Annotated in this window: 99 protein-coding genes and 1 pseudogene (2 of these 100 only partly in view); 60 read left to right on the top strand and 40 right to left on the bottom strand. The window is 69.3% G+C overall.

What is annotated here, in order from left to right; genetic code table 11:
• The 5 genes from RBR11_RS14505 to RBR11_RS14485 form a co-directional block, all read left to right on the top strand.
• Positions 1–822: the 3' portion of a class I SAM-dependent methyltransferase gene (locus RBR11_RS14505; RefSeq protein ID WP_308490084.1), read on the top strand. 504 nt of this gene lie to the left of the window's left edge; 822 of the gene's 1,326 nt are visible here — the last part of the coding sequence; the start codon falls outside the window, past its left edge; it ends in the stop codon at positions 820–822.
• A gap of 295 nt (positions 823–1,117) precedes the next feature.
• Positions 1,118–2,440, top strand: coding sequence for a quaternary amine ABC transporter ATP-binding protein (locus RBR11_RS14500; protein WP_308490083.1), 1,323 nt, complete (start codon positions 1,118–1,120; stop codon positions 2,438–2,440).
• Entirely contained in the window at positions 2,437–3,384 is a 948-nt protein-coding gene (locus RBR11_RS14495) for an ABC transporter permease (protein ID WP_308490082.1), read from the top strand. The genes RBR11_RS14500 and RBR11_RS14495 overlap by 4 nt, the downstream gene beginning before the upstream one ends.
• Entirely contained in the window at positions 3,377–4,306 is a 930-nt protein-coding gene (locus tag RBR11_RS14490; RefSeq protein ID WP_308490081.1) for a glycine betaine ABC transporter substrate-binding protein, read from the top strand. Before RBR11_RS14495 ends, RBR11_RS14490 begins: the two co-directional genes overlap by 8 nt.
• Before the next feature lie 493 nt (positions 4,307–4,799).
• Positions 4,800–6,296, top strand: a complete 1,497-nt coding sequence (locus RBR11_RS14485) for a lipase maturation factor family protein (protein ID WP_308490080.1) — start codon at positions 4,800–4,802, stop codon at positions 6,294–6,296.
• Between the two features lie 12 nt (positions 6,297–6,308).
• Here RBR11_RS14485 and RBR11_RS14480 read toward each other — a convergent pair whose 3' ends face one another.
• From RBR11_RS14480 to RBR11_RS14470, 3 genes are read right to left on the bottom strand one after another with little or no spacing between them, the layout of a single operon-like run.
• The gene (locus tag RBR11_RS14480; protein ID WP_308490079.1) at positions 6,309–7,103 is read right to left on the bottom strand and encodes an SDR family NAD(P)-dependent oxidoreductase; all 795 of its coding nucleotides are present in this window, start codon (positions 7,101–7,103) and stop codon (positions 6,309–6,311) included.
• 29 nt (positions 7,104–7,132) lie between these two features.
• Complete coding sequence (locus RBR11_RS14475) at positions 7,133–8,938, bottom strand: glycoside hydrolase family 3 protein (RefSeq protein ID WP_308490078.1); 1,806 nt, start codon at positions 8,936–8,938, stop codon at positions 7,133–7,135.
• Entirely contained in the window at positions 8,935–11,211 is a 2,277-nt protein-coding gene (locus RBR11_RS14470; protein ID WP_308490077.1) for a glycoside hydrolase family 3 C-terminal domain-containing protein, read from the bottom strand. The genes RBR11_RS14475 and RBR11_RS14470 overlap by 4 nt, the downstream gene beginning before the upstream one ends.
• Positions 11,212–11,361: 150 nt before the next feature.
• On the opposite strand from RBR11_RS14470, the gene RBR11_RS14465 reads away from it, so the two are divergent.
• Together RBR11_RS14465 and RBR11_RS14460 are read left to right on the top strand one after the other, a co-directional pair.
• Complete coding sequence (locus tag RBR11_RS14465) at positions 11,362–12,696, top strand: MFS transporter (RefSeq protein ID WP_308490076.1); 1,335 nt, start codon at positions 11,362–11,364, stop codon at positions 12,694–12,696.
• A gap of 90 nt (positions 12,697–12,786) precedes the next feature.
• Entirely contained in the window at positions 12,787–13,416 is a 630-nt protein-coding gene (locus RBR11_RS14460) for a TetR/AcrR family transcriptional regulator (protein ID WP_308490075.1), read from the top strand.
• A 4-nt stretch (positions 13,417–13,420) separates the two neighbouring features.
• On the opposite strand, the gene RBR11_RS14455 is transcribed toward RBR11_RS14460, so the two are convergent.
• The gene (locus RBR11_RS14455; protein ID WP_308490074.1) at positions 13,421–15,706 is read right to left on the bottom strand and encodes an exo-beta-d-1,3/1,6-glucosidase; all 2,286 of its coding nucleotides are present in this window, start codon (positions 15,704–15,706) and stop codon (positions 13,421–13,423) included.
• Between the two features lie 168 nt (positions 15,707–15,874).
• Here RBR11_RS14455 and RBR11_RS14450 point away from each other — a divergent pair, with 168 nt between their 5' ends.
• Entirely contained in the window at positions 15,875–18,568 is a 2,694-nt protein-coding gene (locus RBR11_RS14450) for a beta-glucosidase (RefSeq protein WP_308490073.1), read from the top strand.
• A gap of 64 nt (positions 18,569–18,632) precedes the next feature.
• On the opposite strand, the gene RBR11_RS14445 is transcribed toward RBR11_RS14450, so the two are convergent.
• Genes RBR11_RS14445 through RBR11_RS14435 form a run of 3 tightly spaced genes read right to left on the bottom strand, consistent with a single transcriptional unit; the run spans position 18,633 to position 21,825 of the window.
• Positions 18,633–19,658 carry a Gfo/Idh/MocA family protein gene (locus RBR11_RS14445; RefSeq protein ID WP_308490072.1) on the bottom strand — a complete coding sequence of 342 codons (1,026 nt, stop codon included), beginning with the start codon at positions 19,656–19,658 and terminating at the stop codon, positions 18,633–18,635.
• Positions 19,655–20,650, bottom strand: a complete 996-nt coding sequence (locus RBR11_RS14440) for a Gfo/Idh/MocA family protein (protein WP_308490071.1) — start codon at positions 20,648–20,650, stop codon at positions 19,655–19,657. The genes RBR11_RS14445 and RBR11_RS14440 overlap by 4 nt, the downstream gene beginning before the upstream one ends.
• The gene (locus tag RBR11_RS14435; protein WP_308490070.1) at positions 20,647–21,825 is read right to left on the bottom strand and encodes an ROK family transcriptional regulator; all 1,179 of its coding nucleotides are present in this window, start codon (positions 21,823–21,825) and stop codon (positions 20,647–20,649) included. Before RBR11_RS14435 ends, RBR11_RS14440 begins: the two co-directional genes overlap by 4 nt.
• A 200-nt stretch (positions 21,826–22,025) precedes the next feature.
• Here RBR11_RS14435 and RBR11_RS14430 point away from each other — a divergent pair, with 200 nt between their 5' ends.
• The 10 genes and pseudogenes from RBR11_RS14430 to RBR11_RS14385 all read left to right on the top strand — a co-directional run bounded on the left by RBR11_RS14430 (position 22,026) and on the right by RBR11_RS14385 (position 32,336).
• Entirely contained in the window at positions 22,026–23,276 is a 1,251-nt protein-coding gene (locus RBR11_RS14430) for an ABC transporter substrate-binding protein (protein WP_308490069.1), read from the top strand.
• A gap of 134 nt (positions 23,277–23,410) precedes the next feature.
• Complete coding sequence (locus RBR11_RS14425; RefSeq protein ID WP_308490068.1) at positions 23,411–24,244, top strand: carbohydrate ABC transporter permease; 834 nt, start codon at positions 23,411–23,413, stop codon at positions 24,242–24,244.
• Positions 24,241–25,143, top strand: a complete 903-nt coding sequence (locus RBR11_RS14420) for a carbohydrate ABC transporter permease (RefSeq protein ID WP_308490067.1) — start codon at positions 24,241–24,243, stop codon at positions 25,141–25,143. The genes RBR11_RS14425 and RBR11_RS14420 overlap by 4 nt, the downstream gene beginning before the upstream one ends.
• Before the next feature lie 38 nt (positions 25,144–25,181).
• Entirely contained in the window at positions 25,182–26,216 is a 1,035-nt protein-coding gene (locus tag RBR11_RS14415; RefSeq protein WP_308490066.1) for an NAD-dependent epimerase/dehydratase family protein, read from the top strand.
• Entirely contained in the window at positions 26,216–27,280 is a 1,065-nt protein-coding gene (locus RBR11_RS14410) for a dihydrodipicolinate synthase family protein (RefSeq protein WP_308490065.1), read from the top strand. Before RBR11_RS14415 ends, RBR11_RS14410 begins: the two co-directional genes overlap by 1 nt.
• On the top strand, positions 27,277–28,278 hold the full coding sequence (locus RBR11_RS14405) for a hydroxyacid dehydrogenase (RefSeq protein ID WP_308490064.1): 1,002 nt from the start codon (positions 27,277–27,279) through the stop codon (positions 28,276–28,278). Before RBR11_RS14410 ends, RBR11_RS14405 begins: the two co-directional genes overlap by 4 nt.
• A 3-nt stretch (positions 28,279–28,281) precedes the next feature.
• A complete protein-coding gene (locus RBR11_RS14400; RefSeq protein WP_308490063.1) occupies positions 28,282–29,271 on the top strand; it encodes a Gfo/Idh/MocA family oxidoreductase in 990 nt (329 codons plus the stop codon).
• Position 29,272: 1 nt separating this feature from the next.
• Entirely contained in the window at positions 29,273–31,408 is a 2,136-nt protein-coding gene (locus tag RBR11_RS14395) for a peptidase C14 (RefSeq protein WP_308490062.1), read from the top strand.
• Positions 31,405–31,731: pseudogene (locus tag RBR11_RS14390) on the top strand (GNAT family N-acetyltransferase); the annotation flags it as partial. The gene RBR11_RS14395 and the pseudogene RBR11_RS14390, both read left to right, overlap by 4 nt.
• 251 nt (positions 31,732–31,982) lie before the next feature.
• On the top strand, positions 31,983–32,336 hold the full coding sequence (locus RBR11_RS14385; protein WP_308490102.1) for a hypothetical protein: 354 nt from the start codon (positions 31,983–31,985) through the stop codon (positions 32,334–32,336).
• Positions 32,337–32,358: 22 nt separating this feature from the next.
• Here the strand turns inward: RBR11_RS14385 and RBR11_RS14380 are convergent, their stop codons facing one another.
• Complete coding sequence (locus tag RBR11_RS14380) at positions 32,359–33,039, bottom strand: GntR family transcriptional regulator (RefSeq protein ID WP_308490061.1); 681 nt, start codon at positions 33,037–33,039, stop codon at positions 32,359–32,361.
• A 128-nt stretch (positions 33,040–33,167) separates the two neighbouring features.
• On the opposite strand from RBR11_RS14380, the gene RBR11_RS14375 reads away from it, so the two are divergent.
• From RBR11_RS14375 to RBR11_RS18405, 4 genes are read left to right on the top strand one after another with little or no spacing between them, the layout of a single operon-like run.
• Positions 33,168–34,565, top strand: coding sequence for a hypothetical protein (locus RBR11_RS14375; protein ID WP_308490060.1), 1,398 nt, complete (start codon positions 33,168–33,170; stop codon positions 34,563–34,565).
• A 46-nt stretch (positions 34,566–34,611) separates the two neighbouring features.
• Positions 34,612–35,373 (top strand): SDR family NAD(P)-dependent oxidoreductase, encoded by a 762-nt coding sequence (locus RBR11_RS14370; protein ID WP_308490059.1) that lies wholly within the window; start codon positions 34,612–34,614, stop codon positions 35,371–35,373.
• Positions 35,370–36,452: a mandelate racemase/muconate lactonizing enzyme family protein gene (locus RBR11_RS14365; protein WP_308490058.1), complete on the top strand. Its 1,083-nt coding sequence runs from the start codon at positions 35,370–35,372 to the stop codon at positions 36,450–36,452. The genes RBR11_RS14370 and RBR11_RS14365 overlap by 4 nt, the downstream gene beginning before the upstream one ends.
• A complete protein-coding gene (locus RBR11_RS18405; RefSeq protein ID WP_308490057.1) occupies positions 36,449–37,342 on the top strand; it encodes an SDR family NAD(P)-dependent oxidoreductase in 894 nt (297 codons plus the stop codon). The genes RBR11_RS14365 and RBR11_RS18405 overlap by 4 nt, the downstream gene beginning before the upstream one ends.
• Here the strand turns inward: RBR11_RS18405 and RBR11_RS14355 are convergent.
• A complete protein-coding gene (locus RBR11_RS14355) occupies positions 37,257–37,598 on the bottom strand; it encodes a nuclear transport factor 2 family protein (protein WP_308490056.1) in 342 nt (113 codons plus the stop codon). The two genes, RBR11_RS18405 and RBR11_RS14355, sit on opposite strands and share 86 nt — an antisense overlap.
• The gene (locus RBR11_RS14350; RefSeq protein WP_308490055.1) at positions 37,591–38,340 is read right to left on the bottom strand and encodes an SDR family NAD(P)-dependent oxidoreductase; all 750 of its coding nucleotides are present in this window, start codon (positions 38,338–38,340) and stop codon (positions 37,591–37,593) included. Before RBR11_RS14350 ends, RBR11_RS14355 begins: the two co-directional genes overlap by 8 nt.
• A gap of 76 nt (positions 38,341–38,416) precedes the next feature.
• Between RBR11_RS14350 and RBR11_RS14345 the strand changes: the two genes are divergently transcribed.
• Together RBR11_RS14345 and RBR11_RS14340 are read left to right on the top strand one after the other, a co-directional pair.
• The gene (locus RBR11_RS14345; RefSeq protein ID WP_308490054.1) at positions 38,417–39,391 is read left to right on the top strand and encodes a C-terminal binding protein; all 975 of its coding nucleotides are present in this window, start codon (positions 38,417–38,419) and stop codon (positions 39,389–39,391) included.
• A gap of 34 nt (positions 39,392–39,425) precedes the next feature.
• Entirely contained in the window at positions 39,426–40,283 is an 858-nt protein-coding gene (locus tag RBR11_RS14340; RefSeq protein ID WP_308490053.1) for a fumarylacetoacetate hydrolase family protein, read from the top strand.
• Positions 40,284–40,298: 15 nt separating this feature from the next.
• On the opposite strand, the gene RBR11_RS14335 is transcribed toward RBR11_RS14340, so the two are convergent.
• The 8 genes from RBR11_RS14335 to purL form a co-directional block, all read right to left on the bottom strand.
• A complete protein-coding gene (locus tag RBR11_RS14335; RefSeq protein ID WP_308490052.1) occupies positions 40,299–41,147 on the bottom strand; it encodes an SMP-30/gluconolactonase/LRE family protein in 849 nt (282 codons plus the stop codon).
• Positions 41,147–41,974 carry a hypothetical protein gene (locus RBR11_RS14330; protein WP_308490051.1) on the bottom strand — a complete coding sequence of 276 codons (828 nt, stop codon included), beginning with the start codon at positions 41,972–41,974 and terminating at the stop codon, positions 41,147–41,149. The genes RBR11_RS14335 and RBR11_RS14330 overlap by 1 nt, the downstream gene beginning before the upstream one ends.
• Positions 41,975–42,270: 296 nt before the next feature.
• The gene (locus tag RBR11_RS14325) at positions 42,271–42,972 is read right to left on the bottom strand and encodes an SGNH/GDSL hydrolase family protein (protein WP_308490050.1); all 702 of its coding nucleotides are present in this window, start codon (positions 42,970–42,972) and stop codon (positions 42,271–42,273) included.
• A 96-nt stretch (positions 42,973–43,068) separates the two neighbouring features.
• A complete protein-coding gene (locus RBR11_RS14320; protein WP_308490049.1) occupies positions 43,069–44,676 on the bottom strand; it encodes an amidohydrolase in 1,608 nt (535 codons plus the stop codon).
• Between the two features lie 8 nt (positions 44,677–44,684).
• Positions 44,685–46,064: an APC family permease gene (locus RBR11_RS14315; RefSeq protein WP_308490048.1), complete on the bottom strand. Its 1,380-nt coding sequence runs from the start codon at positions 46,062–46,064 to the stop codon at positions 44,685–44,687.
• Positions 46,065–46,247: 183 nt separating this feature from the next.
• Entirely contained in the window at positions 46,248–47,270 is a 1,023-nt protein-coding gene (locus RBR11_RS14310; RefSeq protein WP_308490046.1) for a LacI family DNA-binding transcriptional regulator, read from the bottom strand.
• 58 nt (positions 47,271–47,328) lie between these two features.
• Complete coding sequence (locus tag RBR11_RS14305) at positions 47,329–47,490, bottom strand: hypothetical protein (protein ID WP_308490045.1); 162 nt, start codon at positions 47,488–47,490, stop codon at positions 47,329–47,331.
• Between the two features lie 14 nt (positions 47,491–47,504).
• Positions 47,505–49,829 (bottom strand): phosphoribosylformylglycinamidine synthase subunit PurL, encoded by a 2,325-nt coding sequence (gene purL / locus RBR11_RS14300; protein WP_308490044.1) that lies wholly within the window; start codon positions 49,827–49,829, stop codon positions 47,505–47,507.
• 572 nt (positions 49,830–50,401) lie between these two features.
• On the opposite strand from purL, the gene RBR11_RS14295 reads away from it, so the two are divergent.
• The 7 genes from RBR11_RS14295 to panB all read left to right on the top strand — a co-directional run bounded on the left by RBR11_RS14295 (position 50,402) and on the right by panB (position 55,269).
• Positions 50,402–50,809: a hypothetical protein gene (locus RBR11_RS14295; protein WP_308490043.1), complete on the top strand. Its 408-nt coding sequence runs from the start codon at positions 50,402–50,404 to the stop codon at positions 50,807–50,809.
• Between the two features lie 63 nt (positions 50,810–50,872).
• Entirely contained in the window at positions 50,873–51,412 is a 540-nt protein-coding gene (locus tag RBR11_RS14290; RefSeq protein WP_308490042.1) for a hypothetical protein, read from the top strand.
• A gap of 17 nt (positions 51,413–51,429) precedes the next feature.
• Positions 51,430–52,251 (top strand): hypothetical protein, encoded by an 822-nt coding sequence (locus tag RBR11_RS14285; RefSeq protein WP_308490041.1) that lies wholly within the window; start codon positions 51,430–51,432, stop codon positions 52,249–52,251.
• Positions 52,252–52,413: 162 nt separating this feature from the next.
• Positions 52,414–53,166 (top strand): Rossmann-like and DUF2520 domain-containing protein, encoded by a 753-nt coding sequence (locus tag RBR11_RS14280; protein WP_308490040.1) that lies wholly within the window; start codon positions 52,414–52,416, stop codon positions 53,164–53,166.
• A complete protein-coding gene (gene panC / locus RBR11_RS14275; RefSeq protein ID WP_308490039.1) occupies positions 53,163–54,014 on the top strand; it encodes a pantoate--beta-alanine ligase in 852 nt (283 codons plus the stop codon). Before RBR11_RS14280 ends, panC begins: the two co-directional genes overlap by 4 nt.
• Positions 54,014–54,406, top strand: a complete 393-nt coding sequence (gene panD / locus RBR11_RS14270) for an aspartate 1-decarboxylase (RefSeq protein ID WP_308490038.1) — start codon at positions 54,014–54,016, stop codon at positions 54,404–54,406. The genes panC and panD overlap by 1 nt, the downstream gene beginning before the upstream one ends.
• Positions 54,403–55,269 (top strand): 3-methyl-2-oxobutanoate hydroxymethyltransferase, encoded by an 867-nt coding sequence (panB, locus tag RBR11_RS14265; protein ID WP_308490037.1) that lies wholly within the window; start codon positions 54,403–54,405, stop codon positions 55,267–55,269. Before panD ends, panB begins: the two co-directional genes overlap by 4 nt.
• A gap of 246 nt (positions 55,270–55,515) precedes the next feature.
• Here panB and RBR11_RS14260 read toward each other — a convergent pair whose 3' ends face one another.
• Positions 55,516–55,896: an allophanate hydrolase-related protein gene (locus RBR11_RS14260; RefSeq protein ID WP_308490036.1), complete on the bottom strand. Its 381-nt coding sequence runs from the start codon at positions 55,894–55,896 to the stop codon at positions 55,516–55,518.
• Positions 55,897–56,036: 140 nt separating this feature from the next.
• On the opposite strand from RBR11_RS14260, the gene RBR11_RS14255 reads away from it, so the two are divergent.
• Positions 56,037–56,759 (top strand): GntR family transcriptional regulator, encoded by a 723-nt coding sequence (locus tag RBR11_RS14255; protein ID WP_308490035.1) that lies wholly within the window; start codon positions 56,037–56,039, stop codon positions 56,757–56,759.
• 73 nt (positions 56,760–56,832) lie between these two features.
• Positions 56,833–58,260, top strand: coding sequence for an amidohydrolase family protein (locus RBR11_RS14250; RefSeq protein ID WP_308490034.1), 1,428 nt, complete (start codon positions 56,833–56,835; stop codon positions 58,258–58,260).
• A 141-nt stretch (positions 58,261–58,401) separates the two neighbouring features.
• Here RBR11_RS14250 and RBR11_RS14245 read toward each other — a convergent pair whose 3' ends face one another.
• From RBR11_RS14245 to RBR11_RS14230, 4 genes are all read right to left on the bottom strand, one after another.
• On the bottom strand, positions 58,402–59,913 hold the full coding sequence (locus tag RBR11_RS14245) for an NCS1 family nucleobase:cation symporter-1 (RefSeq protein ID WP_308490033.1): 1,512 nt from the start codon (positions 59,911–59,913) through the stop codon (positions 58,402–58,404).
• 281 nt (positions 59,914–60,194) lie between these two features.
• Complete coding sequence (locus RBR11_RS14240) at positions 60,195–60,920, bottom strand: ribonuclease H family protein (RefSeq protein WP_308490032.1); 726 nt, start codon at positions 60,918–60,920, stop codon at positions 60,195–60,197.
• Positions 60,921–60,973: 53 nt separating this feature from the next.
• Positions 60,974–62,029 carry an amidohydrolase family protein gene (locus RBR11_RS14235; protein ID WP_308490031.1) on the bottom strand — a complete coding sequence of 352 codons (1,056 nt, stop codon included), beginning with the start codon at positions 62,027–62,029 and terminating at the stop codon, positions 60,974–60,976.
• 20 nt (positions 62,030–62,049) lie between these two features.
• Positions 62,050–63,438: an APC family permease gene (locus RBR11_RS14230; protein WP_308490030.1), complete on the bottom strand. Its 1,389-nt coding sequence runs from the start codon at positions 63,436–63,438 to the stop codon at positions 62,050–62,052.
• A gap of 277 nt (positions 63,439–63,715) precedes the next feature.
• Between RBR11_RS14230 and RBR11_RS14225 the strand changes: the two genes are divergently transcribed.
• The 3 genes from RBR11_RS14225 to RBR11_RS14215 all read left to right on the top strand — a co-directional run bounded on the left by RBR11_RS14225 (position 63,716) and on the right by RBR11_RS14215 (position 67,060).
• Positions 63,716–64,312 carry a PadR family transcriptional regulator gene (locus RBR11_RS14225; RefSeq protein ID WP_308490029.1) on the top strand — a complete coding sequence of 199 codons (597 nt, stop codon included), beginning with the start codon at positions 63,716–63,718 and terminating at the stop codon, positions 64,310–64,312.
• Positions 64,312–66,153, top strand: a complete 1,842-nt coding sequence (locus RBR11_RS14220; protein ID WP_308490028.1) for an ABC1 kinase family protein — start codon at positions 64,312–64,314, stop codon at positions 66,151–66,153. Before RBR11_RS14225 ends, RBR11_RS14220 begins: the two co-directional genes overlap by 1 nt.
• Positions 66,154–66,289: 136 nt before the next feature.
• The gene (locus RBR11_RS14215) at positions 66,290–67,060 is read left to right on the top strand and encodes a Fic family protein (RefSeq protein WP_308490027.1); all 771 of its coding nucleotides are present in this window, start codon (positions 66,290–66,292) and stop codon (positions 67,058–67,060) included.
• A gap of 77 nt (positions 67,061–67,137) precedes the next feature.
• Here the strand turns inward: RBR11_RS14215 and RBR11_RS14210 are convergent, their stop codons facing one another.
• Together RBR11_RS14210 and RBR11_RS14205 are read right to left on the bottom strand one after the other, a co-directional pair.
• On the bottom strand, positions 67,138–67,614 hold the full coding sequence (locus RBR11_RS14210) for a hypothetical protein (RefSeq protein ID WP_308490025.1): 477 nt from the start codon (positions 67,612–67,614) through the stop codon (positions 67,138–67,140).
• A gap of 107 nt (positions 67,615–67,721) precedes the next feature.
• Positions 67,722–68,432 (bottom strand): hypothetical protein, encoded by a 711-nt coding sequence (locus RBR11_RS14205; protein ID WP_308490024.1) that lies wholly within the window; start codon positions 68,430–68,432, stop codon positions 67,722–67,724.
• Positions 68,433–68,607: 175 nt separating this feature from the next.
• Between RBR11_RS14205 and RBR11_RS14200 the strand changes: the two genes are divergently transcribed.
• The 4 genes from RBR11_RS14200 to RBR11_RS14185 all read left to right on the top strand — a co-directional run bounded on the left by RBR11_RS14200 (position 68,608) and on the right by RBR11_RS14185 (position 71,702).
• Positions 68,608–69,024: a hypothetical protein gene (locus tag RBR11_RS14200; protein WP_308490023.1), complete on the top strand. Its 417-nt coding sequence runs from the start codon at positions 68,608–68,610 to the stop codon at positions 69,022–69,024.
• The gene (locus RBR11_RS14195; protein ID WP_308490022.1) at positions 69,021–69,251 is read left to right on the top strand and encodes an RNA polymerase sigma factor; all 231 of its coding nucleotides are present in this window, start codon (positions 69,021–69,023) and stop codon (positions 69,249–69,251) included. The genes RBR11_RS14200 and RBR11_RS14195 overlap by 4 nt, the downstream gene beginning before the upstream one ends.
• The gene (locus RBR11_RS14190) at positions 69,248–69,523 is read left to right on the top strand and encodes a hypothetical protein (RefSeq protein WP_308490021.1); all 276 of its coding nucleotides are present in this window, start codon (positions 69,248–69,250) and stop codon (positions 69,521–69,523) included. The genes RBR11_RS14195 and RBR11_RS14190 overlap by 4 nt, the downstream gene beginning before the upstream one ends.
• Positions 69,524–69,923: 400 nt before the next feature.
• The gene (locus RBR11_RS14185) at positions 69,924–71,702 is read left to right on the top strand and encodes an SIR2 family protein (RefSeq protein WP_308490020.1); all 1,779 of its coding nucleotides are present in this window, start codon (positions 69,924–69,926) and stop codon (positions 71,700–71,702) included.
• A gap of 24 nt (positions 71,703–71,726) precedes the next feature.
• Here RBR11_RS14185 and RBR11_RS14180 read toward each other — a convergent pair whose 3' ends face one another.
• The 3 genes from RBR11_RS14180 to RBR11_RS14170 all read right to left on the bottom strand — a co-directional run bounded on the left by RBR11_RS14180 (position 71,727) and on the right by RBR11_RS14170 (position 73,946).
• Positions 71,727–72,467 (bottom strand): hypothetical protein, encoded by a 741-nt coding sequence (locus tag RBR11_RS14180; RefSeq protein WP_308490019.1) that lies wholly within the window; start codon positions 72,465–72,467, stop codon positions 71,727–71,729.
• 80 nt (positions 72,468–72,547) lie between these two features.
• Positions 72,548–73,423 (bottom strand): nucleotidyltransferase, encoded by an 876-nt coding sequence (locus RBR11_RS14175; protein WP_308490018.1) that lies wholly within the window; start codon positions 73,421–73,423, stop codon positions 72,548–72,550.
• Positions 73,416–73,946 carry an SLATT domain-containing protein gene (locus RBR11_RS14170; protein WP_308490017.1) on the bottom strand — a complete coding sequence of 177 codons (531 nt, stop codon included), beginning with the start codon at positions 73,944–73,946 and terminating at the stop codon, positions 73,416–73,418. The genes RBR11_RS14175 and RBR11_RS14170 overlap by 8 nt, the downstream gene beginning before the upstream one ends.
• Before the next feature lie 22 nt (positions 73,947–73,968).
• Here RBR11_RS14170 and RBR11_RS14165 point away from each other — a divergent pair, with 22 nt between their 5' ends.
• Genes RBR11_RS14165 through RBR11_RS14150 form a run of 4 tightly spaced genes read left to right on the top strand, consistent with a single transcriptional unit; the run spans position 73,969 to position 84,933 of the window.
• Entirely contained in the window at positions 73,969–77,049 is a 3,081-nt protein-coding gene (locus RBR11_RS14165) for a hypothetical protein (RefSeq protein WP_308490016.1), read from the top strand.
• Entirely contained in the window at positions 77,049–78,134 is a 1,086-nt protein-coding gene (locus tag RBR11_RS14160) for a hypothetical protein (protein ID WP_308490015.1), read from the top strand. Before RBR11_RS14165 ends, RBR11_RS14160 begins: the two co-directional genes overlap by 1 nt.
• Positions 78,134–83,707 carry a DEAD/DEAH box helicase gene (locus RBR11_RS14155; protein ID WP_308490014.1) on the top strand — a complete coding sequence of 1,858 codons (5,574 nt, stop codon included), beginning with the start codon at positions 78,134–78,136 and terminating at the stop codon, positions 83,705–83,707. The genes RBR11_RS14160 and RBR11_RS14155 overlap by 1 nt, the downstream gene beginning before the upstream one ends.
• Positions 83,704–84,933, top strand: a complete 1,230-nt coding sequence (locus RBR11_RS14150; RefSeq protein WP_308490013.1) for a RecB family exonuclease — start codon at positions 83,704–83,706, stop codon at positions 84,931–84,933. Before RBR11_RS14155 ends, RBR11_RS14150 begins: the two co-directional genes overlap by 4 nt.
• Here RBR11_RS14150 and RBR11_RS14145 read toward each other — a convergent pair.
• From RBR11_RS14145 to RBR11_RS14135, 3 genes are all read right to left on the bottom strand, one after another.
• Complete coding sequence (locus RBR11_RS14145; protein ID WP_308490012.1) at positions 84,930–86,918, bottom strand: Druantia anti-phage system protein DruA; 1,989 nt, start codon at positions 86,916–86,918, stop codon at positions 84,930–84,932. The genes RBR11_RS14150 and RBR11_RS14145 overlap by 4 nt on opposite strands.
• The gene (locus tag RBR11_RS14140) at positions 86,915–88,366 is read right to left on the bottom strand and encodes an ATP-binding protein (protein WP_308490011.1); all 1,452 of its coding nucleotides are present in this window, start codon (positions 88,364–88,366) and stop codon (positions 86,915–86,917) included. The genes RBR11_RS14145 and RBR11_RS14140 overlap by 4 nt, the downstream gene beginning before the upstream one ends.
• 281 nt (positions 88,367–88,647) lie before the next feature.
• Entirely contained in the window at positions 88,648–88,932 is a 285-nt protein-coding gene (locus tag RBR11_RS14135; protein ID WP_308490010.1) for a helix-turn-helix transcriptional regulator, read from the bottom strand.
• A gap of 187 nt (positions 88,933–89,119) precedes the next feature.
• On the opposite strand from RBR11_RS14135, the gene RBR11_RS14130 reads away from it, so the two are divergent.
• Together RBR11_RS14130 and RBR11_RS14125 are read left to right on the top strand one after the other, a co-directional pair.
• The gene (locus tag RBR11_RS14130; RefSeq protein WP_308490009.1) at positions 89,120–89,704 is read left to right on the top strand and encodes a hypothetical protein; all 585 of its coding nucleotides are present in this window, start codon (positions 89,120–89,122) and stop codon (positions 89,702–89,704) included.
• A 36-nt stretch (positions 89,705–89,740) separates the two neighbouring features.
• Positions 89,741–90,328: a type IV toxin-antitoxin system AbiEi family antitoxin domain-containing protein gene (locus RBR11_RS14125; protein WP_308490008.1), complete on the top strand. Its 588-nt coding sequence runs from the start codon at positions 89,741–89,743 to the stop codon at positions 90,326–90,328.
• A 34-nt stretch (positions 90,329–90,362) separates the two neighbouring features.
• On the opposite strand, the gene RBR11_RS14120 is transcribed toward RBR11_RS14125, so the two are convergent.
• The 5 genes from RBR11_RS14120 to RBR11_RS14100 form a co-directional block, all read right to left on the bottom strand.
• Positions 90,363–90,707, bottom strand: coding sequence for a hypothetical protein (locus tag RBR11_RS14120; protein ID WP_308490007.1), 345 nt, complete (start codon positions 90,705–90,707; stop codon positions 90,363–90,365).
• A 135-nt stretch (positions 90,708–90,842) separates the two neighbouring features.
• Positions 90,843–92,972, bottom strand: a complete 2,130-nt coding sequence (locus RBR11_RS14115) for a zinc-ribbon domain-containing protein (protein WP_308490006.1) — start codon at positions 92,970–92,972, stop codon at positions 90,843–90,845.
• A complete protein-coding gene (locus RBR11_RS14110) occupies positions 92,969–94,015 on the bottom strand; it encodes a TniB family NTP-binding protein (protein ID WP_308490005.1) in 1,047 nt (348 codons plus the stop codon). Before RBR11_RS14110 ends, RBR11_RS14115 begins: the two co-directional genes overlap by 4 nt.
• A complete protein-coding gene (locus RBR11_RS14105; protein ID WP_308490004.1) occupies positions 94,015–96,057 on the bottom strand; it encodes a Mu transposase C-terminal domain-containing protein in 2,043 nt (680 codons plus the stop codon). Before RBR11_RS14105 ends, RBR11_RS14110 begins: the two co-directional genes overlap by 1 nt.
• Positions 96,057–96,872: a TnsA-like heteromeric transposase endonuclease subunit gene (locus RBR11_RS14100; protein WP_308490003.1), complete on the bottom strand. Its 816-nt coding sequence runs from the start codon at positions 96,870–96,872 to the stop codon at positions 96,057–96,059. The genes RBR11_RS14105 and RBR11_RS14100 overlap by 1 nt, the downstream gene beginning before the upstream one ends.
• Positions 96,873–97,117: 245 nt before the next feature.
• On the opposite strand from RBR11_RS14100, the gene RBR11_RS14095 reads away from it, so the two are divergent.
• The 5 genes from RBR11_RS14095 (at position 97,118) to RBR11_RS14075 (ending at position 100,586) form a co-directional block, all read left to right on the top strand.
• On the top strand, positions 97,118–97,495 hold the full coding sequence (locus tag RBR11_RS14095; protein WP_308490002.1) for an ArsR/SmtB family transcription factor: 378 nt from the start codon (positions 97,118–97,120) through the stop codon (positions 97,493–97,495).
• A 22-nt stretch (positions 97,496–97,517) separates the two neighbouring features.
• On the top strand, positions 97,518–98,504 hold the full coding sequence (locus RBR11_RS14090; RefSeq protein WP_308490001.1) for an SRPBCC family protein: 987 nt from the start codon (positions 97,518–97,520) through the stop codon (positions 98,502–98,504).
• Between the two features lie 100 nt (positions 98,505–98,604).
• Positions 98,605–99,165, top strand: coding sequence for a hypothetical protein (locus tag RBR11_RS14085; RefSeq protein WP_308490000.1), 561 nt, complete (start codon positions 98,605–98,607; stop codon positions 99,163–99,165).
• A 73-nt stretch (positions 99,166–99,238) separates the two neighbouring features.
• On the top strand, positions 99,239–100,294 hold the full coding sequence (locus RBR11_RS14080) for a DUF998 domain-containing protein (protein ID WP_308489999.1): 1,056 nt from the start codon (positions 99,239–99,241) through the stop codon (positions 100,292–100,294).
• Between the two features lie 40 nt (positions 100,295–100,334).
• Positions 100,335–100,586, top strand: coding sequence for a hypothetical protein (locus RBR11_RS14075; RefSeq protein WP_308489997.1), 252 nt, complete (start codon positions 100,335–100,337; stop codon positions 100,584–100,586).
• Positions 100,587–100,659: 73 nt separating this feature from the next.
• Here the strand turns inward: RBR11_RS14075 and RBR11_RS14070 are convergent, their stop codons facing one another.
• Positions 100,660–101,829: an epoxide hydrolase family protein gene (locus RBR11_RS14070; protein ID WP_308489996.1), complete on the bottom strand. Its 1,170-nt coding sequence runs from the start codon at positions 101,827–101,829 to the stop codon at positions 100,660–100,662.
• 61 nt (positions 101,830–101,890) lie between these two features.
• On the opposite strand from RBR11_RS14070, the gene RBR11_RS14065 reads away from it, so the two are divergent.
• On the top strand, positions 101,891–102,853 hold the full coding sequence (locus RBR11_RS14065) for a helix-turn-helix transcriptional regulator (protein WP_308489995.1): 963 nt from the start codon (positions 101,891–101,893) through the stop codon (positions 102,851–102,853).
• 170 nt (positions 102,854–103,023) lie between these two features.
• Here the strand turns inward: RBR11_RS14065 and RBR11_RS14060 are convergent, their stop codons facing one another.
• The 3 genes from RBR11_RS14060 to RBR11_RS14050 form a co-directional block, all read right to left on the bottom strand.
• Complete coding sequence (locus RBR11_RS14060; RefSeq protein WP_308489994.1) at positions 103,024–103,362, bottom strand: protealysin inhibitor emfourin; 339 nt, start codon at positions 103,360–103,362, stop codon at positions 103,024–103,026.
• On the bottom strand, positions 103,337–104,464 hold the full coding sequence (locus RBR11_RS14055; RefSeq protein ID WP_308489993.1) for a M4 family metallopeptidase: 1,128 nt from the start codon (positions 104,462–104,464) through the stop codon (positions 103,337–103,339). The genes RBR11_RS14060 and RBR11_RS14055 overlap by 26 nt, the downstream gene beginning before the upstream one ends.
• 92 nt (positions 104,465–104,556) lie before the next feature.
• Entirely contained in the window at positions 104,557–107,100 is a 2,544-nt protein-coding gene (locus RBR11_RS14050) for a DEAD/DEAH box helicase (protein ID WP_308489992.1), read from the bottom strand.
• A 251-nt stretch (positions 107,101–107,351) separates the two neighbouring features.
• On the opposite strand from RBR11_RS14050, the gene RBR11_RS14045 reads away from it, so the two are divergent.
• The 8 genes in view from RBR11_RS14045 to RBR11_RS14010 are tightly spaced (at most 60 nt apart) and all read left to right on the top strand, a layout consistent with a single transcriptional unit that may run on beyond the window.
• Entirely contained in the window at positions 107,352–108,911 is a 1,560-nt protein-coding gene (locus RBR11_RS14045; protein WP_308490100.1) for an ABC transporter substrate-binding protein, read from the top strand.
• A 60-nt stretch (positions 108,912–108,971) separates the two neighbouring features.
• Positions 108,972–109,991: an ABC transporter permease gene (locus tag RBR11_RS14040; protein WP_308489991.1), complete on the top strand. Its 1,020-nt coding sequence runs from the start codon at positions 108,972–108,974 to the stop codon at positions 109,989–109,991.
• On the top strand, positions 109,988–110,953 hold the full coding sequence (locus RBR11_RS14035) for an ABC transporter permease (RefSeq protein WP_308489990.1): 966 nt from the start codon (positions 109,988–109,990) through the stop codon (positions 110,951–110,953). Before RBR11_RS14040 ends, RBR11_RS14035 begins: the two co-directional genes overlap by 4 nt.
• Complete coding sequence (locus RBR11_RS14030) at positions 110,950–111,855, top strand: ABC transporter ATP-binding protein (protein ID WP_308489989.1); 906 nt, start codon at positions 110,950–110,952, stop codon at positions 111,853–111,855. Before RBR11_RS14035 ends, RBR11_RS14030 begins: the two co-directional genes overlap by 4 nt.
• Positions 111,848–112,699 carry an ATP-binding cassette domain-containing protein gene (locus RBR11_RS14025; protein ID WP_308489988.1) on the top strand — a complete coding sequence of 284 codons (852 nt, stop codon included), beginning with the start codon at positions 111,848–111,850 and terminating at the stop codon, positions 112,697–112,699. The genes RBR11_RS14030 and RBR11_RS14025 overlap by 8 nt, the downstream gene beginning before the upstream one ends.
• Positions 112,696–113,769, top strand: a complete 1,074-nt coding sequence (locus RBR11_RS14020) for a TIM barrel protein (protein ID WP_308489987.1) — start codon at positions 112,696–112,698, stop codon at positions 113,767–113,769. Before RBR11_RS14025 ends, RBR11_RS14020 begins: the two co-directional genes overlap by 4 nt.
• The gene (locus tag RBR11_RS14015) at positions 113,766–115,238 is read left to right on the top strand and encodes an FAD-binding oxidoreductase (protein ID WP_308489986.1); all 1,473 of its coding nucleotides are present in this window, start codon (positions 113,766–113,768) and stop codon (positions 115,236–115,238) included. The genes RBR11_RS14020 and RBR11_RS14015 overlap by 4 nt, the downstream gene beginning before the upstream one ends.
• A gap of 7 nt (positions 115,239–115,245) precedes the next feature.
• Positions 115,246–115,343, top strand: the 5' end (the start) of a protein-coding gene (locus RBR11_RS14010) for a sugar phosphate isomerase/epimerase family protein (RefSeq protein WP_308489985.1). Its footprint extends 976 nt past the window's final position; only the first 98 of its 1,074 coding nucleotides appear in the window; its start codon is at positions 115,246–115,248; the stop codon falls past the right edge of the window.

The following is a 115,343-nucleotide window of genomic DNA, read 5'->3' as shown; positions in this document are numbered from 1 at the left end:
CTGGAGGAGATCGCCGACGCGGTCGCGCGCTGGGCGACGCCGGGCGTGGTCGTCGCCGCGGGCGGCCGGGTCAAGCACATGACCCTCGCGCAGAACGAGGTGCTCGGGCGGTACTTCGGGCGGGTGCAGCCGCAGCGCGCCGAGCGGAAGTCGCGTGTCATCCTCGCCGCCGATCCGCGTCCGGTGCCGTCGCATCCGCCGTTCCCGGTGTGCTCGACGCACGCGGACATCGCGCGAGCCTGGCCCGCGCTCACCCTGTGCGCGCACGGCGCCGCCTTCGCGGGGGACCGGATCGACATCGGCACGCGCGTGCTGCTCGAGGAGCTGTCGGATCGCGCCGCCGATCTCGCGGTCCTGAGCGAGCGGATGCGGCGGGAGCACCCCGGGCCGTTCACCGCGCTCGATCTCGGCTGCGGCACGGGCGCGCTCGCCGCCGCCTTCGCCCTGGCCCACCCGGACGCCCGGATCCTCGCCACGGACCGCTCCGCCGCCGCCGTGCGCTCGGCTCGCGCGACCATGGCCGCGAACGGCGTGGCCGGCCGGGCCGCGGTGTCCCTCGACGACGCCGGCTCCGAGCTTCCGGCCGGCTCCGTCGACCTCGTCCTGCTCAACCCGCCGTTCCATCTCGGCGTGAGCGTGCACGAGGGAGCGGGCCGCCGGCTCATCGACGCCGCTGCGCGCCTGCTCCGCCCGGGCGGCGAGGTCTGGACCGTGTTCAACTCCCACCTCGACCACCGGCGCGCGCTGGTCTCGGCGGTCGGGGAGACGGAGCAGCTCCGCCGCACCCCGAAGTTCACCGTGACCCGGTCGGTGCGGGCCTGAACAGCTCCGCGAGATCCTCAGAGCCCTCGATCGGGGCTCGACCCCGATTTGCCACCGGATCAGCGCCTTGTTACGTTGGAACGCGGGCCTTGCGGCCCCTAGACCAGTCCGCGGCTACGTCCTTCTTTCGATTCTGCTGTGCACGAAGAGGCGTGGGCGTACGGTCGATGATCTCTGCGGAGGATCCGAAAAACTCCGCCTGCGCCGCCCGCATGGCTTTTCGAAGCGGCCTCGTGATCGTCACCCGGGCGTGACCGATGCAGGCCTCCCCGACCGGTGAGGCCGCGGGGGAAACGTGTCCGAAACCGCTCTGGAAGCGCGTCATCTGTTCAAGGTGTTCGGGAGGAATCCGAACCAGGCCATCCGGCGCCTCACAGCCGGCGAGACCCGATCCGAGGTGCTCGATGCGGGCACCGCGGCCGTGATCGACGCGAGCTTCAGCGTCAACCGCGGCGAGATCTTCGTGATCATGGGACTGTCGGGATCCGGCAAGTCGACGATCATCCGCATGCTCAACGGGCTGCACGAGGCGACGGACGGCTCCGTCCTCGTCGCCGGCGATCCGATCACCGGGATCCCGGCCTCGCGTCTGCGCGAGATCCGCCGGGATCGCGTGTCGATGGTGTTCCAGCACTTCGCTCTGCTGCCGCACCGCACCGTGGCCGCGAACGTGGCGTACCCGCTCGAGCTCAAGGGGGTCGGCAAGGCAGAGCGCCTGGCGAAGGCCACCGAGATCCTCGAGCTGGTCGGCCTCGACGGGCAGGGTGAGAAGCTGCCGTCCGAGCTCTCCGGCGGCATGCAGCAGCGCGTCGGGATCGCCCGCGCGCTCGCCGCCGACACCGACATCCTGCTGATGGACGAGGCGTTCAGCGCGCTCGATCCGCTGATCCGCCGCGAGATGCAGGAGCAGCTTCTCGAGCTGCAGCAGAAGCTGCAGAAGACCATCGTGTTCATCACGCACGACCTGAACGAGGCCATGTTCCTCGGCGACCGCATCGCCGTGATGCGCGACGGCCGCATCGTGCAGATCGGCACGCCCGAGGACATCCTCACCGATCCGGCCAACAGCTACGTCGAGCAGTTCGTGCAGGACGTGGATCGCGCCCGCGTGCTCACCGCCGCGAACGTCATGGAGCGTCCGCGCCCGGTCGTCTCCGAGACCGCCGGCCCGCGCACCGCGCTCAAGCAGATGCGCGACGCGTTCATGTCGGCGACGTACGTCGTCGGCCGCGACCGCCGGCTGATCGGCATCGTCACCGACCGCGACGTCGTCCAGCTGATCCGCCGCGGCGAGAGCAGCATCGCCTCGGCGCTCAAGCCCGCAGCGCAGGTCGTCGACGAGGACGAGATCCTGATGAACCTGTTCATCCCGGCCGTCGAGTCGCCGGTGCCGCTGGCCGTCGCCGATGCGGAGGGCCGCCTCGTCGGCGTCATCCCGCGCGTCACGCTGCTCGCGGCTCTCGGGCCCGGCCCTGGCGCCACGGGCGAGATCAACCTTCCGGTCCTTCCGCTTCCGCAGGCAGAGGTCGACGCCGTCCTCGACGACGGATGGACTGCCGAGCCGGCGGGACCCTCGCCGGCCACGCCGGACGCACCGACCGGGGAGGTCTTCCGATGAACCTCCTGCCCCTCGGATCCTGGGTCGCGGCCGCCGTCGACTGGATCAAGACCAACCTCGACGGTCCGCTGCACGTCGTCTCGGCCGCGGTGTCGTTCCTCGTCGACGGTCTGGGCTTCGTGCTGCTCATGCCGTGGTTCTTCGTGGTGATCGTCATCGCCGCGCTCATCGCCTGGCTCGTGCGCTCGTGGCGGCTCGCGATCGGCACCGTGATCTCGTTCGGCCTGATCGTCGCGATGGGCCTCTGGGTCGCCGCGATGCAGACCCTCGCGCTGGTGCTCGTCGCCGGAGCGGTCGCCGTGCTGATCGCGATCCCGCTCGGCATCTGGTCGGCCCGCAACGCCACCGTGCGCGCGGTGCTCAAGCCCGTGCTCGACTTCATGCAGACGATGCCCGCCTTCGTCTACCTCATCCCCGCGATCGTGTTCTTCAGCATCGGCGTCGTGCCGGGTCTCGTGGCGACGGTCATCTTCGCCCTGCCCCCCGGGGTGCGCTTCACCGAGCTCGGCATCCGCGGCGTGGACTCCGAGACGGTCGAGGCCGGGCAGTCGTTCGGTGCGACTCCGGGGCAGATCCTGCGCGGGATCCAGCTGCCGCTCGCGATGCCGACGATCCTCGCCGGCGTCAACCAGGTGATCATGCTCGCGCTGTCGATGGCCGTCATCGCCGGCATGGCCGGCGCCGATGGGCTGGGCAAGCTCGTGGTCGAGGCGATCTCGACCGTCGACATCGCCAAGGGCGTGGAGGCCGGTCTCGGCGTCGTGCTGATCGCGGTGTTCCTCGACCGCGTCACCGCGTCGCTGGGGTCGCTGGGCGCGCAGCCCGCGTCGCTGCTCGGGATCCTGCGACGCCGTCGCACCGCGCGGCGCCTCGCGGCGGTGTCCGCCGTCGCCGACCGTACGTCCGAAGGATCCGTCGAGAAGAAGGAGCTGCAGAATGCGTAGGAGCAGGATCATCACTCTCGCGGCGCTCGGCGTCGCGGCCGTCCTCGCCCTCGCCGGATGCGCGAGCGACGGCGCCGGCGGCACGCTCGAGATGGCGGGCAAGGCTCCCTCGAACGGCGCCGGTGCGGGAACCAAGGGCACGATCACGCTCGGGTTCCTGCCCAGCTGGTCCGACGGACTGAGCACCGCGTACCTGCTGAAGGATCAGCTCGGCAAGCTCGGCTACGACGTGAGGATGCAGACGCTCTCCGACGCCGGCCCGCTGTACGCCGGGCTGTCGCAGGGCGACGTGGACGTCTTCCCGTCGGCGTGGCCGGAGGTCACCCAGAAGGCGTACATGGACAAGTACAAGGGCAGGATCGACGACCTCGGAACGTACTACGACGACGCGCGCCTCACGATCGCGGTGCCGACCTACACGGACATCGACTCGATCGACCAGCTCAAGGGCCAGGGATCGAGGTTCGACGGCAAGCTCATCGGCATCGAGCCCGGCGCCGGTCTCACCGCCCAGACCCAGAAGATGATGCCGGAGTACGGGCTGGCCGGCGAGTTCCAGCTGGTCACCTCGTCGACCGCCGCGATGCTCACCGAGCTGAAGTCGGCGACCGAGAAGAAGCAGGACATCGCCGTGACGCTGTGGCGTCCGTTCTGGGCGAACAACGCATTCCCGGTCAAGGACCTCAAGGATCCGAAGGGAGCGATGGGCAAGCCCGAGGGCCTGCACTTCCTCGGTGCGAAGGGCTTCGCGAAGAAGCACCCCGACGCCGCCGCCCTGATCTCGAGGATCAGACTCGACGACGCCCAGTACGGCTCGCTCGAGGACACGGTCGTGAACAGGTTCGGCAAGGGCAAGGAGCCCCAGGCGATCGACGCGTGGATCACCGAGCACGGCGCCGGGTTCGACTGGGTAAAGAAGTAGGCCTCTGGGACGTTGAGCGAGGACGGACGTGCAGCGGCCGACCGAGACGACACGCGGTTCCCGGTAGGCCTCTCGGACGTTGAGCGAGGACGGACGTGCAGCGGCCGACCGAGACGAAACGCGGTTCCCGCGAGTGCGCCGCGTTTCGTCTCGGTCGCCTGGGGGCGTCCTCGCTCGACGACCCCGGGTGGGGTCGCCTGGCGGCGTCCTCGCTCAACGACCCCGGGTGGGGTCGCCTGGCGGCGTCCTCGCTCGACGACCCCGGGTGGGGTCGCCTGGCGGCGTCCTCGCTCAGCCACCCCGGGTGCGGTCACCGTTCTTTCGACCACCTGTGCCGATCCCTCCGCAGCGCGCGACGCCTGCACGACTCGGACACGGATGCACGACCGGATCCGCGATCGGATCGTGCAGGCGTCGCATCGTCGTGCAGGCGTCGCAGGTACCCGGCCGGGGCGGCGATGACCGCCGGCCCGGACCGGCGTAGCCTTCGGGTATGGACGGCTTCGCGGCGGTCGACTTCGGCTTCGCGCGGGAGGTGCTCCAGCGGGGCGTCGCGGCCCTGTACCTCGTCGCGTTCGTCAGCTCGCTGAACCAGTTCCGCGCGCTGCTCGGCGAGCACGGCCTGCTCCCCGTGCCGGAGCTGCTCGCCCGCGTCCGGCGCTCCGGACCGGGGCGCTGGCCGCTGCGCCCGACGCTGTTCCGCTGGATCCGGTACACGGATCGCCGCCTCGTCGCGCTGTGCGTCGTGGGGATCGTGATCGCCGCGCTGCTCGTCGCCGGGATCCCCCAGCTCGGCTCGCCCTGGCTGCCGATGGTCTGCTTCCTGCTGCTCTGGCTCGGCTACATGTCGATCGTCGCGGTCGGGCAGACGTTCTACGCCTTCGGCTGGGAGATGCTGCTGCTCGAGGCGGGGTTCCTCGCCGCCTTCCTCGGGTGTGCGGATCAGCCGCCGCCGACCGTGGTGATCGTGCTGTTCTGGTGGCTGGTGATCCGGCTCGAGTTCGGCGCCGGGATGATCAAGATCCGCGGCGGGCGGGAATGGCGCGACCTCACCGCGCTCATGTACCACCACGAGACGCAGCCGATGCCGGGCCCGCTCAGCCGGCAGGCGCATCTGCTGCCGGCCGGGATCCACCGGCTCGAGGTGATCGGCAACCACGTCGCCCAGCTCGGCCTGGTGTGGCTCGTCGTCGCGCCGATCCTCGGGCTGTGGATCCCCGGGCCGGTGCCGGCGATCGTCGGAGCCGTCGGTGCGGGCGTCGTGATCGCCACCCAGCTGTGGCTCGTCATCACCGGCAACTTCGCCTGGCTGAACTGGGCGACGATCGTGCTCGCCTGCTCCGCGATCGGCGTTCCGACCGGCCCGCATCGCGCGGTCACCGCCCTGCCGTGGGTGATCGACGGCCTCCCCCTGCCGTGGTTCGTGGTGACCTGCCTGGTCGGCCTGCTCTACGTCGTGATCTCCGTGCCCGCGGTGCGCAACCTGTCCGCCCGCGACCAGCTGATGAACGCGTCGTTCAACCGGTGGGAGCTCGCGAACGCGTACGGCGCGTTCGGCACCGTCACGAAGGAGCGGATCGAGATCGTCGTCGAGGGCACGATGGATCCGGGGGGCGGGGATCCGGGTCCGGAGACCGAGGACTGGCGGGAGTACGGCTTCAAGGGCAAGCCGGGTGACCTGCACCGGATCCCCCGGCAGTTCGCGCCGTACCACCTGCGCCTGGACTGGCTGATGTGGTTCCTGCCGCTCGGCCGGCTGTACCAGGAGTGGTTCGCGCGATTCCTCGTCCGGCTGCTCGAGGCGGATCCGCCGACGCTGCGGCTGCTCCGGCACGATCCGTTCGCCGGGGAGCGGCCGGTGCGGGTGCGCGCGGTCGCCTACCGCTATCGGTTCACGACCCGCGCCCAGCACCGCGAGACCGGGGACGTGTGGATCCGCGACCGCCGCCGGATCGTCGTCCGCCCGATCTCCCTGTCGGACCGGACCTGAGCGGGTCCCGGATCAGGGCACGATCGAGTCCACGTACCCGCCGTCCACGCGCACCGCGGCTCCCGTCGTCGCGGAGGCGAGCGGCGACGCCAGATAGGCGACCATGTTCGCGATCTCCTCGGGCTCGATGAGCCGCTGCAGCAGCGACTGCGGGCGGTGCAGGCGCATGAACTCGCGCTGCGCCTCGTCCCACGGCAGCGCGGAATCGACGAGCTGGTAGACGAAGTCCTCGATCCCGCCGGTGTGCGTCGGCCCGGCCAGCACCGAATTGACCGTCACGCCCGTGCCCGCGGCCTCCTTCGCGAAGCCGCGCGAGACGGCGAGCAGCGCGGTCTTCGACATGCCGTAGTGGATCATCTCGGCCGGGATCACGATCGCCGAGTCGCTCGCGATGTTCAGGATCCGTCCCCATCCGCGGCGGGCCATGCCGGGCAGGGTCGCGCGGATGAGCCGGACCGCGGCGAGAACGTTCACCTCGAAGTAGCGCCGCCACTCGTCGCCGGTGATGTCGAGCGCCGGCTCCGCCCCGAAGATGCCGAGGTTGTTCACGAGCACGTCGACGTGCCCGGTCGCGGAGAGCACCCTGAGGGCGCCGTCGGCGGTGGTGACGTCTCCGGCCGCGGCGACGAGGTCGCGTTCGGGGGTCGCGGCGCGCAGCTCCGCGATCACCGTCTCGACCGTCGCAGCGCTGCGTCCGTTGATCGCGACGCGGGCTCCCGCATCGGCGAGCGTCGCGGCGATCGCGCGCCCGATGCCCTGGGTGGATCCGGTCACGAGGGCGGTCCTGCCGCCGAGGTCGATGCGCATGTCGGTCCCCTTCGTCGGTGCCCTCGACTCTACGCGGGGGGTTCGGCGGCGGCCACAGCGGATCGATCCGGGCGCTGCAGCGTGAGCCCGTGCCCGAAGCGGAACAGCGGATCCTCGGTGTCGAACGGCACGTCCGGGCGCGACGCCAGGACGGCGGCGGTCGAGCGCGGCACGTCGAACGGCAGCTTCCCGCGCGCCGGCACCGCGCCGCTGAGCACCTCGAGCAGCGCGACCGGGCTCACGCCCCAGTTCGCCACGAGGGCGCTCGCGACCTCGTCGATCGGGGCCAGGATCGCGGGCCGGTCGAGGAACACGTCGACCACGGTCGGCACGACGGCGGCGATCTCGCGCACGTGCGCGAGCACCTCGTCGGCGAAATCGAGCGGGCCGGCGTGGAAGAAGTTCTCGAAGGCCGAGTCGCGCACCTCGAACGGCGCCTGCAGGCGCAGGATCGCGAGATCCGCCTCCGCGGGCGAACCCACGACCTGGCCGAACCGCGCGGCGACGCCGGCGTCGATCCCCTCGACGTACAGCTTCGCGCCCGGGGCGAACGGCAACGCCCCGTCGTTGGACAGGATCGTGATCGACGCGCGCTGCGCGTCGACGCCCGCCGCCCGGAACTCGGCGGATCCGACGATCGCGTCCGCGGCTTCGGCGTCGACGTACGGGTCCTCGAACAGGCCGAGCAGGAACTTCTCGCGCAGCAGCCGCCGTGCCGAGACGTCGAGGCGCTCCTCCGAGACGACGCCGTCGTTCACGATCCGCACGAGCATCTCGGGGCACGCCTCGCCCCCGAACTGGTCGGCGCCCGCGTCGAGGATCTTCGCCATCCGCTCCTCGGGGCTGAGGTGCTCGACGCCCCAGGCGCGCGCCGGGAACATCGTGCCGAGGATCTCCTGGTCCGTGACGAGGCCCCAGTCGGTGCACACGATGCCGTCGAACGCGAACCGCTCGCGCAGCAACCCGGTGAGCACGGACTTGTTCAGGCCGAAGCCGACCTCCTCGTACTCCGTGCCGACGGGCATCCCGTAGTACGGCATGATCTGCCGCCCGCCTGCCGCGAAGACCTCCGCGAACGGCAGCAGGTGGTGTTCGAAGTTGTCGCCGGGGTAGACCTGTTCGCGGCCGTACGCGAAGTGCGGATCCTCCCCGTCCTTCTGCGGCCCGCCGCCGGGGAAGTGCTTGGTCATGGTCGAGACGGATCCGGGCCCGAACGCCTCGCCCTGGAAGCCGCGCACGTAGGCGGCGCCGAGGGCCCCGGACAGCTCCGCGTCCTCGCCGAAGGTCTGCAGCTGGCGCGCCCAGCGCGGCTCGGTGGCGAGGTCGACCTGCGGGTGCAGCGCGACGCGGATCCCGACGGCGAGGTACTCCTGGCGGGCGATGTCGCCGAACCGCTCGACGAGCGCCGGATCCGCGGTGGCGGCCAGCCCCAGCGGCTCGGGCCACTGCGAGAACGGGCCGGAGAGCAGCGCGGCGCCCGGGTTCTCGCTGAACGCGTGCCGCGGATCCGTGGAGATCGTGACCGGGATCCCCAGCCGGCTCCGGGCGGCGAACGCCTGCAGCCGGTTGTACCAGCGGGCCATCTCGCCCGCGGTCGGCGCGACGCTGAGCACGTTGAAGTGGGTCATGTGCCGGCCGTTGACGTACTCGTCGGTCGACGGCAGGCCGAAGTCCGGGTCGCCCTCGGACAGCTCCCCGCCCTCGCCCATGCTGATCATGGTGTGGAAGAACAGCCCGGCCTTCTCCTCCAGGGTCATCGCGTGCAGCAGCAGTTCCACGCGCTCATCGACGGCCAGGTCGGGGTTCAGCCACGGCCGATCGGTCGGCGGCGTCATGCGCGCGCCTGCTGCGCCCGGGCGCCCGTCCGCGAGGGCGATCCCGCCCCGGACCGGGCTTTCTCCACCACGGCGACCATCTCACGCCGCGGCAGAGGGAATCCGTCGAGGCGTCCGACGGGGAAGTTGCCCATCATCTTCAGCAGGTGCTCGTCTGCGGTGCCGTAGCGCTCGTCGATGAGCGCGTGCAGGTCGGGACCGACGACAGGGTCGTGCAGCAGCTCGTCGAAGGAGGACGCGAGCGAGACCGGCAGCACCACCTCGTCGCCGCCGACGGCGACGGCGGTCGAGGTGCGCAGATCCCGGCTCGACGCGCCCACCTCGATGACGTAGTCGCCGCCCTCGACGATCCAGCGGTCGATGCGCACGTCCCAGTAGGCGAGCTCGGAGCGCCGGATCCGCAGCGCGACCGATGCGGTCTCGCCCGGCTCGAGGTGCACCGACGCGAAGGCCTTGAGCTCGCGCGGCGGGCGCTGCACGGCGGATCCGGGCAGCGACGTGTACGCCTGCACCACCTCGCGCCCGGCCACGGCGCCGGTGTTGGTGACCGGCACCATGACGACGATGTCGCCGTCCTCGCGCACCGCGGCGGCTGCGTCGCCGTACGAGAACGTCGTGTACGACAGGCCGTGCCCGAACGGGTAGCGCACCGCGAGCTGCTTCTCGTCGTACCAGCGGTAGCCGACGAGCAGGCCCTCGCCGTAGCGGACGTGCCCGTGCTCGCCGGGGAAGGATCCGTGCGCCGGGGTGTCCTCGAGCCGCTGCGGGATCGTCTCGGCGAGCCGGCCGGAGGGGTTCACGTCGCCGAACAGGACGTCGGCGGTGGCGGATCCGCCGGCCTGGCCGAGCAGCCACGCCTCGACGATCGCGGGGACCCTGCGCGCGAACGGGATCGACACGACCCCGCCGTTCGACAGCACCACCACGACGTTCGGGTTGACCTCGAGTACGGCGTCGAGCAGCGCGAGCTGCGCGGCCGGCAGGTCGATGTGCGTGCGGTCGTAGCCCTCCGACTCCTCGTGCGCCGGGATGCCGAGGAACAGCAGCACCGTGTCGGCGGTCTGCGCGACGCCGACCGCCTCGGCCCGCAGGCGCTCGGTCTCGGCCTCCGTCACGCCGGCCTCGGTGATGTCGAACCCGGCGGCGAACGGCACGTCGGCGGACCCGGCGGCCGCGCGGATCGCGTCGAGCGCGGTGTCGACGCGGGTCGGGGTGATCTGCGAGGACCCGGCGCCCTGGAATCGCGGGGTGCGGGCGAACTCGCCGATCACGGCGAGGTCCGCGCCCCGGGTGAGCGGGAGCACGCCGTCGTTCTTGAGCAGCACGATCGAGCGTCCGGCGACCTCGCGGGCGAGCGCGTGGTGGGCGTCGACGTCGAGCGGGCCGGCGATCGCCGGGCGGGCCTGCGCCTTGCGGGCCAGCTCGATGAGCCGGTCCGCGACCACGTCGAGGCACAGCTCGTCCAGGCGCTCCTCGCGCACGGCGTCGACGAGCTCGGCGTCGGTCCGGCCGTTCGACGACGGCATCTCCAGGTCCATGCCGGCGAGGATCCCGGCGACCCGATGGTTCACGGCGCCCCAGTCGGAGACGACGAGCCCCGAGAAGCCCCACTCGTCGCGGAGCACCCGGGTCAGCAGCCACGGGTCCTCGGAGGCGTAGACGCCGTTGATCCGGTTGTACGAGCACATCACGGTCCAGGGCTGCGCGTCCTCGATCACGCGCTGGAACCCGCGCAGGTAGATCTCCCGGAGCGGCCGCGGATCCACATCGGCCGAGATGCGCAGGCGATCGGTCTCCTGGTTGTTCGCGGCGAAGTGCTTGAGCGAGGAGCCGACGCCCTGCGACTGGATCCCCTTCACGAGTCCCGCGCCCATCGCACCCGAGACGATCGGATCCTCGGACATGTACTCGAAGTTGCGGCCGCACAGCGGGGAGCGCTTGATGTTGATGCCGGGGCCGAGGATGACGGCGACGTCCTCGATGGCCGACTCGACGCCGAGGGCGACGCCGACCCGCTCGGCGAGCTCGGGGTCGAAGCTCGCGCTGAGCCCGACCGCGGGCGGGAAGCAGGTCGCCGGCACGCTCGCGCCGAGGCCGAGGTGGTCGTTCCCGCCGGTCTGCTTGCGCAGGCCGTGCGGCCCGTCCGTGAGCAGGAGCGGAGGGATCCCGACGCGTTCGAGCGCCTTGGTGGTCCAGAAGTCGGCGCCGCTGGTGAGCGCGGCCTTCTCCTCGAGGGTGAGATCCGCGGCGCGCAGGTCGTCGGAAACGGTCATGGGAACCTCCGTGATCGGACGTGCGGGAGAAGCCCGGAAAGTCGGCCTTGTGCTGGAAACCTTAGCCGTATAGGTTTTCATCCGGCAAGGGCCGACTGCCGATCAAGGATGATCGACGGGACTTGCGCCATATCGTCGAAGGAGTCAGATATGAGTTCTGTCAGCGGTTCCGCCGCGGGCATGCCATCCGGAATGACCGTGGCCAGCGCGAGTCCTCGCGAACACCACTGGTTCCCGGAACCGACCGAGCCGGCGAAGCCCGGCTACGTGGTCTGGCTGTTCATCGCGCAGCTGATCTTCTTCATCGCTCTCCTCGGTCCCGCGATCGTCGGCATCGGCATCAAGACCCAGGCGCTGGTGCACGCGGGTGCGCTCACCGCGGACGGTGCCATCGGCGCCAGCGCGGTCCTCGGCGGCGTGGGAGCCGTCTTCGCCACCCTCGCCAACGTCATCTTCGGACGGGTCTCGGACCGCACCACCAGCAGGTGGGGCCGTCGGCGGATCTGGATCGTGCTGGGCACGGTCATCATGACCGTCGCCTTCGCGATCATGGCGCTGGCACCCGACCTCGCGATGGCCACGATCGGCTGGGCCCTCGCGCAGCTCGGCGCGAACATGACCCTGGCCCCGTTCATCGCGACGATCGCCGACCAGGTCCCGAAGTTCCAGCGTGGCAAGATCACCGCAGCGCTCGGCATCGCGCAGAACGTCGGCGTCCTGGGCGGCGTGTACGTGGCCCAGTGGTTCGCCACGCAGCTGCTGATCATGTTCGTCGCGCCGTCGATCCTCGCGATCGTGGTGATGATCGTCTTCGCCTTCGTGCTTCCGGACCAGGTGCTGCCCGTCAAGCCGGCGCGCGCCACGTTCTACGAGTGGTGGAGCACGTTCTGGGTGAGCCCTGTGAAGCACCCCGACTACGCACTCGCATGGTGGTCCCGTTTCCTGATCACCTTCGCCAGCTTCGGCTTCACGGCCTTCCGCTTCTACTACCTGCTCAATCACGTGGGCGTGAAGGAGGCGGACGTCCCCGCGGTCATCTCGTTCAGCGTCCTGCTGTACACGGTCGCCATCGTCCCGACCAGCATCATCGCCGGCTGGATCTCGGACAGGATCGGCAGGCGCAAGGTGTTCGTGTGGAGCTCGACCGCGCTGTTCGCGGTCGGCACCGTGGTGCTGATCTTCATCAAGGACGTGCCCTCGTTCTACGTACTCGAGGTCTTGATGGGCATCGCGTACGGCATCTACGTCGGCGTCGATCTCGCCCTCGTGGTCGACGTGCTCCCCAACCCCGACGACTCCGGCAAGGACCTGGGTGTCTTCAACATCGCCAACGCCCTGCCGCAGACCTTCGCGCCGATGATCGGCGGCATCCTGGTCTACGTCGGAAGCCAGAACGGCAGCAACTTCGGGCTGTGGTTCTCGATCTGCGGCGTGCTGGCATTGATCGGGGCCCTCGTGATCTTCCCGATCAAGTCGGTCAGATAGGCCCCGATCCCGACCCGCATCCCCGGTCCGCAGAGACGCCTTCCACGCGCTGCGGGCCGGGGATCCGTCCGTCGCTAGGCTGGGGGGATCATGACGAGCAGGCGCGGGCCCTACGCGAAGGGCACGGCGAAGCGCGCGGAGATCCTCTCCGTCGCGCTCGAGGTCGTGGCTGAGAAGGGGTGCCACAACGCCTCGAACCGCGAGATCGCGGAGCGCGTCGGGCTCAGCCAGGCGGGGCTCATGCACTACTTCGGGTCCCGCGAAGAGCTCTACATGGCGGTCCTGCGGGCCCGCGACGAGCGCGACAGCGCCGCCTACTGGGAGCCGGACCCCTCCTTCGCCGGGTTCCTCCGCGTCATCGAGAACAACACCCGGGTGCCCGGGCTCGTGCAGCTCTACGTGGAGTTCTCGGCCGAGGCGAGTCTCGGCAAGCACCCCGCGCACGAGTTCTTCCGCGAGCGCTACGAATGGGTGCACCAGCGCTCCGTCGAGTCCGTGCGGGCCGCGCAGGCCAGCGGCGAGTTCGGGCCGCACATCGACGCCGACCTGGTCGCCGACGTCCTCATCGCCGCGGCCGACGGGCTCCAGCAGCAGTGGCTGCTGGACCGCTCCATCGACATGGTCGCGCGGCTCCAGGCGATGTGGGCCGGCATGGCGACCCTGTCCCGCCTCGACGCCGAGATCGACCCCGTGACGGCCGAAGCGACCCCCACGGAGTGACGCGTCACGCGACGGTGAACGTCGCCCGCTGCGCCCACTCGTCGCGGCTCGACCGGCCGACCCGCAGCTCGAACGCGCCGGGTTCGACGACGCGCACGCCCGCGGCGTCGACGATCGTGAGGTCGGCGACGGGCAGCACGATCCGGATCCGCCGGGCCTCGCCGGGTTCGAGGTCGACCTGGCGGTAGGCCTTGAGCTCCTGATCCGTCCAGCTCGCCGAGGTGACGAGGTCGCTCACGTACACCTGCACGGTCTCGCGCACGGGGCGCTCGCCGATGTTGCGCAGCGTGATCTCCGCCCCGACGACCCCGTCGACGGGCACCGTGTCGGCGTCGAGCGCGAGCCCCTCGTATTCGACCCAGGTGTACGACAGCCCCTCGCCGAACGCGAACGGCTGCCGCTGGGTGAGGTCGGCGTAGCGGTCGCCGTGCTGTCCGCGGATCTGGTTGTAGTACGTCGGCTGCTGGCCGGCGTGCGCGGCGAACGAGATCGGCAGCCGCCCCTGGGGTTCGATGAGCCCGAGCAGCAGCTCGGCGATCGCCCGGCCGCCCTGCATGCCGGGGTTCGCGACCCACAGGATCGCGGCGGCGTTCATCGCCGACTCCGGCAGCACGAGGGGCTTGGAGGCCAGCACGACGACGATCACCGGGGTGCCGGTCCGGGCGAGGGCGTCGAGCAGCGCGATCTGCCCGCCGACGAGGTCGAGCGTCGCCGTGGAGCGGCCCTCGCCGACGAGCTCGATCCGATCCCCCACGACCGCGACCACGTAGTCCGCGCGGACCGCGTCGGCGACGGCGTCCTCGATCAGCCACTCGTCCGGGTCGGCCGGCACGACGAGCGGCGGTCGGGGCTGCCCGTCCGGGAAGAAGGCGCCCTCCGGGTCGGGCGTGAGCGTGAGGATCTCCGCGCCCGGCGCGTGCGTGACGCTCCAGTTCTCCGGCACGTGCCGGCGGATCCCGTCGAGCACGGTCGTGATCATGGCGCGCGGCTGGCCGTCCAGCCAGCCGGCCTGCCCGGAGCCGCCCGCCCAGTCGCCGAGCTGCGTCTGGGCGTCGTCCGCGAGCGGGCCGACCACGGCGATCCGGCGGGGCGTCGCGTCGCCGCCGGACGCCCTTCCCGATGCGTCGGCGGCATACCCGCCGGCGAGCGGCAGCATGCTCTCCTCGTTGCGCAGCAGCACGAGCGAACGGCGGGCCGCCTCGAGGTTCAGCGCGGCGTGCGCGGCGGTGCCGATCGCGGTGCGGATCCGCTCCTCGTCGATCGTGCGCGGATCCTCGAAGAGTCCGAGGTCGAACTTCAGGGTGAGGATCCGGCCGACGGCGGCGTCGAACGCGGTGTCGTCGAGGAGGCCGTCGGCGACCGCCTGCAACGCCCCGTCGAAGAACCCGGGCGTCGTCATGACCATGTCGTTGCCGGCTCGGACCGCGGCCGCCGCGGCGTGCGCATAGTCCGGCTGGACCTTCTGCTCCCACACCATCCGGCCGACGTTGTCCCAGTCGGTGATGAGCGTGCCGGTGTACCCCCACTCGCCGCGCAGCACGTCGGTGAGCAGCCAGTCGTTGATCGTGATCGGCACGCCGTCCATGGTCTGGTAGCCGAGCATGAACGTGCGGCAGCCGGCCCGCGCGACCCGCTCGAACGGCGGCAGGAACCAGCTGCGCAGCTTCCGCCGGGAGATGTCGGCCTCGCTCGCGTCGCGGCCGCCCTGCGTCTCGGAGTACCCGGCGAAGTGCTTCGCGGTGGCGAGGATCGCGGTCGGATCCGCGAGCCCGGTGCCCTGGTAGCCGCGCACCATCGCCGCGGCGAGTTCGCCGATGAGGAACGGATCCTCGCCGAACGTCTCGCCGACGCGCCCCCAGCGCAGGTCCCGCGCGATGCACAGCACGGGGGAGAAGGTCCAGTGCACGCCGGTCGCCGCGACCTCGATCGCGGTGGCCCGGGCGACCCGCTCGAGCAGTTCCGGGTCCCACGACGCCGCGAGCCCGAGCTGTGTCGGGAAGATCGTCGCGCCCTCCCAGAAGGAGTGCCCGTGGATGCAGTCCTCGCCGACGAGCAGCGGGATCCGCAGCCGGGTCTCGGCGGTGAGCTCCTGCGCCCGCACGATCCGCTCGGGCGAGGTGTGCAGGATCGAGCCGACGTGCATGCGCAGCACCTGGTCGTCGAGGTCGTCGCGGGCGTCGAGCTGGAGCATCTGGCCGATCTTCTCCTCGACGCGCATGCGGCCGAGCAGATCGGCGACGCGGTCGGGAGTGGGCAGGGACGGGTCCTGATACGGCATCCGCTCGCTCATCCGCTCATCCTGGCACACACCGCATCGAAACCTGAAGCACATACGGGTTTCGCGGCAGGGCCGGATCCGACGCCTCCGATGAATACTTGACTCGTTACGGGATTCGGGCGAGACTCGGAGCCGATCCGCGATGCGACGAGGCCTCGTGGCACCCGATGGAGGGCATGCATGTCTGAGCAGACCGGTGCGGACTGGGATTCCGCGGCGACCGACGAGCGCGTCGAGGAGCTGCTGGGGCGCATGTCCCTCGACGAGAAGGTCGCCTTCGTGACCGGAGACCTGAACGGGGACTTCGGCTTCTACGCCGACGGCGTCGAGAGCGCGGACGTTCCGAGCATCCGGATGGCCGACGGCCCCGCGGGCGTGCGGATCAACAAGGGCGACGTGCACGGGGGGAGGGCCACGTCGCTGCCCGCGCCGATCGCGCTCGCGGCGACGTGGGATCCGGATCGCGCGATCGAGTACGGCGCCGTGATCGGCGTCGAGTGCCGGGCGACCGACCACACCGTGTCGCTCGGACCCGCGGTCGACATCGCGCGCGTGCCGATCGGTGGCCGCACCTTCGAGTCGTTCGGCGAGGATCCGGCGCTGCAGTCCGCGATCGGCGTCGGGGTGGTGCGCGGCATCCAGGCCCAGGGCGTGCAGGCGTGCGCCAAGCACTACGCCATCAACAACCAGGAGGACCACCGTTCGAGCGTCGACGCCGTGATCGACGAACGGACGATGCGCGAGCTGTACCTGCCGCCGTTCGAGGCGCTCGTCCGCGAGGGCGGCGTGGCCAGCATGATGGGCGCGTTCAACCGCGTGAACGGTGAGTACGCGTGCGAGAACGCGCCGCTGCTGCGCGGGATCCTGCGCGACGAGTTCGGTTTCCGCGGCTGGATCATGAGCGACTACGGCGCCAACCACTCGACCGCCCGGGCCGCGAACGCGGGCCTGGACCAGGAGCAGCCGAACGAGGGCTTCTGGGGCGGTCGGCTGCTCGCCGCGGTGCAGGACGGCGAGGTGGCGGAGGCCGTGATCGACGAGAAGGTGCGCAACATCCTGCGCCCGATGGTCGGGCTCGGCCAGCCGGAGAACCCGGCCGGCGTCGCGGAGTTCGCGGTCGGCGGGCACCATGCGCTCGCGCAGAGCATCGCCGAGGACGCGATGGTGCTGCTCCGCAACGACGGCATCCTGCCGCTCGCCCCCGTCCGCACCGTCGCCCTGATCGGGCCCGACGTCGACGGCTTCGGCGCGCAGGGCGGCGGCAGCTCGCAGGTCCGCCCGACCCGCGGCGTCTCGCCCCTGGACGGGCTGCGTGCGGCCCTCGGCGAGGACGTGGGGATCGCGGTCGTGCACGGGGCGGATCCGGTCACCCCGGGCGCCCTGCTCCCGGGCGCCGACGCGGTGGGATCCGGCTTCTTCCGCACGCCGGACGGCGAGGTCGGCCTGCACGCCGAGTACTGGACGAACGCCTCCTTCGAGGGCGAACCGCTCGTGCGCCGCACCGACGGGCAGATCGAGCTGCTGCTCGGCTTCCACAACTTCCCCGGCTTCAACGCCTCCTCGCACCGGTACGAGAAGCTGCCGACCGAGCTGAACGGCCGGATGTCGGTGCGGTACACCGGCACTCTCACCGTGCCCGTGACCGGCACCTACCGGTTCGTCATCACCTCGCTCGGCACATACGCGTTCGAGATCGACGGGGCGGACGTCGCGCGGTCGGGCCGCGGGGCGACCGCGGACGTCCTCGACCTCGCTCCGGCCGAGCTCGCTCCGGCCGAGCCGACCGACGCCGGACCGCACCCGTACGGCTGGGGCGGGGACGGCGGTCAGCCGGACGTCGCGATCGACGAGATCCCGATGCGGCTCGAGGCCGGCCGCGAGTACGCGATCCGGATGGAGTACCGCGCCGACGACCCGTCGCAGGGGCACCTGCTCGGCGCCAAGCTGCGCCTGGGCTGGGTGCCGCCGGCCGGCGTCTTCTCGCCGGCGGTCGCCGAGGCCGCTGCGGCGGCCGCCGCAGCGGACGTCGCGGTCGTCGTGGTGCGCAGTTACGAGGCCGAGGCCGACGACCGCCCCGACATGCAGCTGCCCAACGGGCAGAACGACCTGGTCCGCGCCGTGCTCGCCGCCAACCCCCGCACCGTCGTCGTCCTGATGACCGGAGGGCCTGTGGACGTCACGGGGTGGGGTGCTGATCCGGCGGCGCTGATCCAGGCGTGGTACCCGGGCCAGGCGCAGGGGGGCGCCCTGGCCCGGGTGCTCACGGGTGCGGCCGAGCCGGGCGGCCGGCTGCCGCTGACGCTGCCGGTCTCGCTCGGGCAGACCCCGGCGGCGTCCGCCCGGACCTATCCCGGCGTGGGCGGGCAGGTGTTCTACGACGAGGGCGTGTTCGTCGGCTACCGCGGCTTCGACGCCCGCGATCTCGAACCCGCCTACCCGTTCGGGCACGGGCTCGGCTACACCGCGTGGGCGTTCTCCGGGTTGACCGTGTCGGGCCTGGAATCGGAGGATGCGGTCGGCGTCGCGGACGTGACGGTGCAGAACACCGGATCCCGGGCCGGATCCACGGTGGTGCAGGTCTACGTCGGCGGGGTGGAGGCTCCCGTGCCGATGCCGCCGCATCAGCTCGCCGGCTTCGCCAAGGTGCGCCTGGAGCCGGGGGAGTCGCAGCGGGTGCGGGTGCGGATCCCCCGTCGCGCCGCCTCGTACTTCGACGTCACCACGCACGGCTGGGTCACCCCGGCCGGCGAGGTCGAGGTGCGCGTGGGCGCCTCGAGCCGTGACATCCGCGCGGCGGGCGTGCTCGTGGTGGGCGAGCCCGAGGATCCTCAGCGCACCGCGACCGGCACCCCGTCCGCGGCGATCGACGCATAGGCCGCATCCACGACCGTGACGCGCCGTCCGCCGCCGCAGGCCGGGGCCGGGCGGCCGAGGGGTGTCATCGCAGTGCGACGACCTCGCCGCCGCGCGCGGCCGACGCCTGAGCTGCCTTCACGATCTCGACGGTGCGCACGCCGACGTCCCCGTCGGGCTGGGGCCGGCGTCCCTCCCGGATCGCGGCGACGAACTCGGCCAGGAGCAGGCCGTCGAGGTCGGCTCCGACCGGATCCCACGTCTCGCCGTGCGCATCGTGCCCGGCGACGCCCTGCGCGAACGGGCTGACGGTGATCGTGCCGCGCTCGGCGACGATCTGCAGGGTCAGCCCGCCCCAGGTCGGGGACGAGGTCGGCCAGCTCCACGAGCAGTCGATGCTCGCGACCGTGCCGCCGGGATACTGCAGTGTCACCATCCCGCCGGTCTCGACCTGCAGATCCCTGTCGGCGTAGAGGGTTCCGTTCGCGACGGCGCGGACCGAGCGCGGACGCTCGCCGAGCAGCTCGTCCAGGAGATCGGCGCAGTGCACGACGTGGTCGACGAGCGCGCCGCCGCCGGCGAGAGCGGGATCGGTGAACCAGGCGCGGTCCTGCGGCAGCTTGCCGTTGTTGGCGCCGACCACGCCGAGCACGGCGCCGAGGCGTCCGCTGCGCACCAGGGCGAGCGCGTCGCGGAACGCCGGTGCGAACCGCACGGGATAGGCGACCATCAGCGTGACGCCGGCGGCGTCGCAGGCCGCTCGCATCGCGACCGCATCTTCGACCGAGGTGGCCAGGGGCTTCTCGCAGAGCACATGCACTCCGGCGGCCGCGGCACGCTCGACGAGCGCCCGATGGCGGGAGTTCTCGGCGGCGACGACGACGGCGTCCGGGCGCCAGGCGAAGGCCTGCTCGTAATCGTCCACGTAGGCGACGCCCAGCTCGGCGGCGAGCTCGGCGCCCCGGGGCGCGTCGTCCGGCGCCGACGCTCCGTCGGGATCCGCGGCGATGAGCTCGATGCCCGGCATGGCGCGCAGCGCGTGCACGTAGCTGATCGCGTGGGTGTGCGCGAAGGACAGCACCGCGATGCGGAGCGGGGCGGGTCCGGTCATCGGGAGACCTCCAGGGCGGCGAGGGCGACCGGGGCGCCGGACGCGATCGATGCGTATGCGGCCTCGGCGACGGCGACCGCCTCGATGCCGTCGGCGGGCGAGATCCTGCTTTCGGCACCGCGGGCGAGGGCGTCGACGAAGTCGGCGATCTCGGTGAAGTACGGACTCTCCTGCGGCGACATCGGCGGGAGGTAGTCGGTGACGGCATCGGCGAGCACCGCATCGGTCCTGCTGACCCTGTCCTCCGCACTGTCGTGGCGCATCCGGCCGGCGGTGCCGGAGACCTCGACGCTGGTCCGGAACGGGATGCCGGAGGCGACCCAGCTGGCGTGCAGCTGGCTGATCACGCCGCTGCGGTGGGTGAGCACGACGTGCGCGGTGACGGGCGTCGGGACGACGTCATCGACGGTCGGCGGGTTCTGCACCGCATAGACCGACGCCACGGGGCCGGCGAACCAGATGGCCTGATCGATGTCGTGGATCATCAGATCGCGGATGACGCCGCCGCCGGCGCTCTCGCGGAAGAACCACGGCGCCTGGGGGGCGGATCCGGCGCGGCTGAAGCGCTGCACCGCGATCTCCCCGAGCCGGCCGGACTCGATGGCCTGCTTGATCCGCGCGTACTCGCCGAAGTAGCGCACCACGTGCGCGGGGAACAGTCGCACTCCCGCCGCCTCCGCGGCCTCGGCCACCTCACGGGCCTGCGCGGCCGTCGGTGCGAGCGGCTTCTCGCAGACCACATGGCGGCCGCGGGCGATCGCGCGCAGGGCCAGATCGGCGTGCGTGCTGCTGGGGGTCACGATGTCGACCAGATCGACCGCGTCGATCAGCTCGTCGACGTCCGCGAACTCCTGGAACCCGTACTCCTCGGCGATCGCCGCGGCACCCTGCAGGGAGGTCACACCGCCCTCGACGCCGAGAGCGCGCCAGGCATCCGCGTGCACGCGCGAGATCCCGCCGGCGCCGATGAGTCCCACACGTAGCCTGGTCACTGTCTCTCCTCGAGAAGTAGGGGATCGGCCGGAAGGCCCGGTCCGTCGTGCGGCAGAGGGGTGATCGAGGGCACTGGGAGCCCCTCGATGCCGTACACCGCGGACGCGTGCCGGCGGAACGCGTGCACGAGGGCGCCGTGGGCGGCGGCCTCGGCGCCCATCCTGGCCTCGGCGATCGGGACGGTGAAGGGCAGCGCGATGTGCTCGGCGAGACGCTCGCGGAGCGGATCCAGGAGCTGGCCGTGCGCGGCGGAGAGTCCTCCGCCGATCACGATCATCGCCGGGTCGACCGTCATCACGAGGGTCGCGATGCCGTGAGCGAGCTCGGTCACGAACCGGTCGAGCTCGTCGATCGCCTCGGCGTCTCCGCCGCGCGCGCGTTCGAACACCTCGGCCGCCGTCTCACCCGTGCGCCAGCGGATCTGCCCGGTCTCCGAGCCGAGGCCGCGGAACGCGTGCCGGCCGATGTCGCCCGCCGCGTTGTGGATGCCACGGCGCGGCCGGCCCCCCAGCAGCAGTCCCATCGCGATACGGTTGCCGACCGAGAGGTACAGGACGTCGTCGACGAGCTGCGCGACACCGAGATGGTGCTCGGCGACGGCGGCGAGGCGCACGCCGTTGTCGACCGCGACCGGGCAGCCGAACGCCTGGCGCAGGTGGGATCCGATGTCGATGCCCGACCACTCCGGGATCACGACCGAGGCGGTCACCCGTCCCAGGTCGTCGACGATGCCGGGCAGGGCGACGCCGATCGCCTTCACCCGGGAGACGGGGATGCCGGCCGCGGAGAGCGTTCGGTTCGCATCGGCGATCACGGCGGCGAGCTTGGACGCGCCGTCCTGTTCGGCGGACACGCCGGGGAAGGTGCGCTGGGCGATCACGGCGCCGGCCAGATCCGCGACGAGGACGCGAACGCTCGCGACGCCGATGTCGACGCCGACGACGACTCCGGCCGTCGCGTGGAAGGCGAACCGGCGTGCGGGGCGGCCCGCCCCCCGGCCGGATGCCGCCGGCACTTCGAAGATCAGGCCCGCGTCGCTGAGCGCGGCCATCGCGTTCTCCACGGAGGTGCGGGAGAGGCCGAGCATGACCGTGAGGTCGGTGACAGTGGCCGGGCCGCTGTCACGCAGCTGGAGGGCCGATCGGGCGACGATCGACGACGGTGCGGTGGTCACGGCGGCTCCTCTCGTCCTCATCGCCGGTGGTAGCGATCAAAATAGCACAGCGTGCTCACGGAATTCAGGCGAGATCCACGATCGCACAAGATCCCGTGCGGAAACTGTTCTGACGCGATCGAAGATTGCCCCTTGACTAATTATCACACCGTGATGTCATAATGGGCATCTACCCTGCACGGTTCTAGCAAAGGAGCACCATGCGCGTCAGCAAGTTCACCGGCATCGCAGCGGGGATCGCCGCGATCGCCGCACTGGCGGGCTGTTCCGCCGGGTCGGGGGGCGCCGCCGCCACCCCGACCGGTGAGCAGAAGGTCACGGTCTGGCTCTACCCGGTCATCGCCGACCAGGCCAAGCACAAGCAGTTCTGGGACTCGACCATCGCCGCATTCGAGAAGGACCACAAGAACATCAAGGTCTCGTACGAGATCTTCCCGTGGGCCAATCGAGACCAGTCCCTGCAGACGGCGATCGCCGCGGGCAAGGGCCCCGACCTCGTCTACCTCATCCCCGACCAGCTCGCGGCCTACCAGAAGTCGATCCAGCCGCTGGACAACCTGCTCAGCAAGGACCGGCAGAAGCAGATCCTCCCCAACGTCAAGAGCTCGGTCACGCTCGGCGGGCACATCCTCGGTGCGCCGATCCTGACCAGCGCCCAGCCGCTGATCTGCAACGCCGCCGCGTTCAAGGCGGCCGGCGTCACCGATTACCCGAAGACCTGGGACGACATCAAGGCCCTGGCGCCGAAGTTCACGGCGAAGGGCATGTACGTCCTGAACTACCCGGCCTCGGCGGAGAACACGCTCAATCTCACCTTCTACCCCCTGCTCTGGCAGGCGGGCGGGGCGGTCTACGACAAGTCCGGCGGCGTCGGCTTCGACAGCGCCGCGGGCACCAAGGCGCTGACCTTCATCTCCGACCTCGCGAAGGAGAAGGCGCTCGACCCGGAGGCGCTCACCACGAACGTGCCGCTCGAGCAGACAGCCATCGCCCGGGGCAAGGTCGCGTGCACGTGGAACAACGCGGTCACCGAGGTCGCGCCGTTCTGGGGCAAGGACAACGTGAAGGTGCTGCCGCCGCTGACGGGGAAGAAGTCCGTCGCGTACGGCACGGTCGGTTCGCTGTCCGTGCTGAAGGGCTCGAAGGCGCAGCAGGCGGCCGCGGAGTTCGCGGAGTACGCCACCAGCGCGAAGGTCGTCAAGCCGTATCTGAAGGAGGCGGGATACTTCTCGGCTCTCAGCGGCACCGGCTCGCTGTACGCCGACGACCCGCTGCTCGGCCAGGTCGAGAAGTACGTGCCCGACACGACGGTCGGTCAGCTGGCGACCAGCTCCCGCGCCCTCATGGGTGTGCTCGCCCCGGAGATCCAGGCATCCCTGCTCGGACAGAAGTCTCCGGCGGACGCGCTCAAGTCGGCCGCCGACGCGGCGACCCCCCTCCTGAAGAAGTAGTGGACACGGGGGGTGCGCGGGCCCGACCGCGCACCCCTGCTCACCCGAGGTGCGATGCGATGACGACCACGACCCAGACCCGGCGGCCTCCCGGCCGTTCTCCCGGCCGCGTGCTGGCCCGGAGGGAGGCCAGAGTGGCGCTTCTCTTCGTGCTGCCCGCATTCCTGCTGTTCCTCGCCTTCCGGTTCGGTCCGAGCATCGTCGGCGTCGCGCTGAGCTTCTTCCAGTACGACATCTCGGGCGAGGTGTCGTGGCGAGGACTCGACAACTTCCAGCGGCTGGTCGCCGATCCGCTGTTCTGGCGGGCCCTGGGCACCACCGCGATCTACACCGTCTTCGCGGTGCCGATCTCGCTCGTGCTGTCGACCGTGATGGCGCTGGGCGTGCGGCGGGCGTTCCGCGGATCCCGGTTCTTCCGCTCGATCTTCTTCCTCCCGGTGATCACCTCGCTCGTGCTGGCCGGCTCGATCTTCGTGTGGATCTTCTCCGGCGACGGGCCGTGGTCGCGCCTGATGGCGCCGCTGGGCCTGGGCGGGTCCTGGCTGGGGAGCACGATCCTCGTGATCCCGGCGATCATCGTGGTCGGCGTGTGGTCGCGGTTCGGCTACGGGATGATGATCATGATCGCGGCGATGCAGGACATCCCTCGCGAGCTAGAAGAGGCGGCGCTGATGGACGGGGCGAACGCCTGGCAGCGGTTCCGCTGGATCGTGCTGCCGTTCCTGCGGCCGACCGTGTTCTTCCTCGCCGTGATCGAGACCACCGCGGCGTTCCAGGTCTTCGACGTGATCTACGTGATGACGCAGGGCGGGCCGGCCAACGCCAGCTACTCCCTCGTCTACCTGCTGTACGACCAGGGTTTCAAGTACTTCGACTACGGATATGCGGCGGCGGTCGGTGTCGCGCTGTTCGCGATGACCCTCGCCGTCGCCCTCATCCAGCGTCTCGTGATCGGAAGGCAGAGATGACGACCCTCACGAAGCCCAGGCAGCAGCAGCTGCCGCCGGCGGCGATCCCGCCTCGCGGAGGCCGCTCGTACCGCGCCCTCCAGCCGACCGGGCTCGGAGTCGTGCTCCGCTGGATCTGGCTGACCATCGCCGGCATCCTCAGCTTCTTCCCGTTCTACGCGATGGTGGTGCTGAGCCTGAAGCCGGGCAAGGTCGTCCAGCTGCCCGGATCCCTGCTGCCGTGGACGGACATCTCGTTCGACGCCTACGCGAACGTGCTCTCCGGGCAGAACGTCCTCGTCTGGCTCGGCAACACCCTCGTCTACTCCCTCGTCTCCGTCGCCGCGGTGCTGTTCCTGTCCGCGCTCGCCGGGTACGCGTTCGCGAAGAAGCGGTTCGCCGGCAAGGAGACCATGTTCTGGTCGTTCCTGGCGATGGTCATGGTCCCCTTCCACGTGACCCTGATCCCCACCTTCCTGCTCATGGCCGCCCTCGGCGGCGTGGACACCTACTGGGGCCTCATCCTGCCGACCCTCGCCAACGCGCAGGCCGTGTTCCTGATGCGCCAGTTCATCCAGGGACTGCCGGACGACCTGTTCGAGGCGGCGCGGATCGACGGCGCGGGAGAGTTCCGGATCTTCCTGCGGATCGTGCTGCCGCTGTGCAAGCCGATCCTGGCGACGCTCGGCATCTTCGTGTTCCTCTGGCACTGGAACGACTTCCTCTGGCCGCTCATCATCGGCAAGTCCACCGCGATGTTCACCCTGACCGTCGGGATCTCGTCCCTGCAGCAGCAGAGCGTCCCGCTCAGCACGATGCTGGCCGGCAGCGTCGTCGCCCTCGCCCCGATCTTCCTCGCGTACCTGATCGCTCAGCGGTACGTGCAGGAGGGCGTCACCGGCACCGGCATCAAGGGCTGACCGGCCCGGTCCCCACGCACCTCAGAAAGGACGCACACGTGACACTTCAGGCTTTCCCCGGGGAAGCGGCGCTCGAAGACGCCCTCACCACGCCGAGCCCGGCCCTCGTCGCCGATCTCGCCGAGGGCGCCGGCGACCTCGTGATCCTGGGCGCCGGCGGCAAGATGGGCCCGACGCTCGCGATCCTGGCCCGTCGCGGGCTGGACGCCGCCGGCCGCTCCGGCGACCGGGTGCACGCGGTCTCACGGTTCGGAGACGCGGCCGTGCGTGCGCGACTCGAGGCCGCGGGGGTGCGTGTCGTGCCGTTCGACCTCATCGAGAACGACGACTTCTCGACCCTGCCGGACGCTCCGAACGTGGTGTTCATGGTCGGGGCGAAGTTCGGCGCCGCCACCAGCCCGTCCTGGGCGTGGGAGGTCAACGCGGCCCTGCCGGATCGGGTCGCGCGGCGCTACCGCGACAGCGCGATCGCCGTGATGTCGACCGGCAACGTGTACCCGTTCGTGCCCGCCTCCTCCGGAGGCGCGACCGAGGACGTGGCCCCGGCCCCGATCGGCGAGTACGCGCAGTCGTGCCTCGGGCGGGAGCGGGTGTTCGAGTTCGGGGCGCAGGAGCGCGGGACCAGGGTGTCGATCATCCGACTCAACTACGCGATCGACCTCCGCTACGGCGTGCTGGCCGACATCGCCGGCGCGGTGCACGCCGATCAGCCGGTCTCGGTCGCGACCGCGAACGTCAACGTCGTGTGGCAGGGCTACGCGAACGAAGTGGTGCTGCGCAGCATCGGCCATGCGACCTCCGACGTGTTCACGGTGAACCTCACCGGACCCGAGACACTCAGTGTGGCCGCGGTCGCGCATCGGTTCGGCACCCTGTTCGGGCGTGATGTGCAGCTGGTGGACGAGCCGCAGCCCACGGCGCTACTGAACGACTCGCGCCGCTGCATGGCCCTGTTCGGCTACCCGTCCCTCTCCGCCGACGCCCTCATCGCGCTGCAGGCCGCCTGGGTCGAGGCGGGCCACCCGATCTCGGCGAAGCCCACCAAGTGGGCCGTCCGGGACGGGCGGTTCTGATGGCGGTCGTCCCGACGCTCCGGCCCGAGGCCGCGCGCACGCTCCGGCGCGGCGCCGTGATCCCGGCGCATCCGCTGGCGCTCACGGCGGATCGCCGGCTCGACGAACGGCGCCAGCGCGCGCTCACCCGCTACTACCTGGCGGCCGGCGCCGGCGGGCTCGCCGTCGGCGTGCACACCACGCAGTTCGAGATCCGGGATCCCGAGCACGCCCTGTTCGAGCCGGTGCTCTCCCTCGCCGCGGAGGAGCTCGACGCGCACGGCGATCCCGACGTGGTCAGGATCGCCGGCGTCGCCGGGGGCACCGGGCAGGCCGTCGCGGAGGCGGAGCTGGCGCGGTCCCTCGGCTACGACGCGGTGCTGGTCAGCCCGCGGGTCGCCGGCGCCGACGAACGCGCGCTGCTCGAACGGGCGCGGGCGGTCGGCGAGGTGCTCCCCGTCGTCGGGTTCTACCTGCAGACGGCGATCGGCGGGCCGGTGCTCGACCGCGAGTTCTGGCGCGAGTTCGCGTCGATCCCGTCGGTCGTCGCGGTCAAGGCGGCGCCCTTCGATCGCTACCGCACCCTCGAGCTCGTGCGCGGGGTCGCCGCATCCGGACGCGCGGACGAGATCGCGCTGTACACCGGCAACGACGACGCGATCGTCGCCGACCTGCTCTCCGAGTTCCACGTGGCGTCGCCGGACGGATCCCGCACCCTGCGATTCGTCGGGGGGCTGCTCGGGCAGTGGGCGGTCGGCACGCGCGCCGCGGTGTCGGTGCTCGAACTGTCGCATCGCGCCGCGTCCGGGGATCGCGACGCCTACTCCGCGCTGGGCCGGATGGCGTCCGACATGGTCGACGTGAACCAGGCCGTGTTCGATCCGGGGAACGACTTCCACGGCGTGATCGCCGGCGTCCACGAGATGCTGCGGCAGCAGGGCCTGATGGAGGGCACGTGGTGCCTCGACCCTGCCGAAGGGCTGTCGCCCGGCCAGGCCGACGAGATCGCGCGTGTGCGACAGGCCTATCCCGAGCTCAGCGACGACGCGTTCATCGCCGAGAACCGCGAGGACTGGCTCCGATGAGCTCCCCGGTGCTGGTCGCGGTCGTCAGCGCGCAGCTGATGGCCGAGTTCTTCTCGGAGGCCGACGAGGAGCGTCTGCGGGCGGCCGCCGCGGCACTGGGCGGCGGGTATCTGCGCGTCGACCGGCTCGCGGACGTGCCGGATCCGAGTGCGACGAGGGCCATCGTCACGAGCTGGGGCGCGGTGCCGTTCGACGCAGCCCTGTTGGATCGGATGCCGCGCCTCGAGCTCGTCGCGCACACCGGCGCCACCGTGAAGCCGTTCGTCACGGACGAGCTGTTCGCGCGCGGGATCCGCGTCACGCAGGCCGGACTCGCGATGGCCCGCCCCGTGGCCGAGGTCTCGCTGGCGTTCACGCTCGCCCTGCTGCACCGGCTGCCCGAGATGAACGACGCCCTGCGCGCCCGCGGCGGCTGGTACGACCCCTCGGTCGGGGCGCAGCACCAGATTCTGGAGGCGGAGATCGCGGTGATCGGGGCCTCCCGCACCGGCCGAGCGTATCTGTCGCTGATCCGTGCGCTCGGCGCCCGGCCGCTGCTGGTGGATCCCACGGTCGACGCTGCCGAGGCGAGCGCGCTCGGCGCCGAGAAGGCCGGACTCGACGACGCGCTCCGCCGCGCCAGGATCGTCGCGCTGCACGCTCCCACCCTGCCCGCGACACACCGCATGATCGGGGCGCGCGAGCTGGCGCTGATGCCCGACGGCGCAGGTCTGGTGAACACCGCCCGGTCGTGGCTCGTCGACGCGGTCGCGCTCGAGGCCGAGCTGCGCAGCGGCCGGATCTCGGCGGCTCTGGACGTCTTCGACGAGGAGCCGCTGGGCTCGGACAGCGTGCTCCGGACGCTCCCGAATGTGCTCCTCACCCCGCACCGGGCGGCCGGCACGGTGGAGGGTCGCCTGACGCAGGGCCGGATCGTGGCCGACGAGGTCGAAGCGTTCGCCGCCGGACGGCCGCTGCAGCACGGAGTCACCCGCGAACAGCTCGCCGTGATGGGCTGAGCGATGCGGGTCGCCTTCGCCGGGGTCGCGCACTCGCACCCCTTCGCCGATGCGGCGGGACTCGTCGCGCGCGGGGCGGAGGTCGTCGGAGTCTGGGACGAGGACGACCCGGCCCGGCGGATCGACTTCGCCGAGCGCTTCGCGGTTCCCGCACGCGCGGAGTTGGGCGACCTGCTCGCGCTGCGGCCCGATGTCGTGGTGGCGACGCCGCGCACGCCCCGCGCCGCCGAGGTCGCGTTCGCCTGCGCGCAGGCCGGCATCCCGGCGTTCGTCAACAAGACGGTCGCCGCGGACGCCGCAGGGCTCGCACGCTGGCGGGCGCTGCCTCCGGCGCCGCGGTTCACCTCGTCGGTGCTGCGCTTCGCGCCCGCGCTCGCCGCGTTCGCCGCCGCGCTCCGCGGTTGCCGGATCCACGCGATCGACGTGCACGCCCAGCACGACATCGCCGGGTTCCTCACGGCGGTCCGGCGCTGGCAGGACGACCCGTCCGGAGCCGGCGGCACGATGCTGAACATCGGCCTGCACGCGTGGGAGATGCTCGACGTGCTCGTCTCCGGTGCGCGCGCCGAGATCCTCTCCGCCGTGCGCACGACGGGCGGATCCGCGACCTCGTCGGAGCTGCTGGCGTCCGTGCACGCCCTTGTGGGCACGATCCCGGTGACCGTCACGATCGCCGGACTCGCCGGACCGGACCGCTACGCGGTGCGGGTCTGGACCGACCACGGCGCGCAGGAGCTCGTGCTGCCGCAGGACGGCGACGGCCTCGGCTACGGAGCGACCGCCGACGCCGTGCTGGCGCTCGCCCGCGGCATCGTCCCGATCGACCCCGAGCGGACCGCGGCCGTGTACCGCAACGCGATCGCCGCCGCCGAGGAGGCCCGGTGCGACGAAGCTCTGGGGAGAGACGGATCACTGGGGAGAGACAGGGGCGAGAACAGCCCCCTCCACGCGGGCCCGCCCGCACCGATGGCGATGACGCCGGAAGTGAGATGACATGACCGACACCATTCCGCAGGACACCGTGCACCGCGCCGAACGGCGGTCCCGACGCCTTGTGCTGGCCGGATTCGGCGCCGCAGCCGTGGGAGGCCTCGCGGCCGCCGTCGCCACGGCCGCTCCGGCGAACGCCGCGACCGGATCGGACGCCCGGAACGCGGCGTCGGTGGCGACCGTCTCTGCGCTGGCCTCGCTCACCGCGAAGGCCGATGACATGGTCGCGGTGTCCGGCTACGCCCACCCCGGCGATGGCGGCGGAGGGCTGTTCCGCTGCATCACCGCGGATCAGCCCGCGGTGAACGGCGGCACCGTGGTGCCAGGCCGGAGCGGAGCCGTCTGGGCGCGGGTGCACAGCGGCACGATCGACTTCCGGGCCTTCGGGATCTTCGGCCCGGAGACCCCCGCTGACGAGGCGCTCGACGCCCTGGTCGCCGACCAGGCCGTTGTGCGGATCGAGGCGCACACGGATCTCAACTTCGTGCGCCGGCACAAGTTCAGCCGCTCGGGCATCGCGTTCGACTTCGGCGGCCGTCTGATGACGACGGAGGGCATCGAGAAGGCCGGCAAGGACGATCCGTTCGCGGCGGTCATGTACTTCTGCGGCGAGGTGACCGCGGAGGAGCACACTGCGGCGCTCGGCGAGGGCGTTCCCGATCTCGCCGACGTGCTCCCGGTGGGGGACTCGTCCTTCTTCGCCGTCGGCGAGTGGTATGCGGCGGAGGTGAATGCGCTCTCCGGGCGGTGGGAGCGCGAGCTGCAGAAGCTCGTGCAGGTGACCCAGATCGTGGACGGATCCCACGTCCGCATCAATTACCAGATCGGCTGGCCGCTCGGCGCCGACCGCTCCATCACCTGGCGGCACGTCAAGCCGGTGCAGAACGTGGTCGTCTCGAACCTGCGGTTCCAGGGCAAGGGCACCGATGAGTACACCGGATCCCACCCGCTGGCGTTCGAGTATGCGGTGCGCTGCGACGTCGATCACATCGACGGCACCGCGACGTTCTGGCCGCTGATCATGCGCCGGTGGAACACCTCGTACACGACGGAGAGCTGCTCGCTGAAGAATCCGACATCGGTCACCTGGGGCGGCGCCGGGTACATGACTCAGCAGATCTACTGCCTGTACGGGTACGTGGCGAACAGCCGCACCTCGAACGCACGGCATCTGAACGACTTCACCGCCTCTGCGTACTGCCTCGTCGAGAACTGCCACGGCGACGGCGACGATCAGGGGCCGTTCGTGACACACGGCCAGTACGAGCACGACCTGACCTACGTCGGCAACTCGGGGCTGATGACCTTCGCGAACTCGGGCGCGCCCTGGGGATCCGCCGCGAAGCGCATCACGGTGCGCAAGCATGTCTGCTCCTGGTTCGTGGCGCGGGTCAAGGTCACCGACCTGACCCTCGAGGACGTCCGCGTGATCGGCAAGAAGGGGCTGAACGGATCCGGCATGCTCTGGATCAACGCGGACGGCGCGCAGCTGCGCGGCTGCTCCGCCACAGACACGCTCATCATCACGCAGTCATCGAGCGCATCGAAGCGGCCGACCGTGATCGAGGCGTCGGACTTCGCGTTCGCCGCAGCGGGGGATCTCACCAACGCCTCGGTGTCGGCACCGGTCACGTTCGTCGACACCGTGCTGTCCGGGGTGAACGGTGTGCGGATCGGCGGCGCGGGCCCGGTCACGTTCCGCGGCGGCCGGCTCTCCGGCGGCGACCGCGACGCGGCGTTCGGAACGCTCTCCGCGCGGCTCCGCCTCGACGGCGTCGATCTTGACGGCGTCCGGATCGACGCGGCGGGGAAGGACGCGCAGGCCGTCGAGATCCTCGGCGGATCCGCGCTGGCTACGACGAAGGGCACCGGGTTGTCGCGCAGCGGCGCGGGAGACCTCACGGTGGTCCTGGGCGACAGCACCTTCACCGGCGGTGGCACGTACGTGTCGATCGGTGCCGGCGTCAACCACTACCGGGCGACCGGCTGCCGTTTCGACGGCGGCGCGCTCGAGCTTCCGGCGCAGGGCTTCGGCGCGAAGAGCACGCTGCTGCACTCGGGCAACGTAGAGACCGGCCTCAAGCGCACGGTGCCCGCAGAGGCCGCGAACGTGGTGCTGTCGGGGAACGTCGTCGTATGACCGGCGAGCCGACCATCCGGAATGCGGTGCCCTCGGACGCGGCGGGACTCGCAGCACTCTGGGCGCGCGCGTTCACTCCGCCGCTCGCGCCCGATCAGTGGGAGACGGATCCGGAGCGGTTCGCCCACACGATCGTCGCCGTCGACGAGGCAGGGCTGGTCGGCTCGATCCACGGACTGCCCAAGCGCCTGCGGGAGGACGAGGGCGGCACCGCGCAGGTGCACGCGATCGGCAGCGTCGTGGTCGCGGACCGCGCCCGCGGCCGCGGAGTCGCGCGTCGTCTGGTGGCCGCGACGCTCGATGCGGCGCGGCGGTCGGGCGCCGACTGGGCGCTGCTGTTCACCGGCACCCCGCTGGTCTACCGCTCGAGCGGATTCGAGGCGTTCGCGATGCGCCGCACGCTCGCCGGTCCGTGGAGCGCAGACGATCCGTCGGGCACGCGGACGTCGTGGGAGGTGCGGCGCGAGGCGATCGGCCCGGGCACGACCGCCTCCTGGGCTCGCGCGTACGACGATTCCCGCGAGGGCCTGGTGCTGGCCCCGGTGCGATCATCGCTGGACTGGACGATGGCCAGGTGCGGTTGGCGGGCAAGCGCGGCTACGTCATCGAGCGCGACGGCGGGGTGCTCGGCTATGCGGTCGCGGAGGCGCGCGCGGGGCGAGGTGAGCTCGCCGAGCTGGCGGTCCCCGGATCCGCTCCGGACGGGGTGCGCGAGGCGCTGCTGGCCGCGATCGCGGACGACTGGCGGAGTGCGGCCGTGGAGGGCTGCGATCTCGCCGTGCCGGATCGGGTCGCCGACACCGCCGCCGTCCTCGCGTTCGCACCGCGCACCCGGCGCGTGCGCGACGACACCGGCATGACGCGCCCGCTCGGACGCGACCCACGCCTGACCGGGATCCGGCACTTCGATGCGGCCGACTACTTCTGACCCGGTCCCGTCCCGCCGCGAGTCACTCCTCCACGGACTCGCCCGCGGGACGTCCGCCGGCGAGCGGCGCGATCCGGTCCGCGGCCTGGGTGACGTGCGCCGCGATCACCGCGCGCACGGCGTCGGGGTCTCCGCTCGCGATCGCGTCGTAGATGAGGCGGTGGCTGCGCACGTGCTCGGCCTGCCCTGCCGGGGGGAGGGCGGCGTTCGCGGCCTGGATGAACCCGGCGATGCGTCCGCGCAGCTGCGCGTTCAGTTCGGTGACGAAGCGGTGCCCGGACAGCTCGGCGAGCGCCTCATGGAAGGCGCGGTCCTGACGCAGCACCTCGGCCATGTCGCCGATCGGGGCAGCGTCCATCGCGGTGAGGATGCCCTGCAGCCGCTGCGCCGCCGCGTCGTCCCAGCGCTCCTGCACGCGGATCGCCATGAACTGCTCCAGCACGATGCGCAGACTCGAGATCTCCTCGAGATCCTGCGCGGTGAGCTCCGCGACCCGCGCCCCGCGCCGCGGCTCCCGCACGACGAGCCGCTCCTCGGCGAGCCGGGTGAGCGCCTCCCTCACCGGGATGTGGCTGACGCCGAGCTGCTTCGCGAGCGTGCGCTCGACCAGGCGCTCTCCCGGCATCAGCTCGCCCGAGTGGATCGCAGCGCGCAGCTCGTCGGCGACCTGCTCGGCGATGTTCTGGTCCGACACCGTGCGCATGGCTCCCTCTCGCGGCTCGGCGGGCTCCGGCGAGCCGTCCTCCCGATGCTATGGCATCCGGTCCGCGGGGCGATCGACCGATGCGAGGAGACGGCCCGTGCGGAAGCAGGACGACGGAAGGTGAGCGGATGAACCAGGACATCGGGTCGACGGCGACCAGGATCGGCGACCGGATCCGCGTGCCGCGCACCCGCGTGCGCGTCGGCGTCGCGCGGCGCGACATCACGCCGCCGGTCGGGATCCGCGCCAAGAACTGGGGCCCCGCCGACTGGGAGCGCTCGGAGGGCGCGCACCGTCCGTTCACGCTCACCGCGCTCGCGCTGCTCGCGGACGACGAGCGCCCGCGCGTGCTGCTCGCCGTCGACGGCACCTGGTGGCGGCGCGTCGCCGACGAGCAGGGCGTCCGGCAGGCGATCCTGGACGGTCTCGGCCTCGCGCCCGACCAGCTCATGCTCTCGCTCTCGCACACGCATGCCGGGGCGGTGCTCTGCGCCGCCGACGCGCACCTGCCCGGAGGCGAGCTCATCCCGGGATACCTGGAGGCTCTGGCTGCCGGGGGCGTCGCCGCGGGGCGGGAGGCGCTCGACGGCGCCGAACCGGGGCTGATCGAGTGGACGCAGGGACGCTGCGCGCTCGCCGCGGACCGCGAACTCGTCCTGAACGGGCGCGCGCTGGTGGGCTTCAACCCCGAGGGCGAGGCGGACGACACGGTCGTCATCGGCCGGGTCACCGCAGCCGGCGTGGTCCGCGCGACGCTGGTCAACTACGCCTGCCACCCCACGACGCTCGCCTGGCAGAACCGCGACGTGTCGCCGGACTACGTCGGCGCCCTGCGCGAGACCGTGGAGGCCGCGACCGGTGCGCCGTGCCTGTTCCTGCAGGGCGCGTCGGGGGAGCTCGCGCCGCGCGAGCAGTACACCGGCGACGTGACGGTCGCCGACCGGCACGGCCGCTCGCTCGGGCATGCGGTCCTGGCCGCCCTCGATGCGCTGCCGGTGCCCGGCGAGGAGATCGCGCTCGACGACGTGATCGAATCGGGCGCCCCGTTGGCGATCTGGGCCGGCCGTCCCGCCGCCGCGGACGGATCCGCCGCGGGCGCGCTGACGAGCGTCGAACTGCCCCTTCGCGACCTGCCGACCCTCGACGACCTCGCCGAGGAGTGGAAGGACATCGACCCCCGCTCGCGCGAGGAGCGGCTGAGTCGTGCCCGCAACCTGCGCGACGGCTACATCGACGGACCGACCGTGCAGCACCCGGTCTGGGCGTGGCGATTCGGCGACGCGGTGCTGCTCGGGCATCCGGGCGAGGCGTACTCGCGGCTGCAGCGCACGCTCCGGGCGCGGTTCCCCGGCGTGCCGATCGTCGTGATGAATCTGACCAACGGCCCGGGCTTCGTCTACCTGCCCACCCGCGAGGCGTACGAGCGGGGCATGTACCAGGCGTGGCAGACGCCGCTGGCGTCCGGGGCGCTCGACCTGCTCGAGGATCACGCGTGCCGCGTGGTCGCCGGGCTCCTCGGCCGCTGATGCGTCCGTCCGTGCAGCCGCAGAATCCCGTGAGATGAGGAGAAACATGACCGTTCAGAAGCCCGTCGCCGTCGTGACCGGAGGAGCCGCCGGAATCGGCTGGGAGATCGGCCGGCGCCTGGCCGCCGACGGCCACCTCGTGATCGCCGCGGACCGCGTGCCGGGGCTCACCGGGTCGGGCGAGGACGCCGGGATCCTCTGGCGCGAGCTCGACGTCACCGACCCTGCGGCCGTCGACCGCGTGTTCTCCGGGATCGAGGCCGAGTTCGGCCCGATCGCGGTGCTCGTCAACAACGCCGGCATCCAGCGGCATCGCGGCATCGAGGACCTCTCCTGGGAGGAGTGGACCGCGGTCGTCGATGTGAACCTGCACGGCGTGTTCGCCTGCCTCCAGGCCGCCGGACGCCGGATGCTCGAGCACGGCGGGGGCCGCATCGTGAACATCTCGTCGGTGTCCTCGCGCGGCTCGGCCGGGCGGGCGCCGTACGCGACCACCAAGGCCGCCGTGATCGGGCTCACGGCCACCGCGGGCGCGGAATGGGCGGCGCGCGGGGTGCGCGTCAACGCCGTCGCGCCGGGCTACGTCGACACGGGCGTCTTCCGCCACGGCGTCGAGGCGGGCACGCTCGACCTCGGCACGATCCTCTCCCGGATCCCCGCGAAGCGGCTCGGCGACGCGACCGAGATCGCCGCGGCGGTCAGCTTCCTGGTGTCGGATCAGGCGGCCTACATGAACGGCCAGACGCTCTACGTCGACGGGGGCTTCATGGTCGACTACGGCGTCCCGCTCGCGAAGAAGCCGTCATGACCGGGCTCGCGGTGATCGACACGGCCACGGCCGTGCTGCCCCTGCCCGCGCCGCTGCGGCTCGGCGCCATGACGGTGACCCGCCGGGAGTACAGTGCCGTGCGCGCGACCGCCGCGGACGGCACCCGCGGCGTCGCGTACTGCCTGTCGCGCGAGGCGCCGATGGCCGAGATCGTGGGGCGGCTCGTCGCCGGGCATGCGATCGGCGCCGACGCCGACGACCCGGAGGCGACCTGGGAGCGGATGCTCCGCGGCAGCGCGATCGTCGGGCGGGTCGGCCTGGTGCGGCGCGCGATCGGCCTCGTCGACATCGCGCTGTGGGACATCGCGGCCCGTCGCGCCGGCCGTCCGCTGTGGCGGATGCTGGGCGCCGGAGACGGCCCGCGTCCCTCGATGCTCGTGGCGGCCTACCCGACGCCGGAGCGTCCGCCGCGCGCCGTCGCGGATGAGGTGCTCGCACAGGCGGGCGGCTGGACGAACGTCAAGATCTCCCGGCTGCCCGATCCCGGATACATGCGGGAGCTGATCGGGATACTGAACCGCGAACTACCCGCCGCCACGGGCCTCGTGGTCGATGCCGGCTTCGGCTGGCGCGACGCCGACGAGGCGCTCGCCGAGATCGCGCAGTGGGGCGATCCGCGGCTGGCCTGGCTGGAGGATCCGCTGCTCCCCGAGGACGTCGCAGGCTGCGCGCGCATCCGCCGAGCATCCGGTCTGCCGGTGTCGGCGGGCGACGAGGTGACGGATCCCGAGGTCCTGCGCGCGCTCGTCGACCATGCGGCCGTCGATGTGCTGCGCCTCGACGTGGTCGCCATCGGCGGCGTGACCCCGGCGCGGGAGATGATCGCGTGGGCGGCGGAGCGCGGCGTGCCCGTCTCGGGCCACGTCTCGCCCGAGGTCACCGCGCATCTCGGCATCGGCGTGGAGACCTTCGCGCGCGGCGGGAACCCCTACGACCCGGCGCCCGTGTTCGTCCGCGGCGGCCCGGACTTCGACGGGCGGGTCGTACCGCCGCAGACTCCGGGGCTCGGGTTCGAGCTCGATCCGGGGGTCTTCGACTTCGAGAGGAGCACGCGATGACGGACTCCGCCATCCGCAGCGCCGTGGTGACCGGCAGCGGCAAGGGCATCGGCCGGGCCGTGGCCGAGAGGCTGACGGCGGACGGGTGGGTCGTCATCGGCCTCGAACGCTCGGCCGGATCGGGAAGCGTCGAGTCCGGCGCCTGCGCCGCGGTCGTCCTGGGCGATGCGGCCTCCCGCGAGGCGCACCGGAGGGCGGCGGATGCGGCGATGGCCCTCGCGCCGCTGGCCGGCTGGGTCAACAACGCCGGAATCACGAAGCACACCCCGCTGCACGACCTCGACGAGGAGACGGTGCGGGAGATCATCGGCGTCAACGGGTTCGGGTACGTGTGGGGGTGCAGCACGGCCGTGTCGGCGTTCGTCGACCAGGGGATCGCGGGCGCGATCGTGAACGTCGGCTCGATCCACGGCAGGGCCAGCCATCCCGACCACGCCGTGTACGAGTTCACGAAGGGCGGGATCGACGCGCTCACCCGCAGTGTCGCCGTCACCTACGGCGGACTCGGCATCCGGGCGAACACCGTCGCGCCGGGCGGGGTCCGCACCCCGCACCTCGAGGCGCAGATCGCGTCCTCGCCCGACCCCGCGGCCGCGGAACCGGGCGCTCGCGGAGGGCCCGCCGATGGCGCGGATCGCGCGCGCGGAGGAGGTGGCCGCGCTGACGGCGTTCCTGCTGTCGGAGGAGGCGCCGTACGTCACGGGGCAGTCGATCGCGATCGATGGCGGATGGACATCCTCCTTCGGCGACGTGTCGATCGACCCCGCCCTGCGCGCACGGTTCCGTTCGGCCGGCTGACCGGGGTCAGGCTTTCAGCATCGAGGCGCGGGCGATCAGGCCGTCGACGACGTCGAACGTCGCGATGGTCTCGGTCGCGACCCCGGCGTTGACGACCTGCTCCCGCGCCACGACCCAGCGGCTGCCGAACAGCACGCTGGTCTCGATCATGCAGGACAGGTCGGGGTTCTGCAGCCGTGGCTCGTAGAACGCACGGATCGCCTGCTCTCCTGCGATCGGCTTTGGAGCGACTCCGACGATGACCGCGTCGGCGGCGTAGGTCGCGACGAAGGCGTCGAGGTCGTGCGCGTTGAACGCGTCGAGCTGCGCCTGCACGGTGTCGAGGGCGGTGCGGATCCGGTCAGTCAATGCGGACTCCTCCGTTGACGTCGTAGGTGGCCCCGGTGATGAACCGGGCGCGTTCGGACGCCAGGGCGGCGATGATCCACGCGACGTCCTGCGGTTCGCCGAACGCGCCGAGGGGGATGGATCCGGCGAGCCTCTCCCGTCCCTCGCCCTGGAGCTGGTCGGTGATCGCGCTCGCGACGGGCCCCGGTGTCACCGCGTTGACGCGGATCCCCTCGTTCGCGAGGATCCGGGCGAAGCTGCGGGTGATCGCGAGCAGGGCGCCCTTGCTCGCGGCATAGTGCATGCCGGTCTGCAGCGCGCCGACCTGGCCGGCGATCGAGGAGATGTTGACGACGGAGCGGTCGCCGTTCCCGGCCCGCAGCAGCGGGAGGACTCCGCGGGTGAGCAGGAACGTGCCGCGGGCGTTGGTCTCGAGCACCAGATCCCAGTCCTCGATCCCGATCTCGTCGAACGGCACGTACGGGCACACGCCGCCGTTGTTCACGAGCACCTCGAGCGCGCCCCAGGCGGCGGTGACCTCGGCGACGAGCCGTGCGATCGACTCCGGGCCCCGCAGGTCGAGCTGCGAGACCCGCACGTCGGGGGAGCCGGCGTCGCGGCATTCGTCGGCGACGCGGGCCGCCTCGGAGGCGCGCCCCGCGTACGTGATCCAGACGGCGCCGCCCGCACGGGCGAGTTCCAGCGCGGCGGCGGCTCCGATGCCGGAGCTCGCGCCGGTGACGAGGGCGCGGCGAGCAGTCATGTGAAAACGCTATAGCAAATGAGGATCGGAAAGAAGTCCTTGGAGCGAATCTGCTAGATGCTATAGCATTTCGTTCATGACGACGCCCCTGACGCTCATCACCGACTGCGACCTGCCCGGCGACGCCGCCGAGGGGACGCTGCGCGCGGCGGGCCTGCGCGCGGTCCGCGCCCCGGAGACCTCGGCCGACACCCTGGCCACCCTCGGCGCCGACGCTGAGGCCCTGATCGTGCAGTGGCACCGCATCGACGGCGCCCTGATGGACCGCCTGCCCCGTCTGCGCATCATCAGCAGGCTCGGCATCGGCTACGACATGATCGACGTCGCCGCGGCCACCGAGCGCGGCATCGCGGTCGCGAACACGCCGGAGTACTGCATCGAAGAGGTCGCGGCGCACACGGTCGCGATGATCATGGCGCAGGGGCGCGGGCTGGCCGCGTACGACCGGGCGGTCAGAGAGGGTGTGTGGCGGGCGGTCGATGCCCGCCCGTTCGCCGTGCGACCCTCCCGCACCACGGTTTCCGTGCTCGGATTCGGGCGGATCGGCTCGCTCGTCGCCCGCGGACTCCGCGGTCTCGGCTTCCGAGTGGTGGTCGCCGATCCGTACGCGCCGGAGCAGGCCGTCCGGGACGCCGGCTGCGAACCCGCGTCGATCGACGACGCGATCGCCGTGGCAGACCTGCTCACCCTGCACGTGCCGCTGACCGAGGAGACCCGGCATCTGATCGGCGCCTCCGCGCTCGGCCGGATGAAGCCCGGCGCGGTCATCGTGAACACCTGCCGCGGTCCGCTCGTCGACGAGGGAGCGCTCGCCGAGGCGCTGATCGACGGCAGGATCGGGGCCGCCGCGCTGGACGTCTTCGAGGTCGAGCCGCTCCCCGCGGACTCGCCGCTGCGCGCCGCCCCGAACGTGCTGATGAGCCCGCACGCCGCGTGGTACTCGCCGCAGGCGCTGGAGGATCTCCCGGTGCACGCGGCCGGCAACGTCATCCGGTTCCTCGCCGGCGACGAGGTGCCCGCGATCGTGAACCGCGCGTACGCGATCCGCTGACGGCCGTCACCCGATCCGCCCCGAAGGAGGTCCCATGGAGCTGATGCGTCTGGGAGAGCCCGGCGCCGAGCGCCCCTTCGTCCGCGACGACGCCGGCGTCGTCCGCGATCTCTCCGCCCTCACCGCCGAGATCGACGGCGCCTTCCTCGCATCCGACGGGATCGCCCGGATCCGGGACGCCCTCGGCCGCGGCGCCCTCCCCGAGGCCGATGTCGAGGGGCTTCGCGTCGGGGCACCGGTCGCCCGCCCCGGCGCGGTGATCTGCGTCGGGCAGAACTACGCCGCCCACGCCGCGGAGTCGGGAGCGGAGCCCCCCGAGCAGCCGGTGCTGTTCCTGAAGCACCCGAACACGGTGGTCGGCCCGTTCGACACCGTCCTCCTGCCGCCCGGGGCGGAGAAGGTCGACTGGGAGGTCGAGCTCGCCGTGGTGATCAGCAGGACGGCGCGCTATCTGCCGTCGCCCGAGGCCGCGCGCGAGGTGATCGCCGGGTACGCGGTGTCGAACGACATCTCGGAGCGGGCGTATCAGCTCGAGGTCTCCGGCGGGCAGTGGTCGAAGGGGAAATGCGCCGAGACCTTCAACCCGCTGGGGCCCGTGCTCGTGCCGGCCGACGAGGTCGATCCGCAGGCGCTCCGGCTCCGCTCGTCCGTGAACGGCGCGCCGAGGCAGGACTCGTCCACTGCCGACATGGTCTTCGCCGTGCTGCAGCTGGTCCAGGAGATCAGCCGGTTCATGGTGCTCGACCCGGGTGACGTGATCAACACCGGCACGCCGCAAGGCGTCGCCCTGTCGGGACGGTTCCCGTATCTGCGGCACGGTGACGAGATGACGATCGAGATCGAGGGCCTCGGTGCCCAGCGCCAGCGCGTCCGTCGGGTGCGGGCGGACTGACCGTCGGCCGCCCGCTCAGCCCGCGAACGGGAGCACCGGCAGGCCCGGCAGGTCGAGTCGCGCGGCGTAGAGGCTGCCGGCTTCGGTGCCGTGCGCCCGGCCGAGGCCCTGCGCCGAGGTCGTGATGTAGAGCGTGCGGAGGTCGTCCCCGCCGAAGGCGCAGGCGCTGACCTGCGGGACCGGAACGGGGATCCGGGCGATCTCGGCCCCCGACTCGTCGAAGCCGATCACCTGCGAGCCGCCCCAGACCGCGACCCAGACGCTTCCGTCCGCGGCCACGGCGAGACCGTCCGGGATGCCGTCCGCGTCGGGGATCGCGGCGAAGCTCCGACGGCCGGCGAGCTCGCCGCCCGCGAAGTCGAGCACGTCGACCCGGTGGGACAGGCTGTCCACGTAGTAGGCCCGTTCGCCGCTCGGCGAGAAGGCGACGCCGTTGGAGACCCCCACCGCGGCGAGCAGCGGCGCGATCGTCCCATCGGGGTCGATACGCAGCAGCGATCCGGCGCCCGGCGTTGCGTCGTAGGCCATGGATCCCGCGAGCAGGCGGCCCTCCGGGTCGCAGCAGCCGTCGTTCATCCGCACGGCGGGGTCCGAGATCAGGGTCGCGACCCGGCGCGGGAGCTCGTCGGATCCGTCGGAGAGGTACAGGTCGTGCGCGCCGACGGCCACGAACCCGCCGGCCGTGCGGGGACGCACGAACGCCAGGTAGGCGTCGTCGATGTGCATCCGCCGCACGCCGTCGTCGGTGAGCGTCAGCAGGTCGCCGGCCTCCGCGTCGACCCAGCGCAGGCCTCCCCAGGCCGGGTGCCAGACGGGGCCTTCGGCGTGATGGGCGATCGGGCCGGTGACGTTCTCGACGCGCATCAGCGCTCGGGACGCGGCAGCGGATCCGGCCGCGGCGCGGGGGTCTGCTCGGGCGCCGAGACCGGATCCGGGTCTGCGGACGGCGGCGTCGTGGGGGCCGACGGGCCCAGCTGCAGCGCGACCTTCTTCTCCAGGTTCTGCACCGCGGCGTCGGACAGGTCGATCAGGCCGTCGAGCTCCTCGCGCACGCGGCGGTAGGCGGTCTGGCGCTCGGCGGACGTGGCCGACTCGTCCACGGCGACCTTCAGCATGTGCTGGGCGCGGGCGAGCCGCTTGCGCTCGACCTCGCTGAAGCCCGAGTCGCGCAGCCGGTGCGCGTCCTTCTCCGCGACCTCGAACGCGACGGAGTAGTTGCCGACCGCGTCGAGATACTCGGTCACCTGCTGCTCGCTCACCTTGGCGTCGGCGGAGCGCGGGCGCAGGGCGTCGGCGGCCTTTTTCGCGCGCAGGAACGCGGCGGTGAGCGGCTGGCGGCCGTCGCTCATGGCGGGGTAGGCGATGACCTTCGCGACGTCGAGCTCGTAGTCCAGCCAGCGGGCGGTGATCTCGTCGTGCTCGGCGAACAGGCGCTCCAGCAGCTCCTTGGAGGACTGCGCCTGCTGCTCCGCCATCGCCCGCGGCGACATCCGCGGGGCGACCTGGCCGCGCGCGGCGAGCTCCGCCGCCTTGATCTCGCCTTTCAGGCGCAGGGTCTCGAGCTTCTGCAGGTGGTGCTGCCGCGACAGCACCTGCCAGCGCCGTGCGAGGCCGCCGGCGACACCCATGATCGGGAAGATCATCCACCAGAAGTGACCGAGGAACTGGAGGATCTGAGTGAGCGGATCCATGATGCCCTCAGCCTATGCCGCTCCGGCGGTGGGGCGCCGATGGATCCGCCCAGACCCGCGCTCCCCGACGGGGATCCCGCCGCGGTCCCGTCCGTCCTCGCCGCGGTCCCTCATCCTCCCCGCGGCGGCCCCCATACTCCCCGCCGCGGTCCCCCATCCGCTCGCTGGTCGCGAATCGTCGCCATTCCGCCGGAATGAGGGCGTGTCGCGACCAGCGAGCAGAGGAGAGAGAGGCGTTCCTCGACCCGCGGAGGAGCCGGATCCGAGCGGACTCGGCGCCCGGCCTTCTCCGCGCGTCAGCTCAGGCGCCCCGCCGCGACGTCGGCGCGCAGCTTCGGCAGTGTCCGCGAGCGCGCGGGCTCGGGGGTCAGACCGAGAGACGTCGCGAGCTCGATCGCGAGGGCCGCATGACCGGTCGCGTTCGGGTGGAACGGATCGTTCATGAGCCCCCACGGCACCCCGCCCTCGCCGAGCTCCTCGAAGCGCGCGTACTGGTCGACGAGGATCGTCCGCTCGGCGGCGGCCACGTCGCGGACGGACTGCGCGAACGCGGCGATCCGGCCGCGCTCGGGCGCGTTCGGCACATCCACGGCGGGCGGGGTCTGCAGCACGGGGATCGCGTCGATCTCACGCACCCGCCGGACGAACGCGGCGACCGAGACGCCGAACTCCGCCGGGGTGATGACCGGGAACTCGCCCGCGTCGGAGCAGTCGTTCGTGCCGATCATGAGCGTGACCACCTGCGGCCGCCAGGTGGCGACACGGCGGTCGAAGTCCTCCAGCAGCTGCACGATCCGCCACCCGCTGATGGCGGTGTCGATCACCGCGTCGTGGACCCGGCTCAGCTCGCCGCGGATGATCTCGTGCAGGTGCTCGGGGTAGGTGCGGCCGCCCTGGGTGTGCACGAGGCCGTGCGTGATCGAGTCGCCGGTGAGCACCCAGGTGAGCGGGGCGTCGGCGGCGAGGGCGCGGGCGAGCAGGTCGGCGTCAGCGGTCATGGGGTCCATTCTCACCGATGCGCGGACGTGCTCACGGGACACGCCACGTGCACCCCGACGGTTCGGGATCCACCCGCCGCCAGGGTCCCGCCCGCCTCACCGGTGCGTCGGGCGCCCGTCCACGAGCGTGAGCAGCACCCGCGCGTCGAGGAGCTCCTCGGGCGCCGCGGTGAGCGGATCCGTGTCCAGCACGATCAGGTCGGCGGGCGCACCCGGCACGAGTGCGCCGCCGGCGGATCCGATCGCACGGTGCGCATGCGTCGTGTACCCCTCGAGGGCCTCGACCGCGGTGAGCGCCTGGTCGGCGCCGACGGCAGGGGTGCCGGGGTGCGCGGTCGGACGGCGGGTCTGCGCGTCGGCCATGATCTCCCACGGATCGAACGGCGCGACCGGCCAGTCCGAGCCGAGCGCGAGGGTCGCGCCGCTGCGCCGTACGTCTCCCGTGCGCCAGGCGCGCCCGGCCCGGGTGGCGCCGAGGCGGCGCGACCAGTCATCGCTGCCGTCCGGGCGCACGTGGTGCGTGCAGTGCGTGGGCTGCATGCTCGCGACGATGCCGCTCGCGCCGATGAGGGCGATCACGTCGTCCTCCGCGGACTCGATGTGCTCGATGCGGTGCGGCACCCCGCCCGCGGGCAGCGACGCCAGGGTCTCCGCCACGAACCGGATGCCGCGTTCGCCGATCGCATGCGTCGCCGTCGGGATCCCCTGTTCGTCGAACAGCCGGATGCGCGCCGCATACGCGTCGGCCTCGGGCCAGGTCGCCGCGAGGCCTTCGCCGTCGGCGTCGGGCGTCGCGAGCCAGGCGGTGCCGCCCTCGACGGTCCCGTCGATGAACAGCTTGATGCCTTCGATCCCGTAGCGGCGGCCGCCACGGCCCTGCATCGCCACCAGCGCGGCGACCTCGGCGTCGGTCGTGGTCGGCTCGCACCACGGCGAGATCCGCAGCCGCACCGGCAGGTCGCCCTCGGCCTCGATCGCGGCGAGCAGCTCCAGGGCGTCCGGATCCTTGAGATCCATCACGTGTGCCGTCGTGATGCCGACCGCGGCCATGTCGCCGAGGAGCCCGCGCAGCTGGCGCACCCGGTCGTCGAAGCCGTGCGGCGGCAGGATCCGCTCCACGAGCTCCATGGTCGGGAACTCCAGGAGGTGACCGGTCAGGCGCCCTTCGGTATCCCCCACCGCGCCGGATCCGTCAGGGTTGTCGAACGGCGCGGTGACCCCGGCCCGCGCCAGCGCGGCCGCGGAGGCGATGCCGGAGTGGGCGTCGAACATCTTGATGTAGGCGGGCCGGTCGGCTCCGAGCACGACGTGCAGTTCGGCGTTGCCGATCGGCTCGCCCTCGAACGCACTGGGGTCCAGCCCCCAGGCGAGGAACCACTCGTCGCCTGCCTGCTCGTCGCGGCCGCGCTCGAGGGCGGCGCGCAGCCCGGCGCGGGTGTGCACCCCGGCGAGGGACAGGCCGCGGACGATCCCGAGACTGTAGATCGGGTGGCTGTGCGCGTCGACGAGCCCCGGCAGGATCGTGGCGGACGGGTGCTCGATCACGTCGGTGCCGGGTCCCGCGAGCGCGAGGACCTCGGAGCGCGGGCCGACGGCGAGGATGCGGCCGTCGGCGACGGCGACGGCTTCCGGGGATTCTGCTGCCTCGGGCCCGGTCATCGTGCGCACCCGGGCGCCCAGGATGATCCTGTCTGCGACGGTCATGCGGGTGCTCACTCCTTGAGGTCGAGGGTCGGGGTCGGGCGGCGGAAGAACCGCGTGATGACGAGCAGCACGACGAAGCCGACCGCGAGCCAGGACAGGCCGACCGCGAAGGTCATGCCGGTGAGGTTGGTCCACAGCCAGACGGTCAGGCCGAAGCCGATGCCCGGCAGCACGAGGTTGTTCAGCGCGTGCCGGCCGCCGCGCTCGCCGCGGTCGACGAAGTAGTGCTTGATCACCGAGAGGTTCACGCAGGAGAAGGCGATCAGGGCGCCGAAGCTGATCATGTTCGAGACCGTGAGCAGGTCGGCGAACAGGGCGTACAGCGAGACGACCGAGACGATGAGGATCGGGATCACCGGCGTGCCGAACCGCGTGCTGAGACGGCCGAACACGGCGCGGGGCAGCACGCCGTCGCGTCCCATCGCGAACAGGATCCGCGCCACGGACGCCTGCGAGGTCAGAGCGGATCCGATGCTGCCGGCCACGAAGCCCGCGATGAACAGCGCCGACAGCCACTGCTGGCCGAGCGAGGCGACGACCTCGATGCTCGCCGTGTCGGCGGAGCTGAACTTGTTCGACGGGTACGCCCACTGCGCGAGGTAGGTGAGCACGATGAAGAGCACGCCGGCGCCGATCGTGACGATCATGATGGCGCGCGGCACCGTGCGACGGGAGTCCTTGGCCTCCTCGGAGAGCGTGGAGACCGAGTCGAAGCCGAGGAACGACAGGCACAGGATCGCGGCGCCCTGGAACAGCGGACCGATGCCCGCGACCGTGCCGTCGCCCGTGAACGGCAGCATCGGGTTCACGTGCTGCCCGGTCGCGGACGCGATCGTGAGGGCGACGAAGGCGACGATGAAGACCGCCTGCACGGCGATGACGACGAAGTTCGCCCGCGCGACCGACACGATCCCGATGACGTTCAGCACCGTGACGATGGCGACCGAGGAGATGATCCACACCGCGTTCGGGATCGCCGGGAACGTCTGGTTCATGTAGAGCCCGACGATGAGGTAGTTGATCATCGGGAGGAACAGGTAGTCGAGCAGCAGCGCCCACCCCGCGAGGAAGCCGAGGGCGCCGCCGAAGCTCTGCTGCGTGTAGACGTAGGCCGATCCGGAGTACGGGTACGCGATCGACATCCGCGCGTAGGAGCGGGCGGTGAACACCATCGCCACGAGCGTGATGACGTAGGTCGTCGGCACGCGCCCGCCGGTGAGCTGCGTGACGATCCCGTAGGTGGTGAACGCGGTGAGCGGCACCATGTAGACGAGGCCGAACAGCACGAGCGAGGGCACGCCGAGTACGCGCTTGAAGCGGCCTTCGGTGACGCGAGCGGTCAGCTCGGTGGCCGGGGCGAGGGGCTCGCCGTGGGCAGGAAGGGTCATGGGGGCTCCTGTTCCGCGTGTGTTGCGGCTGGGGGGCGACGTCGTCGTCGGGGGGCGTGGACAGGCTAGCAATATCGATAAAGCAGATGCAAACGGATCGGGCCGCCCGCGGTTGTGGATCTCCTGAATGCCCGCCCCTGGGCCGGTAGCCGAGACCCGCGCGGGGGGGGGGGGGGGGGATCCCTACCGGGCGACCGGTCCGCGGGTGGAGTCGCGGCGCTGCACGGCGACGGGGACCAGCTCGCGCACGACCCGGTCGTCGCCGGCTGCGGCGGCATCGATCGCGGCGAGAGCCGCGCGCACGCAACGACGGCCGAACTCCCGCGGGTGCAGGTCGATCGCCGTGATCGAGGGCTGTGCGAGCGCGAGCACCTCGGAGTCGACGAAGGCGGCCACGAGCAGATCCTCGCCGACGCGCCGGCCCAGGCTCTGCGCGCTGGTCACGACGCTGAGCACGGTCCCGTCGGACACCGAGAGGATCGCGTCGACCGGGTGATCCTGCTCGCGCAGCAGGTCCGCCACGGCGCCGTGGATCACCTCCGGGGCGGCCGGATGCGGCAGCGTCACGACCCGGGGGCGGATCCCCTGCTCGGCGCACCAGGCCGCGAACACGTCGCGGACCGTGAACGCCCAGTGGCTCTGCAGATCGGGGAGCACGATCGCCGGATGCGCCATGCCGCGCTGGTGCAGGTGATCCATGAGCTCGCGCACCGCGGGCTCATGGTCGCTGGTGACCTCGCCCCGCGGCGACGGCATGCCCTCGGGCACCGGCTCCCCGGTGATGACCGGCACGCGCCCGGACAGCAGCAGGTGCACGACCGGGTCGTCGAGGGCGGGGTCGAGGGCGATGACGGCGTCGGCGGGCAGCTGGTCGACGCCTTCGGGGCGCTGCTCGGTGGGCAGCATGAACACGATCATGCCCGCCCGGTCCGCCTCCTCGACGATGCCGAACGTGGCCTCCATGTAGTACGACATGGCGGTGCTGTCCGGAGGCAGGCGCAGGGCGATCATCCCGGTGCGGGCGCCGCGCAGGTTGCGGGCGACCGTGTTCGGCCGGTAGCCGAGCTCGGCGGCGACCTCCTGCACGCGGCGGCGCATCTCCTCCGAGACCCGCCCGCGCCCCGTGATCGCGAACGAGGCGGTGGAGCGGGAGACGCCGAGCCGATCGGCGATGTCCTGGAGGGTCGCCGCACGGTCGGATCGCATGCACCGAACCTACCGTGCGCGGCCGGGCCGAGGCGCCGCCGAGGCGCCGCCGGAAGGGTCAGCCGAACAGCACCGCGAGCACGGTGGATCCGCCGCCGACGAGGATCAGCGCGACGATCACGACCCAGGCCGTGATGCGGATCCGCCGCTGCCGTCGCTCGGTGTAGAGCGACAGGTCCTCGGCGGTCCCTGAGCCTGTCGAAGGGTCGGTGCTGTTCATGCGTCTCCTCGCGCTCAGGCGCCGACGGGCTCCGCGACGGTCGGGCCGAACACCGCGGGCAGGGTGGCCTGCGAGGTGGCGCGGAGCTCGTCGACCGAGGCCGTGAACAGGTCCTGCACCTCGAGCTGCGGCGCGCTGTCGGTCACGCCGATGCGCAGCACCGGGTAGCCCCGGCCCTCGCACAGGCCGCGGAACTTCACGTCGTCCTCACGCGGCACGGTCACGACCACGCGGCCGGTCGACTCGGAGAACAGAGCCGTCGCGGCGTCCACTCCGTCGCGCTCCATGAGCTCGGTCAGCCACACCCGTGCGCCGACGCCGAAGCGCATGACGCCCTCGGCGAGGGCCTGGCCGAGGCCGCCCTCCGACACGTCGTGCGCGGAGGAGATCAGCCACTCGTCCCGGGCCGCGGAGATCAGGCCGGCGAGGCGCTTCTCGGCGGCGAGGTCGACCTTCGGCGGCAGTCCGCCGAGGTGGCTGTGGATCGTGTCGGCCCAGGCGGATCCGCTCAGCTCCGTCGAGGTGGTGCCGAGCAGGTAGATGTTCTGGCCCTCGTCCTGCCAGCCCGAGGGGATCCGGCGGGAGACGTCGTCGATGATGCCCATCACGCCGACGAGAGGGGTCGGGTGGATCGGGACGTCGCCGGTCTGGTTGTAGAACGAGACGTTGCCGCCGGTGACCGGGGTGCCGAGCTCGAAGCAGCCGTCGGCGAGGCCGTCGACGGTCTGGCCGAACTGCCACATGACCTCGGGGTTCTCCGGGGAGCCGAAGTTGAGGCAGTCGGTGATCGCGGTGGGCACCGCGCCGGTGACGGCGACGTTGCGGTACGCCTCGGCGAGGGCCAGCTGCGCGCCCGCGTACGGGTCGAGCTGGCAGTAGCGGCCGTTCGCGTCGGTGGCGATCGAGAAGCCGAGGCCGGACTCCTCGTCGACGCGGATCATGCCGGCGTCGTCGGGGAAGGCGAGGGCGGTGTTGCCGAGCACGTAGTAGTCGTACTGGTTGGTGATCCAGCGGGTGTCGGCGAGGTTCGGGGAGGCGACGAGCTTCAGGAACTGGTCCTTGATCTCGGCCGGATCCGTCGGCCGCGGCAGCAGCTCGGCCGCGTCGGCCTGCAGTGCGTCGATCCACGACGGGTAGGCGACCGGGCGGTCGTAGACCGGGCCGTCGACGGCGACGGTGGACGGGTCGACGTCGACGATCCGCTCGCCCTGCCAGTCGATGATGAGGCGGCCGTCGCCGGTGACCTCGCCGAGCACGGAGGTCTCGACGTCCCACTTGTTCACGACGGCGAGGAACGCGTCGAGCTTGGAGGGGGCGACGATCGCCATCATGCGCTCCTGCGACTCCGACATGAGGATCTCCTCAGCGGTCAGCGTGGGGTCGCGCAGGAGGACGTTGTCGAGCGAGACGTGCATGCCGGAGTTGCCGTTGGCGGCCAGCTCGCTGGTGGCGCAGGAGATGCCGGCGGCGCCGAGGTCCTGGATGGCCTCGACGAGCTCGCCGCGGTACAGCTCCAGGCAGCACTCGATGAGCACCTTCTCGGCGAACGGGTCGCCGACCTGGACGGCGGGGCGCTTGGTCGGGCCCTTCTCGTCGAAGGAGTCGGAGGCGAGGATCGACGCGCCGCCGATGCCGTCGCCGCCGGTGCGGGCGCCGAACAGGACGACCTTGTTGCCGACGCCGGTGGCGTTCGCGAGCTTGAGGTCCTCGTGGCGGAGCACGCCGACCGCGAGCGCGTTCACGAGCGGGTTGGCCTGGTAGACGGAGTCGAAGACCGTCTCGCCGCCGATGTTCGGCAGGCCCAGGCAGTTGCCGTAGAAGCTGATGCCGGCCGTCACGCCGTGCACGACGCGCGGGGTGTCGGGGTGGTCGATGGCGCCGAAGCGCAGCGCGTCCATGACGGCGACCGGGCGGGCGCCCATCGAGATGATGTCGCGGACGATGCCGCCGATGCCCGTCGCGGCGCCCTGGAACGGCTCGATGTAGGAGGGGTGGTTGTGCGACTCGGCCTTGAACGTGACGGCCCAGCCCTCGCCGACGTCGACGACGCCCGCGTTCTGCCCCATGCCGACCATGAGGCGCTGCTTCATCTCGTCGGAGACCTTCTGGCCGAAGCGGCGCAGGTAGTTCTTGCTGCTCTTGTAGGAGCAGTGCTCACTCCACATCACCGAGTACATGGCCAGCTCGCCCGACGTGGGGCGGCGGCCGAGGATCTCGCGGATCCGCGCGTACTCGTCGTCCTTGAGCCCGAGCGCCGCGTACGGCTGCTCCTTCTCCGGGGTCGCGGCTGCGTTCGCGACCGAGTCGGGGACGTGGTCGGTGGGGGTGTTCGAGGTCACGCGGGCTCCTGGAGCGAGGGGAGGCGGGGCCCGTCCAGTCTACCGGCGGATGGTGGGGTGGATCCGCGGGGGTGGTGCGGGTGGGGGTGGTGCCGGACGGGGTCGGGCTCCCCCGGGGCGCGCGGCCGGCAGGCCCGGATCCCGGCGCGGCCCGGAGGCGCGGATCCCGGCGCGGCCCGGAGATGGATTTCGCTGCTCTCACCGGCCTGGCGGCCGCGAAATCCATCTCCGAGGGTGTTCGTGCCCGCCGTGAGGATGGATTTCGCTGCTCCCACCCGCCGGGCGGCCGCGAAATCCATCTCCGAGACTCCGGCGCCATTGTGACATCGGCTCTCGGCGAACGGATCCTGTGCGTCCTCTTGACGGTCCGGGTCGGCAGTTCTATGGTCGATCTCCTATGTCGTGCATTCGGATCCCGATCAGCGCCCGCGCCGGCGCTGATCGACGTGCTTCGGAAGCGGTCGGAATCGTTCGAGTGCTACCGGGGCGACTGACGTCGCAGCCGTAGCGGCGGGCCGTTCACCCGGCCCGTCACTTGTCATCGTTCGACTCGACATACGACAGGACCGACCATGCCCGAACGCGCCTGGAGCAACGACCAGCTCCGTACCTTTCTCATCGCACTCCGCTCCGGCGGGATCTTCGACGCCGGTCGTGACGTCGACGACGCGGATCGTGTTCATTTCCGTCGCGAGGCCGCGAACCGCATCGTTCCCGAGGTGGTGCGCCGCGTGCTCGCCGATGTCGGAGCGGTGATCGATCCTCGCGGCGTCGCCGCCGTCGCGCTGGAGATCCTCGAGGAAGAGGCCTATGGCGCCAAGCACACCTGGCTCATGGTGACCGAGGATCCGTGGAGCTATCTCACCGACCTCGTCGCACACGAGATCACCAGGTCCTATCGTTCGGCCGTTCGACGCCGCAGCGATGACAAGGTGCTCAGTGGTATCGAGTCGGCGAGCTCCCGGCGCGAGATCGAGTGAGGCGGTGCGAGCGCCTGTGGATAACCCCGACGCCGCGCCCAGGGTTGCGGTTACGGTGAAGGCGTGATCCCTTCGCCACGTCGCACCGCTGTCCGTACCGGTCTTGCCGCCGGTCTGCTCGCGGTGGCCGTCGCGCTCGCTGGCTGCACCCCCGGCCCGGATCCGAAGCCGTCTCCGACCCCGCTGTTCACGAGCGAGGCGGATGCGTTCAAGGCCGCGGAGCAGGTGTACCGGGAGTATGTGGATGCGCTGAACTCCCGCAACGCGGGTGATGCTGGAGCTCGGCCGCAGGACCTCCTCGGAGGCAAGGCGCTGGAATTCGACACGAACTCAGTTCGCAATCGCAAAGCTGAGGGGACCACGGTCAGCGGTGATACCCGCGTGTTGAGCTTTGAGGGTGTGGATTCGGTGATGCGCCCTCCGACGGCACTTGTCCGTGGCAAGGTCTGCATCGACGTCTCCGAAACACGCTTGTTGAATGCTGGTGGTCAGGACATCACCCCAGCCGACCGAAAGCCCAGGGTTGAACTCGCGATCGAGTTCGCACAAGAGAAGCGATCCCTAATAATCACGGACTCACAGATGGCCGCGGACCATTGTTGACCTTTGCGATTCGGAGCGTGGCCGTCGTGCCAGTGCTTGCGTCGTTGATCTTCATCGGCGCTGGGCAACCCGACGGTGGGCAGTATGACCCGAATGCGGCGGCCTCGGGTTCAAAAGTTGATGCGAGCACCGACGGAAAGAATCTGACGGTGAGTGGGAGCCAAACCACTGATCTAGGTGGAACCACTAATGCAGGTGTCGTCAACGACAACGATTCCGGTGGCACCGCAACCGAGCGGACTCCAGCCCCCGCGCCGCCTCGCGATGATGGCATCGACGATTGCCGAGTGATCAACGCGAATCTGGATTGCAGTGCGATGCGCGATGACACTGTGCTCGAAACCGCTGCTGCCCCGGGCCGGACCATCACGATCAGCGACCTCGCGCGTTTCGTTCCAACTGGCGCGACCCTCAGTGCAGAGCCGAGCAATATCGCCGTGGTCGGGCTACCCGCGAACTTCCTCAGCACGGCTCGCACGGAGAGCGTCCCCGGCTCGGTCCTCGGCCGTGCCCTCACTGTCCGATTCACGGCGGTCTCCCACCTGTTCGACTACGGCGACGGCGAAAAGCGCACGAGCCCCTCGCCCGGCACCCCGTGGACCGCCGCCCAGCCGCAGTTCACCCCGACGGACACGAGCCACGTATACAAGGCGCCCGGCACCTATACGGCCACGGTGACCACGACCTACATCGCAGACATCGATCTCGGTGCAGGTTGGCAGACGATCTCGGGCACCCTCGCCGGCCCGCCGGCCAGCCAGACCATCCGCGTCGTCACCGCCCGCACCGCGCTCGTCCAGAACACCTGCGGCGAGCGGCCGGGCGCCGCCGGCTGCTGAGTCCGCTAGATCGAATTGCACAGATAAGTAGGCTACGCACGCGTATAGTGCGCAATATATAGCACAGCATCCTTTCCATTTTGATCCGCGATTTGGACTGGATCCCCTCGGAGGCGGATACTCGACCCAACCTCGCCGCCCGAACTCGGCCTGGGTCCAACAATGAACTCCGCACCCCTCCTGCCCCCTGGAACGAGCGTCGCCGTCATCGGCGCGGGACGCCTCGGCACCGTGCTCGCACGCGCCCTCGAAGAGGCCGGGCTCGACGTGACAGGCCCGATCCGTCGCGGTGAGAGCATCCCCGACGCCGACGTCGCACTCCTCGCCGTCCCCGACGCCGCGATTCCCGGTGCCGCAGACGTAGCCCGCCCCCACGCCCGCCTCATCGGCCACGCCTCCGGAGCGACGGGCCTCGACGACGTCGACTTCAGCGTCCACCCGCTGCAGACCTTCACCGGATCCGAGCCGGCGACCGTCTTCCACGGCATCGGCGCCGCGATCGACGGGCGCGACATCGACGCGCTCGACATGGCCGAGCAGCTCGCGAGGGCGCTCGGGGCGCTACCGTTCCGTGTCCACGGGCGGCAGCGCCGGGCGTACCACGCGTCGGCGTCGATCGCCTCGAACCTGCTTCTCGCGGTGCTCGATGCGGCCGAGCAGGTCGCCGGATCCGCCGGGATCCACCCCGACGAGGCGCGCGAGCTCCTTGCGCCGCTCGTGCGGCAGACCGTCGAGAACTGGGTCGACCGCGGCGCCGCGGAAGCGCTCACCGGGCCGATCGCCCGCGGCGACGAAGAGACCGTCGCCCGCCAGCGAGCCGCGATCGCCGACGACGATCCCGACCTGATCCCCCTCTTCGACGAGCTGTGCGACAGCACCCGGGCGCTCGCCGCCAGAACGGAGAACCCCGCATGAGGATCGTCCGCACGATCGCCGAGATCCGTGCCGCCGTGCGCGAGGCGAAGCGCAACGACCAGTCCGTCGGCCTCGTCCCGACCATGGGCGCCTTCCACGAGGGCCACCTCAGCCTCATGCGCGAGGCCCGGAGGAACAACGACCTCGTCGTCGTCTCCCTCTTCGTCAACCCGACCCAGTTCGGCCCCAACGAGGACCTCAGCTCCTACCCTCGCGACGAGGAGCGCGACGCGACCCTGGCGGAACAAGAGGGCGTCGACCTCCTCTTCGCGCCCGAGCCCGCCGAGATCTACCCCGACGGCTTCGCCACGAACATCCACGTCGCCGGCATCACCGACGTGCTCGACGGCGCCGCCCGCGGCGCACACCACTTCGACGGCGTCGCGACCGTCGTCACGAAGCTGTTCGGGATCGTCGCGCCCGACGTCGCCTACTTCGGGCAGAAGGATGCGCAGCAGGTGCTCGTCGTCCGTCGGGTCGTGCGCGACCTGAACCTCGACGTGCGGATCGAGGCCTGCCCCATCGTCCGCGAGGCCGACGGGCTCGCGATGAGCTCGCGCAACGTCTACCTCGAGCCCGCCGCCCGGCGGCAGGCCACGGCGCTGAACCGGGCGCTGGACGCGGCGGAGGCCGCGGTCGACAAGGGCGAGCGCGACGGCGCAGCCATCGAAGCCGCGGCGACCCGGATCCTCGAGGACGCGGGCATCGCCCCCGAGTACCTCGAACTCCGCGACGCCGAAGACCTGACCCCGGTGACCCGCCTCGACCGCGACGCACTCCTCGCCGTCGCGGCCCGGGTCGGCGCCGCCCGACTCATCGACAACCACCTCCTGAGAGCGAGCGCCTGATGCGACGCACCATGCTGAAGTCGAAGATCCACCGCGCGACGATCACCGGATCCGATCTGCACTACGTCGGATCCATCACCGTCGACCTCGACCTGCTCGAGGCCGCCGACATCCTGCCGCACGAGCAGGTGCACATCGTCGACGTCGACAACGGATCGCGCTTCGAGACGTACACGATCGCCGGGGAGCGCGGATCCGGCATCATCCAGGTCAACGGCGCCGCCGCCCGCCTCGTGCACACCGGCGACACGATCATCGTCATCTCCTACGCCGACTACTCGCGCGAGGACCTCGCCGACTACGTGCCGACCGTCGTGCACGTCGACCGGGCGAACGGGATCATCCAGGTCGACGCCGAGGTCGACAAGCTGCTCACCGAGGCGGGCGCATGAGCGCGTACGCCCCGGGCCGCCCGATCGCGCTCGGCGACCTCGCCGCGAAGAAGGCCGCCGGCGAGCCGATCGTCATGGTCACCGCCTACGACTACCCCGGCGCGCAGGTCGCCGAGGCCGCCGACGTCGACATGGTGCTCGTCGGCGACTCGGCCGCGATGACCGTGCTCGGCTACGACAGCACCGTGCCGGTCACGGTCGACGAGATGATCATGCTCACCAAGGCCGTGCGGCGCGGGCTGACCCGTCCGCTGCTCGTCGCCGACCTGCCGTTCGGGTCGTACGAGGCCTCCGACGCCGACGCGATCGCCACCGCCCAGCGCTTCGTCAAGGAGACCGGCTGCGACCTCGTCAAGATCGAGCGCGGCGGCACCTCCGTCGACCGCGCCCGGGCCCTCGTCGCGGCGGGGATCCCCGTCGTCGGGCACGTCGGCCTCACCCCGCAGACCGCGACCTCGCTCGGCGGCTACCGCGCCCAGGGCCGCACCGCCGAGGCCGCGCTCGCCGTGATCGACAGCGCCCTTGCCCTGCAGGACGCCGGCTGCGCGCTGCTCGTCGTCGAGGCGGTGCCGAGCGAGGTCACCGCCGCGCTCATGCCGCTGCTCGAGATTCCGGTGATCGGGATCGGCGCGGGCTCCGCGACCGACGGGCAGGTGCTCGTGTTCCACGACCTGCTCGGGATCTACGACGGCGGCGCCGCGAAGTTCGTCAAGCGCTACGCCGAGCTGCGCAGCGCCATGATCGACGGCGTCGCCGCCTACGCCGACGAGGTGCGGTCGGGGGCGTACCCCGCCCCGGAGCACGGCTACGCAATGCCGGCGGACGAGGCCGCGCGGCTGCGAGAGCTGCTCGCCGGGCGCTGACGGGCAGGACCGAGGGTCGGGATCCGGCCGGTGCCGGGTCCTCATGCCCGTCGCCCGGATCGCCCTCATGCTGTCGTGCGCTTCGCGCGGACTTGTACGCGAACGTCGGACCGAATTCGCCGATCCGTCCGAAGTTCCGGAACATCTCCGACGCTGTGCACCGGATCCGCGCCGCCTTCGAAGGCCGAAAACGACGAGCCCGCGCCCCCGAGGTTCATCCGAACCGCGGGATGCGTCTCGCCTCACTCAGGCGTTCGCGCGCACGAGCCTCCAGTCACCGATCTCGCTGATGTCGGTGAGGTCCTCGTGGCCGAGCCACTCCTCGCGCAGGCGCATGCAGAGGGATCCGGTGCCGTCATCCATCTCGATGATGGTCAGCTCCAGCTCCTTCGGCTCGCGGGGCAGCAGCTTGTCGCGCAGGATCGCGTCCTCCACCTCGTAGATCTCGCCCGAGATCTGCGCACCGCCGGTCTCCACGGGGTACAGCGCCGGGAACTCGTCCCGCACACTGAAGAACCGGTACCGGGCCGCGGTGCGCCGGCGACCGACGAGCTCCGCCTCGGCGAGGGCGTCGTTGAGCGATCCGCCCGACATCGCCTGCCCGTTCACGAACATTCTGACCTTCACGGCGTTCACCTTCCTCCGGCTGCGGACACGTCTCTGACGGGGTTCCCGTCGTCCAGCGACGATAACGGGATCCCAAATTGGTGTCAACGCTCCGAGTCGTGGCGCGCGGATATTCTGGAGCGGAACCCGGGGAGGTGGCGATGGCGAAGAACGCGTCGGAGAGGCTGTATCAGCACCAGGTGCCGATGCGCGACATCGTGGCGGACGAGATCCGCGCGCGGATCTTCGACGGGCGCCTCCCGGCGGGGGAGCGGCTCGTCGAGCGCGACCTCGCGGAGAGCTTCGGCGTCTCCCGGCACCCGGTGCGCGAGGCGCTGCGGGTGCTGCAGCGCGAGGGGATCGTCGAGTCCCTCGCCTCGCGCGGTCTCATCGTCACGTCGCTCAGCAAGCGCCAGGTGCTGGACCTCTACATGATCCGCGAGGCGCTCGAGTCCGTGGCCACGCGCGAGGCCGCGCTGCGCGTCGCGGAGGGCGCCGAGCACCATCTCGACGCGACCATCGCCGAGGCGCAGGCGGCGGTGCGCGACGGCGACATCGAGGCGGCGCACGCCGCGAACGCCCGTTTCCACGACGAGCTCATCGCGCTGAGCGGCAACGAGGCGCTGGAGCACATGCTCGAGCCGATCCTCGGCCGGCTGCACTGGCTGTTCCGTCAGGTCGCCGACGTGAACTCCGTCGTCGTCGAGCACGCCCGCATCGCGGAGGCGGTGACGGCGGGCGACGCCGAATGGGCCGCGACCCTCGCCCGTGCCCACGTGCTCGCGTACCGCAACGCCACGATGAAGCTGCTCTTCGACGAGGGGACGGATGCGGAGCCGGGGTCGGCCGGCGAGACCGTTGACCAGGGGGACCCGGTCAGCTAACGTCGCTTGGGATCCCAATCGCGAGAAATCGGTGCTGATCCTCGCTGTCCGCAGACCCCGATCGGAGTCCTCCATGATCTTCGACCTCCTCATCACGGGCGCGACCATCGTCAACGCCGACGGCGCCGTGAACGCCACGATCGCCGTCCAGGGCGGCACGGTCGCCGGCCTGCTCGCCCCCGACACGGCCCTGCCCGATGCAGTGCGCACGATCGACGCCACCGGGCTGATCGCGATCCCGGGCGGCGTCGACGGGCATTGCCACGCCGAGCAGGTCACCGGGAAGTATCGCTCCCTCGACACGTACGCCTCGACGACGTCCGCGGCGCTGCGCGGCGGCACCACGACGATCCTCGACTTCGGGATCCCCGCCGATGCGAGCGAGCGGCCGATCGACGCTCTGCAGCGCAAGATCCGGCTCATCTCCGAGAACGGCGCCCGCTGCGACGTGGCCCTGCACGGTTCCGTGATCACCTGGGACGACACCACCTCGGCGCAGCTCGAGCAGATGGCGAAGCTCGGCGTGCACTCCGTGAAGATGTACACCACCAACCGCGGCTCGACGATGTCGGACGACGACACGATCGTGCGGGTGATGCACGAGATGGCACGGCTGGACGGGCTCGCCTACATCCACTCCGAGCATGACGGCATCATCGTCGACCGCACCGCCGCGTGCGCCGACCGCGGTCAGGTGGGCATCGCGCACCTCCACGAGTCCCGCCCGCGGATCAGCGAGGACGCCTCGGTGCGCGAGATCCTCGCGATCGCCGAGTACACCGGATCCCCCGTGTACTTCGTGCACCAGTCCACGCCCGACGCCGTCGACGCGGTCGCCGCCGCGCGCGCCCGCGGCATGCACGCCTACTCCGAGATCTGCCCGCACTACCTGCTGCGCGACGACTCGGTGTACTCCTCGGCGTCGCCGGAGATGTTCGCCTGCTGCCCGCCGATGCGCAGCGCGGAGGACGTCGCGGGCCTGCGCGAGCGGGTGCGCCGCGGCCTGGTCGACACGCTCTCCTCCGACCACACCAGCTACGACCTCGCGCAGAAGCGCGAGCACAGCGACGACGTGCGGCACATGCCGCACGGTCTCCCCGGCGCCGAGACCCGGATGGCCGCCGGCTACACGGCGATGGTCATCCAGGAGGAGCAGCCGATCGAGGACTTCGTCGCGATGTTCTCCGCGACCCCGGCCCGGGTGAACGGTCTGCACCGCAAGGGCGTCGTCGCCGTGGGCTTCGACGCCGACCTCGTGCTGTTCGACCCGGAGGAGCGCCGCGTCGTGCACGCCGAGGACCTGCACCAGGACAGCGACTTCACGCCGTTCGAGGGCCTGGAGCTCGGCGGCTGGGCGCGCTACGTCGTCAGCGCCGGGCGCGTCGTCGTCGACGAGGGGGCGTTCGCGGATCCGGGCCCGGTAGGCCGGTTCGTGGGTCAGGCGCCGTTCTCGGAGCGCCCGGGCGTGACGCGTCCCGCCGCGCGCGTGCCCGTGGGGTGATCGCGCCGCGCGCCACGCGAGCCACGCGAGCCACGCGAGCCACGCGAGCCACGCGAGCCACGCGAGCGACACTGCGCGACGGACACGGCGCAGAAGAAATGCCCCCGGGGTATCCCCGGGGGCATTCTCATCGTCCGTGCGTCACTCGGTCGCGGCGGCCGTCTCGGCGGCCTGGGCCTGCAGGTCCTCCGTGCGGGCCTGCAGATTCGGACGGATCCGGTTCACGACCAGGCAGGCCGCGACGCCGAGCACGATGCCGATCGGCCAGGCGAACGGGCTGATCGCCGAGAACGCGGGAACGAGCGCGATGCACAGGGCCACGCCACCGGCGATCACGAACGCGATCACCGAGTTCATGTTCGTGCCGCGGCCGTAGAAGTACTTGCCGTTCGGGTCGTCGCTGTACAGCGCGTGCTGATCCACCATCGTCTTGCGGATGAGGTAGAAGTCCGCGGCGATGATGCCGACGAGCGGCCCCATCAGCGCCCCGATCCCGCCCAGGAACAGGTTGACGACGACCGGGTTGGAGTACAGGTTCCACGGGGTGATCACGATCGACAGCACCGCCGTGATCACGCCGCCCGTGCGGAAGCTGATCTTGTGCGGCGCCACGTTCGAGAAGTCGTAGGCGGGCGACACGAAGTTCAGCACGACGTTCGCGCCCGCCGTCGCGATCGCGATGAGCACGATAGACAGGATCAGGATCGTGACGCTGTCGATGTCCTTGAGCAGCTCGGTCGGGTCGTTGATCGCCTTGCCGTACACCTCGAGCGCGGCCAGGGCGATGGTGACCGAGACCAGGCAGAACGCGATGCCGTTCACGAGCAGGCCGAGGCGGTTGCCGTTGATGACCGTCTTGCGGCTCGGCGAGAGCCGGGTGAAGTCGGCGAAGTTCAGGATCGGGCCGCTCAGGTCGGACACGAGCAGGAACGCGGCGGCGAGGATCGCGCCGATCGCGGGCCAGAACTCGAGCGGTGCGGCGCCGATGTGGTAGTTCCAGTTCAGCTTCCAGCCGGCCCGGCCGAGCGTCCAGATCGCGAGCGCGAACATGCCGACCCAGATGGTGGGTCCGGCGAAGTCGGAGAGCTTGCGGACCGTCTCCATGCCGCGGTAGAGCACCGCGAGCTGCACGACCCACATGCCCAGGAAGCAGAACCAGCCGAGCTCGGACAGGCCGAGGAAGTTCGGCTTGGTGAGCGCCTCGGCCGCCGGCCAGATCTTCAGCACGAGCACCATGACCACGACCGAGGCGAGGTAGGTCTGGATGCCGTACCAGGCGACCGCCACGATCGCGCGGAGCAGGGCGGGGATGTTGGATCCGAACACGCCGAAGCTCGCGCGCGCGAACACCGGGAACGGCACGCCGACCTTCTGGCCCGCGGTGCCCATCACGTTGCTCGCGACGTAGATGATGTAGACGCCGAGGCACAGGCCGAGGGCGAGCTGCCACCCCATGAGACCGAGGACGAGGAGCCCGACCGCGGCGGTGTAGTTGCCGAGGCTGTGCCATGCCGACATCCACCAGGCGAAGAGATCCCAGGTGCGCCAGTGGCCGTCGTCGCCGCGCGGGGCGATGTCGGCGTTGTAGAGCCGCGTGCTGTACCGCGTGTGCGGAGCGTCGGCGACCGCTTCGGGACGGGGGTGAGACGTCATCGTCTGTCCTTTGCATCGGGTGCCGCGCAGACGAGGGGGACGTCCTTCGCGACAATGCGAATGTGCGGAATCCAAGTTATGGGATCCCAAAGAATCGGTCAAGGCATTCCCGGGAATGAGTCGACGACGAGGCCCTCGAGCGCAGGGGCGGGCGGGATCCCGATCCTCGTGCGCGCGCCCCGTCCGGAGATGTACACGAACCTCGGACGGATTCGGCGGCGGATCCGTCCGAGGTTTCTGCACATCTCCGTGGATGTGCGCGGATCCGGCGCGGTCGGGGGTCAGATCAGCCGGCGCAGGGCTTCCTCGAGGCTGATGCCCTGCGCGTCCGCGCGGTCGCGCAGGCGCGCGTGCTCGGCCGGCGAGAGGGCGACGGTCAGCGCGATCCCGGTCGTAGCCGCCGGGGCGTCGAGGCCGTCGAGCAGGTCGGACGCCTCGGCCCAGAGCGCCGGTGCCGGCACGGCCGACGACGCGACCACGGGGAGGGCCACGGCCTCGCGGCGCGCGGGCGCGGGCGGCTCCGGGGCGGGCGCGGGAGCAGGCGCCGCGGTGAAACCGGGCCCCCGTTCCGGCTCCTGCTTCTTCTGGTACGCGGTCGCCGCGGCGTTCGCGCGCGCGTCCGCGGCCTCGTTCAGCGGGTGGCCGGCGTGCCCCTTGACCCAGGTGAACGACACGTCACGGCCGCGCAGGGCCTCGTCGATGCCCTCGAGCAGGTCGCGGTTGAGCACCGGACCGCCGTCGGACTTGCGCCAGCCGCGGCGCTTCCAGCCCGGCATCCATTTGGTCACGGAGTCGATCACGTACCGGCTGTCGCACTCGATCACGAGCGGTTCGTCGATGCCGGTCGTGGCCTGCAGCAGTTCGAGTACCGCACGCAGCTCGCCCTGGTTGTTCGTGCCGTGCGGGGATCCGCCGGCCGCCCACCGCTTGTCGTCGATGTACCAGGCCCAGCCGTTGGGCCCGGGGTTGCCCAGGGCGGATCCGTCTGCCGCGGCCGTGATCGTCATCCCTCCACCGTAAGCCGTGGCGGGGACACGCTCGGGCGCGCCGCCGGGCCGGGTCAGCGCGCCGCCACTTCCCGGCCGCCGACGAGCACGCGCTGCGGGGCGGGCCGATCCACGACGAGCTGTGCGAGGCTCTCCGCGGCGAACTCCAGACGCGTCTCGCTCTCGGACGTCCAATCGGCGATCTCGGGGCGACCCAGCAGCTCGCCCCCGTGCACGGTGGCGATGCGGAAGGCGCGCTCGAGCTCGGCGTCGGTCCTGGCGTCGGTGCGGTACGCGAGCAGGTGGGCGCGGTCGAGCATGCTGCCGGTGCCGAACGGGGTCCACGAGTCGCGCACCCCGTCGGATCCGAGGGCGACGCGCACGCCGTGCCGCTCCAGCCGGTCGAGGTCGGGGATCGGATCGGCGCCGAGCGCGCATGTCGTGATCCACACACCGGCCTCGGCCACGAGGTCGAGCGTGGCGCCGAGGCTCGGCAGCATCGCATCGCCGAGCGCGAAGGCGTGCCCGATCGTCACCCGGCCCTGGCGGCCGCCGGCGATCGTGCGGCGGGCGATCTCGCGGATCTGGGCCAGACCGTCCTCGCCGCCGTCGTGCAGATGGATGTCGATGTCGCGCCCGGCGCGATCCGCCAGGCCGAACACCGCGTCGAGGTGCCCGTGCAGATCGCCCTCGAGGCCGCCCGGATCGATCCCGCCGACGAGATCCGCACCGGATTCGAGCGCGGCGGCCATCGCGTCGAGCGTGCCCGGGTTGGTGAGAAGGCCGAACTGCGGGAACGCGACGATCTGCACGGTCAGGTCGGGCAGACGCTCCGCCGCGGCCCGTACGCCCTCGACGTTCGCGGTGCCGAGCTCGCTCGACACGTCGACGTGCGCGCGCATCGCGAGCGTGCCGTGCGCGAGCGCGCGGGAGAGCAGCGCGTGGGCGCGCTCCTCCACGCTCACGGCGTATCCGGCCTGCACGGCGCGGTCGTTCTCGATCAGCTCCGACAGGGTGCCGGCCGGGTCGCGCGAGAGCCACGGCAGCGTCCACGACGACTTGTCCGGGTGGATGTGGGCGTCGACGAGGCCCGGGGTGCGCAGCAGCGGTGCGGAGGCGGTCGCGGTCATGAGGGATCCTCTCGGCGGGGTCAGTCCTGGTACTGCAGCGTCGGCATCGCCTCGGTGCTGGCGTCGTCGATCTGCAGCGCGAGCGGCCCGCCGTTGCGCTTGCGGCGCACGAGGTAGATGACCACGCCGATGGCCAGCCAGGTGCCGCCGAGCACGTAGGTGAACGGCGCGAGCGAGGTCCACAGCCAGGCGATCGACACGAACCCGACGATCGGCATGAGCAGGTGGCGGACGAGCCCCCAGCCGCGGCGCAGCCGCATGTCGAAGAAGAGCACCTTGATCGTGGCGAGGTTCACCATCGCGAAGGCGATGAGGGCGCCGAAGTTGATCATGTACACGGCCTGGTCGAGCGTGATGAAGAGCGCGACGAGCGCGATCGCCGACACGAGCAGCGCGGCGACGTAGGGCGTGCGGAAGCGGCGGTGCAGGCGGGCGAGCACGGGAGGCAGGATCCCGTCCCGGCCCATCGCGAACAGCACGCGGCTGACGCTCATCTGGGCCGCGGTGCCGCACAGCACGATGCCGGCGGTGTTCACGATCACGAAGATCACCATGAGCACGTCGCCGCCCGCGTGCTGCATGAGTTCGGTCCCTGCGGCGTCGAGGTTCTGGAGCTTCGTCCAGTCCGGGGCGATGAGGCTGCCGGCGATCGCGAACGCGAGGTAGCCGAGGCCGGCGAACAGGGTCGCGAGCACGATGCCCTTCGGGACCTTGCGGCGCGGATCCTTCGTCTCCTCGGAGAGGGTCGCGACGCCGTCGAAGCCGAGGAAGGCGAACGCGACGATCGCCGCGGCCGCGAGGATGGGCAGCAGGCCGCCGTCGCCGAGGGAGAGCGGCTTCGCGATCGCCGCCACGTCGACGTGCGGCGCGTTCATCACGGCGAGCACGAGGAACGCGACGATCACCAGCACAGACGCGACGATCACCACGGAGTTCATCCGCTTGATCCAGTTCACCCCGATGATGCTGAACACGGTCACGACGAGGATGCAGAGCAGCGTGCCGACCCACGACGGCACCGACGTGAACAGGCTGTTGAAGTAAAGGCCGAACAGGAGGAAGTTCACCATCGGCAGGAACAGGTAGTCGAGCAGCATGACCCAGCCGGTGAGGAAGCCCGTCGCCGGACCGAACCCGCGCGTGACGTACGCGTACGCGCCGCCGGTGATCGGCACGTGCGCGGCCATGCGCCCGTAGCTGTGCGCGGTGAACAGCATGATGACGATCGCCGCCACGTAGGCGGCGGGAAGGTGGCCGTCGCTGATCTGGGTGGCGGGGCCATAGACCGACACCACCGACAGCACGCCCATCGACGTGAGGCCGTAGGCGATGAGCGCGGGCAGGCCGAGCTCGCGCTTGAGGGTGCGCGGACGATCGTCCAGCTCGAGGGACGGTGCGGGTGCGGTCATTCGCCGATTCCTTTGTGCGGGGACGACCCCAGGCGCAGGGCCAACAGGCAATGGTATACCACTGGGCTGAAACGGGTCGAATCGGTCCGGATATATCGGGGATGTCCGTGATCTCGAAGGAAGATTTGGATACCAAATTCCTGGATGGATCCGCGTGGGTCCGCATGGGTCCGGATCCGACCCCGGCTGGATCCGCCGGGGCTCTTCCCTTCCGATACATAACGACATATCGTTAAACATCGCTCGAGGGGATCGAGCCGACCACGAGGAGGTCACCATGAACGGCACGTACTCACCGCGGGGATTCGGCGGACCGGGGTTCGGGCACGGAGGACACGGGTTCGGCGGACGGCCGGGCGCGGGTCCGGGTGCCGGGCTGTGGGAGGCCATGGAACAGCTGCGCGCCTCGTTCGAGCACCGCGGCGGAACCCCGCGGATGGCGCGCGGCGACGTGCGCGCGGCGGTGCTCGCGCTGCTCGCCGAGCGGCCCATGCACGGCTACCAGATCATCCAGGAGATCGAGGAGCGCAGCGGCGGCGCCTGGAAGCCGAGCGCCGGATCCGTCTATCCGACCTTGCAGCTGCTCGCTGACGAGGGTCTCATCGAGGCCGCCGAGCAGGGCGGGCGCAAGACGTACTCGCTCACCGAGGCCGGCCGCGAGGTCGCCGACGAGGCGGACAAGCCCGCGCCGTGGGAGGGCCCCGGAGCCCGCGCCGGCGCCGGAATGCCGTTCGGCGCGCTGCCGAAGGCGGGCGTCGACCTGGCCGGAGCCGTCGCGCAGGTCGCGCGCACCGGCACGCCGGAGCAGATCCAGCAGGCGATCGAGGTGCTCGACGAGGCTCGGCGCAGGCTGTACGCGATCCTCGCCGACTGATGGTGGACGGCGAGGCGGGTGAGCAGAGCGTCGTAGACGGCGCGTCCGTGCAGGAGCCGCAGGGCTCGGATCCGGTGAGCCCGGGCGCGCAGCGCGCGAACCAGGGTCCGGCACGGGCGGAAGTCGCGCCGGCGCCCGGGGCGCCCGACGCCGCCCTGCGGGCGCGGTACCGGCGGATCCTCGCGTTCGCCGCCCGCGTGCTCGTGCAGACGTGGTGGTTCGAGATCGCCCTGCCGCGGATCGGGTTCGCCGGGACGGCCGAGCGGACCAGGGAGGGCCGGATGCGCACGCTCGCGCGCCGGTTCCACGTGCTCGCGGTCGAACTCGGCGGGCTGATGATCAAGGTCGGCCAGTTCATGTCGTCGCGCATGGACGTGCTGCCGCCCGAGATCACCGGCGAACTGGCGGGGCTGCAGGACGAAGTCCCGGCGGTGCCGTACCCGGAGATCTGCGCCCTCGCCGAGGCCGAGCTGGGCGTGCCGCTGCAGCGCGCGTTCGCGTGGTTCGATGAGACGCCGGTCGCGGCGGCCTCGCTCGGTCAGGCGCACCGTGCCCGGCTCTCCGCGCTCGACGCCGCCGACGCCGGCTTCGAGGAGGTCGTCGTCAAGGTGCAGCGGCCGGGGATCGACCAGGTCGTCGCGACCGACCTCGCCGCGCTCCGGCGGGTCGCGCAGTGGCTGCGCCGGATCCGGTTCGTGGCCTCCCGCGTCGACGCGCCCGCCCTCGTCGAGGAGTTCGCGCAGACCAGCTTCGAGGAGATCGACTACCTGCACGAGGCAGCCGCCGCCGACCGGTTCGCCGAGAACTTCGCGGCGGATCCGCGCGTCGACTCCCCGTCCGTCGCCTGGGAGCGCACGACGCGCCGGGTGCTCACGCTCTCGGACGTCTCCGCGATCAAGATCAACGACACCGACGCCCTGCGCGCCGCCGGCATCGACCCCGCCGAGGTCGCGCGGGTGTTCGCCGAGGTCATGTTCGATCAGCTGTTCACGCACGGCTTCGTGCACGCGGATCCGCACCCGGGCAACATCTTCGTGACGCCGCGGGTGGGCGGCGCTTCGACGGGCTCAGCGACCGGGCAGCCGGCCTGGCGGCTCACCTTCGTCGACTTCGGGATGATGGCCGAGGTGCCGGACGAGATCCGGCACGGCCTGCGCACCCTGTTCATCGCCGTGGCGTCCCGGGACGGGCGCGGTCTCATCGCCGCGGCGAAGGAGATCGGCGTCCTGCTCCCCTCCGCCGACACCCGCGAGCTCGAGCGGGCGATGACCGCGATCTTCGCCCGGTTCGGCGGCATGGGCTTCGCCGAGCTGCGGGACGTGGATCCGCGCGAGTTCCACGACTTCGCGAGCGAGTTCGGCGACATGGTGCGCTCGCTGCCGGTGCAGCTGCCCGAGGGCCTCCTGCTGCTGATGCGCGCGGTCTCGCTCACGTCCGGGATGTGCAGCGGGCTGGATCCGCAGTTCAACATCTGGGAGTCCGTGGAGCCGTACGCGACCCGCCTGCTCCGCGACGAGACCGGGAACCTGCTGCAGGACTTGGCCCGGCAGGCCGTGTCGACCGCGGGCATCGCGTGGCGGCTGCCGAAGCGGATCGACGACATCATCGGCCGGGTCGACGAGGGGTCGGTGACGTTCGACACGTCCCGGCTCGAGCGGCGGTTCGACCGGCTGGACGCGCTGATCCGCCGCGGCGTCTCCGGCCTGCTGTTCGCGGGTCTGCTGATCGCCGGCGCGATCGTGCTCACCCCGAACCCCGTGCTCGGCACGGTCCTGATGAGCGTGTCGGGGCTGCCGCTGCTGCACGCCCTGTTCGCCGGGTTCTTCCGCGGCCGCGGCTGACCTTGTCACATGCCAACCCGATTGCCAGGTCCGGAAAACATGTAAAAAATCTGGCTGATCTTTTACATGTTTGACGCTTCGCTACCGGACTGCGTTGTTCGCGGGCATGGATGCGATCGCGAGGCGTCCAATCTCGGTGAACGCGGCCATCGATGTGTGCACGAACATCCATAGTCGTGAGATCGGGGTGCGCAAGCTCCCTGGGACATATATCGGAAACCCCCGGACCCGGGCGCCGATCTACACTCCGCCGACCGGGGAGGCGGTCATCCCCGGGAAGCTGGGGAACTGGGCGGAATTCGTTCACACGACGGCGGACATCGACCCGCTCGTCGTGATGGCGATCGCCCACTACCAGTTCGAGGCCATCCATCCCTTCGAGGACGGTAATGGGCGCACCGGCCGAATCCTCAACATCCTTCAGCTCGTCGAGGCTGGACTCCTGAACGCCCCCATCCTCTATCTGTCTCGCTTCATCATCCAGAACAAGGACGAGTACTACCGACTCCTTCTGGGAGTGACGGCCGATGGTGCGTGGGAGAGCTGGATCCGGTTCGTGCTCCGCGGCATCCATGAAACCGCCGCGAAGACGCTTCGCAAGATCGATCGGATCCAGGAACTCCAGGAAGTCGTTCGGGCGGAGATCAAGGCCCACACGACGGCGGGCAGCAACGCGGATCTCCTCGACGCGCTCTTCGAGAACCCCTACGCGCGAATCAACAAGGTCGTCGAGCGATGCGGAGTGTCGCGACCCACCGCCACGTCCTGGCTGAACTCTCTTGTCGAACGTGAGGCGCTGTTCGATGTGAAGGTCGGGCGCGAAAGACTGTTCATCAACGTTCGCCTCATGCAGATTCTTGCGTCGGACGAGGAGGTCGACGAGCGGTCCAGCGACTCGCTGTTCTGATGAGCGTGTCGGGGCTACAGCTGCTGCACGCCCTGTTCGCCGGGTTCCGCGGCCGCGGGCCGCGCTGACGCCGCCGCTCAGCCCCGATCCGCGTCGCGGGTGATCTCGACCACGGTCGTGCGCATCACGCCGTCGGCGGTCGAGATCTCGTAGCGCACCGGCATCCCCGGATGCGCGGGCGAGAACCAGAACACCTCGTCGCCGTCCGGATCCGCCACGTCGTAGCGGATCAGTTCCGCGCGCCCGAGCGGATGCTCGAGCACCTCGATGCTGCGCCGCGCGAGGGCGGCGGGGAAGGCCGCGTGCTCCTGCAGCTCGCGCCACGTGCTGCGTCGCCGGGTCGGCTCCGCGTCTGCGGTCCAGCTCTCCGTCGTGATGCCCTCGTCGTCGCCGTCGATCAGGCGGTTGATCCGCTCGGTGACGGATCCGTCCGCGGCTTCGACCCGGATCCGGAACAGCGCGCCGCCCCGCAGCTCGTCGCGGATCTCCGCCGCCGAGAACGGCGTGGGCAGCAGATCTGCGGCGATGACGTGCGGGTCGGCGTTCGCGTCCATGCGCTCAGGGTAGGTCGGCGCGCGCGGTGCGTCCACCGGATCCGGGATCCCGTCGGGAACGCGGATTGCGTGTCCCGGCCTTCGCGAGGCCGGGACACGGGGGTCGGTCAGTCGAACTTCTTCGGGAACTGCTTGATCAGGCCGGCGCTGAGCATGGTGGCCATCTGCTGCATGTGGGTCTCGGCGGTTCCGTAGTCCACGATGGCCTTGGCATAGTCACCGTGCAGCAGGTCGGACGCGTATGCGAGGGTCTGAGTGATGTGGGTCTGCATCATGTCCTCCATGTCGGCCTTCCCCCAGTGCGGGTTGGCCGCGGCGAGGAAGTCGCCGATCTGCTTCGCGTTCGCGTACCAAGCCGCGACGGCCGTGTTGAGCGCGGCCGTGTCGCCGGCCTTGGCCGCGGTGAGCACCGGGACGGCATCCTCGATGTGGGTCTTCAGCAGTGCGGTCAGCTGGTCCCCGGCGGCGGTGCCGTAGAACGACCCGACGGCGTTGCCGATGTCGGTCTGGTTCTGCAGCAGCCGGTCCAGGGTCGCCGTCAGGCCCGGCGAACCCTGGGCGAAGGCGACGACGGTGGCGTAGGTCCATTCCATGTGCTGGGCCCACAGGTTGGACATGGTCGTGTAGAGCTCGATCTGCTTGTCGATCGAGCTGCCGTTCGCCATGTGCATCGGGGCTGCCGCGCCGGCGCCGGTGTCGGCGTGGGCCGCGGACGCCGCGGAGGTGCTGCATCCGGTCAGCGCGAGCGCGGCGACCAGGACGAAGCCCGCGAGCGTCGCGGTGGTGACGGTGCGCATTCGCGCGATGGTGGTGTTCATGGTTCCTGCCTTCCTCGGCGGGGGCGGGTCGCTCCCATACCCGTTCCGTGTCGGTGGCCCGGGCGTTCTTACCCGCGGAATCGTGGTGGGCGGACGTCGGTAAGATTCCGGGCGCGGCCGACACCAAGCAGGTATGGGACTTCAAGCGCTGGCCGTGAGGGAGCACAATCGTGCTATGGGCGACGCCTCATGGACCGTGGACGCCGACGCCGCGGAGTTCGATTGGGTTGCGCGGCTGACCGGCACCGGGCTGGAGCGCGATGACGCCCTGCGGCGGTTGCACGCCTTGATGGTGCGGGCGGCACGGCAGCAGCTGCGCCGCATGAGCGGCGGCGCCGCGGTGGGCGGGGCGCGTGCCGAGGAGATCGTTCAGTCGAGCGCGGATGAGGCGGTCGTGTCGGTTCTGGCGCGGCTGGGTGATTTCGAGGGGCGCAGCCGGTTCACCACGTGGGCGTACAAGTTCGCGCTTCTGCAGACCGCGACGACCGTGCGGCGCGAGGTCTGGAATCGGCGGGAGGTCCGCATCGACTCGATCCCCGAACCGGTCTCCGTGCTCGACGAGCCCTCCGAGCTCGCCCCCAGGACGCGTTGAAGACCGCGCTGCGTCGTGGCATCGCGGACGCCCTGACCCCGCATCAGCAGCGCGTGCTGATCGGCATCGCCGTCGAGGGCGTGCCGATCGACGTCATCGCGCAGCGCACGAACAGCACCCGCAACGCGGTCTACAAGACGCTGCACGACGCGCGTCGCCGATTGCGTGCGCACCTGGCTGCGCAGGGATTCACGGAAGCGATCGAGACGAAGGAGGCGACCCGATGAACGAGGACAGGACATGGGAGGACGACATCCTGCGTCAGCTGGACCTGGGCGCGGAGCCCTGGATGTCCTGCGACGACTGCTTCGACCGGTCCGACGAGGTTCTCGAACAGCTGATCGAGCACGGCGGACCGCTGCCGGAGCGGTTCCGCGCACATCTCCGTGGCTGCCCGGCGTGCCGTGAGGAAGCGCAGACCCTCGTCGAGATGATCGCCGCAGAGCGCGGGGCCGACGAGGCCGCCGCGCGCATCCGCCTGGACCTCGCCATCGCATGACGGAGCACTTCGTGTTGGCTCGTCACTGGTCGATGCGGGCCCGCTGATCGGGCGTGAGCGCTCCGACGCGAGATCGCATCCGGGTTGAGGACAACCAACTACGGATCCGAGTAGACGATCGTCTTTGTCGGGAACGCGGCGAGATGACACTAGATGTCGCGTATCGCGGCGGTCTGGCGTCCAACTGGTGCGTCTTTGTCGTGACACTTTCCCCATGCTGGACATGAGAGTTCCGCGTTGCGTCGCCGTGTGGTATCACGAGCGGTCACGTCTGGGCGGAGTTCGGACTGCCGGCGCCGGTGGGCACGCCGCGCAGGCCCAATGAGGAATCGCGACACTCGCCGGGGTCTGCAGGTGGCGCTGCCCCAGTCGCCAGTGGGCGGGCTGGTATTGATGAATCATGAGTCAGCCGCTTTCGCCTCTAGTTTCTCTGGCAACGTCGATGCATTCGCAGCCCGGCGTGTACGCCGTGATGTTGGGGTCGGGCGTCTCCACCGGCGCGGGGTTGCTCACCGGGTGGGGTGTCGTTACCGAGCTCGTCTCGCGGGTGGCCGCCGCCGGGGGCGGCGATGATGAAGTCGAAGTCGCTCGGGCAGACCCGGAAGCTTGGTGGAAGCAACACGGAAGCGGTGATCTTGGGTATTCGACGCTTCTCGAGCAGCTTGCTCCGTCGGCGGCTGCGAGGCAGGGGCTCCTTGCTGGCTTCTTCGAGCCGGGCGCGGACGATGACGCCGGTGCGCTACGCGAGCCAAGCCGAGCGCATCATGCAATCGCCGAACTCATGAAGCGTGGATCCGTCCGTGTCATAGTCACGACGAACTTCGACCGGTTGATGGAGCACGCGCTCGAATCCATCGGGATCTCTCCGCAGGTGATTGCACGGCCCGAGGCGGTGAATGGAATGGCGCCGCTGGCGCACGCACCGGCGACGATCATCAAGCTACATGGTGACTATCGCGACCTCGGGAGCCGGAACACGCCTGCAGAATTGTCCGAGTATCCGGATGAGTGGAAGCGCCTTCTCGCGCAGGTGTTCGACGAATACGGCCTGGTAATTTCTGGTTGGTCGGCGGACTGGGATCACGCGCTGGTTGCGGCCTTAGAGGATGCTCCGTCTCGTCGGTACCCACTGTATTGGGATCAGCGCAGCAGCCGAGGTGACGCCGCGCAGCGGATTCTCGCTGCTCGTGACGGGAGAGTTCTTCCAGCGTCGAGTGCGGACGACTTGTTCGGCGAGCTCGTTGAGAGCTTGGAAGCCCTGGATCGTCTCTCCTCACCGCCACTTACGACGGCGATGGCGGTGGCGCGATTGAAGCGGTATCTCCCGGACCCGGTCCGGCGGATCGATCTGCATGACCTCGTCATGAACACCGTCGACGAGGTTGTCGACTTCATCACGGCTCAGCCAGTGACGGCGGAGACCGTCTCCGTGGGCTTTGACGTGTTGGACACGATGTACGCGGGCTATTTCGCCACGATGGAGAAGCTTGCCCCCCTCCTCATCACGGGCGTATGGCATGACGATGGGACCCACGATTCCCTCTGGGCAGATGTGGTGCAGCGTCTTATCGATGCCGGTTCGACCGTTCCCACCCACACGTTCAACTCCCTCTACCTCGCTGCGCGACTGATTCCTGCGTTGGCATCAGTGGCATTGATCTCGATCACGGCGACCCGTCGCGGCCGAGAAGGGCTGCTGCTGAGCATCGTCGAAGAAGTCGACGGCCCCACGCAGATCGGAATCGATCAGCGAGTCAACGCTGCCCAGGTCCTTCACTACGGCCGAGTCATCGTCAACGAAGACAACATCAACGGCTTTACCCGTTGGGGTGGCAACAAGTGGCTCTATCCGGCTTCTCATCTGTTCACAGCGGCGCTGCGCCACTATCTGATTGGCCTCATCCCGAACAAGGACGACTATGAGAAGGCATTCCGGGGGTTCGAATATCGGCTAGGTCTGATCCAACGTCTCACCAGCGACCGGGCTATCAGCGGAGAGTACGTGGGTGAATGGGCGTGGCGCGGTGAGGAACCGGTAGCCGAGATCGAACTCCGCAAGGTCATCGACCGTGGGCGGGGCACCGCATGGGAGGAGTTCTTCACGGCCCGTGAGCTAACAGTCGATGCCGCGCTGACCGAGCACCGGGCGGTGATCGTTAAGTACCAGCGCTGGGGCTGAACACGACAGCTCGTAGCAAAAGGGTCAAAGAGCTTCCGGCGGCTCGGCGGCGAGGGAGTTCGGCTCGTTGATGAACGCGAGGAACCGCTGCCCCTTCCCGTTGGTTCGCGGGTCGAAGATTCCTTGAGCAGTCATGATGGTCCCAAGCGGAATGGATGCGAGCCCCGCTCGCTCGAGATCGGCGGCGGCTTGCCGGACGGGTGCGCCCCATACGGATCCGTCGAGTCCGAGCGCCGACCCGAGGGGACCGTCTATTCCGCCCATGTAGATGTTCGAGTGCTGCTCATAAAGGCCGCGCGCCTTCAGCCAGGCCGCCGGATCAGTGAAGTAGTGCAGCAACCAGACGTGCATCTCGTCGAAGTCATCCACGAGGCGGGTGAACTGTTCGCGTTCACTCACCGAGAAGCCGGCCCAGCGTCCCGCGTGGGCCACGGCCGCCGCGAGGCGGTGTCTCTTCTGCTGGCTGGCTGTTTCGGCTGCGGTCCGCTGTGCACGCGTGACGGCGGCGATGAACTCGTCCGACTGGACGATGTCTTCGACGGTGATGTTCTGATCGAGTCGCTCGATCGTTTCGGCCAGCGCTCGTGCGATCGCGACGTCGAACTCGTGTTGGCGCTCGGCTTGTCGCGTTGCGAGCGCGTGAGCAAGCGTTTCCGCCGCGACGGAGCCCACGATGGGGACCATCGTAAGGGCCGCCTTGCCAGCGAAGGCTAGCGTGTCGGCGGCTGGCTCATAGGGAGGGACGAGGCTCTCGAGATCGGTCACAATCTGATGATGCACGAACCCACCGACGTTGATGTACGAGGTGCGTTGTACGGGCCCGCTCGCGGTTCAGCTGGTTCCGCTCAGTAGAAGCGGGACGGGAAGACGCCGGGAAAGACGTAGTTGAGCTTGTCCCATGCCTCGCCACGTCGTCCGGCCTTCTCGAGGTCGATTGCGTCGGCGACGCGCTTGGCGTCGGCAGATAGCGTCGCGAGAGCTGTAGCTCGGTAGGGCTCGGTCGACGCAGCCCGAATACGACCCGTGAGCTCGGTCGGATCGTTCATGTCAGCGAGCTTGCTGCTCGCGAGATCGCGCATCAGGTACGCGAAGTCCAAGTAGGGGATGAACGACGATTCGCGCTGCATACGCTGGGCGGCACGCATCTCCAGATAGAACGACGACAGCGCCCGGGCACTCGTCGGGTTTGCGTACTTCCACGTCTTCACGAGCCGTGCCAAGCCTTTAGCTCCTCCCGATGGCAACCTGTTCGCGTTCGTAACATACGTGAGGTGTGCGCTCGGCGCCGTCTCCATCCACCCGCCGCCGGGAGCGGGGATGCTGTAGACGACGTGCTCTCCCACCTTCCGCCGGTAGTAGGCCGGAATAACTTCCCATCGCTCTGCGCCGCCCGCGAAGTCGACGACAACCGCTGGCCTACTCACACGTATGGGCGTGAAGACGAACGTCTTGATGAGCGCATTCCGGACGTTATTCAACGCCGTGTCCGGACTCGCAGGCCGCACCCCGCGAAGCGAAACGATGACATCCACGTCGGAATGACCTCGAACGGCAGTGCCGTGACGGAAGGAACCCGTTTCACGCAGGCCGTAGTTCTCCACGCTGGATAGCGCCTTCTCGACAGACGCCCTGTGGCTCGTAGCCGCCGTCCGCTCCCTGTCACTTGGCACATGCCGCGCGAGCAGCTCTTCGAATGCAGAGCCGATGCTGCGTTCAGTCATTCGCGGACAGCTCCTCGACCGTTGCCTTTTGGCCGCCCTTGCGGATGTTCTTGCCCGCGCGCCGGTACGCTCTCGGCGCGATGGGTTCTGCCGACTTGTTCTGCTCGTCCATCCGCTCCGTGAGGCTCTGAAGGATGTTCCTGGCCTCCTGGAGGTCGATCCAGGGAACATCGACTCGACGTGCCCGGCGCGCGGCGTTCTGGATCTCGAGATACGCATTCGCGGCCGCTGTCGCCTTCGTCGCACGCTGCGATGCGTTGACGATGGTCAAGATCGCTCCGCCGGCGGCGGCGACCAGGGCGAGAAGACCTCCCACGATGTCTAGGCCATGCGCTGCGAGCACGAGTGCACCTGAGATCGCGGCGCACGCCGCCGAGATCGAGCCGACCCATGTATTCATCGACTGCCAGCTCTTGGCCTGCTCGAACTGTCCCTGACAGCTCCACATTGCGCGATTCTCAAGCTCCGCGAACTCGCGCAGCAGGGCCGCGCGGCGCACGGACCCGTCCCCCTTATCGTCCATGCACAGAGGCTACCGGCGAGGGGTGACGCTCTATGTCGAGTTCACGGATGTGAGGGTCGGGCCCGCGCTCAGGGGTATACCGCCGGGCCCGCCGTCAGCACCGACGATCGAGGAACTCGCCTCAGTTCTGCGGGCAATTCATGAACCGAGCCGGTTCGGCAAGCTCGATGTCGGACGCATCCGCAAGACTATTCGCGATGACTTAGGCGTCGTCACCGTTCTGGGGCCGGGAGGAGTGATTGAGTTGGTGTCCCTCGTTCCGCGCATGCCGATGGAGTCATTGAGTCTTCTTCACTCGCGACTCGATGAACACTTCCGCATATTGCACTCGCAGCGGCGTGCTCTCGCGGTCGGTGCGCCGCTGTTCGCCCTCGAGCACGACCTTTCCGAGAACGACCTCGATACCCTGACCGACAGCGTTCGTCACGCGGTGGCCAGCGGCTTCGGTGCACGATACTGGCGGCAATCGTGGCTTCCGTTCGTCGTATACGCCGCGGAGGCAGGTTATGACTACGTCGGCAACGAGTTCTGGCCGAGCTTTGAGGAGGTAACGCCCGGTTGGGCAACTCATGGAGATCGCGACCGCATCCGCCTGCTGTTCCAGAAGTTTGGGGTCGAATACGGCGGTGCCGTACCGAGCGGTGGCTTCGCACAGAATTTCCCCATCATCGCCTGGCCGATTACTCACGCTGTTTTGCCTGTGTACTTGCAGCGGCACCTGGCTCAACTCCTCTATGAGTTCCGGACCGGCCTGACCACCGAACTGCTCCGGGAGCCAGATGCCCTCGGCAAGCAATTGGCTGCTCGAGCCTGGGGCTATACGGAGCGGTTCCGCATCTTCTGCTCGAATACATCGCTGCTCGGGCATGTCGCCGCGGCCTTGCTCTACGGCGAAGAGGAGGAATCTCCGTACCTGCTGCACTCGACGCTGTTGCGGCTAGTCAAAGGGCTGGAGCAGGAACGCCAATCCAAGATCTGGCTGCAAGGAGCCCGCAACGCCGCGAGTCGGGTCCGCGCCCACGGCTTCCAGCCGAGCATCTCACGGACGGGAGGCGGCAATCCGCACGGTCGGCTACCAAAACCGACCGACCCGCACCTGCTTCTCCGAGGTAGCGAGACCGGCTGGCGTGTATATGCCCAAATGCCGGACCTCAGCAGCCTCAGTCGAAGCCTCACTCATGTCTACGACGAACTGCGAACTCGACGCGCTTGGGTCGAAGGTGCCGAAGACACAGTCTTGGCTCGTGGACGTCTGGCGACAGCTGGCCAGGAGATCCGGCTTACTCGCTGGCCCATCTCCGACGCGTCCTTCATTGAACTCGAGGACGGCAGTAGCGACGTCAACGCCCTGCTCCGCGACCAGGTCGAGATCTCCCGCGGACCGATCTGGCTGTTTAAGCGGCGTGGCCCGGGTATCGCTGTTGAGGTCAAGGGGAAACAAGTCCGCCCCGCTAACACCTACTACCTCGTCCATGGCGAGGATTGGACTGGCGACGGCATTCCGGGTCTTGACCCGGTCAAGATAGACGTGTCAGGCGCCATCGCTACTCGGTTGGTCCTACCCGAGCGGCTCACCGAAGCCGAGTCCAAGGCGCTCGTAGCTGCCGGACTGAGCGTCGTCGCCAACGTGGCGATTCGTCCTGTTGGAATCGTGGCAAGTTCATGGGACGGTGAAGGTGCCGTTGAGTGGATGGCCGGAGAACCCGGTCTGGTAGGAATCCGCGCCGAGCAAATCCCTGCGGGCGGCGCCTTGAGTCTGGACGGCGAACAATACAGCCTGGAGTGGCCCGATAGCAGCCCTGAAATCTTCTTGAGCCTGGAAGACCTCTCGGTGGGCGAACACGAGTTGCGCATCACGTTGACCGGCAACGCACAGCAGACGTTGGCCGAGGGGTCGCTGCTGGTTACGATCCGCGACCCTCAGGTTCGTGGCGATGCTGCCGAAATGGGCGAGGGGATCCGGTTGCTGGCCTCGCCAGCCCGACCGACCATGAGCGAGATTTGGGCACCTGGAGCAATCACGATCGCCGGGCCGGATGGCTTGCGTGTTGACCTGGCAGTGTCACTTCGAGGCCAGTCTGACCGGGAGCTAGCTAAGATCTCGCAGTCCATTACGCTGCCGCTTCTCGACTCCGACTGGGCAGGCGTCGCCAAGAATGTTCGAGGTGACAATCGCTTCGCCGGAAGCTTCGACCAGGCCGAGTCGCTGGAACTGACGGTATCTCGCGCCGGGATCGGCCATGCCGCGCTTCGCGCAGACCGTGGCTTCCAGCCTCTGCGGTGGCAGCTGTTCCGTGAGCGCGAGCAGACACGCGCCCATCTCATCGACCGGACCGATAGCCCTGACACCCGGGTGCTCTTGTACCGAGTTGAGACGCCAGTGACTCTCGAAGAACTCGACCCGCGCTCCGACGTACTTGTGCCGGCAACGGGTGGCTTGTTGCGCGCCAAGGGCGGAGAGGGAATCGACGCTTCGGCCACCATCCTGCTGCCGACCCGACCGAACGACCTGCTGGGGACTCGCGTCAGGCCAAACGTCCAGACTGGAGCGCGAACCCCGGGCGAACTCCTTCGGCTCGTCCTTCACCATCAACGGTGGGCCGAGGCCGACCTACCTGGCGACGCCTTTGCTCAGCACGAGCGGGACATCGTGCTCGAAGCCATCACCCGGGCCCTGGTTTCGCTAGCCGGCGGAAGCCGCTGGGCGGCCGTCGAACGCAAGCTGGCCAATTCGAACGATCCCTTCGACCTGATCGACAAGCTGCAGGACGTGGTCGGAGACAGCGAAGACCAGAAGCGTCTCGCGAAGAAGATCGGCCAGAGCCTGTATGTCTGGCAAGACCCGGCCGCTCTCCTGACGGGATTCAGTGGGGTCATCCAGGGAACACTGCGTGCCAGTGGTGTCATCGGGCACGACTCGGCTCCACGGTTTCTTCTGACGCTTGCCGGACACTCCAGCCGGATACTGTCGTGGCCGGAGGTCGAGCGCGGCTACCTGATGCAACAGGTCATCACTTCGCCTGTACTGTTGCGTGCCGCCCGATTTGCGGTCGTCGGTACCCGACTAATGGGTGAAGCCGAGCAGTCGAGTAGGGGGTTCTGATGGGCATCGCCATGCGAACCGTAGACGAGGTCGCTACGTTCTCGGTTCGAGCCCTGGGCTTGGACGAGGAGGTCTTCGGACTGGACTACCCGGAGGCCATTGCTGCCTCGGTGCGACGTGCCGCCTCCTTCCTGTCCCCCACCACACCGCGAGCACTGGTGGATGCCGTGCTCGAGGCGCTGACTCCTGTATTGTCTGAGCCCCCGAGTCGCGACGACCTTATGGCACTGGTCGATCGACTGATCTCGGGTGGTGACCTGTTGGAAATGGCGGATGCCACTTCAGATCGCAAGAATCGGTTGCTGTACCTCGGGCCACCGAGCTTCGTTCCGAAGTCAGCCGGTCGCTATCTGTTGACTGGCATTCGTCCGCATGGAGCACTTCTGGTGCCATCCACTATCACGGTAGAACCGGAGGCTCACGTTCGAACGGCATTGCTCGACGGCGATACTGCAGAAGCCAGCCTTCGTGAGGCTGGGCTGCACAGAATCAATGTTCAGCAGTGGGTTGGACAGCCTGCCGTAGTGGCGGCTCGAGAGTTCATTGAGCAGTACCGGCAGCGTCTCGATGTAGCGCCCGCAGCTGGATTTGTAGACGGGCTCACCATCATTGACCCGGCGTTTCGTCCGACCTACTACCGAGGGCGTTGGCGAGCGCCGACAGTAGGAGACAGCGGTGATTACGTCGGGCGTCGCCCGCAGGCGTATGGGGCGGACCGTTGGTGCATGGTCCGGCTGTCCGACGGGGCACCCGAGAAGCTGCTTGACCTGCCGCTGGACAACGTTGCGTCACCTGCCCGCGATGACGCCTGGCGTTTGCAAGCTGCCATCGATGCTGCCCGTCGCACGCCGCTCAGTTATCGAGTCCTACCGATTCCCGGCCACTCTCCGGTCGCTGAGTTCATCGTTGACTTCTTCTCTCCGCTGCCCAGTTGGGTCGAACGGTACCTTGAGTTGGTCGGGATCTCGGTGGACAAGTCTCGTGGTGCCTTGTTCTCGTACCGGATCCCAGCATCTGCACTCGCGGGTCTCCAGTCGGCGTTGACCGAGACTCTGTGGATGACGACTACCCAGGGGGAAAGCTAGTGACTGCCGAAGCACCGACGATCGCCGAGACGATCACCAAGATTCAATCAGCTCTCCGGGAGTACATCGAGGCGACCTACCACCTCGGTGATCAGGCACTTGTCGAGCAGCGCCGGGAACTCCTCGATCAGGAGGGCGTCATCTCTCAAGCCCCATTCATCGAGAGCACACCTCGCTACCAGACGGACCGGCGCTTCTCGGACTTGGAGCTCGACTCTGCCGCTCAGAAGCTCTTTGAATCGCTAACTAGCAACGTAGGTGGATCGCGACTGCTTTACGACCCGCCCTACACACATCAGGCCAAAGCACTCGAGTGGACCCTGCGTGATGGATTGAGCCTGGCGGTAACCACTGGTACTGGTTCGGGAAAGACCGAGTCCTTCCTGTTGCCGATGCTTGCGAAGCTGGCTCGGGAGGCTGCAAATAGCCCTCAGTCCTTTGCTCGTCCAGCAGTCAGGGCGCTGGTCCTGTATCCGATGAACGCGTTGGTGAACGACCAGTTGGGCCGTCTCAGGCTGCTGCTGGGTGATAAGCGGGTAACCGGCCAGTTCCAGTCGTGGGCCGGCCGTCCAGCTCGCTTCGCTCGCTACACCAGTCGCACGCTCTACCCAGGGGTTCGTAAAACGGAGCGCGATCAGACGCGCCTCAAATCTGTCGAGGACTTCTACATCGACTTGTTGGACCGCCAGGATGACCCGGACGCCCGGAATCACGACGCGGCCTCCAAGCTGGTCGGACAGTTGACGCAGCGTGGAAAGTGGCCAGCCAAGCCAGACCTCCGTACTTGGTATGGAGCTAAGGGAAGCCGGTGGAAGAACAGTTCCGGTGACTTCGTCCGGGCGATCATGCAACCCGAAGACTCGGAGTTGCTTACACGACACGAAGTGCTTGCGGCCCCGCCGGACGTCCTGATCACGAACTACTCGATGCTCGAGTACATGCTGATGCGGCCGCTGGAGCGCCCCTTGTTCGACGCCACTCGAGAATGGCTCGCGAACAACCCGAACGAAAAGTTCCTGCTGATCGTCGATGAGGCTCACCTCTATCGCGGCGCAGCAGGTGCCGAGGTCGCTCTGCTCCTCCGTCGACTTCGAGCGCGACTGGGAATTCCGGCCGACAGACTTCAGGTCATCGCCACGAGTGCGAGCTTCAACGATCAGGCATACGCAAGCGCCTTCGCCGCTCAACTCTCTGGCAAGGATCCAGCGGAGTTCCGAACCGTCACGGGAGAGCTGAACCTGCGATCGACGGCGGCGCCGGGTACGGCAAGCGACGCGAAGCTCTTGGCAGAGTTGGCTCTCGATGCCTTCTACAACGGCAACACTGAAGCCGAGAGGGTGGAGGCGGTTAGGGAGTTGCTGGACGCCCGCGGCGTTTCGGCAAGCCCAGACGACGGAGTCGGCGCGCTGCTGCACCAGGCATTGACGGACTACGAGCCGATGGGTTTGCTGGTCAATGAGACCATGCAAGAAGCCCAGCCCGTCGGGGAACTCGGCGGAAAGATCTTCCCGGATGCCGATCGGGAGACCGCGGACCGAGCAGTCACGTCACTGGTAGCACTCGGCAGCGCAGCCCGACTTAGCGGCGATGACGCCGGCCTTTTGCCGTGTCGAGTTCACGCCTTCTATCGAGGATTGCCCGGACTTTGGGCTTGCGCTGATGCCGACTGTCCTGCCGTCGTCCGCAACACCACTGGGCCGGTTGGCAAGCTCTACGGACAGCCGCGTGAGACCTGCGAGTGCGGGGCACGCGTGTTCGAGCTCTACACGTGCCGACACTGCGGCTCGGCATATCTGCGTGCCTACACGGACGACCTGACCAACCCGAAGTCGCTTTGGCATGAGCCGGGTGACAGCTTCCAGACCGCCACGGGTCCGGTGCCGCAGCTGCAGCCGCTCGACCTGCTGGTCGAGGATCCCGACCCCGATCAGGGTGCTGAGATCGCCGACTTGGACCTCGTCACCGGGCGACTCAACCCCGCCAAACTCGGGACGCGTACCAGGAGCGTCTATCTACCGGGTAAGCGGAATGGCGAGGTCGTCGATACCGACGATGATGACGAGGATGACAGCGACAGCAAGACCACGGGCAGCGGCGAGTTCAAGCCATGTGGAGTTTGCCGCAAGCTCGCTGGCTTCGGACGGTCATCGGTCCAAGACCACCAGACCAAGGGCGACCAGCCCTTCCAGGCGTTGATCGCTCGCCAGATCGAGGTCCAGCCCCCTTCCAGCCCCTACAGCGACTTCGCGCCGCTTCGTGGCCGCAAGGTTCTGGCGTTCTCAGACTCTCGCCAGGTTGCGGCTCGACTTGCGCCGAACCTGCAGAGCTACGCGATGCGGGACGTCATCCGGCCCCTGATAATCCGTGGCTGGAGCGAACTCGCCATGTTGCCCGGTATGGACAAACAGATCGGCTTGCATCAGTTGGTGCTGGCGACCCTGGTGGGCGCTAAGAAGCTCAAGGTCCGCCTTAGGCCGGAACTCCGCCAGAGTGAGTCGATGGCCGTCCTTCGGGATGTCGGTCGACTAGTCGATGCCGGGGCGCTTTCGGGCGATATCGCCGCTCAGATGGAATTGGTGTCGCTTGCGGTCTACCCGCCCGAGTCATTGATGAAGGCCATCTACGCCACGCTGATCGACCGATACTACGGCCTAGCGGCGCTGGGTCTGGCATCGCTCCGCGAGCGGGAGACCGACAGAGCCGCAATGTTGGCGGACTTGACGAATCTGCCTGGCATTGCCGACACCGACGAGAAGAAGCTGGCGCTGGTCCGAGTCTGGCTGGCGCAGTGGGCCACACCGAGCAATGGCATCTGGTTCCCAAGCATGACGATGGACTGGCGGGGGAAGAAGGAAGGCGTCCGACCTCATGCAGGCAAGTTCCGTCCCTTCGAGCGTTGGCTTGATTCGGCGATCCTCGCTAGACAGTTCAACAAGGAGTGGCTACCGGTTCTGCAGCAGCGGTTCTGTGAGACTGCTGGTGGCAGCAAGCACTACATGCTGGCCGGCAAGGTCGCGCTAGAGCTCGAAGGCGAGTGGGGCTATTGCGAACGATGCCGTTTCACTCAGCGGCCGTTCCCTGGATCGTCGAAGTGTGTCAGTTGTGGTGCGAACCAGGTGCGAATCCTCGACCCGAATAGTGATCCGGTGTTCACAGCACGCAAGGGCTACTACCGAGCCAGCACAGTGCGATCTCTCGGGGACAACCCCGAACCGCCAATGAGCATCATCGCAGCCGAGCACACCGCCCAGCTAAACGCGGCCCAGTCCGAGGCCGTGTTCTCCAAGGCGGAGGAGCACGAGTTGCTGTTCCAAGACGTCGACATTGAGTTGCCGAGTGCGGGCGCCCAGGAGCGGGCAGCCATCGACGTGCTGTCGTGCACCACGACGATGGAGGTCGGCATCGACATCGGTGCGTTGTCCGGAGTCGCCCTTCGCAACATGCCGCCCTCCCGTGCCAACTACCAACAGCGAGCTGGTCGAGCCGGACGTCGTGGCAATGCCGTGGCAACTGTCGTGGCATTTGGAAGCTCTGACACTCACGACGACCACTACTTCCGCGAGCCCGCCGAGATGATCCGCGGCAAGGTGGTCGACCCAGTGCTGACGTTGGACAACGACGAGATCGCCAAGCGGCACGTCACCGCATACTTGCTGCAGCGGTACCACCAAGACAAGCTGCCGACCTTCGACCCCAATACCCAGTCGTCGCAACTCTTCGAGGTGCTGGGCACGGTGCCAGAGTTCGTGGGTACGGTGTCGCCGCTCAACCGAGCTGATCTGGAGAAGTGGCTCAACCAGAACTACGCATCGCTTCGGGCGGATGTCGACGACTGGCTGCCCTCGGAACTACCGCCCGCTAGTCGTGAGCAGGTTCTGGATGCCCTGGTCTCGAACACCCTGGCCGCGATTGACAGTGCGCTCGATCTCACCGCCGGGGGAGCACTTCCGACTCCGGAGGCCGGCGACTCGACACCCGAAGCTGAGGAAGCCGAGGCCGAAGGTCCGGCAGAGGATGGGGCTGAAGAACCCAGCCCGATGCGGAGCCAAACCAATCTGCTGGATCGACTGCTCTACAAGGGCGTCTTGCCGCGCTACGCCTTCCCAACAGATGTCGCCACCTTTCACGTGTTCGACGTCGACCGCTCCCAACCCTTCCGGGCTGCCTACCGCTACGCACCGAGCCAGGGGCTACCCGTCGCCCTCAGCCAGTACGCCCCCGGCAAGGTGGTCTGGATCGACAACAAGGAGTGGCGCTCCGGGGCGATCTACTCGCCGGTCAATGCGGAGCGCTACAAGGCGTGGCAAGCGCACAAGCTCTACTTCGAGTGCCGAGTTTGCCACTACGCCAAGTACTACGACCAGGAGGAAGCCCACCCCGGGGAGATCCGCGAGTGCGAGGCTTGCGGTACCGAGGATTCGTTCGGAGAAGCGATGGCATGGATGCGTCCGCCCGGGTTTGCGCACCCGGCCGACGAGACCGAGGGGACGAGCCCCGATGATGCCCCGGCTCGGAGCTATGCCACTCGAGCCAAGCTGGTCGCTCCAGGACCGGACGACGAGTCGGCCTGGTCCGAGGTGACGGACCGCATCCAGCAGACCTATCACCGCGAGACGCTGATTGTCACCAACACTGGTCCCGGTAACGAGGGCTACACATACTGTTTCAAGTGCGGCAAGATCGAGCCGACAGCGCTCGCTGGCGGCACTGTCGTCGGGCAGCACAAGAAGCCATTCCCGGACCAGAACGAGCAGGATTGTTCTGGAGACTCGGCGTGGCGAGGTCTGGCCCTCGGGACGGACTTCATCACCGATGTTCTGTTGGTGCGACTAAAGGTGGCCTCGCCGGTTCGGCTGGCTCCGCAGTTCTTGTCGACGCAGGTGGCTCTTCGGACCATCGCAGAGGCTATGACTATCGCCGCGACGCAGCTGCTCGATATCGAGGCGACCGAGCTCCAGGCGGAGTACCGCCCGGCTCTGACCCCGGGCGGGGCGGCAGGGCTAGAGGCCGAGATCTACCTGTACGACACTCTGGCGGGCGGTGCTGGATTCACTCGTCGCGTCGAGGAACTGGGGATTCAGGTGCTAGAGGAGACTCTCACCCGGCTGGAGTATTGTCCCGCCGGCTGCGACCAGTCCTGCTATCGGTGCATCCGCAGCTTCCGAAACCGTTTCGAGCATGGTCTCCTCGACCGCAAAGTCGGGGCGAGCTTGCTGCGGTACCTGCTGTACGGGACCGCCCCAACGCTCGACGCATCACGGCTGCAACTGTCTACCGACCGTCTCTACAACGACCTCAAGGGACGCGGCATCACGGGGGTCGACTTTGTGCGCGATGCTGAGGTGAGCATCCCGGGCATCGGCGTGGTGACAGCACCGATTCTGGCGACCAAGGGTGACCGTAGGTTCATCTTTGGAGTTCACAGCCCGCTGACGCCACACCAAGCTCCCGACGCCTTGCTGAACGACGCCAAAGAGAACCAAGCGGTGATTCCCGTCCGTCTGGTCGATGACATCGAAATCTCACGGAGCTTGCCGAACGCCAGCCTTGCTGTTGAGAAGGTTTTGGCGTGACGGACTCGCCGGGTGCCCTCGCCACCGGTATCGCTTTCAGCCGAGCGGTGCTCGTGGGCCCTCCCGCCCGCTGGAGCTACTCGACGCTGGAGGAAGCTTCATCTTGTCCGCTGAGGTACTGCCTGCGGCGAGCCACCTACCCAGATCTCGGACATCAGGAGGGCTATCCGTCGGTGCCGTCGGTTCCGGCACTGTTCGGCAATGTCGTGCATGGAGCCCTGGAGGTGGTGGTAAAGGCAATGGCTGACGCCGCAGTGGAGTCCCCGCAGGCCGAATCAGCAGCCGAAGTCATCCGCGATCTGGGCGGATTCACGTCGGTGGTCGAAAACGAGCTTGCGAATCAACTCGCTTCGCTGAAGGACAACATGCGTTTGTCGAAAGATCTCCATCGCCGCATCGCAATCGATCTCGAAGCCCGGGTCGCCGACGCTCGGGCACAGGTGCAGACCTACCTCAGTCGCACGAAGTTCGTATCCGGCCCCCGACACTCGACGCAGGCTGCCGAGGGTGGCCGCTCGCGAGCGTTTGTGCGCCAAGAACTCGGGGCGGGATCACACCCAGAGGTTGAGTTGGTAGCCGAGCGCGAGCGGCTCTATGGTCGCGTCGATTTGCTGATGATCTCAGACGATCGCGTTGACATCATCGACTACAAGACGGGCGGTGAATCTGATGGCCATGCCGACCAACTGCAGCTCTATGCGTGGCTTTGGGGAGCCGACGAGAAGGTCAATCCGCGGGGGTTGGGTGTCGCCAGCCTGACCGCGGCGTACCGCGACCAAGATGTCAGCATCGACGTGCCGAATGCCGACCAAATGGCAGTCCTGTCCCTAGAGTTCGCAACCAAGATCGCCGATGCTGACGGGGAGATCGCGTCGGGCAGCCCCACTGCGAGGCCAAGCCAGGAGAACTGCCGTTACTGCGCAGTGCGTCATCTTTGCGCCAGCTATTGGGCAACCATTGCTCCAAAGCTTTCCGACATCAACCAGGGGGACCTATTCGACTACGAGGGGGTCATTGGCGAGCAGAACGGGCAGCGCAGTTGGTGGCTCTTGAATGACGCTGGTCGTCCTGAGCTGCTACTTCGCACTACCACCCCAGCGCCGCCCTTCGCGTCGGGAGATCGCGTGCGCCTTCTGGGATTACGGCGTGGCGCTGATCCGCAGACGGACTGGCCGATCGGGTCGGTTACAGTCGCGACCGAGGCATTTCGGGTTGAGTCGGTTTAGAAGCCCTCGGCCGCGAAGAGCATCGATTCACTGGGTGCGTCGTCGACGTCATCGGCCGGCAAGGGGACTCTAGCTCCGTGACTAACCGGACGGACCAGGCGGTGGCGACGCATGCTCTCCCGAACTCGGGGCTGTTCCGCACGCCGCTCGCCCCACCGTTCGAACCACCAACTGCCGACGGATGTCTCATTCGTTTGCTCTGGGTCCAGCAAGTACTCGGGATCGGGATCGATCCCCAGCGAGTAGTCCCGCAGATTCTCGGCCAACTTCACGCCGTAGACGATTCGCTCTCGACCATGCTTCAGGAGTTCGCTAGTTGGCCACCCAAGGGCGGCCAAGCCAAGCCGGACCTTTCGGAGGCGCGGGCTGACGCCTTCGCCGAAGACACTGTTGACACGCACGACGGAGCCCTTGACCCGCGACAGGCGAACCAGTGCCTCGACAGTTTCGTCGGTGAATTGTGAGGTTCCGAAGGAGCGGGATCGACCGAGTTCAGTGAAGCAGATCCGTTCGTCCTTCGATCCACCCATTACCTCGGCCGGCCAGCGGAGTCGGTTGTACTGGCTGGAGCCGCTGCCATATAGCGATGTGGTGCTGATGAAAGACAGACGTGACTCACGTTCGATGGAACGGCCTGCCATCGAGGAGGCGATCTCGCTGGGGCGGGCGTACTTCGCGCGGTACGCCGCTATGACTTTGGGTGAAACAGCTAGCGCGCCGACCAACTTGCCCGCTGCTAGAGCACTGTAGGGAGCGACAGCCCCGCAGACCGTCAGGTCGGCAATGACGGTACCGACTCGCTCACCACGTGCCCGGCGGACGAGTCGGCGAATCTGCGCCCGAGCCTTGGCGTCCTTCAGGGCGTCAAGGAGGCCGTCGGCCGTGGGCTTCGGTGAGAAGAAGGGTTGGAGCGCGAGGGATGCCTCGAGGGTGTCGGCCAGTGTCGCCGACCGCTTGCTGCGGAACAGAGGAGAGGTTGCGCGCTCAATCCACGGGTCCTGTTCCATCTGCCGAACTTCACTGAGCGGAGTTCGATGGTGCTTTTGACGATGTCGTTCGGCATCGGCTCGTAGCAGGGCGATTACTTCATTTCTTGGGTGCTTGAGGTCGGATGGCTGGAGCACGTTGTCGGCAAGCAGATCGCCGAGATATATCTCCTCAAGTTGGGCGTCGATTCTTCCGGCAAGCCACGAAGCGATCTCATCGGACGGAGCCTCGCGGACGTCATTCAAGAAGGTGTCGGTATCCCAGCCGATCCACTGGTCGCGCTCGGCGATCTGGACCACCGGGCTAGAGATCGCTGCCAAGCCGATGACTGCGTGGTGCGGCGTGGCTGCGTCGCGGACCAAGACCGGCATGGAACGACCCGGCACCGTGAAGTAGGCGTTCGACCACGTATGCCGGAAGTAGCGCCAGATATCGTGTAGGTCGTAGCCGGTTCGCTCGCACGTACCCCCGTCGACGATCTGGATGTAGGGGCGGATCACGCAGCTGGGATCAGCGGCACTCGTCAGCGAATCGGCCAGTTCGCGGCCATCCCGCATCAGGTTGAACACGGTGACCAGCTTGCCGTCGAAGTCGCGGGGCTTCTCCATGCGCTCTACGAAACGGCGGACGCTGGGTTTACGAAGCTGGGAATCGCGACGGAGGTGCTCCTGGCGTCGGATGCGGGACTTCTCAAGCTCCGGGTCGGGGTTCGCTGGCGGCGGAGTGAGCAAAGGACCGTGTCTGTAAGCCATCGATAGCGACCAACCTTGCTCGACCAGATCGATCAACGTATGGGCGGCAGCAGCGAGCGTCGGCTTGTTGTAGAGGTTTCCCAGATCTGCTCGTGCGAACCAGAGGTCTCGGTCAAGAGCCTCAGCCGGATCGAGATCTGCCTCGGTCAGGGCCTTGCACAAGCGGAGGAATCCTTCGCGCTCCGCCTTTGGGGTGCCGCCGGGCAGCGATATGTTAAGCAACTTGCCCTCGTCTGGTTCGGTCATGACTTAGCCAGCATTCGTCCGTAGGTGGCGCCCCAGACGTCGAGCAGTTCGCGACACTCCTGTTCGCTTGGCCCCATCGACGCGACCGAGCGGGCGAAGGACAGCAGCATTAGTTCAAGCGCGGTTCGCACCTGGGTGCCGGAGTCTCCCAACTCCTGGAGGGGACGGTATAGCGCACCGAATGCCGGGTGATCGATGTTCATGATGACGTCGAGGCGCCTTTGCCGCAGCGTCAGTTTGAACATGGAGTCTCCGGAAAGTTGCTCGGCACCCAGCCGATAGGTGAGGGCACCGGCGGTGCGGCCAGGGGTGGGGATCACCGGCAGGTCAGCGTCTGCGGCACCCGCGATCCGGCACGACCCCTGAACGGCCGCCTCAAACTTTACTTCCTCGAAGGCTTGGCGGACTCGGGCGTTCAGCACACGAGCGATAGATTCGAGTTCTGGTTCGAGGGCTTCACGCAGGGCAGAAGTTGGTCGCACCCCCTGCTTGTTTACGGTGATGCCGAAGTGCTCGTCTAGGTCGGGGTCAAACTCGATCTCGCACCGCCACCAGTCGTCGTAGTTCTCCTTGCGCTTGCCGCCCATGAGATACCAGCCAGTCGCGATCTCGCGTCCGGCCCGCAGGATGGATACCCCACCTTGACCGATGATGCCGACTTTACGCTTGGTGGCGTTGTCGAGGTCGTGCCAGCGGGCAACGGGAAGCGAGGCGAAGGTGACGGTCACGAAGCCAGTTCCGCCACCCGTCTTGGAGATTTCGTAGCGGATCGGCTCGAATGCCAGATGGCCTGTACCTCCGTTGATCTTGGTCGAACGCAACAGCGGGTCAGTCGGTGCTACCGCCTTACCGTTGATGCGAAGCACGACCCCTGACATCAGGAATCGGCGGTACATCCGACCGAGGTCGCGGTGCAGGGATCGCTCCAGCCAGGCCAGGCGGCGGTACTCGATCCGGTCGCAGTCTCGCCAGACGACGCGGCAGCCAGAAGCTGAAGTGCCGGCCGAGCCTGGTCTGGGAGCCAGCGCTGCGCCCTCCCGTCTGGCGACGGCGTCTACGTCCAGTCCAACTGTGAGGGCGGGAGTCTCTGCTTGCCAGGCCGTGACCTCCACCCGGCGTGCCTGGCTGAGCGAGGCGGCCGGGAGGCCCATCCCGAACCGTCCGAATGAGTTGCGGGAGTCGAAGCGGGACGAGCCGCCGAAGAGCAGACAAGCGGTGAGTTCGTCCTTGTTCATGCCGATGCCATCATCCTCGATGGTGATCACAGGTAGCGCGTCGGCGTGGGCACGTTCCACCGTCACATTGATGCTGGCGGCATGCGCCTGGAGGGAATTATCGATCAGTTCGGCCAGGGCTGTGGCCAGGCTCACGTAGCCGGATTCGCGGATGGCGCGGATGAAGTTGTCAGGTACGAGCAAGTCGACCGTACCTTCCTGAGCGCGACCCATTTTGGCTCCCTCCGTCGGCGATGGGGCTATGTCTAGGGTAGCTCGCCGGAGGGTGCCGCAGCACCATAGAAAACGACGATGGTGCAGGAGGCTATCCGAGCCGTCGGGCTTGGGCCGTGGAACGAGATCCGCGGCCCAAGACCGCCCCCGGCACCCAATCGGTTAGCGCGTCAACAAGAGAGTCGCCGCGCGTTGCGCCGCTGGGGTCAAGAGCCGTCGTCGACGAGGTCAGAAGTCCCGACTCGCTCCCGGTATGATCCGCGGATCATCTCGCTGGGCGCTCATCGGAGGCGGAGATCAGGTGTTTTGGTCGGCAGTACTTCTACGAGAGTCACTTCGAGCGCTTGGCAGAGCGCGAGCAGGGTTCGGAGCGTCGGGTTCGCCGGCGTCCCAGGCTTCGACTCACCCTTCTCGTACTTCTGGTAGGTGTACCGGGTAAGGCCCGCGGCGTAGGCGACGTCCTCCTGACTCAACCCGCGCTCGAGACGGATCCGGTGAAGGTTCACTGCCAACTCGCTCGCGTACGCGCTCCACGCCGCCTCGTCGGCCCGGGTGCGCTTCGCCATTCATCCAGCGTTGCGAGGCGATCGCTCCCGTATGGCCTAGTCGGTATGGCATAATCCAGGAGGCCATACGAAACAATCTCTTCTCTCTCGACCGCCGCGCTTGCGCGGGATGTCGGCTTGCACGTGTGCTGCTGCGACCCGCCGACTGAGGCCGACCGTCGGGCCGCAGCCCCCTGCAGCGTCGGCCGTGATTGTCGAGGTCTTGGTGGCTATCGATCCGCGTCCGATCTGGTGGAGGTCAGTCGACGGCCCGCCGCCGACTCCCTGGGTAGACGTGTTCGCGTCGTTCACCGGAACGGATACTGCCGATGAGTGGGGATTGGCTGCGGCGATCTTCATCGCACAGACGCGCCGTCGCACAGGCATGGGGCCGACGTTCTCTGAGATGTTCCTCGAGCTCCTGCCTGATACCGATGGCATCCCGTCGTCGATCGTCGACGAGTTCGATTACCGTGAGCGACGCCAGCTCATCGGAGACTTCCGGATTCATGCCGCCATCGAGTGGCGGCGACGTGGCTGGATCAGCTGGGAGCGCGGCGTCGAACGCAGTCTGCGAGTGGGCAAGGTGTTCCGTGCGCACTCGCGACGGTTCCAGGCAGAGCGGGCGGCAAGGATCCGCGCATGGGAGGAGATGACCGCAGAGCAACTCGCGCTTGAGGCACCCGACCCTCAGCCGGGAGACCGGACCCTCTACGGTGCGGAGGCGGCTGAGTTCGGCGCGCGGACCATTGAGGAAGCCCTCGAGGACGATGACGGAAGTCGCGGCGGCTGACGGGCAGAATGTCCACGGAATCGGTAGTGTTTTGACATGGCGTCGAACGCGCTGGCCCGGGACGTGCTGTGGGAGGCCGCGTCGGGTCAACACGGCTACGTCACTGCGAGCCAAGCGGAAGGACTCGGGGTCACCCGCCGCGCGCTCAATCAGCTCGCCGTTCGTGGCACCCTTGAACACGCCTCGTATGGTGTCTATCGGTTCGTGAAGTACCCGTTCGATCAGGCCGACCCCTACATGCGAGCTGTGCTGTGGACCGGCGCTCGGGAGGCTGCGCTGAGCCACGAGACTGCACTGGATCTCTTCGAGGTCAGCGACATCAACCCAGGGCACATCCACATGACCGTCGGCGTCCAACGAAGGATCCGGCGCAGCGGCGGCGTCCAATACGTGGTTCACCGCCAGGACCTCCACAGCGAGCAGATCACCTGGTGGCGTGAGGTGCCGATCGTGAAGTTGGCGACAGCGATCCATCAGTGCGTTCGCTTCGGAACACCGACATACCTGCTCAGCCAGGCCATCTCCAATGGGCACCGACATGGCCGGCTCACGACCTCGCAGCGCGACGAGCTCACGGCGCTGATAGATGCGGGGTCGGCCGCGACGACGGAAGGCCGAATCTAGCGAAATCTAAGGATGTATAGCGAAACGCTAGACTTCAGCGGCCTGCCGGATGTCCGCCTTCGGACTGGGCGTTCTTCTCCGCCGCGTGCTTGGCACAGAGGGTCCAGACCCAAAGGCCAATGACATACTGGCCCGCGGGCTCGCCGCACTCTTCACAGGTGCGAGTGCTTTCCCACTCCGCGGCGCGGATCGCCTCGACGAACTCCTCGTTGTAGATCGACGGATCGTCGCTCGGCTGCGCGTAGAAGCTCAGGGCACCGAACTTCGACTTGCACTGGTGGAGCTCGTAGTCGGGCGCGATCTCGGCCAGTTGGCCGTCCAGCCTGATCAGCAGGGGAAACCATCCCGCGCCGACATCGATCACAGCGGGCCAGTCCACGGCGAATCTGCTTGCGAGCCGTCGGAGGTTTGCTGGTAGGTCATCCGCCTCGTCGCCCCGCACGTTTCGTCCCATGACAAGATCATCCATCGAGAACGGCCTCGAGTGACTGATGTCAGCAATCCTGCTCAGAGATCACACCGACGACCGAGCCGACTCGCACTCCGGGCACCCGCTCCCGTGCGAGCGGCTGATCACGGTCTCCACCCAGGTGTGTCCGTTCGTGCACTTCCAGGTCACCTTACGTCTCGATGTTGGCTTGACGCGGTCGGGTCTGCTGCTGTTGCTGGTGTCCCACTGCGCCGCGAGGTCGGGTCGGAGCGTCGCCAGGTCGTTCTGGCCGGTGACGGGGCGCTTGCCGCGGCAGGTGGGGCATCCTGTGCCACGGCGGCTTGTGCGGCTCTGGACGATCGCCTTCCACACGTGCCCGTCGGCGCATCTCCACGTTGCACGCATTTTCGAATGCGCAGTCACCTCGTGGGGCTGCAGCTTGTTCGATGGGTCCCATTCGTTGATCAGATCGGGTCGGAGGGTGGCGAGATCGGACTCGCCGACCACCGGTCGCCGTCCGGAACAGTACGGGCACCCTCGGCCATCGTGTGAACGGCTGTAGATCGCCGCTTCCCACACGTGGCCGCGTGCGCAGCGCCAGGTGACCTTCTTGCCCGCGCTTGGGAGGACCTCGTCGGGCCTTAGCGTGTTGCTCGTGTCCCATTGAGCGGCGAGGTCGGGGCGAACGGTCGCGAGGTCGTTGAGTCCGGGGATCGGACGCTTGCGGGCACAGTAGGGGCATCCAGTGCCGCCCCGCGTCCGGTTGCTGATGGATGCTTGCCACTCGTGGCCACAGGGACCTTTCCACCACACCTTCCGGATGGTTGCAGCCCCGATCGTGTGCGGGGTCAGTTCACCGTTGCGTTCGTGGTTCCACTGGGCTGCGAGATCGGGTCGGAGGGTGGCGAGATCGGTCTCTCCGGGGATGGCTCGTTGTCCTGCGCAGAAGGGGCAGCCCGCTCCGAGTCTCGTTCGATTCTGGATTTCGGCTACCCAGCGGTGCCCTCGCTGACAGACCCAGTTGATGCGCCGACGCGATCCGGTGCTCACATGATCGGGATCTCCCGCGTTTGCTCCCGGTGTGCGGTCCCACTCGGCCGCAAGCTCGGGGTACTGGGTGCCTAGGTCCGACAGTCCGAGCCATGCGGCCTGGCCCGCGCAGTAGGGGCAGCCTGAGATTGCTCGAAGGTAGGGGGTGGTTTCCCAGGCGTGTCCTGTGTCGCAGACCCACCACGCCTTCACGGATGTCCCTCGTGACTCCCACGGATCTCGGGCTTGGTCGTTGCGTCTCCACGCCCACTCTGCGACTGCGTGGGGGTGGCGCTGGATCCACAAGGGGTAGGGCGCGGTGATGTCGATGATGGCCGGTGTGTCGACGATGTCCAGTGGGATGTCCAGTGGGTCGATGCGCGTGGGGCGCAGTTCACGGCGCATTGGGCGCAGCCACAGCACGATCCGTTCCACGAGCACACTGACGTGCATCCAAGCCGACGGTAGAGCCTCGACGATGCCGCGCCGGAGGTCTGGCGGCGGGAGCGAAGCCCAGCGGGTGACGATGGCCGCCTCGGATAGGACGGCAAGGACCGCGACGGTCTCGACGTAGAGCGCGGCGCGCCCCCGAACCTCGTGATCGTCAAGGCACTGCGCCAGCGCCGGGCTCCATCCTTCTGGCGCGGTCAGCCAGGCGTTGTCTCGGACCATCTCCCACACTCGCGCATGCAGACGGGCTTTGACACGGCTGCTATTGACGAGACGTCGGAACCGGCGTTCCGCCTTCGCCTGTGCATCGTCGTAGGGGACGACGAGTTGCGTATCTGGGGTTGACCCCGGGCCCGTCCAAACCATCTGGCCGGCGTGGCGAAGGCACCAGTTCTCGCGATCGTGCGGGATCTGTTCGACGCGGTCTCCGGCGGCGCAGAGTCTGCACAGGAATCGTTCCTGGTACTCATGTTCAGGATCGGGCTGGGCGAGTTGTTTCAGGCGAAGATAGTGGCCCGCGGGCCGACCGGCGGCGGCCTCCATCGTGGCTGCTGCCTCGGCCTCGTCGGCCCACACCTGATACGTATAGCGATGGTAATCGGCCTTCAGCTTCAGCCCGCGCTCGACGAAGGAGAGCGGCACACCCGCAGCCTGACACTGGCGGCGCATGTAGGAGCGCGGGGACTCGAAACGATGCCACTTCGGTCTGACTGCCCAGGCCAGATCTTCCATCATGCGGCCTCGACCAGGTCATCGAGCGTGATCCGATGCCGCACCGCAGTGGTGTGGCGGAGGCTGTCCAGAACCGCGAACAGGCGTTCCCGGGTCACCTGTTCGTCTTGGCGGTGGGGGTCGTCGACGATCGAGGCGACCAGGCGCTCGACGATCATCGCGAGCACAGCGAGGCGTCCGTTCGCAGCCTTGTGAAGGACTCGGGCGTTACGGGTAAGCGTCCCGGGCACGTGATCGCACAACGGAAGGTTGCGGTCGAAGATCGCTACCCACCGCCTCCACAGTGCGAGCCCGTCGTCCGACTTGCCGTCGATCTTCCGCAGCTCGACCATGTCGCACCTCATCGTGACCTGAAGACCTGCGCCGGATCCGAACGCCTTGCCGCTGGCGAGACTGATCCCGACCAGCGCGACGGTGGCCGACGATTCGTTCTGCAGCGCCTTGATGACGCTCGAAGGGTCTGAGCCGCTGAGGTTGTGCGCCTCGTCGATGACGAGCAGCTTCGTGCGGTGGATGTGCAGCAGGTCGACGGTCCGTCGCCGCAGCTCTTCTGTGGTGATCTGCGTCGGCAAGCCGACGGTCGGCGCGAGGAAGCGGACAATCTGGGAGAGAAGCGCCTTTCCGGTGGCGTGATCCGTCACCTCCACCCAGACGACCGGAACTTCGCCGGCGGCGGCGTAGTCCGGGAACCGCTTGGCATGTTCGTGTTCGACCGAGCGTGCCAGGAGCAGTGCGAGCTCGGTCTTGCCGTAGAACATCGGCGCCGAGATCATGAGTCCCCTGCGAGAGTTCTTGCGGCGCGGGTTCGAGGCGATGAGCTTGGCCAGGATTCGCGCACTCAGATCCTGTTCCGGTGTCGGCACACGCAACGTGAGGCGCATGAAGTCGTCCCGGGCCTCGTCATACACAGCGCGCTCATCCTCGGGCAGCGCGACGTATTCCGCGAAAGACAATATGGGCGGTCGGGGCGGAAGCGCATTCAGCGCCTCGCGGAGGCCCGGCAAGGTCGTCTTGCGGTCGTGCTCCAGGGCGAGCGGCTCGAGCATCACGGCAGGATCTCTTTCACCGTCACAATGTCGTAGGCCGAGGATTCCCAGTCGATGTCGTCGACGTCCACAGGATCGGCCCATTCGCGCAACTCGATCGGGGCGGGCTCGGTGACCGGAGCGTCCGCATCTTGTGCGTCCGCGGACTCGGCGCGTGTCTCCCGGATATATCGGTTGCGTGCACGCTTGTCGCTCCGTGCCCGGCGTTCGATCTCGTCAAGGAACTCTGCGGTCTTCGGGGCCTCCCCGGGTTCGCCGTAGCCGAAGCGCTCGACGAGCCTCACCTCGGTCTCGGCGGCCATCCATGCGCCCTTGTCATCGATCGCCTCGTCCCAGCACTCGATCCACTCTTCGGTCTCAGGATGTTGCACCCACACGGCGTTGGTGTTGTAGGGGTCGAAGCGGATGTCGAACTGGCGTGCGTGCCGTGACCCGGCGGCCGCACCGGTGAGCGAACGGTTTCGCAAATCTGCCAGCAGCGGGGAGTCATAGCGATGATTGTGGAGATCGATTCCTTCCTTGCTGATGACGCGCCGTTCCGTCGGCAGCAGGGCGAAGAAGTCTTCCGCGCGGAACGGGAGCTGGACGCCCGGACCGACCTCGAACAGCGCGGCGTACATCTGATTCGGCGTCCACTCGCGCCCGGGGAATAGGGGGGACTTCAGACCGCCGTGCTGTTTGTTCAGAAACACGGTGGTGATCCACACGTCGAACGCGAGCCGCACTGAATCCAAGGTGAGAGTCGGAGCATCGCGCTTGCCACGGTTCGACACGGAGTTGCCAGTGGAGCCAGCCAGCCATGTCGCGAAGTCCGATGAGGTGGTCCCGAAGTTGCGCTCGACATGCGGCTTGACTGTCGGAGCGTTCGGCGGAGCGAGCACCACGGTGATGCCGAATGCGCGACAGGCAGCCTCGAAAGTGGCCGATCGGAAGTCCGCGCCGCCGTCGACCGTGATCGCATGCGGGAAGATCCACGGCACCGCAAGCGACTCATCGTCCAGATACGGGTTGACCTTCTTCATCAGCTGAACGGGGAGCGTGGCAGACCCCGACAGGGTGGCGGCCCCGGAGCCGGGTATCGCCCGGCGACCGACGATGGCGCGAGCCAGCAGCAATGCGTGGTCGAAGCCGTTGGGAGAGTCCGCATGGATCGCCCAGGCCAGCGGCACCCTGCTCGCGACGCAGAACAGCGCCGTCACGGTGGGGCGGAATACAGTGCCCTTCTCGTCCCACACCTGCACGTCCAATGTGGTCGAGTCGATCTCGCAGACTGCACCGAGCCGATGAGCGCTACGGGAAAAGTACTCCCGGACGGGGCTGTTGGCGCTGGTGCGCCGAGTGGTCGACTTCGCGAAGCTGTACCGCCCCGCGTCGCGTTCGTTGATGTACCCCTGCAAGGTGGTGTCCTTGATCGCGCAGATCTGGTCACCGGGATACATCGCTTCCAGCGCCCGTCGCACAAGCGCGGCACAGTGGCGCCGACTGCTCGTGGGCATGTTGACCCGACTATCGAGCTCTCGATCGATGACAGCGACGAGACGTGGGTCGGCCTTCGCGATCGCTAATCGCTTCCTGCCCTTCCGGTGCAGCCGGGCATCCACCCCGGCGACGCCCGTCGATTGGTACTCCTTCCAGAAGTTGAACAGCGCCTTCCGAGACCGTGCCAGAGAGGTGCCGGCCAACTCCTCGACCTTGGTCGCGATCCGCTGTTCCTGAGTGGTTCGCGTCAGGTCATAAGCCGGACGCGGACCAGTCGCAGTCGGATCCATCGGGGTGCCTCGGAAGACCTCCAGCAGGTGCCTCTCCATGTCGAGTACGTCGGTCGGCCAGTTTCCGGCGATGTTCCGGAGCGGCATGGTCGACTCGCGCCGAGCGGTGCCTGCACGAGCGAGCAGCTCCGGCATGGTCACGATCTGCCAGTCGTCGTCGGTACCCTCGCGGCGCAGCTTGGCGTCGACACCGCGACGGACACCTTCCCAGACCCAGGTTTCTCCCTCGATCTCTACGCTGTCGCCAAGCCGAAGCTTGTACTCCTGAGACATCACCCTGCCCTTCGTTCACCGGATGGATTCGCTGTCGCGTAGATCGTCTCGCTGCTGAATACGGCGGCGAGGTCGACGTGGAGTAGGCGGCGCCAGGCCAGATTGTCGACCCAGGCGCACGCCAGAGGCGGACACTCCGGACACACGATCTGGCACAGCTCGCCGCGGGGCCGGCCACCGCGGGCAGTGTCCAGGATCAACGCCTCCATCTGGCGAGTGGGAAGGCAACGATCATGGCGGGATGCCGACAAGCAGTCGAGATTCTGAGTGGCCCGGGTGTCATGTCCGGTGAGCACTCTGTAGCGCCAGCCGACCGTTTCGCAGACAGCTGCCGTCTCGGCGAACTGCATGCGGGCCGGTTCATCGATCAGCGCCGCGGGACGCACATCAAACAAGCCGTACGTCCCGTCGGCGAACTGCGCCAGAAGGTCCGGAACATGCGTGGATCCCGACAGTCGCGATCCATGGCCGAAAGCGATCGCCATCGGCTGGGACCACAGTCGCTCGACCTGATCGCTGAAGTCCAACCACAGGACCTCCCAGCGCTCCGCCTGCGATTCGCACCACACGTGGGACCGCGTGCGCTGCCAGAAGTACATCGCCGGCGTGAAATAGTGACGAACGCCCGCCGACCTGCGCACTCGCATCGGATCGATCACAGCCCAGTCGTTGTCGCCGACGTCAGGTCCGACTACCGCGAACTCCTGATTCGTCCCGGCGGCGACGTTCTCGGCGGAGCGAGAGATCCAGTGCAACTCAGTTGACGATGATCGCCGACGAACAGCAATCTGCTTCGCCTCGTTGACTGGCCGCACCGTAGCCCCTCTCGCAAGCGGATCTCGCGAAGCCGATGGGGCGGTGGAGCCCCCTTGCTCCTGCTAACCAATGCTGATGCTCCTCCGCGCCCACGCACGACGGGGGAGGCACGTCGGCGTTTCGTGACACTTGATGTCACCGCGATCCCCGCCTGTGTCGCCTAAGGCCGGTTTGTGTCACTGCAACGCGATTCCGACAGTCTTCCTCTTGACACCGCTATCCGGCCGGCCTAATCTACAACCAAATGGTTGTACGAAATGAACTGAGCGATGAGCAGATCGACCGGGTGTTCCAGGCCCTCGCGGCGGCCACGCGGCGCGACATCCTGCGCCGCACGATCGAGCGCGAGCAGTCCGTGTCCGCGCTCGCGCGCGACTACGACATGTCGTTCGCGGCCGTGCAGAAGCACGTCGCCGTGCTCGAGGCCGCCGAGCTCATCGTCAAGCGCGCCGAAGGACGCGAGCGGCTGGTCCGTGCGAACCCGGACATGATCGCCCGCGCCCGCGCACTCCTGGCCCGCTACGAGGACCTCTGGCGCGCCCGCATCGCCCGCCTCGACGACCTGCTCGCCGAGGATCCGGATCCGGCCGCCGCGCCCGGATCCGACTCCGAAGACCGCTGACCCCAACGAAGGAGAGAGTGACATGCCCGTCACCGACGTCATCACCGATCCGCAGGCCCTGACCCTGTCGGTCACCGCCGAGTTCCCGGCCCCGGTCGAGCGGCTGTGGAAGGCGTACGCCGATCCGCGCCAGCTCGAGCGCTTCTGGGGCCCTCCGGGCTGGCCGGCCACGTTCACCTCGTTCGACCACACCGTCGGCGGGTTCGCCCAGTACCGGATGAACGGTCCGAAGGGCGAGTCGTCGTCCGGATCGTGGGAGTTCACGCACATCGACGAGCCGCGTGGCTTCGAGGTCATCGACCGCTTCGTCGGCGACGACGGCCGGCCGCTGCCGGACATGCCGGCGATGCGGATGACCTTCGCGTTCGAGCCGTTCGACGGCGGATCCCGCATGGTCACGGTGAGCCACTTCGCCTCGGTCGAGGCCCTCGAGCAGGTCGTCGCGATGGGTGTCGTCGAGGGGACGAAGATGGCGATGAGCCAGCTCGACGCCGTGCTGCAGGATCTCCGCGAGTACGCCCAGGGCAAGGGCACCCGCCTCGAACTGCTCGACGACACCCACGTCCGCATCACGCGGCTCGTCGACGGCCCGCGCGAGCTGGTCTGGCGCGCGCACACCGAGCCGGAGCTGGTCCGGCAGTGGATGCTCGGCCCGGAGGGCTGGGAGATGACCGAGTGCACCGACAGCACGGTCGTCGGCGAAACCTACCGGAACTCGTGGGCGCCGGTCGGCGACACCCCGGGCGAGCCGTTCGGCTTCGAGGGAGAGGTGCTGCTCGTCGACGCCCCGCGCCGCGCCGTCACGACCGAGCGCATGCAGGGCACCGACGGTCCGAGCACGCTGAACGACCTCAGCCTGTACGAGGAGGACGGCGCGACCCTCATCACGCTCCTCATCGAGTACCCCGACCTCGCCACGCGCGACATGATCCTCGCGACAGGCATGGTCGACGGCATGGAGGCGTCGTACGACCGGCTGGAGCACGCGATCCTGGTCCCGGAGAGCTGACGCGCGGTTCCGAACTCAGGAGATCCTGCGTCCCGTCGGCCCCGCGGCGACCGAGGGGCCGGGATCTCCTGAGTTCGGGCCGGGTTGATACCGTCAGGGGATGACCGGCATCCTCCTGAAGCTCCTCCTGGTGGCGGTCGTGATCTTCTTCGCGGCGGCCGCGGTGGCGAGGATGCGGCTCCCGTCCCGCGCGGCGAACCGCCTCGAGCGGCAGCGCATGCCGAAGCTCGTGCCGGTCATCGGCGGGCTGTTCGCCGCGGTCGGGGCGATCCTCACGCTCAACGCGTTCACCGCGCAGGACACGCTGGGCATGCTGTGGCCGATGCGGATCGCGGTCGTGGCGATGGCGCTCGGCGGGCTGGCGACGGTGCTGATCTACCGGAACTTCTACGTGTCACCGCGGGCCGACGAGGTCCGGTACCGCACGATCTGGGGGCGCGAACACGCGATCGCGTACGCCGACATCGCGAGCCACCGGCTGACGCGCACGCGCGGACGGCGGATCCTGACGATCCGGTCCACCTCCGGCCGGAAGCTCGCGGTGAACGTGCGGCGGTACGACATGACGCCGCTGTTCCTCGCGATCGACTTCAAGGAGCGCCACGGGCGCTGGCCGTCGCGCGGCGAGGCGCTCGGGCTGCCCGGCGGCGCTCCACGCTGAGGCGGAGCTCCGGATCCGGGCGTTCCGGCCCGCCGCCCCGGCCGACGTCGGCGGCCCGTGGTTCGATGACGGGATGGAGACCCGGGAGCGGCTGAGGAACGAGACGCGCACGGTGTGGGCGACCGCGATCAGCTTCGCGCTCGGCACCGGCGTCGGCTTCGCGGCGCTGCAGGGCCCGATCCGCCCGCTGACCGGGCCCGACGGCATGACCACCCCGATCGCGGGCATCGCCGGGACGATCGCCGCCGTCGCATTCGTCGTCAGCACCGTGCAGCACCGCCGCGGCGAGACAACGCCCATGCCGCGCTGGCAGGCGATCGTGTCGGACGCCTCGGCCGTCGCGCTCACCATCGCCTTCGCCGCCGTCGTCGCGCTCGGCATGCTGCTGGCGGGGGTCGTGCTGACCGAGGGTGTGCGCGGCTGGCACCCGTCGGCGCTCGGCGGCGGGCTGATCGCCGGCGTCGCCTCCGCGATCGGCGGCCGGTTCGCGTACACGGCCGGCGTGGGCCTGCGCACCCGCGACCTCGCCGCGCTGCTGTTCGGATTCCTCACGATCGGCACGCTGTTCGCGATGGCGACCGCGGCGGATCCGCACTGGTGGCAGCGCAACTTCTCGCAGCTCGGCCTCGGCGCGCACGGCTGGGCGTTCAACGGCACGCTCGTCGTGGCCGGCCTGCTCTTCGCGACGGTGGGCTCGTACATCGGCCGGGATCTGCACCGGCTGCTCGGCGACCGGGACCTGCGTCGGATCGCCGTCGTCGTCGCGCTCTGGGCGAGCACCGGTCTCGCCCTCGCGATCGTCGGGTTCGTGCCGATCGAGGTGAACCGGCCCGTGCATCTGAGCGCCGCGATCGGGGCGCTCGCGCTGTTCGCGGCCGCCGCCGTGGTCACCGCGTGGACCCTGCCGGGCCCGCCGCCGGCCCTCGTGGTCGCGACGATCGGGCTCGGGATCCTGCTCGTCGTCGCCATCGTGCTGCACGTTCCGGTCGAGCTGTACTCCGCGGCTGGCCTCGAGGCGATCGCGGTCGGACTCGGGCTCGTCTGGATGACGACGTTCGTGCGCGTGCTGGCCGTGCTCACGCCGGACGTCTCCCGGCCCTCCGCCCGGAGGACCCTGCTCGGCGCGTGAGGGCGGCCCCCGCCGACGCGCTCTGGCGCACAATGGACGCATGGGCATGTTCACGCAAAAGCCGGAGGAGCCGACCGAGTGGGCCGGGCTCCCGTCCGAGCCCTTCGACCGCGACGAGGCGACCGATCTGCCCGAGCAGCCGGCGACGGATCCGTTCGGGCTCGGCCTCGGCGGGGGCGGCGTGAGCATTCCGGTCGTCTCGGGTGCGGGAGGATCCGTCTCGATCCCGGTCCCGCTGCCGGAGGCTCCCGAGACGGCGGGTGCCGAGGCGGGCGAGTCCGCGGGCGACTGACAGCCGCGGTGTTCCGTTACGGCGGGTGAGGGAGGAACCGCGTTTCGTCTCGCTGCGCTCGCTCAACGACCGGTCACCGCAGCGACCCGAAGAACGCCCGGATGTCGTCGACGAGGAGCTCCGGCTCCTCCATCGCGGCGAAGTGGCCGCCGCGATCCTCGACGTCCGTCCAGCGCACGATCCGGTGGTGCTGCTCCTCCGCGAAGCGCAGCCCGATGTCGTGCGCGAACGCGATGACCGCGGTCGGCACGCCCGAGCTCGGCTTCGGCGCCTCCCACGCGGTGTTCAACGCGTAGACGAGGGCCGCGGACGATCCGCCGCTCGCGGTGAACCAGTACAGCGCGGCGTTCTCGAAGACGAACCGCTCGCCCAGCACGTCCACCGCGTCCGCCTCCGCGGGATGCGTCCACGCCTGCAGCTTGTCGTAGATCCAGGCGAACTGCGCGACCGGGCTGTCCGCGGTCATCGCGCCGACGAGCCCGGGGCGGGTGCCCTGGATCGCGATGTAGCCGAACTCGCGCTGCATGAACTCGCCGACCCGGCGGATCCGGTCCTGCTCGAGCGGGGTGAGACGCGCGGCGGTCGCGTCGTCGACCTGGCCGAGGAAGGATCCGCCGAGGGAGCCGTTCGCGTGCACGCCGATCACCCGCTCGGGCGCGAGCCGCGCGATCTCGGGGGCGACGGCCGCTCCGTGGTCGCCGCCCTGGACGGCGAAGCGCTCGTAGCCGAGCCGGGTCATGAGCTCCGCGAACGCGGCGGCGGTACGCGCCACGGTCCAGCCGGCGTCCTCGAGCGGCGTGGAGAAGCCGAATCCCGGTTGCGACGGGATCACGACGTCGAAGGCGTCCGCGGCCGATCCGCCGTGCGCGACCGGATCCGTGAGCGGTCCGATCAGGCCCTCGAACTCCAGGAACGATCCGGGCCAGCCGTGCAGGAGCAGGATCGGCGTCGCGTCCGGGTGCGGGGAGCGCACGTGCACGGCGTGGATCGTCTGCCCGTCGATCCGGGTCGTGATCTGCGGCAGCGCGTTCAGGCGCTCCTCGGTCGCCCTCCAGTCGTGCCGCTCCCAGCGGGCGACGAGGTCGCGGAGCACCTCGACCGGCACGCCGTCGCGCCAGTCGTCGCCGGGCAGCGGCTCCGGGAACCGGGCGTTGCGGAGTCGGGTGCGCAGGTCGTCGAGTGCGGCCCCAGCGATCTCGATGCGGAAGGGGAGGACGGCGGTCTCGCTCTGGTATGCGTTCATGACTCCATGCTCGGAAGCATTCCGGCCATAATATGACCGGAGAGCGAAGGAGGCTGAGCGCATGACCCGCACCACCGGCCGCACCCTCGCCCTGCTCTCCCTGCTGCAGACCCGTCGCGACTGGAGCGGCGCCGAACTGCGCGATCGCCTCGAGGTGAGTGACCGCACCCTGCGCCGCGACATCGACGACCTCCGCGAACTCGGATACGGGATCGAGGCCACTCGCGGGCGGCATGGCGGGTACCGGCTCGGCCCGGGCGCGAGCGTGCCTCCGCTCGCGCTCTCCGACGACGAGTCCGTCGCGATCGCCGTGGGCCTGCGGGCCGCGGCGGGCAGCGTCGTGACCGGGATGGAGGAGGCGGCGGGCCGCGCCCTCGCGAAGCTCGAGCAGTCGCTCTCCTCCGCGGCGCGCACCCGGATCGCGGAGGTCGAGCGTGCGCTCGTGCCGCTGGATCCCTCCCACGACCCGGACGCCGAGGTCGACCACGAGGTCGTCGCGGTGATCGCGACCGCCATCGCCGAGCGGCGGCGCCTGCGGATCGACTACACCCGGCACGACGGCGTCGAGGCGCGCCGGGTCGTGGAGCCGCATCGCATCGTGCACACCGCCGAGCGCTGGTACCTCGTCGCCCTGGACCCTGCGCGGGAGGCGTGGCGGACGCTGCGGATCGACCGGATCCGGCGTCCCGTCATGCTGCGGGAGGGCTTCCCCGACCGCGAGATCCCGGACGAGGCGCTGCGCGCTTTCACGTCACGCAGCATCACGACGGCCCCGTACCCCTACCGCGCGCGGGTGCGGATGCACGCGCCCGCGGCCGAGGTGCGCCGGCATTTCGACGCCACCGTCGCGACCGTGACCGATGAGGGCGACGGCGCGAGCGTGCTCGTCGCCGGGTCGCGCTCGCCGGAGGAGTTCGCTCTCTACCTCGGCACCTCCGGGATCCGGTTCGAGGTGCTCGACGGCGAGGAGGTGCGGGCGGCGCTGCGCGCGGTGGCCGCGCGGCTGGTCGAGGCCGCCGGCTGATCGGCGCGGCGGCGTGGCAGGCGTTTCGTCTCGGTCGCCTTCGGCGTCCTCGCTCAACGACCGGGGGTGGGTTGGTCCCTGAGCCCGTCGAAGGGGCGTCGGGGTCCGAGGGCGTTTCGTCTCGGTCGCCTTCGGCGTCCTCGCTCAACGACCGGGGGGTGGGTGACCGGTCACGAGGAGGCGTTGCGGACCGCGTCGACCAGCTCGCGCCATGGGCCGAGGAGGTGCTCCTCCGGGATGACCTGCTCGTGCCGCTCCTCGTGGATCCGCGCCTCGATCCGCCACACGAAGCGGTCCCCACCCGTGCCCGGGCCGATCTCGTCGTCCCACGGGCAGCGCTCGAGCAGCGCGACCCAGGACGCGGCCTCACCGCTGGGCGGCTGCACGCTCCAGCGCCGCGGGATCCCCGCGATCCCGCCGCTGCGCACGACGAGGATCAGCACGCCCCCGGGCTCCGGGGGCGTGCCGTGCGGGTCGGCCCCGTCAGCGGGCGGTGCCGGTTCGCGCATCACCCGCTCCCGTGACGGACGCGGCCGGGATCACCCCGACCGAGGCCCAGGCGGTGCGCGCCGCCTCGCCGGTCGCGGCGTCGACCTTGTCGGCCTCCGTGATCGTGGCGTGCGCGAACTCCGCGAAGCTCGCGGTCGAGGAGAGCCCGCTGCTGAGCGTGCGGTACCAGACCGACCCGGCGGTCTCCCACGCGTAGCCGCCGAGGGCGACCGCGAACAGCGCGAACGCCCGGTTCGGGATGCCCGAGTTGATGTGCACCCCGCCGTTGTCCTCGGTGGTCTTCACGTAGCCGCTCAGGTCGGCCGGCTGCGGATCCTTGCCGAGCTCCGGATCGTCGTAGGCGGTGCCCGGGTGCAGCATCGAGCGCAGCGCTTTGCCGTGCACGGAGTGCGTGAAGATCCCGGCGCCGATCAGCCAGGTCGCCCGGTCCACGGTCTGGTTGTTCAGGTGCTGCTCGGTCAGGGCGCCGAACACGTCGGCGCACGACTCGTTCAGGGCTCCGGGCTGGTCCTGATAGGCGAGGCCCGCGGTCGCCTGGATGACCCCGTGGCCGAGCTCGTGGCCGATGACCGACGTCGCGCCGGTGAAGCCCTGGAACACCTGGCCGTCCCCGTCGCCGAACACCATGCGCTCGCCGTTCCAGAACGCGTTGTCGTAGCCGGATCCGTAGTGCACGGTCGCGTCGAGCGGGGAGCCCTTCCCGTCGATCGAGTTGCGCTGGAACGCGTCGAGCAGCATCTGGAACGTCGCGCCGAGCCCGTCGTAGGCCTGGTTCACCGACATGTCGGCGACCGGCGGATCGTCCTCCCGGCGCACCACGGTCCCCGGCAGGGTCTCGGTCGTGTGCGCGTCGCTGATCGTGCGGTTCGGCGCCGCATCGACCTCGGCGACGAGCGTGCCGTTCTCGTCGATGGACAGCCGCAGCTGCGCCCGGTGCTCGGCAGGGAGCGGGCCGATCAGCGTCTGCCGGGCCGCCTCGGCCGCCTGCGGGTAGCGTCCCGATTCCGCCAGTCTGCTCAGCAGATAGGACGGCACGATCCCTTGATGGATCCTCTCCTGCCCGGCCTCTCGTGTTCCGCGTCGGTCGTCGTGAATGCTCATGATGCCCTCCGTTCGCTCCCCTTGCCTCGACCCTACGCCGGGCCGCCGACGCGGGATCGGGAACCGCCGAGCGTCGTTGGGGAGGCCGACGACTACAGCCGGTCCACCGCCGTCACCACGACGACGGCCTCGCCGGCCTCGTCCGAGGCGTCCAGGTCGATCGTCGCCGAGATCCCCCAGTCGTGGTCGCCGGCGGGGTCGTCCAGGATCTGCCGGACGGCCCAGGAGCGGGCCGGGCGGTCGCGGTCCGGCCCACCCGTCTCGTCGATGACGAGCAGCGCGGCACCGCGCGCGTCGGCGCCGGTGAGGATCTCGTCGTGCTCGGCGAAGTAGGCGTCGAGCGCCGCGTCCCAGCCGTCCGCGCCGAACTCCGGATCCAGCTCCGCGAGCGCCTCGAGATCCTCCCGCGCGGCGAGCTGCACGCGGCGGAAGAGCTCGTTGCGCACGAGGATCCGGAACGCGCGCACGTTCGTCGTGAGCCGCTTCGGCGCCGGCGGCACGACGGGTTCGTCCGTGTGCGAGACCGGGTGGCCGGAGACCAGCTCCTCCCACTCGTCCAGCAGCGACGAGTCGACCTGGCGGACCAGCTCGCCGAGCCATTCGATGAGATCGCGCAGCTCCTCGGTCTTGAGGTGCTCGGGAATGGTCTGCGAGGCGGCGCGATAGGCGTCGGACAGGTAGCGCAGCACGACGCCCTCGGAGCGGGCGACCTTGTACAGCGCGACGTATTCCCCGAACGACATGGCCCGTTCGTACATGTCGCGGACGACCGATTTCGGGTGCAGCTCGAAGTCGCGGATCCACGGCTGCGCGGCGCCGAAGGTCTCGAACGCGGCGGTCAGCAGCTCCTCGAGCGGCTTCGGGTAGGTGATCTCCTCGAGCGCCTCCATGCGCTCCTCGTACTCCATGCCCTCGCGCTTCATCGCCGCGACCGCCTCACCGCGGGCGACGAACTCCTGCTGGCTGAGGATCGCGCGCGGGTCGTCGAGCGTCGCCTCGACGATCGAGAGCATGTCGAGCGCGAAGGCCGGCTCGTCCGGGTCGAGCAGGTCGAATGCGGCGAGGGCGAACGGCGAGAGCGGCTGGTTCAGGGCGAAGTTCGGCTGCAGGTCGACGGTGAGGCGCACGTCGGTGCGGCCGGTGAGCTCGTCGAAGCACTGCTCCACGACCCCCGACTCGCGCAGGGTCCGGTAGATCCCGATCGCTCGCAGGGCGAGGATCCGCTGCCGCGATCGCGGCTCGTGGTTGTCGTATACCAGCGCGCGCATGTTCCCGAACGCGTCGCCGCCGCGGCCGATCACGTTGAGCATCATCGCGCTCGTGATCTGCATGTGCGAGGTCAGCGTCTCGGGCTCAGCGGCGATGAGCTTCTGGAACGACGGCTCGCCCCACGACACGAACCCGTCCGGCGCCTTCTTCCGGACGATCTTGCGCTTCTTCTTCGGGTCGTCGCCCGCCTTCTTCAGCGCGGCGATGTTCTCCGACTCGTGCTCGGGTGCCTGCGCGACCACCGTGCCGGCGGTGTCGAAACCGGCCCGGCCCGCCCGGCCGGCGATCTGGTGGAACTCGCGCGCGTTCAGCTGCCGCATCCGGGTGCCGTCGAACTTCGTCAGGGCGGTGAGCAGCACCGTGCGGATCGGCACGTTGATGCCGACGCCGAGGGTGTCGGTGCCGCAGATCACGCGCAGCAGGCCGCGCTGGGCGAGCTGCTCGACGAGCCGCCGGTACTTCGGCAGCATGCCCGCGTGGTGCACGCCGATGCCGAGCCGGAGCAGCCGGGACAGCGTCTTGCCGAACGACGTCGTGAACCGGAACCCGCCGATGAGCTCGGCGATCTCGTCGCGCTGCTCCCGGGTGGCGATCTTGGCGCTCGCGAGCGCCTGGGCGCGCTCCATCGCCGCGGCCTGGGAGAAGTGCACGATGTAGACCGGCGCGCGGTCGGTGTGCAGCAGGTCGTCGATCGTCTCGTGGATCGGCGTCGTCTCGTACGTGAAGTGCAGCGGCACGGGCCGCTCGACCCCGGTCACGACCGCGGTTGAGCGGCCGGTGCGCCGCGACAGATCCTCCGCGAGCGCGGTCACGTCGCCGAGCGTCGCCGACATCAGGATGAACTGCGCCTGCGGCAGCGCGAGCAGCGGCACCTGCCACGCCCAGCCGCGATCCGGGTCGCCGTAGAAGTGGAACTCGTCCATGACGACCTGGCCGACCTCGGCGTCCGGCCCTTCACGCAGGGCGAGGTTCGCGAGGATCTCGGCCGTGCAGCACACGATCGGGGCGTCGGCGTTCACGGCCGAGTCGCCGGTCACCATTCCGACGTTCTCCGCGCCGAACACGTCGACGAGGCTGAAGAACTTCTCGCTCACGAGCGCCTTGATCGGGGCCGTGTAGTACGTGCGGCGGCCGTCGGCGAGGGCGGCGAAGTGCGCGGCCACGGCGACGAGCGACTTCCCCGTCCCGGTGGGCGTGGACAGGATCAGGTTCTGTCCGGACACGATTTCGATGACCGCCTCGTCCTGTGCGGGGTAGAGGGAGATGCCCGTCGACTCCGCCCAGTCCACGAAGGCCAGGTAGACGGCATCCGGATCCGGATCCCCCGTGGCAGGGCGGACGGACGACGGATCGAGACGCTGCGACATGATCCTCCGATCATCCCACCCGAGGGCGTTTCCGCCATTTGGAATGCCAGATAGCGCAAATTCAGGAAAAAAACACGTGACAAGTGCCAGATGGTATGCCATCCTGATTCCGGATCACGATCCTGCCCTGTGCCCTGCGGGGTGTACCCGCTCGCTCGGCCCGGGGGGTCGTCCGACCTGATCCGTCCTCACTCGCATCCACGACAGATCGTCCACGACAAACGAAGGGAAGAAGGATGAAATCCTTGCCAATGAGGGCAGGCCTGCTCGTCCTCGCCACAGCATCGGTGCTGGTGCTCAGTTCCTGCGGACTGTCCACCGGCAAGCCGGCGGCCTCCGGTTCCGGCAGCCCGAAGAGCCAGACCGGCGTGATCGCCTCGCACGTCGTTCCGGAGACGCTCGACCCGCAGCAGGCGTCCAACGCGAACAACGACTTCTACATCGCGGGCCTGTACGACCGCATCCTCGCGTACAACTCGAAGGGCGAGGTCGTACCGCGCCTCGCCTCCAAGTTCGAGTACGCCGGCGACGCGAAGTCGATCGTGCTCACCATCCGCGACGACGTGAAGTTCCACTCGGGCAACGCACTCACCCCGGACGACGTCGTCTACACCCTCGAGCGCGTGCACAAGATCGCCTCGGGCAGCGCCGGGTTCCTCACCGACTACGTCTCGTCGAAGACGACCGGCAAGAACCAGGTGACGATCACGCTGAAGGACCCGAACCTCTCGTTCGCGGGGGCGCTCGCGCTCATCTACGTGGTCGACTCCAAGCTCGTCAAGCAGCACGAGGGCTCCGACATGGGCCAGCAGTGGCTGAGCAGCAACGAGGCCGGCTCCGGCCCGTACACGCTGAAGAGCTACAACCCGGCGCTGGAGGTCGACCTCACCCGCTACGACGGCTACTGGGACGGCGAGAAGAAGCGCCCGTCGGGTCTCGTCATGCACATCTACAAGGAGAACAGCGCGATCCGCGACGAGACGCTCGCGGGCACGGCGGACATCGGCAGCAGCATGGCGGTGACCGATCTGGCCGCGTTCAAGGGGAAGAACGGCTTCCACGTCAACGAGTACCCGAGCCCGCTGGTGACCCTCGGCGCGATGAACACCGCGGGCGGCATCACCAAGGACGTCAGGGTGCGCGAGGCGATCCAGCTCGCGTACGACTACAGCGCGCACATCAAGAACGCGCTCAAGGAATGGGGCAAGCCGGGCGACGGTCTGGTCCCGTCCTACATGCAGTGCCGCTACTCGACTACGCCGACGGTGCAGGACGTGGCGAAGGCCAAGCAGCTGATCCAGGAGGCGGGTGTCGCCGGACAGACCGTGACGATCGCGTACCAGTCGATCATCCCGGAGCAGAGCACGGCGGGCACGATCCTCGAGGCGAACCTGCGCGACATCGGTCTGAACGTCCAGGTCAAGCAGATCACCTTCTCGCAGTACCTCGAGATGATCAAGAAGCCCGAGACCACCCCGGACGTGTCGATCCTCTGGGACCTCGCGCAGTTCCCGGAGATCGGCTCGATGCTCACGCACACCTGGAGCTCCACCGCGATCGGGCAGTCGAACTTCACCCGCTACTCGAACCCGGCCGTCGACAAGCTCCTCACCGAGGGCACGACCACGACCGACAAGAAGACGGCGTGCTCCGACTTCGAGCAGGCCCAGAAGCAGATCATCGCCGACCACCCGGCGATGCTGATGGCGCTGCCGTCGCGCGTGCAGGTGCAGAACGACAAGTTCGCGAAGATCCCGTACTCGCCCATCGCGGCCACGTACGACATCTCCCTGCTGACCCTGGCGAAGTAAGCCGCACACCCTGAACCGGGAGGGGTCGAGGAAGACTCGGCCCCTCCCGAACGGAAGAACATGCTCTCCTTCATCATTCGCAGAATCGGTCTCGCGATCCTCACGCTGTGGGGTGTCGCCACGATCGTCTTCACGATGTCGCGGCTCATCCCCGGCGACATCGCCGCGGTCGCCGCCGGCCGCATGGCCAACGCTCAGCAGATCGAGCAGACACGGCACTTCCTCGGCCTCGACCGGCCGCTGATCGTGCAGTACTGGGACTTCCTCACCCGCGCCGTGCGCGGCGATCTCGGCAACTCGGCGTACACCCACCAGCCGGTGACCGCCGACATCGCGCACGTGCTGCCGACGACGATCCAGGTCGTCATCCTCGGCATGCTCATCACGATGTGCATCGCGATCCCCCTCGGCCTCGTCGCGGCGATCAACGAGGGCCGCGCGGGCGACACCGCGATCCGGATCATCCTCGTGATGCAGGGCGGCGTCCCGATCTTCTGGCTCGCGCTGATGGCCCGGTTCCTGTTCGGATCGCTGCTCACCTGGTTCCCGATCTCGGGCCTGAACAGTGTCGACCTCGCCCCGCCGACCGTGACCGGGTTCAGCGTGCTCGACTCGATCCTTTTCGGCAACATCGACAACGTGCTCGACTCGCTGTGGCACCTGCTGCTGCCCGCGCTCGCCCTGAGCACCCCGTTCATCTCCACCCTGGCCCGCAACGTGCGCTCGAACATGATGACCGCGCTGAAGTCGGACTACATCACCTTCGCGGTCTCGAAGGGCGTGCCCAGCGGACGGATCGTGCTCCGGCACGGCCTGCGCTCCGCGCTCGGATCCACCCTCGCCATCGTCGGCATGCAGTTCGGCTGGATGGTGAGCGCCGCGGTGCTCGTCGAGGTCGTCTTCTCCCTGCCCGGGGTGGGCAGCTACATGTACGCCTCGATCATCAACCACGACACGTTCTCCGTGCTCGGCGCGGTGCTGATCATCGGCTTCGTGTTCATCGTGACCTCCTTCATCGTCGACATCACGCAGATGACGATCGATCCTCGCGTCCGCAAGTCCCAGGTAGGCAGAGCATGATCCCGCAGTTCGAACCGCAGCCGGGCGCCGCGACCGTCTCCGTCGAGACCGTCGAGGGCACCGGCGCCGCCCGCCGCCTCTCCCAGGCCGCCTCACCCGCCGCCCTCGGCCGCGGCATCGGCGCGATCGCGCGCAAGCTGCTCGGCCGTCGCTCGCCGATGGTCGACCGCATCGCGTTCGTGCTCGCCGGTCTCCTGCTGATCCTGTCGATCGTCGGTCCCCTCCTGGCCCCGAAGGATCCCTACGCGATCAAGCCGACCGACGCGCTGCTGGGTCCCGGCCCCGGCCACTGGCTGGGCACCGACGACACCGGTCGCGACATCCTCTCCCGGCTGCTCGCCGGGGCCCCGATGACGCTGCTCGCCGCCGTGTTCGTCGTGCTCGCCGCGACCGTCGTCGGCGTGCTCGTGGCCAGCATCTCGACTCTCGTTCCGCGCTCGGTCGACGAGGTGATCATGCGGATCGTCGACATGTTCATGTCGATCCCGTCGCTCGTGCTCGCGCTAGGCCTCGCGGCCGCGCTCGGACCGTCGCTCACCTCGATCGTCGTCGCGATGGTCGCCGCGGCCTGGCCGAGCACGGCCCGGATCATGCGCGCGATCCTCCGCGAGACCATGACGAACGCCTACGTCGAGTCCGCGCAGATCACCGGCATGACCCGCGCGCGGCTCATGCTGCGGCACGCGCTGCCGAACTCGCTCGACGCGATCTACGTGCATGTGAGCATGGAGATGTCCGGGACCATCGTGATGATGTCCGGCCTCGCCTTCCTCGGCGTCGGCGCGCCTCCGCCCAGCGCCGACTGGGGGTCGCTCATCGCCCAGGGACAGGCCTACATCACGACCGCGTGGTGGGTGGCGTTCTTCCCCGGCCTGGCGATCACGATCGCCGCCATCACCTTCGGCCTCGTCGGCGACGCCGTGCGCGCCATCGCCGACCCTGCCTCGAGGAGGCGTGCATGACATCCACCGACCCGATCCTCGAGGTGCGGGACCTCACCGTCGTCGTCCCGGAGCGGTTCCGCATCGGCGGCGGCGACGGGGACCTCACCCTGGTCGACCGCGTGTCGTTCGACATCCGCCCGGGCGAGCGCCTCGCCCTGGTCGGCGAGTCCGGATCCGGCAAGACCATGACCGCCCGGTCGGTCCTGCAGCTGGACCGCGACGTCGAGCTCGGCGGATCCATCCGCTGGGCCGGCCGCGAGCTGCTCGGCGCCTCGAAGCGGACCCTGCGCTCCATCCGCGGCGGCGAGATCTCGATGATCTTCCAGGACCCGATGACCGCCCTCAACCCGGTGCTCACGATCGGCGAGCAGGTGGCCGAACCGCTGCTCGTGCGCGGCACCTCCAAGAAGGAGGCGTACGCGCGGGCGGCCGACATGCTGGACCGGCTCGGCGTGCCGAAGGCCAAGGAGCGGCTGCGGGCCTACCCGAACCAGTTCTCCGGCGGCATGCGCCAGCGCGTCGTGATGGCGGCGGCGCTGGTCGCCCAGCCCCGGCTGCTCATCGCCGACGAGCCCACGACGGCGCTCGACGTGCGCGTGCAGGAGCAGGTGCTCGACCTCATCGAGGAGCAGTCCCGCGAGCTCGACCTCGCCGTGCTGTTCATCACGCACGACCTGTCGATCGTGGCGGGACTCGCGCACCGCGTGGCCGTGATGTACCGCGGCAGCCTGGTGGAGCAGCAGGACGTCGAGGATCTGTTCGACGCCCCGCAGCACCCGTACACCCGCGGGCTGATCGGATCCGTCCCGCGCCTGGACGCGGATCCGAACGTCCGCCTGACCACCGTCGAGGACTTCATGGCGGCGCAGCGCGCGGCCGACGAGATCGTCGAGGACGAGGAAGTGAACGCCGATGTCTGATTCCGACGTCCTCATCACGGTGGAGGGTCTGACCAAGCGGTTCGGCTCCGCCCGGCGCGGCACGCTCGCGCTCGACGACGTCTCGTTCGAGCTGCGCCAGGGCGAGGTGCTCGGCCTGGTCGGCGAGTCCGGCTCGGGCAAGTCCACCGCGATCCGCTGCATGGTGGGTCTGGAGCGCTCCACCGGCGGCACGATCTCGTACCGCGGCACGCCCCTGCGCGGCGCCTCGCACGCCGACCTGCAGCGTTACCGGCGCGAGGTGCAGATGGTGTTCCAGGACCCGTACTCGAGCCTGGACCCCCGGATGACCGTGGGCCAGATCGTCGAGGAACCGATGCTCGTCGTGGGCGGCTTCTCCGCGCGCGAGCGTCGCAACCGCGTCGTCGAGCTGATGGAGCGGGTGGGCCTCGGCGAGGAGCACCTGAACCGGTACCCGCGGCACTTCTCCGGCGGCCAGCGCCAGCGCATCGCGATCGTGCGGGCGCTCAGCGTCGGCCCCAAGGTCCTGCTCTGCGACGAGCCGGTCTCGGCTCTGGACGTGTCGGTGCAGGCGCAGGTGCTGAACCTGCTCAAGGACATGCAGCGCGAGCTCGACCTCACCGTGCTCTTCGTCGCGCACGACCTCGCCGTCGTGAAGTACCTGTGCACGAGCCTCGTCGTGCTGCACCACGGGGTCGTCGCCGAGCGCGGCACGGTCGGGCAGATCTACGGCGACCCGCAGGCCGGCTACACCCGCGACCTGCTCGAGGCTGTGCCTGTGCCCGATGTCCGGATCGAGCGCGAGCGCCGTGCGATCCGGATCGCCGCGCGCGCCCGTGCCGCGGCCGGAGCGGGGGTCCGATGAGGATCGGGGCCGACGTCACCTTCTCCGGCGGCGCCTCGAGGCTCGCCGACTCGCCGATCGCCGTCCTCGACGCGCTCGAGGAGCTGGGGTTCCAGGGGATCCTCGTGCGCACGCTGGACGAGGCCTTCCCGACCCTGGACTCGGGCGACATCGCCGCGTTCGCCCGGGAGGCCGCGGCCCGCGGGTTCCTCGTCCAGGCGGGTGTCGGCAAGATCAACCCGTACATGACCGCCGAGCTGCCGCGCGTGCGCGACCTGGGCGACGGCAGCTACCTCGCCGGCATGCAGCGGATGATCCGGATCTGCGGCGAGCACGGTTGGACCGAGGCGTGGACCGCGACCGGCGGGTTCAAGGAGGGCCTGCCGGTGCCGTACTGCTTCGACCGGTTCCGCACCGACGCGACCTGGGCCGACCAGCTCGACGCGACGTCGCGGTTCCTCGACAAGCTCGCGCCGACCCTGCGACAGGCCGGGGTGCGGCTGAACATCGAGACGCACGAGGAGATCACGACCCGGGAGATCCTGCGCCTCGTCGCGGAGCACGGCGACGACGTGCTCGGCGTCTGCCTGGACCCCGCGAACCTGCCCGTGCGGGGTGAGGCGTTCGGCCCCGCCGTCGGGCGCGTCGCGGCGACCACCCGGATCACGCACCTGCGCGACGCCGTGGTGACGCACTCCGAACTCGGGCTGAGCCGCTTCCTCGCCCCGATCGGCGAGGGCGCGATCGACTGGGACGTGCTGCTCGGCACACTGCTGACCGCCTCTCCGGACGTGCAGCTGTTCATCGAGGGGATCGGCGGATCCCGCGCCGAGATGGTGCTCGACCCGGAGGATCCGGACTGGCGCGCCTCGGATCCGGATCTCGACGACGCCGAGATCGCGGAGCTCGTCCGGCTCGCCGACGACCACGACGCCCGGGCGGCCCGGGGAGACGCGCCGGGGCTCGCCGCGCTCCGCGCCCCCGGCGCAGACCCCCGCGCGGAGCTGCGCGCCTTCCTCGGCCGCTCGCTGACCGCCCTGCAGGCCCGCCTCGAGGCACGCGACGCCCGGATCGAGGCGAAGGCCTCATGACGAATGACACGAAGGAGATCACGACCATGCCGTACCCCACGCTGCCCCCCGGGCTCGATCGCGCCGTCGCCTGCGACGTCGTGCACCCCGGAGAGCCCGGATACGAGACGCTGCGCCGGATCTGGAACGCCGACATCGACCAGCACCCGCTCGCGATCGTGCGCTGCACCACGGCTCAGGATGCGGCCGACGCCCTGCGCTGGTGCACGGCGAACGACGTGTCGGTGACCGTGCGCGGCGGCGGGCACAACCTCGCCGGCACGTCGGTCGCCGACGGCAGCGTGATGATCGACATGAGTCTCATGCGCGATGTCACCGTCGACACCGGGAACCGCACGCTCACGGTCGGCCCCGGCTGCCGCTGGGGCGACGTGGACCGGGCCGCCGAGCCGTTCAACGTGGCTCTGCCCGCGGGCGTCGTCTCGCACACCGGTGTGGCCGGCCTCGTCCTCGGCGGCGGCATGGGCTACCTGTCCCGGATGTTCGGCTCGACGGTGGATTTCCTCCGCGAGGTGGAGATCGTCACGGCCGACGGCGAGATCCGCCGAGTGAACAAGGACAACGAGCCCGAGCTGTTCTGGGCGCTCAAGGGTGCAGGCCACAACTTCGGCATCGCGACGGAGTTCGTCTTCGACTACGTCGACCTGCCCGGTCTCGCCACGGTCCGGCTCGCGCTGTTCCCGGCGAAGGACCGCAAGGCGCTGCTGCAGCGGTTCCGCGAGCTCGGACCCGCTCAGCCCGACAACTCCACGACGTACGTGCGGCTGTACCGGGCGCCGCACTACTGGAGCCAGCTGCCGCGCGAGCACCGCGGCCAGCCGATCATCTCCGTCGCCACCGTCACCTACGGCGACCCGGCCGATGAGCCGGCGATCACCGCGCCGATCTTCGAGGGCTACGAGCCGGTCTACACGAGCCTGCGCTCGATCCCGCACGTGACCCTGCAGCATTCCACCGACGACGAGTTCCGCTACGGCATCTCGCACTACTGGCGCCACGTCGCGTTCGGGGAACTGCCCGACGAGCTCCTCGACCTCGCGATCGAGCACTCCGACGCCTACCCGGGGCAGCCGCTGAACTCCAGCTCGTTCATCGCGCACCAGGTGATGTGCCCGTTCGAGCTGATCGCCGGCAAGCTCACCCCGCGCGACCACAGCAACGACTCGACCACCGGGATCCACTCCCGCTGGGGCGGCAACATCGGCGCCGACTGGCTGTACGCGGACGAACGCCCCGAACTCGTCGCCTGGGTCAAGCGCTTCGGCGCAGCGGTCGCCCAGTGGGAGGCCGGCAGCTACATCAACTTCACCTCGGAGCAGAACGACGCCGAGGGCGCCCGGCACATCTACGGCGCGAAGTACGACCGGCTCGTCGACGTCAAGCGGCAGTACGACCCGACGAACGTGTTCGCGCACGGCCTGATCGAGCTCGAGACGGTGCCCGCGGGCGTCGAATGGGCGGGGGAGTAGTTCGTCCATGCGGGTAGGCGTCGACAGCACCAAGTTCCCCGGCTCGGAGGAGCACGGGGCGCTCTGGATGCTCGAGCGCGCAGCGGAACTGGGCCTCGAGGGGGT

The sequence above is a fragment of the Microbacterium capsulatum genome (assembly GCF_030865425.1).
In the GTDB taxonomy this organism is placed as follows: domain Bacteria; phylum Actinomycetota; class Actinomycetes; order Actinomycetales; family Microbacteriaceae; genus Microbacterium; species Microbacterium capsulatum.
The sequence above is the reverse complement of the archived record's forward strand: the minus strand, read 5'-3'. Positions and strand labels throughout refer to the sequence as shown.

Bases quoted from the DNA above. Each gene is read 5' to 3' on its own strand.
- RBR11_RS14495 (WP_308490082.1), top strand. From the start codon at position 2,437: ATGAACCTCCTGCCCCTCGGATCCTGGGTCGCGGCCGCCGTCGACTGG.
- RBR11_RS14490 (WP_308490081.1), top strand. From the start codon at position 3,377: ATGCGTAGGAGCAGGATCATCACTCTCGCGGCGCTCGGCGTCGCGGCC.
- RBR11_RS14485 (WP_308490080.1), top strand. From the start codon at position 4,800: ATGGACGGCTTCGCGGCGGTCGACTTCGGCTTCGCGCGGGAGGTGCTC.
- RBR11_RS14480 (WP_308490079.1), bottom strand. From the start codon at position 7,103: ATGCGCATCGACCTCGGCGGCAGGACCGCCCTCGTGACCGGATCCACC.
- RBR11_RS14475 (WP_308490078.1), bottom strand. From the start codon at position 8,938: ATGACGCCGCCGACCGATCGGCCGTGGCTGAACCCCGACCTGGCCGTC.
- RBR11_RS14470 (WP_308490077.1), bottom strand. From the start codon at position 11,211: ATGACCGTTTCCGACGACCTGCGCGCCGCGGATCTCACCCTCGAGGAG.
- RBR11_RS14465 (WP_308490076.1), top strand. From the start codon at position 11,362: ATGAGTTCTGTCAGCGGTTCCGCCGCGGGCATGCCATCCGGAATGACC.
- RBR11_RS14460 (WP_308490075.1), top strand. From the start codon at position 12,787: ATGACGAGCAGGCGCGGGCCCTACGCGAAGGGCACGGCGAAGCGCGCG.
- RBR11_RS14455 (WP_308490074.1), bottom strand. From the start codon at position 15,706: ATGAGCGAGCGGATGCCGTATCAGGACCCGTCCCTGCCCACTCCCGAC.
- RBR11_RS14450 (WP_308490073.1), top strand. From the start codon at position 15,875: ATGTCTGAGCAGACCGGTGCGGACTGGGATTCCGCGGCGACCGACGAG.
- RBR11_RS14445 (WP_308490072.1), bottom strand. From the start codon at position 19,658: ATGACCGGACCCGCCCCGCTCCGCATCGCGGTGCTGTCCTTCGCGCAC.
- RBR11_RS14430 (WP_308490069.1), top strand. From the start codon at position 22,026: ATGCGCGTCAGCAAGTTCACCGGCATCGCAGCGGGGATCGCCGCGATC.
- RBR11_RS14420 (WP_308490067.1), top strand. From the start codon at position 24,241: ATGACGACCCTCACGAAGCCCAGGCAGCAGCAGCTGCCGCCGGCGGCG.
- RBR11_RS14410 (WP_308490065.1), top strand. From the start codon at position 26,216: ATGGCGGTCGTCCCGACGCTCCGGCCCGAGGCCGCGCGCACGCTCCGG.
- RBR11_RS14405 (WP_308490064.1), top strand. From the start codon at position 27,277: ATGAGCTCCCCGGTGCTGGTCGCGGTCGTCAGCGCGCAGCTGATGGCC.
- RBR11_RS14400 (WP_308490063.1), top strand. From the start codon at position 28,282: ATGCGGGTCGCCTTCGCCGGGGTCGCGCACTCGCACCCCTTCGCCGAT.
- RBR11_RS14395 (WP_308490062.1), top strand. From the start codon at position 29,273: ATGACCGACACCATTCCGCAGGACACCGTGCACCGCGCCGAACGGCGG.
- RBR11_RS14380 (WP_308490061.1), bottom strand. From the start codon at position 33,039: ATGCGCACGGTGTCGGACCAGAACATCGCCGAGCAGGTCGCCGACGAG.
- RBR11_RS14375 (WP_308490060.1), top strand. From the start codon at position 33,168: ATGAACCAGGACATCGGGTCGACGGCGACCAGGATCGGCGACCGGATC.
- RBR11_RS14370 (WP_308490059.1), top strand. From the start codon at position 34,612: ATGACCGTTCAGAAGCCCGTCGCCGTCGTGACCGGAGGAGCCGCCGGA.
- RBR11_RS14365 (WP_308490058.1), top strand. From the start codon at position 35,370: ATGACCGGGCTCGCGGTGATCGACACGGCCACGGCCGTGCTGCCCCTG.
- RBR11_RS18405 (WP_308490057.1), top strand. From the start codon at position 36,449: ATGACGGACTCCGCCATCCGCAGCGCCGTGGTGACCGGCAGCGGCAAG.
- RBR11_RS14350 (WP_308490055.1), bottom strand. From the start codon at position 38,340: ATGACTGCTCGCCGCGCCCTCGTCACCGGCGCGAGCTCCGGCATCGGA.
- RBR11_RS14345 (WP_308490054.1), top strand. From the start codon at position 38,417: ATGACGACGCCCCTGACGCTCATCACCGACTGCGACCTGCCCGGCGAC.
- RBR11_RS14340 (WP_308490053.1), top strand. From the start codon at position 39,426: ATGGAGCTGATGCGTCTGGGAGAGCCCGGCGCCGAGCGCCCCTTCGTC.
- RBR11_RS14335 (WP_308490052.1), bottom strand. From the start codon at position 41,147: ATGCGCGTCGAGAACGTCACCGGCCCGATCGCCCATCACGCCGAAGGC.
- RBR11_RS14330 (WP_308490051.1), bottom strand. From the start codon at position 41,974: ATGGATCCGCTCACTCAGATCCTCCAGTTCCTCGGTCACTTCTGGTGG.
- RBR11_RS14325 (WP_308490050.1), bottom strand. From the start codon at position 42,972: ATGACCGCTGACGCCGACCTGCTCGCCCGCGCCCTCGCCGCCGACGCC.
- RBR11_RS14320 (WP_308490049.1), bottom strand. From the start codon at position 44,676: ATGACCGTCGCAGACAGGATCATCCTGGGCGCCCGGGTGCGCACGATG.
- RBR11_RS14315 (WP_308490048.1), bottom strand. From the start codon at position 46,064: ATGACCCTTCCTGCCCACGGCGAGCCCCTCGCCCCGGCCACCGAGCTG.
- RBR11_RS14310 (WP_308490046.1), bottom strand. From the start codon at position 47,270: ATGCGATCCGACCGTGCGGCGACCCTCCAGGACATCGCCGATCGGCTC.
- RBR11_RS14305 (WP_308490045.1), bottom strand. From the start codon at position 47,490: ATGAACAGCACCGACCCTTCGACAGGCTCAGGGACCGCCGAGGACCTG.
- RBR11_RS14295 (WP_308490043.1), top strand. From the start codon at position 50,402: ATGCCCGAACGCGCCTGGAGCAACGACCAGCTCCGTACCTTTCTCATC.
- RBR11_RS14280 (WP_308490040.1), top strand. From the start codon at position 52,414: ATGAACTCCGCACCCCTCCTGCCCCCTGGAACGAGCGTCGCCGTCATC.
- panC (WP_308490039.1), top strand. From the start codon at position 53,163: ATGAGGATCGTCCGCACGATCGCCGAGATCCGTGCCGCCGTGCGCGAG.
- panD (WP_308490038.1), top strand. From the start codon at position 54,014: ATGCGACGCACCATGCTGAAGTCGAAGATCCACCGCGCGACGATCACC.
- panB (WP_308490037.1), top strand. From the start codon at position 54,403: ATGAGCGCGTACGCCCCGGGCCGCCCGATCGCGCTCGGCGACCTCGCC.
- RBR11_RS14255 (WP_308490035.1), top strand. From the start codon at position 56,037: ATGGCGAAGAACGCGTCGGAGAGGCTGTATCAGCACCAGGTGCCGATG.
- RBR11_RS14250 (WP_308490034.1), top strand. From the start codon at position 56,833: ATGATCTTCGACCTCCTCATCACGGGCGCGACCATCGTCAACGCCGAC.
- RBR11_RS14245 (WP_308490033.1), bottom strand. From the start codon at position 59,913: ATGACGTCTCACCCCCGTCCCGAAGCGGTCGCCGACGCTCCGCACACG.
- RBR11_RS14240 (WP_308490032.1), bottom strand. From the start codon at position 60,920: ATGACGATCACGGCCGCGGCAGACGGATCCGCCCTGGGCAACCCCGGG.
- RBR11_RS14235 (WP_308490031.1), bottom strand. From the start codon at position 62,029: ATGACCGCGACCGCCTCCGCACCGCTGCTGCGCACCCCGGGCCTCGTC.
- RBR11_RS14230 (WP_308490030.1), bottom strand. From the start codon at position 63,438: ATGACCGCACCCGCACCGTCCCTCGAGCTGGACGATCGTCCGCGCACC.
- RBR11_RS14225 (WP_308490029.1), top strand. From the start codon at position 63,716: ATGAACGGCACGTACTCACCGCGGGGATTCGGCGGACCGGGGTTCGGG.
- RBR11_RS14220 (WP_308490028.1), top strand. From the start codon at position 64,312: ATGGTGGACGGCGAGGCGGGTGAGCAGAGCGTCGTAGACGGCGCGTCC.
- RBR11_RS14210 (WP_308490025.1), bottom strand. From the start codon at position 67,614: ATGGACGCGAACGCCGACCCGCACGTCATCGCCGCAGATCTGCTGCCC.
- RBR11_RS14205 (WP_308490024.1), bottom strand. From the start codon at position 68,432: ATGAACACCACCATCGCGCGAATGCGCACCGTCACCACCGCGACGCTC.
- RBR11_RS14200 (WP_308490023.1), top strand. From the start codon at position 68,608: ATGGGCGACGCCTCATGGACCGTGGACGCCGACGCCGCGGAGTTCGAT.
- RBR11_RS14190 (WP_308490021.1), top strand. From the start codon at position 69,248: ATGAACGAGGACAGGACATGGGAGGACGACATCCTGCGTCAGCTGGAC.
- RBR11_RS14185 (WP_308490020.1), top strand. From the start codon at position 69,924: ATGAGTCAGCCGCTTTCGCCTCTAGTTTCTCTGGCAACGTCGATGCAT.
- RBR11_RS14175 (WP_308490018.1), bottom strand. From the start codon at position 73,423: ATGACTGAACGCAGCATCGGCTCTGCATTCGAAGAGCTGCTCGCGCGG.
- RBR11_RS14170 (WP_308490017.1), bottom strand. From the start codon at position 73,946: ATGGACGATAAGGGGGACGGGTCCGTGCGCCGCGCGGCCCTGCTGCGC.
- RBR11_RS14160 (WP_308490015.1), top strand. From the start codon at position 77,049: ATGGGCATCGCCATGCGAACCGTAGACGAGGTCGCTACGTTCTCGGTT.
- RBR11_RS14145 (WP_308490012.1), bottom strand. From the start codon at position 86,918: ATGACCGAACCAGACGAGGGCAAGTTGCTTAACATATCGCTGCCCGGC.
- RBR11_RS14140 (WP_308490011.1), bottom strand. From the start codon at position 88,366: ATGGGTCGCGCTCAGGAAGGTACGGTCGACTTGCTCGTACCTGACAAC.
- RBR11_RS14135 (WP_308490010.1), bottom strand. From the start codon at position 88,932: ATGGCGAAGCGCACCCGGGCCGACGAGGCGGCGTGGAGCGCGTACGCG.
- RBR11_RS14125 (WP_308490008.1), top strand. From the start codon at position 89,741: ATGGCGTCGAACGCGCTGGCCCGGGACGTGCTGTGGGAGGCCGCGTCG.
- RBR11_RS14115 (WP_308490006.1), bottom strand. From the start codon at position 92,972: ATGATGGAAGATCTGGCCTGGGCAGTCAGACCGAAGTGGCATCGTTTC.
- RBR11_RS14110 (WP_308490005.1), bottom strand. From the start codon at position 94,015: ATGCTCGAGCCGCTCGCCCTGGAGCACGACCGCAAGACGACCTTGCCG.
- RBR11_RS14105 (WP_308490004.1), bottom strand. From the start codon at position 96,057: ATGTCTCAGGAGTACAAGCTTCGGCTTGGCGACAGCGTAGAGATCGAG.
- RBR11_RS14095 (WP_308490002.1), top strand. From the start codon at position 97,118: ATGGTTGTACGAAATGAACTGAGCGATGAGCAGATCGACCGGGTGTTC.
- RBR11_RS14090 (WP_308490001.1), top strand. From the start codon at position 97,518: ATGCCCGTCACCGACGTCATCACCGATCCGCAGGCCCTGACCCTGTCG.
- RBR11_RS14085 (WP_308490000.1), top strand. From the start codon at position 98,605: ATGACCGGCATCCTCCTGAAGCTCCTCCTGGTGGCGGTCGTGATCTTC.
- RBR11_RS14080 (WP_308489999.1), top strand. From the start codon at position 99,239: ATGGAGACCCGGGAGCGGCTGAGGAACGAGACGCGCACGGTGTGGGCG.
- RBR11_RS14075 (WP_308489997.1), top strand. From the start codon at position 100,335: ATGGGCATGTTCACGCAAAAGCCGGAGGAGCCGACCGAGTGGGCCGGG.
- RBR11_RS14070 (WP_308489996.1), bottom strand. From the start codon at position 101,829: ATGAACGCATACCAGAGCGAGACCGCCGTCCTCCCCTTCCGCATCGAG.
- RBR11_RS14065 (WP_308489995.1), top strand. From the start codon at position 101,891: ATGACCCGCACCACCGGCCGCACCCTCGCCCTGCTCTCCCTGCTGCAG.
- RBR11_RS14060 (WP_308489994.1), bottom strand. From the start codon at position 103,362: ATGCGCGAACCGGCACCGCCCGCTGACGGGGCCGACCCGCACGGCACG.
- RBR11_RS14055 (WP_308489993.1), bottom strand. From the start codon at position 104,464: ATGAGCATTCACGACGACCGACGCGGAACACGAGAGGCCGGGCAGGAG.
- RBR11_RS14050 (WP_308489992.1), bottom strand. From the start codon at position 107,100: ATGTCGCAGCGTCTCGATCCGTCGTCCGTCCGCCCTGCCACGGGGGAT.
- RBR11_RS14045 (WP_308490100.1), top strand. From the start codon at position 107,352: ATGAGGGCAGGCCTGCTCGTCCTCGCCACAGCATCGGTGCTGGTGCTC.
- RBR11_RS14040 (WP_308489991.1), top strand. From the start codon at position 108,972: ATGCTCTCCTTCATCATTCGCAGAATCGGTCTCGCGATCCTCACGCTG.
- RBR11_RS14035 (WP_308489990.1), top strand. From the start codon at position 109,988: ATGATCCCGCAGTTCGAACCGCAGCCGGGCGCCGCGACCGTCTCCGTC.
- RBR11_RS14030 (WP_308489989.1), top strand. From the start codon at position 110,950: ATGACATCCACCGACCCGATCCTCGAGGTGCGGGACCTCACCGTCGTC.
- RBR11_RS14025 (WP_308489988.1), top strand. From the start codon at position 111,848: ATGTCTGATTCCGACGTCCTCATCACGGTGGAGGGTCTGACCAAGCGG.
- RBR11_RS14020 (WP_308489987.1), top strand. From the start codon at position 112,696: ATGAGGATCGGGGCCGACGTCACCTTCTCCGGCGGCGCCTCGAGGCTC.
- RBR11_RS14015 (WP_308489986.1), top strand. From the start codon at position 113,766: ATGACGAATGACACGAAGGAGATCACGACCATGCCGTACCCCACGCTG.